This window comes from Psychrosphaera sp. F3M07 (genome assembly GCF_018860345.1).
GTDB classification, from domain to species: domain Bacteria; phylum Pseudomonadota; class Gammaproteobacteria; order Enterobacterales; family Alteromonadaceae; genus Psychrosphaera; species Psychrosphaera aquimarina.
Genome location: NZ_JAHKPJ010000028.1, coordinates 57,672 through 173,014, shown reverse-complemented (window position 1 = coordinate 173,014; position 115,343 = coordinate 57,672). Strand labels below are relative to the sequence as shown.

110 protein-coding genes, 1 tRNA gene, 1 pseudogene and 1 riboswitch (2 of these 113 cut by a window edge) are annotated in these 115,343 nt (G+C 38.5%); of the genes and pseudogenes, 71 read left to right on the top strand and 41 right to left on the bottom strand.

The window, feature by feature from the left end; genetic code table 11:
- A protein-coding gene (gene plsB / locus KO505_RS17045; RefSeq protein WP_216056664.1) for a glycerol-3-phosphate 1-O-acyltransferase PlsB crosses the window boundary here: on the bottom strand, window positions 1–728 show its beginning. It extends 1,702 nt beyond the left edge of the window; only the first 728 of its 2,430 coding nucleotides appear in the window; it begins with the start codon at window positions 726–728; the stop codon falls past the left edge of the window.
- 146 nt (window positions 729–874) lie between these two features.
- On the opposite strand from plsB, the gene lexA reads away from it, so the two are divergent.
- The 5 genes from lexA (at window position 875) to KO505_RS17020 (ending at window position 6,050) form a co-directional block, all read left to right on the top strand.
- Window positions 875–1,492 carry a transcriptional repressor LexA gene (gene lexA, locus KO505_RS17040; RefSeq protein ID WP_216056663.1) on the top strand — a complete coding sequence of 206 codons (618 nt, stop codon included), beginning with the start codon at window positions 875–877 and terminating at the stop codon, window positions 1,490–1,492.
- A gap of 365 nt (window positions 1,493–1,857) precedes the next feature.
- Entirely contained in the window at window positions 1,858–2,922 is a 1,065-nt protein-coding gene (gene coxB, locus KO505_RS17035) for a cytochrome c oxidase subunit II (RefSeq protein ID WP_216056693.1), read from the top strand.
- Between the two features lie 12 nt (window positions 2,923–2,934).
- Window positions 2,935–4,524 (top strand): cytochrome c oxidase subunit I, encoded by a 1,590-nt coding sequence (ctaD, locus tag KO505_RS17030; RefSeq protein ID WP_216056662.1) that lies wholly within the window; start codon window positions 2,935–2,937, stop codon window positions 4,522–4,524.
- A gap of 37 nt (window positions 4,525–4,561) precedes the next feature.
- Entirely contained in the window at window positions 4,562–5,143 is a 582-nt protein-coding gene (locus KO505_RS17025; protein WP_216056661.1) for a cytochrome c oxidase assembly protein, read from the top strand.
- Between the two features lie 22 nt (window positions 5,144–5,165).
- The gene (locus tag KO505_RS17020) at window positions 5,166–6,050 is read left to right on the top strand and encodes a cytochrome c oxidase subunit 3 (RefSeq protein ID WP_216056660.1); all 885 of its coding nucleotides are present in this window, start codon (window positions 5,166–5,168) and stop codon (window positions 6,048–6,050) included.
- A 57-nt stretch (window positions 6,051–6,107) separates the two neighbouring features.
- Here the strand turns inward: KO505_RS17020 and KO505_RS17015 are convergent, their stop codons facing one another.
- On the bottom strand, window positions 6,108–6,323 hold the full coding sequence (locus KO505_RS17015) for a DUF2909 domain-containing protein (RefSeq protein WP_216056659.1): 216 nt from the start codon (window positions 6,321–6,323) through the stop codon (window positions 6,108–6,110).
- A gap of 47 nt (window positions 6,324–6,370) precedes the next feature.
- Here KO505_RS17015 and KO505_RS17010 point away from each other — a divergent pair, with 47 nt between their 5' ends.
- The 5 genes from KO505_RS17010 to KO505_RS16990 are packed head-to-tail and all read left to right on the top strand — an operon-like array spanning window position 6,371 to window position 10,255.
- A complete protein-coding gene (locus tag KO505_RS17010) occupies window positions 6,371–7,102 on the top strand; it encodes an SURF1 family protein (protein ID WP_216056658.1) in 732 nt (243 codons plus the stop codon).
- Between the two features lie 13 nt (window positions 7,103–7,115).
- The gene (locus tag KO505_RS17005) at window positions 7,116–7,625 is read left to right on the top strand and encodes a hypothetical protein (RefSeq protein ID WP_216056657.1); all 510 of its coding nucleotides are present in this window, start codon (window positions 7,116–7,118) and stop codon (window positions 7,623–7,625) included.
- Window positions 7,626–7,671: 46 nt separating this feature from the next.
- Window positions 7,672–8,703, top strand: coding sequence for a heme A synthase (locus tag KO505_RS17000; protein WP_216056656.1), 1,032 nt, complete (start codon window positions 7,672–7,674; stop codon window positions 8,701–8,703).
- Window positions 8,688–9,617, top strand: a complete 930-nt coding sequence (gene cyoE / locus KO505_RS16995) for a heme o synthase (RefSeq protein ID WP_216056655.1) — start codon at window positions 8,688–8,690, stop codon at window positions 9,615–9,617. The genes KO505_RS17000 and cyoE overlap by 16 nt, the downstream gene beginning before the upstream one ends.
- An 8-nt stretch (window positions 9,618–9,625) precedes the next feature.
- Window positions 9,626–10,255 (top strand): SCO family protein, encoded by a 630-nt coding sequence (locus tag KO505_RS16990; RefSeq protein WP_216056654.1) that lies wholly within the window; start codon window positions 9,626–9,628, stop codon window positions 10,253–10,255.
- A 45-nt stretch (window positions 10,256–10,300) separates the two neighbouring features.
- Here KO505_RS16990 and KO505_RS16985 read toward each other — a convergent pair whose 3' ends face one another.
- Window positions 10,301–11,317, bottom strand: coding sequence for a polysaccharide deacetylase family protein (locus tag KO505_RS16985; RefSeq protein WP_216056653.1), 1,017 nt, complete (start codon window positions 11,315–11,317; stop codon window positions 10,301–10,303).
- Window positions 11,318–11,357: 40 nt separating this feature from the next.
- On the opposite strand from KO505_RS16985, the gene KO505_RS16980 reads away from it, so the two are divergent.
- Window positions 11,358–12,644, top strand: a complete 1,287-nt coding sequence (locus KO505_RS16980) for an MATE family efflux transporter (RefSeq protein WP_216056652.1) — start codon at window positions 11,358–11,360, stop codon at window positions 12,642–12,644.
- Here KO505_RS16980 and KO505_RS16975 read toward each other — a convergent pair.
- A complete protein-coding gene (locus tag KO505_RS16975) occupies window positions 12,637–12,918 on the bottom strand; it encodes a hypothetical protein (protein ID WP_216056651.1) in 282 nt (93 codons plus the stop codon). The two genes, KO505_RS16980 and KO505_RS16975, sit on opposite strands and share 8 nt — an antisense overlap.
- Before the next feature lie 67 nt (window positions 12,919–12,985).
- Window positions 12,986–13,564 (bottom strand): Fe-S biogenesis protein NfuA, encoded by a 579-nt coding sequence (gene nfuA / locus KO505_RS16970; protein WP_216056650.1) that lies wholly within the window; start codon window positions 13,562–13,564, stop codon window positions 12,986–12,988.
- A 151-nt stretch (window positions 13,565–13,715) separates the two neighbouring features.
- On the opposite strand from nfuA, the gene KO505_RS16965 reads away from it, so the two are divergent.
- Entirely contained in the window at window positions 13,716–16,274 is a 2,559-nt protein-coding gene (locus tag KO505_RS16965) for a M14 metallopeptidase family protein (protein ID WP_216056649.1), read from the top strand.
- Window positions 16,275–16,277: 3 nt separating this feature from the next.
- Here KO505_RS16965 and KO505_RS17615 read toward each other — a convergent pair whose 3' ends face one another.
- A complete protein-coding gene (locus tag KO505_RS17615) occupies window positions 16,278–17,018 on the bottom strand; it encodes a ComF family protein (protein ID WP_216056648.1) in 741 nt (246 codons plus the stop codon).
- On the opposite strand from KO505_RS17615, the gene bioH reads away from it, so the two are divergent.
- From bioH to KO505_RS16945, 3 genes are all read left to right on the top strand, one after another.
- Window positions 17,019–17,795 carry a pimeloyl-ACP methyl ester esterase BioH gene (gene bioH / locus KO505_RS16955; protein WP_216056647.1) on the top strand — a complete coding sequence of 259 codons (777 nt, stop codon included), beginning with the start codon at window positions 17,019–17,021 and terminating at the stop codon, window positions 17,793–17,795.
- A gap of 110 nt (window positions 17,796–17,905) precedes the next feature.
- On the top strand, window positions 17,906–18,205 hold the full coding sequence (locus KO505_RS16950) for a hypothetical protein (protein ID WP_216056646.1): 300 nt from the start codon (window positions 17,906–17,908) through the stop codon (window positions 18,203–18,205).
- A 12-nt stretch (window positions 18,206–18,217) separates the two neighbouring features.
- Window positions 18,218–19,291, top strand: a complete 1,074-nt coding sequence (locus KO505_RS16945; protein WP_216056645.1) for a putative metalloprotease CJM1_0395 family protein — start codon at window positions 18,218–18,220, stop codon at window positions 19,289–19,291.
- A 36-nt stretch (window positions 19,292–19,327) separates the two neighbouring features.
- Here the strand turns inward: KO505_RS16945 and KO505_RS16940 are convergent, their stop codons facing one another.
- The 5 genes from KO505_RS16940 to KO505_RS16920 all read right to left on the bottom strand — a co-directional run bounded on the left by KO505_RS16940 (window position 19,328) and on the right by KO505_RS16920 (window position 23,900).
- Window positions 19,328–20,113 carry a M48 family metallopeptidase gene (locus KO505_RS16940; protein WP_216056644.1) on the bottom strand — a complete coding sequence of 262 codons (786 nt, stop codon included), beginning with the start codon at window positions 20,111–20,113 and terminating at the stop codon, window positions 19,328–19,330.
- Window positions 20,114–20,116: 3 nt separating this feature from the next.
- Window positions 20,117–20,761: a thiol:disulfide interchange protein DsbA/DsbL gene (locus KO505_RS16935; protein WP_216056643.1), complete on the bottom strand. Its 645-nt coding sequence runs from the start codon at window positions 20,759–20,761 to the stop codon at window positions 20,117–20,119.
- A 121-nt stretch (window positions 20,762–20,882) separates the two neighbouring features.
- On the bottom strand, window positions 20,883–21,872 hold the full coding sequence (locus KO505_RS16930) for a serine/threonine protein kinase (RefSeq protein WP_216056642.1): 990 nt from the start codon (window positions 21,870–21,872) through the stop codon (window positions 20,883–20,885).
- Complete coding sequence (gene ccoG, locus KO505_RS16925; protein ID WP_216056641.1) at window positions 21,872–23,290, bottom strand: cytochrome c oxidase accessory protein CcoG; 1,419 nt, start codon at window positions 23,288–23,290, stop codon at window positions 21,872–21,874. Before ccoG ends, KO505_RS16930 begins: the two co-directional genes overlap by 1 nt.
- A gap of 121 nt (window positions 23,291–23,411) precedes the next feature.
- Window positions 23,412–23,900, bottom strand: coding sequence for a DUF3299 domain-containing protein (locus KO505_RS16920; protein ID WP_216056640.1), 489 nt, complete (start codon window positions 23,898–23,900; stop codon window positions 23,412–23,414).
- A 132-nt stretch (window positions 23,901–24,032) separates the two neighbouring features.
- On the opposite strand from KO505_RS16920, the gene KO505_RS16915 reads away from it, so the two are divergent.
- From KO505_RS16915 to KO505_RS16895, 5 genes are all read left to right on the top strand, one after another.
- On the top strand, window positions 24,033–24,503 hold the full coding sequence (locus KO505_RS16915) for a GNAT family N-acetyltransferase (RefSeq protein ID WP_216056639.1): 471 nt from the start codon (window positions 24,033–24,035) through the stop codon (window positions 24,501–24,503).
- Window positions 24,504–24,540: 37 nt separating this feature from the next.
- Window positions 24,541–24,653: riboswitch (TPP riboswitch) on the top strand.
- An 87-nt stretch (window positions 24,654–24,740) separates the two neighbouring features.
- The gene (locus KO505_RS16910; protein ID WP_216056638.1) at window positions 24,741–26,876 is read left to right on the top strand and encodes a TonB-dependent receptor; all 2,136 of its coding nucleotides are present in this window, start codon (window positions 24,741–24,743) and stop codon (window positions 26,874–26,876) included.
- A 93-nt stretch (window positions 26,877–26,969) separates the two neighbouring features.
- Complete coding sequence (locus KO505_RS16905; protein ID WP_216056637.1) at window positions 26,970–27,233, top strand: hypothetical protein; 264 nt, start codon at window positions 26,970–26,972, stop codon at window positions 27,231–27,233.
- A 12-nt stretch (window positions 27,234–27,245) separates the two neighbouring features.
- Entirely contained in the window at window positions 27,246–27,875 is a 630-nt protein-coding gene (pnuC, locus tag KO505_RS16900) for a nicotinamide riboside transporter PnuC (RefSeq protein ID WP_216056692.1), read from the top strand.
- Complete coding sequence (locus KO505_RS16895; protein WP_216056636.1) at window positions 27,865–28,734, top strand: phosphotransferase; 870 nt, start codon at window positions 27,865–27,867, stop codon at window positions 28,732–28,734. Before pnuC ends, KO505_RS16895 begins: the two co-directional genes overlap by 11 nt.
- On the opposite strand, the gene KO505_RS16890 is transcribed toward KO505_RS16895, so the two are convergent.
- A complete protein-coding gene (locus KO505_RS16890) occupies window positions 28,731–28,913 on the bottom strand; it encodes a helix-turn-helix domain-containing protein (protein ID WP_216056635.1) in 183 nt (60 codons plus the stop codon). The genes KO505_RS16895 and KO505_RS16890 overlap by 4 nt on opposite strands.
- Before the next feature lie 441 nt (window positions 28,914–29,354).
- Between KO505_RS16890 and KO505_RS16885 the strand changes: the two genes are divergently transcribed.
- A tRNA-Arg gene (locus tag KO505_RS16885) sits at window positions 29,355–29,429 on the top strand.
- Window positions 29,430–29,580: 151 nt separating this feature from the next.
- On the opposite strand, the gene KO505_RS16880 is transcribed toward KO505_RS16885, so the two are convergent.
- The 5 genes from KO505_RS16880 to KO505_RS16860 all read right to left on the bottom strand — a co-directional run bounded on the left by KO505_RS16880 (window position 29,581) and on the right by KO505_RS16860 (window position 36,635).
- Window positions 29,581–31,251 carry a hypothetical protein gene (locus KO505_RS16880; protein ID WP_216056634.1) on the bottom strand — a complete coding sequence of 557 codons (1,671 nt, stop codon included), beginning with the start codon at window positions 31,249–31,251 and terminating at the stop codon, window positions 29,581–29,583.
- A gap of 30 nt (window positions 31,252–31,281) precedes the next feature.
- Entirely contained in the window at window positions 31,282–33,144 is a 1,863-nt protein-coding gene (locus KO505_RS16875; RefSeq protein WP_216056633.1) for an McrB family protein, read from the bottom strand.
- A complete protein-coding gene (locus KO505_RS16870; RefSeq protein ID WP_216056632.1) occupies window positions 33,141–34,307 on the bottom strand; it encodes a DNA cytosine methyltransferase in 1,167 nt (388 codons plus the stop codon). Before KO505_RS16870 ends, KO505_RS16875 begins: the two co-directional genes overlap by 4 nt.
- A 3-nt stretch (window positions 34,308–34,310) precedes the next feature.
- Window positions 34,311–36,359 (bottom strand): Eco57I restriction-modification methylase domain-containing protein, encoded by a 2,049-nt coding sequence (locus KO505_RS16865; protein WP_216056631.1) that lies wholly within the window; start codon window positions 36,357–36,359, stop codon window positions 34,311–34,313.
- A 75-nt stretch (window positions 36,360–36,434) separates the two neighbouring features.
- The gene (locus tag KO505_RS16860) at window positions 36,435–36,635 is read right to left on the bottom strand and encodes a helix-turn-helix transcriptional regulator (RefSeq protein ID WP_216056691.1); all 201 of its coding nucleotides are present in this window, start codon (window positions 36,633–36,635) and stop codon (window positions 36,435–36,437) included.
- Window positions 36,636–36,789: 154 nt separating this feature from the next.
- On the opposite strand from KO505_RS16860, the pseudogene KO505_RS17460 reads away from it, so the two are divergent.
- From KO505_RS17460 to KO505_RS16805, 12 genes and pseudogenes are all read left to right on the top strand, one after another.
- Window positions 36,790–37,043, top strand: a pseudogene (locus tag KO505_RS17460) (hypothetical protein).
- On the top strand, window positions 37,036–38,229 hold the full coding sequence (locus tag KO505_RS16855) for a site-specific integrase (RefSeq protein ID WP_216056630.1): 1,194 nt from the start codon (window positions 37,036–37,038) through the stop codon (window positions 38,227–38,229). Before KO505_RS17460 ends, KO505_RS16855 begins: the two are co-directional and overlap by 8 nt.
- Complete coding sequence (locus tag KO505_RS16850; protein ID WP_216056629.1) at window positions 38,216–38,554, top strand: OB-fold nucleic acid binding domain-containing protein; 339 nt, start codon at window positions 38,216–38,218, stop codon at window positions 38,552–38,554. The genes KO505_RS16855 and KO505_RS16850 overlap by 14 nt, the downstream gene beginning before the upstream one ends.
- Window positions 38,555–38,838: 284 nt before the next feature.
- Window positions 38,839–39,399, top strand: coding sequence for an alpha/beta hydrolase (locus KO505_RS16845; protein WP_216056628.1), 561 nt, complete (start codon window positions 38,839–38,841; stop codon window positions 39,397–39,399).
- Window positions 39,400–39,985: 586 nt separating this feature from the next.
- Window positions 39,986–40,300 carry an REDY-like protein HapK gene (locus KO505_RS16840; protein WP_216056627.1) on the top strand — a complete coding sequence of 105 codons (315 nt, stop codon included), beginning with the start codon at window positions 39,986–39,988 and terminating at the stop codon, window positions 40,298–40,300.
- A gap of 3 nt (window positions 40,301–40,303) precedes the next feature.
- Window positions 40,304–41,161: an SDR family NAD(P)-dependent oxidoreductase gene (locus KO505_RS16835; RefSeq protein WP_216056626.1), complete on the top strand. Its 858-nt coding sequence runs from the start codon at window positions 40,304–40,306 to the stop codon at window positions 41,159–41,161.
- A gap of 85 nt (window positions 41,162–41,246) precedes the next feature.
- On the top strand, window positions 41,247–42,134 hold the full coding sequence (locus KO505_RS16830; protein ID WP_216056625.1) for a polysaccharide deacetylase family protein: 888 nt from the start codon (window positions 41,247–41,249) through the stop codon (window positions 42,132–42,134).
- Window positions 42,134–42,955, top strand: coding sequence for a CoA ester lyase (locus KO505_RS16825; RefSeq protein WP_216056624.1), 822 nt, complete (start codon window positions 42,134–42,136; stop codon window positions 42,953–42,955). Before KO505_RS16830 ends, KO505_RS16825 begins: the two co-directional genes overlap by 1 nt.
- 65 nt (window positions 42,956–43,020) lie before the next feature.
- Entirely contained in the window at window positions 43,021–43,536 is a 516-nt protein-coding gene (locus tag KO505_RS16820; protein WP_216056623.1) for a MaoC family dehydratase, read from the top strand.
- 2 nt (window positions 43,537–43,538) lie between these two features.
- The gene (locus tag KO505_RS16815; protein ID WP_216056622.1) at window positions 43,539–44,714 is read left to right on the top strand and encodes an acyl-CoA dehydrogenase family protein; all 1,176 of its coding nucleotides are present in this window, start codon (window positions 43,539–43,541) and stop codon (window positions 44,712–44,714) included.
- Window positions 44,715–44,799: 85 nt separating this feature from the next.
- Complete coding sequence (locus KO505_RS16810) at window positions 44,800–45,993, top strand: CaiB/BaiF CoA-transferase family protein (protein WP_216056621.1); 1,194 nt, start codon at window positions 44,800–44,802, stop codon at window positions 45,991–45,993.
- A 69-nt stretch (window positions 45,994–46,062) separates the two neighbouring features.
- Complete coding sequence (locus tag KO505_RS16805) at window positions 46,063–47,238, top strand: CaiB/BaiF CoA-transferase family protein (RefSeq protein WP_216056620.1); 1,176 nt, start codon at window positions 46,063–46,065, stop codon at window positions 47,236–47,238.
- A 30-nt stretch (window positions 47,239–47,268) separates the two neighbouring features.
- On the opposite strand, the gene KO505_RS16800 is transcribed toward KO505_RS16805, so the two are convergent.
- Window positions 47,269–48,093 carry an SDR family NAD(P)-dependent oxidoreductase gene (locus tag KO505_RS16800; RefSeq protein ID WP_216056619.1) on the bottom strand — a complete coding sequence of 275 codons (825 nt, stop codon included), beginning with the start codon at window positions 48,091–48,093 and terminating at the stop codon, window positions 47,269–47,271.
- A 234-nt stretch (window positions 48,094–48,327) separates the two neighbouring features.
- Between KO505_RS16800 and KO505_RS16795 the strand changes: the two genes are divergently transcribed.
- The 4 genes from KO505_RS16795 to KO505_RS16780 all read left to right on the top strand — a co-directional run bounded on the left by KO505_RS16795 (window position 48,328) and on the right by KO505_RS16780 (window position 53,052).
- Window positions 48,328–49,371 (top strand): chromophore lyase CpcT/CpeT, encoded by a 1,044-nt coding sequence (locus tag KO505_RS16795; protein WP_216056618.1) that lies wholly within the window; start codon window positions 48,328–48,330, stop codon window positions 49,369–49,371.
- A 191-nt stretch (window positions 49,372–49,562) separates the two neighbouring features.
- Window positions 49,563–51,131: an FAD-binding oxidoreductase gene (locus tag KO505_RS16790; protein ID WP_216056617.1), complete on the top strand. Its 1,569-nt coding sequence runs from the start codon at window positions 49,563–49,565 to the stop codon at window positions 51,129–51,131.
- Between the two features lie 2 nt (window positions 51,132–51,133).
- Complete coding sequence (locus tag KO505_RS16785; RefSeq protein WP_216056616.1) at window positions 51,134–52,036, top strand: alpha/beta hydrolase; 903 nt, start codon at window positions 51,134–51,136, stop codon at window positions 52,034–52,036.
- 2 nt (window positions 52,037–52,038) lie between these two features.
- Window positions 52,039–53,052, top strand: a complete 1,014-nt coding sequence (locus tag KO505_RS16780; protein ID WP_216056615.1) for an NADP-dependent oxidoreductase — start codon at window positions 52,039–52,041, stop codon at window positions 53,050–53,052.
- 84 nt (window positions 53,053–53,136) lie between these two features.
- Here the strand turns inward: KO505_RS16780 and KO505_RS16775 are convergent, their stop codons facing one another.
- Window positions 53,137–53,703, bottom strand: a complete 567-nt coding sequence (locus KO505_RS16775; RefSeq protein WP_216056614.1) for a VOC family protein — start codon at window positions 53,701–53,703, stop codon at window positions 53,137–53,139.
- A gap of 158 nt (window positions 53,704–53,861) precedes the next feature.
- On the opposite strand from KO505_RS16775, the gene KO505_RS16770 reads away from it, so the two are divergent.
- Window positions 53,862–55,523, top strand: coding sequence for an electron transfer flavoprotein-ubiquinone oxidoreductase (locus tag KO505_RS16770; protein WP_252731887.1), 1,662 nt, complete (start codon window positions 53,862–53,864; stop codon window positions 55,521–55,523).
- Window positions 55,524–55,616: 93 nt separating this feature from the next.
- Here the strand turns inward: KO505_RS16770 and KO505_RS16765 are convergent, their stop codons facing one another.
- From KO505_RS16765 to KO505_RS16755, 3 genes are read right to left on the bottom strand one after another with little or no spacing between them, the layout of a single operon-like run.
- Entirely contained in the window at window positions 55,617–56,318 is a 702-nt protein-coding gene (locus tag KO505_RS16765) for a Crp/Fnr family transcriptional regulator (RefSeq protein ID WP_216056613.1), read from the bottom strand.
- 11 nt (window positions 56,319–56,329) lie between these two features.
- Complete coding sequence (locus KO505_RS16760) at window positions 56,330–57,343, bottom strand: VOC family protein (RefSeq protein WP_216056612.1); 1,014 nt, start codon at window positions 57,341–57,343, stop codon at window positions 56,330–56,332.
- Between the two features lies 1 nt (window position 57,344).
- Entirely contained in the window at window positions 57,345–58,382 is a 1,038-nt protein-coding gene (locus KO505_RS16755) for a VOC family protein (RefSeq protein ID WP_252731885.1), read from the bottom strand.
- 107 nt (window positions 58,383–58,489) lie between these two features.
- On the opposite strand from KO505_RS16755, the gene KO505_RS16750 reads away from it, so the two are divergent.
- The 3 genes from KO505_RS16750 to KO505_RS16740 all read left to right on the top strand — a co-directional run bounded on the left by KO505_RS16750 (window position 58,490) and on the right by KO505_RS16740 (window position 63,165).
- Window positions 58,490–59,617: a hypothetical protein gene (locus KO505_RS16750; protein WP_216056610.1), complete on the top strand. Its 1,128-nt coding sequence runs from the start codon at window positions 58,490–58,492 to the stop codon at window positions 59,615–59,617.
- A 180-nt stretch (window positions 59,618–59,797) separates the two neighbouring features.
- On the top strand, window positions 59,798–62,086 hold the full coding sequence (locus KO505_RS16745; protein WP_216056609.1) for a TonB-dependent receptor: 2,289 nt from the start codon (window positions 59,798–59,800) through the stop codon (window positions 62,084–62,086).
- Window positions 62,087–62,163: 77 nt separating this feature from the next.
- A complete protein-coding gene (locus KO505_RS16740; RefSeq protein ID WP_216056608.1) occupies window positions 62,164–63,165 on the top strand; it encodes a chromophore lyase CpcT/CpeT in 1,002 nt (333 codons plus the stop codon).
- A 91-nt stretch (window positions 63,166–63,256) separates the two neighbouring features.
- On the opposite strand, the gene KO505_RS16735 is transcribed toward KO505_RS16740, so the two are convergent.
- From KO505_RS16735 to KO505_RS16725, 3 genes are all read right to left on the bottom strand, one after another.
- On the bottom strand, window positions 63,257–64,507 hold the full coding sequence (locus KO505_RS16735; protein ID WP_216056607.1) for an MFS transporter: 1,251 nt from the start codon (window positions 64,505–64,507) through the stop codon (window positions 63,257–63,259).
- Between the two features lie 18 nt (window positions 64,508–64,525).
- A complete protein-coding gene (locus KO505_RS16730) occupies window positions 64,526–64,846 on the bottom strand; it encodes a YciI family protein (RefSeq protein ID WP_216056606.1) in 321 nt (106 codons plus the stop codon).
- A gap of 83 nt (window positions 64,847–64,929) precedes the next feature.
- Entirely contained in the window at window positions 64,930–65,667 is a 738-nt protein-coding gene (locus KO505_RS16725) for a GntR family transcriptional regulator (protein ID WP_216056605.1), read from the bottom strand.
- Between the two features lie 99 nt (window positions 65,668–65,766).
- On the opposite strand from KO505_RS16725, the gene KO505_RS16720 reads away from it, so the two are divergent.
- From KO505_RS16720 to KO505_RS16690, 7 genes are all read left to right on the top strand, one after another.
- Window positions 65,767–67,131, top strand: coding sequence for an MmgE/PrpD family protein (locus KO505_RS16720; RefSeq protein WP_216056604.1), 1,365 nt, complete (start codon window positions 65,767–65,769; stop codon window positions 67,129–67,131).
- A complete protein-coding gene (locus KO505_RS17610; protein ID WP_371820015.1) occupies window positions 67,128–68,501 on the top strand; it encodes an MmgE/PrpD family protein in 1,374 nt (457 codons plus the stop codon). Before KO505_RS16720 ends, KO505_RS17610 begins: the two co-directional genes overlap by 4 nt.
- Before the next feature lie 13 nt (window positions 68,502–68,514).
- Window positions 68,515–69,927, top strand: coding sequence for a phenylacetate--CoA ligase family protein (locus KO505_RS16710; protein ID WP_252731883.1), 1,413 nt, complete (start codon window positions 68,515–68,517; stop codon window positions 69,925–69,927).
- Between the two features lie 16 nt (window positions 69,928–69,943).
- Window positions 69,944–71,329, top strand: a complete 1,386-nt coding sequence (locus tag KO505_RS16705; protein WP_252731881.1) for an amidase — start codon at window positions 69,944–69,946, stop codon at window positions 71,327–71,329.
- Between the two features lie 12 nt (window positions 71,330–71,341).
- Entirely contained in the window at window positions 71,342–72,514 is a 1,173-nt protein-coding gene (locus tag KO505_RS16700) for a CaiB/BaiF CoA-transferase family protein (RefSeq protein ID WP_216056603.1), read from the top strand.
- Between the two features lie 453 nt (window positions 72,515–72,967).
- The gene (locus KO505_RS16695) at window positions 72,968–73,657 is read left to right on the top strand and encodes a hypothetical protein (protein WP_216056602.1); all 690 of its coding nucleotides are present in this window, start codon (window positions 72,968–72,970) and stop codon (window positions 73,655–73,657) included.
- 120 nt (window positions 73,658–73,777) lie between these two features.
- Entirely contained in the window at window positions 73,778–74,623 is an 846-nt protein-coding gene (locus KO505_RS16690) for a cupin domain-containing protein (RefSeq protein ID WP_216056601.1), read from the top strand.
- A 36-nt stretch (window positions 74,624–74,659) separates the two neighbouring features.
- On the opposite strand, the gene KO505_RS16685 is transcribed toward KO505_RS16690, so the two are convergent.
- The 4 genes from KO505_RS16685 to KO505_RS16670 are packed head-to-tail and all read right to left on the bottom strand — an operon-like array spanning window position 74,660 to window position 78,264.
- On the bottom strand, window positions 74,660–75,562 hold the full coding sequence (locus KO505_RS16685; protein ID WP_216056600.1) for a hypothetical protein: 903 nt from the start codon (window positions 75,560–75,562) through the stop codon (window positions 74,660–74,662).
- 7 nt (window positions 75,563–75,569) lie between these two features.
- Window positions 75,570–76,436: an oxaloacetate decarboxylase gene (locus tag KO505_RS16680; protein WP_216056599.1), complete on the bottom strand. Its 867-nt coding sequence runs from the start codon at window positions 76,434–76,436 to the stop codon at window positions 75,570–75,572.
- Window positions 76,437–76,462: 26 nt separating this feature from the next.
- Window positions 76,463–76,960 carry a 3-isopropylmalate dehydratase small subunit gene (leuD, locus tag KO505_RS16675; RefSeq protein WP_216056598.1) on the bottom strand — a complete coding sequence of 166 codons (498 nt, stop codon included), beginning with the start codon at window positions 76,958–76,960 and terminating at the stop codon, window positions 76,463–76,465.
- A gap of 14 nt (window positions 76,961–76,974) precedes the next feature.
- Window positions 76,975–78,264 carry a 3-isopropylmalate dehydratase large subunit gene (locus tag KO505_RS16670; RefSeq protein WP_216056597.1) on the bottom strand — a complete coding sequence of 430 codons (1,290 nt, stop codon included), beginning with the start codon at window positions 78,262–78,264 and terminating at the stop codon, window positions 76,975–76,977.
- 216 nt (window positions 78,265–78,480) lie between these two features.
- Here KO505_RS16670 and KO505_RS16665 point away from each other — a divergent pair, with 216 nt between their 5' ends.
- The 3 genes from KO505_RS16665 (at window position 78,481) to KO505_RS16655 (ending at window position 80,679) form a co-directional block, all read left to right on the top strand.
- A complete protein-coding gene (locus KO505_RS16665; protein WP_216056596.1) occupies window positions 78,481–79,254 on the top strand; it encodes an enoyl-CoA hydratase/isomerase family protein in 774 nt (257 codons plus the stop codon).
- An 11-nt stretch (window positions 79,255–79,265) separates the two neighbouring features.
- Entirely contained in the window at window positions 79,266–79,691 is a 426-nt protein-coding gene (locus tag KO505_RS16660; RefSeq protein ID WP_216056595.1) for a PaaI family thioesterase, read from the top strand.
- Window positions 79,692–79,779: 88 nt separating this feature from the next.
- A complete protein-coding gene (locus KO505_RS16655) occupies window positions 79,780–80,679 on the top strand; it encodes a DUF1838 family protein (protein WP_216056594.1) in 900 nt (299 codons plus the stop codon).
- 92 nt (window positions 80,680–80,771) lie between these two features.
- Here KO505_RS16655 and KO505_RS16650 read toward each other — a convergent pair whose 3' ends face one another.
- From KO505_RS16650 to KO505_RS16640, 3 genes are read right to left on the bottom strand one after another with little or no spacing between them, the layout of a single operon-like run.
- Window positions 80,772–81,710, bottom strand: a complete 939-nt coding sequence (locus tag KO505_RS16650) for a polysaccharide deacetylase family protein (protein WP_216056593.1) — start codon at window positions 81,708–81,710, stop codon at window positions 80,772–80,774.
- 2 nt (window positions 81,711–81,712) lie between these two features.
- Window positions 81,713–82,651, bottom strand: a complete 939-nt coding sequence (locus KO505_RS16645) for a polysaccharide deacetylase family protein (RefSeq protein ID WP_216056592.1) — start codon at window positions 82,649–82,651, stop codon at window positions 81,713–81,715.
- Window positions 82,652–82,660: 9 nt separating this feature from the next.
- A complete protein-coding gene (locus tag KO505_RS16640) occupies window positions 82,661–83,326 on the bottom strand; it encodes an isochorismatase family protein (RefSeq protein WP_216056591.1) in 666 nt (221 codons plus the stop codon).
- Between the two features lie 168 nt (window positions 83,327–83,494).
- Here KO505_RS16640 and KO505_RS16635 point away from each other — a divergent pair, with 168 nt between their 5' ends.
- From KO505_RS16635 to KO505_RS16595, 9 genes are all read left to right on the top strand, one after another.
- Window positions 83,495–84,676 (top strand): acyl-CoA dehydrogenase, encoded by a 1,182-nt coding sequence (locus KO505_RS16635; protein ID WP_216056590.1) that lies wholly within the window; start codon window positions 83,495–83,497, stop codon window positions 84,674–84,676.
- Between the two features lie 199 nt (window positions 84,677–84,875).
- Window positions 84,876–85,604 carry a hypothetical protein gene (locus KO505_RS16630; RefSeq protein WP_216056589.1) on the top strand — a complete coding sequence of 243 codons (729 nt, stop codon included), beginning with the start codon at window positions 84,876–84,878 and terminating at the stop codon, window positions 85,602–85,604.
- 24 nt (window positions 85,605–85,628) lie between these two features.
- A complete protein-coding gene (locus KO505_RS16625) occupies window positions 85,629–86,825 on the top strand; it encodes a class I SAM-dependent methyltransferase (protein ID WP_216056588.1) in 1,197 nt (398 codons plus the stop codon).
- Window positions 86,826–86,830: 5 nt separating this feature from the next.
- Window positions 86,831–87,187 (top strand): hypothetical protein, encoded by a 357-nt coding sequence (locus tag KO505_RS16620; protein WP_252731878.1) that lies wholly within the window; start codon window positions 86,831–86,833, stop codon window positions 87,185–87,187.
- 231 nt (window positions 87,188–87,418) lie between these two features.
- Entirely contained in the window at window positions 87,419–87,706 is a 288-nt protein-coding gene (locus KO505_RS16615; RefSeq protein ID WP_216056586.1) for a DUF1330 domain-containing protein, read from the top strand.
- Between the two features lie 9 nt (window positions 87,707–87,715).
- The gene (locus KO505_RS16610; RefSeq protein WP_216056585.1) at window positions 87,716–88,756 is read left to right on the top strand and encodes a nitrilase-related carbon-nitrogen hydrolase; all 1,041 of its coding nucleotides are present in this window, start codon (window positions 87,716–87,718) and stop codon (window positions 88,754–88,756) included.
- 7 nt (window positions 88,757–88,763) lie between these two features.
- On the top strand, window positions 88,764–90,170 hold the full coding sequence (locus KO505_RS16605) for an aldehyde dehydrogenase family protein (protein WP_216056584.1): 1,407 nt from the start codon (window positions 88,764–88,766) through the stop codon (window positions 90,168–90,170).
- A 115-nt stretch (window positions 90,171–90,285) separates the two neighbouring features.
- A complete protein-coding gene (locus tag KO505_RS16600; protein ID WP_216056583.1) occupies window positions 90,286–91,491 on the top strand; it encodes an alpha/beta hydrolase-fold protein in 1,206 nt (401 codons plus the stop codon).
- Between the two features lie 11 nt (window positions 91,492–91,502).
- Window positions 91,503–92,483, top strand: a complete 981-nt coding sequence (locus KO505_RS16595; protein ID WP_216056582.1) for an NAD-dependent epimerase/dehydratase family protein — start codon at window positions 91,503–91,505, stop codon at window positions 92,481–92,483.
- 23 nt (window positions 92,484–92,506) lie between these two features.
- Here the strand turns inward: KO505_RS16595 and KO505_RS16590 are convergent, their stop codons facing one another.
- Entirely contained in the window at window positions 92,507–94,021 is a 1,515-nt protein-coding gene (locus KO505_RS16590; RefSeq protein ID WP_216056581.1) for a YifB family Mg chelatase-like AAA ATPase, read from the bottom strand.
- Between the two features lie 250 nt (window positions 94,022–94,271).
- On the opposite strand from KO505_RS16590, the gene KO505_RS16585 reads away from it, so the two are divergent.
- Window positions 94,272–96,509 carry an acyl-CoA dehydrogenase gene (locus tag KO505_RS16585; protein WP_216056580.1) on the top strand — a complete coding sequence of 746 codons (2,238 nt, stop codon included), beginning with the start codon at window positions 94,272–94,274 and terminating at the stop codon, window positions 96,507–96,509.
- A 159-nt stretch (window positions 96,510–96,668) separates the two neighbouring features.
- On the top strand, window positions 96,669–97,292 hold the full coding sequence (locus KO505_RS16580; RefSeq protein ID WP_216056579.1) for a LysE family translocator: 624 nt from the start codon (window positions 96,669–96,671) through the stop codon (window positions 97,290–97,292).
- 8 nt (window positions 97,293–97,300) lie between these two features.
- On the opposite strand, the gene KO505_RS16575 is transcribed toward KO505_RS16580, so the two are convergent.
- The 3 genes from KO505_RS16575 to proB all read right to left on the bottom strand — a co-directional run bounded on the left by KO505_RS16575 (window position 97,301) and on the right by proB (window position 100,711).
- A complete protein-coding gene (locus tag KO505_RS16575) occupies window positions 97,301–98,185 on the bottom strand; it encodes an alpha/beta fold hydrolase (protein ID WP_216056578.1) in 885 nt (294 codons plus the stop codon).
- Window positions 98,186–98,329: 144 nt separating this feature from the next.
- On the bottom strand, window positions 98,330–99,580 hold the full coding sequence (locus KO505_RS16570; RefSeq protein WP_216056577.1) for a glutamate-5-semialdehyde dehydrogenase: 1,251 nt from the start codon (window positions 99,578–99,580) through the stop codon (window positions 98,330–98,332).
- A gap of 15 nt (window positions 99,581–99,595) precedes the next feature.
- Entirely contained in the window at window positions 99,596–100,711 is a 1,116-nt protein-coding gene (gene proB, locus KO505_RS16565) for a glutamate 5-kinase (RefSeq protein WP_216056576.1), read from the bottom strand.
- 295 nt (window positions 100,712–101,006) lie between these two features.
- Here proB and rho point away from each other — a divergent pair, with 295 nt between their 5' ends.
- From rho to KO505_RS16535, 6 genes are all read left to right on the top strand, one after another.
- Window positions 101,007–102,272, top strand: coding sequence for a transcription termination factor Rho (gene rho, locus KO505_RS16560; RefSeq protein ID WP_216056575.1), 1,266 nt, complete (start codon window positions 101,007–101,009; stop codon window positions 102,270–102,272).
- Between the two features lie 81 nt (window positions 102,273–102,353).
- A complete protein-coding gene (ubiD, locus tag KO505_RS16555; RefSeq protein ID WP_216056574.1) occupies window positions 102,354–103,847 on the top strand; it encodes a 4-hydroxy-3-polyprenylbenzoate decarboxylase in 1,494 nt (497 codons plus the stop codon).
- The gene (locus tag KO505_RS16550; RefSeq protein ID WP_216056573.1) at window positions 103,844–104,125 is read left to right on the top strand and encodes a 2Fe-2S iron-sulfur cluster-binding protein; all 282 of its coding nucleotides are present in this window, start codon (window positions 103,844–103,846) and stop codon (window positions 104,123–104,125) included. The genes ubiD and KO505_RS16550 overlap by 4 nt, the downstream gene beginning before the upstream one ends.
- Window positions 104,126–104,164: 39 nt before the next feature.
- Window positions 104,165–104,863 carry an NAD(P)H-flavin reductase gene (fre, locus tag KO505_RS16545; RefSeq protein ID WP_216056572.1) on the top strand — a complete coding sequence of 233 codons (699 nt, stop codon included), beginning with the start codon at window positions 104,165–104,167 and terminating at the stop codon, window positions 104,861–104,863.
- Between the two features lie 83 nt (window positions 104,864–104,946).
- Window positions 104,947–105,561, top strand: coding sequence for a peroxiredoxin (locus KO505_RS16540; protein WP_216056571.1), 615 nt, complete (start codon window positions 104,947–104,949; stop codon window positions 105,559–105,561).
- 73 nt (window positions 105,562–105,634) lie between these two features.
- Window positions 105,635–106,117, top strand: a complete 483-nt coding sequence (locus tag KO505_RS16535; protein ID WP_216056570.1) for a GNAT family N-acetyltransferase — start codon at window positions 105,635–105,637, stop codon at window positions 106,115–106,117.
- 68 nt (window positions 106,118–106,185) lie between these two features.
- Here the strand turns inward: KO505_RS16535 and KO505_RS16530 are convergent, their stop codons facing one another.
- Together KO505_RS16530 and KO505_RS16525 are read right to left on the bottom strand one after the other, a co-directional pair.
- Entirely contained in the window at window positions 106,186–106,746 is a 561-nt protein-coding gene (locus KO505_RS16530; protein ID WP_216056569.1) for a phosphoribosyltransferase, read from the bottom strand.
- Window positions 106,747–106,890: 144 nt separating this feature from the next.
- Window positions 106,891–107,403: a hypothetical protein gene (locus tag KO505_RS16525; protein WP_216056568.1), complete on the bottom strand. Its 513-nt coding sequence runs from the start codon at window positions 107,401–107,403 to the stop codon at window positions 106,891–106,893.
- Window positions 107,404–107,598: 195 nt separating this feature from the next.
- Between KO505_RS16525 and KO505_RS16520 the strand changes: the two genes are divergently transcribed.
- Window positions 107,599–109,383: an ABC transporter ATP-binding protein/permease gene (locus tag KO505_RS16520; protein ID WP_252731877.1), complete on the top strand. Its 1,785-nt coding sequence runs from the start codon at window positions 107,599–107,601 to the stop codon at window positions 109,381–109,383.
- On the opposite strand, the gene KO505_RS16515 is transcribed toward KO505_RS16520, so the two are convergent.
- Window positions 109,380–110,105 carry a hypothetical protein gene (locus KO505_RS16515; protein ID WP_216056567.1) on the bottom strand — a complete coding sequence of 242 codons (726 nt, stop codon included), beginning with the start codon at window positions 110,103–110,105 and terminating at the stop codon, window positions 109,380–109,382. The genes KO505_RS16520 and KO505_RS16515 overlap by 4 nt on opposite strands.
- Before the next feature lie 171 nt (window positions 110,106–110,276).
- Here KO505_RS16515 and KO505_RS16510 point away from each other — a divergent pair, with 171 nt between their 5' ends.
- Complete coding sequence (locus tag KO505_RS16510) at window positions 110,277–111,158, top strand: MipA/OmpV family protein (protein ID WP_216056566.1); 882 nt, start codon at window positions 110,277–110,279, stop codon at window positions 111,156–111,158.
- A 78-nt stretch (window positions 111,159–111,236) separates the two neighbouring features.
- The gene (locus KO505_RS16505) at window positions 111,237–112,106 is read left to right on the top strand and encodes an MOSC domain-containing protein (protein WP_216056565.1); all 870 of its coding nucleotides are present in this window, start codon (window positions 111,237–111,239) and stop codon (window positions 112,104–112,106) included.
- Window positions 112,107–112,170: 64 nt separating this feature from the next.
- Here KO505_RS16505 and KO505_RS16500 read toward each other — a convergent pair whose 3' ends face one another.
- Together KO505_RS16500 and KO505_RS16495 are read right to left on the bottom strand one after the other, a co-directional pair.
- Window positions 112,171–114,072, bottom strand: a complete 1,902-nt coding sequence (locus tag KO505_RS16500; protein ID WP_216056564.1) for a hypothetical protein — start codon at window positions 114,070–114,072, stop codon at window positions 112,171–112,173.
- 320 nt (window positions 114,073–114,392) lie between these two features.
- On the bottom strand, window positions 114,393–115,343 hold the 3' portion of the coding sequence (locus KO505_RS16495; protein WP_216056563.1) for a response regulator. It continues 1,641 nt past the right edge of the window; the window shows 951 of its 2,592 coding nt (coding positions 1,642–2,592); the start codon falls outside the window, past its right edge — the gene reads right to left on this strand; it ends in the stop codon at window positions 114,393–114,395.

Genomic DNA, 115,343 nt, shown 5'->3' with positions numbered 1-115,343 from the left:
ATAGAGATGTCTTTGGCGTTCATCTCTTCTTGTAATGCTTTTTTTAGTGATGGGCTAGCCAACAAGCTATTAAACATGGCGGTACGTGCCATTATCTTAGGTCCTGTTGCAACAATACGTTGGCGTTCAAAATGAATTCGCGCAACACGGATTAACTTATGAGCTGCCGCTTCAGATGTACCGTGTTTGTTGACCATTTCAATCAATGAAACGGGTTTGGAAATGCGAATGAAATTACTGCGACCAGAAAATAAAACAATGATCAGTTTTCTAATCCAGCTAGCTTGTAGGTTTTCTGCGATTAAGTCTTTAATGCCAATTTTTGTATTTTCTTTGGTTTTTTCAACACCGGGAGCACGGCCCCAACAGATCATGACTGGTACAAATTGCACATCTTGTTGGCTACTTGCAACTTGAGTTAATAATACTTGGCTATGTTTTAACATCTTAGCGTCGTGTTTTTCAGCCGTATTAAAAAACGATTTTATATGTTTTACGCCTATGGTTCTGGCAAGCGAATATTCACCCACTTTTAGCGTTTTAAATGGACTCGGTAACCCTTGATTTCGGCATGCTTGTTCAAGCGCTAATTTGTCAGCAAACGAGTCTGTGACTAATACATATTTGATGGGTTTGGTGAGATCTACTGATAAATCACTGTCAGATACGATATTTACTTTAATAAACGGACGCGTGATCCAATAAAAAAGGTAAGAAATATAAGCCATTACGTTCAATCTCGAGAAAATATAAAATTCAGTCAGTAATTTTAACAAATTGTTTTGTAAACCCGAACTAACATTTAAGTTAAATTTGCAGTTTTAAATTTGCTGTATATACTAACAGTCATTATCACTGTATGGAAAACCAGATTATGCGTCCACTAACCGATCGTCAAGCTCAAATCCTTGAGTTAATTAAACAAGCGATAGTTTCAACTGGCATGCCTCCAACTCGAGCAGAAATTGCTAAACGTTTAGGTTTTCGCTCTGCTAATGCCGCGGAAGATCATCTGAAAGCATTAGCAAAGAAAGGATATATTGAGATCCTTGCAGGCACGTCACGTGGTATTCGGTTAACTGAAGATATTTCAAATATAGAAGCAGGAATTCCCGTTGTTGGTAAAGTTGCGGCCGGTTCTCCTATATTAGCGATGGAGCATGTTGAATCACACGTGAATCTAGATCCTATGATGTTCAGTCCATCGGCTGATTTTTTACTGATGGTTGAAGGTGAAAGTATGCGCGATATTGGCATCATGGATGGAGACTTATTAGCGGTTCATAAGACTCAAACCGCACGTGATGGTCAAGTGATAGTGGCAAGAGTTGAAGAAGATGTGACGGTAAAACGTTTAGAAAGAAATGGTAGCCAAGTTATCTTACACGCAGAAAATAAAGAGTTCGAACCAATCAAAGTAGATTTAAACTATCAGGACTTTGCAATTGAAGGTTTGGCCGTTGGTGTAATTAGAAACAGCTCATTAATGTAATCGCTTAATAAATATAGATAAAACCCGCTTGGTTAAAAAATAATCAAGTGGGTTTTTTTATGTCTTTTTGTCCGGTGATTATTTGCACAATTGAAATAAAGGGTATAGGTTAGACTGGTTGAACAAAAATAATACAAACAAAATATCAACATAAGTCAGCTACATAGACTGATATAAAAATAATAAAAACAAACATTTTTTGGGGATAGATATAAACCGATTAATAATTGGTTTATATGCTGGTGTGGGTTGTACAGACATCCTCTTCTTAATGTTTTAAATAGGGAGGGTGTTTAGTGACTGCTAAGCAATCAAGTTGGTTAATTCCAGCTGCAGTATTTGCGAATAATGCTGTTGCGGATGAGATGCGTCTTAATATGACCAAAGGCGTAACGGATATCAGTGCAAGTGTTTACGATTTGCACATGATCATTTTCTATATCTGCTGCGTTATTGGTATTGTCGTTTTCGGGATCATGTTCTGGTCCATAATCCATCATAGAAAGTCCAAAGGGGTGAAACCTGCAAATTTCCACGAAAGTACCAAAGTGGAGATACTCTGGACGGCCATTCCATTTGTCATTTTGATAGCGATGGCATTTCCCGCTACAAAAACCTTAATAGAAATGGAAGATACTTCAGATGCTGATCTGACCGTGCAAGTTACGGGCTCTCAGTGGAAGTGGCACTATCGATATTTTGAACATGAATTGGACTATTACAGTCTCCTCGCTACGCCTCAAGCTGAAATCAGAAACGAACGAGCAAAATCGGCTAACTACCTTTTAGAGGTAGATAGACCGTTAGTGATCCCAACAGGCCAAAAGGTTAGATTTTTAATTACCTCCGATGATGTTATTCATTCGTGGTGGGTACCTGAGTTTGCCATCAAAAAAGATGCAAACCCTGGTTTCATCAATGAAGCATGGACTCGTGTGAATGAGCCGGGTATCTACCGTGGTCAATGTGCCGAGTTATGCGGTAAAGATCATGGTTTTATGCCAATCGTTGTTATTGCAAAGGAACCTGCTGAGTTCAAAAAGTGGATGGCAGAACAAACGGCTATTGCGAAACAAGCGAAAGAAGAAGAGCAAAAACTATTGGCAATGAACATGTCGATGGAAGAGTTAATGACCTTAGGTGAAAAAGCTTATATGGCTAATTGTGCAGCGTGTCATCAAGCCAATGGGCAAGGTATTCCAGGCGTATTCCCAGCTTTAAAAGACAGTGCAATTGCACTGGGTGATGTCAAACAGCATATTGATATTGTTGTTAACGGCCGTGCTGGAACCGCAATGCAAGGGTATGGAAAACAGCTTGGTCTTAAAGATTTAGCGGCAATTGTGACTTACGAGCGTAATGCTTGGGGTAACAATACAGGTGATGCAGTGCAAGCTGCAGCGATTAATGAATTTCTGGCCGGTAAATAGGAGGAGCACGTTATGAGTACAACAAATTTAAACGCTGATAACCATGCCGAGGAACATCACGGTGCACCTTCAGGCATTATGCGTTGGTTATTAACAACGAATCATAAAGACATAGGTTCATTATATCTATTATTCTCACTACTGATGTTCTTCATTGGTGGTGGTATGGCTATGGTAATCAGGGCGGAATTGTTTCAACCTGGATTGCAAATAGTTGAACCTGACTTCTTTAACCAAATGACAACCGTACATGGTTTGATCATGGTATTCGGTGCGGTTATGCCAGCTTTTGTTGGTTTAGCCAACTGGATGGTTCCAATGATGATAGGTGCGCCAGATATGGCATTGCCTAGAATGAATAACTGGAGCTTTTGGATACTGCCGTTCGCATTTTTAATTCTGTTAATGTCTTTGTTTATGGAAGGAGGTGGACCTAACTTTGGTTGGACTTTCTATGCACCATTATCAACAACATACAGTAATGACAGTACCGCCTTGTTTGTATTCTCAGTTCATATTATGGGGATATCCTCCATCATGGGGGCGATTAATGTCATTGTAACTATCTTCAACCTTAGAGCGCCAGGCATGACATTCATGAAAATGCCGTTGTTTGTGTGGACTTGGTTAATCACTGCTTTTTTATTAATTGCCGTTATGCCTGTTCTTGCTGGTGCTGTCACTATGGTACTGACGGATAAATACTTCCTAACCTCATTTTTTAGTGCGGCAGGTGGTGGTGATCCGGTTATGTTCCAACACATATTTTGGTTCTTTGGTCATCCAGAAGTGTACATAATGATATTGCCGGCGTTTGGTATTATTTCGCAAATAGTGCCAACCTTTAGCCGTAAAAAGCTATTTGGCTATTCTTCCATGGTCTATGCAACAGCATCGATAGCACTATTGTCATTTGTTGTATGGGCGCATCATATGTTCACAACGGGGATGCCGTTAGCGGGTGAACTCTTCTTTATGTATTGCACTATGCTGATATCAGTGCCTACCGGTGTAAAAGTCTTTAACTGGGTGGCGACCATGTGGCGTGGTTCTTTAACCTTTGAAGTACCAATGATGTTCTCTATCGCATTCATTGTACTGTTTACCATAGGTGGGTTTTCCGGTTTGATGCTGGCAATTACACCAGCCGATTTCCAATACCACGATACCTATTTTGTGGTAGCACATTTCCATTACGTTTTAGTAACAGGCGCTATATTTTCAATTATGGCGGGTGCTTATTATTGGTTACCCAAATGGACTGGATACATGTTTGACGAAAAATTAGCTAAAGCGCATTTTTGGTTATCACTGGTATCAGTAAACGTATTGTTCTTCCCTATGCATTTTGTAGGCTTAGCAGGTATGCCAAGACGTATTCCTGATTACGCTACTCAATTTGCTGACTTTAATGCCGTGATAAGTATTGGTGGTTTTGCCTTTGGTTTATCACAATTGTTATTTGTAGCGGTTGTTTACAAATGCATTAAAGGTGGTGAAAAAGCAACGGACCAAGTGTGGGAAGGGGCAGAAGGTTTGGAGTGGGAAGTTCCATCTCCAGCGCCGTATCATACGTTCGAAACGCCGCCAGATATCAAATAAAGTTTAATAATTTAACATTTAATGGTTTGAGTTTTAGATGACAGACAAACAGACAGCACAACAAGATACAAAAAAACTCGTTAAGAAATTAGTGTTAACTGTGTTTTTTATGTTTGGTTTTGGTTTTGCTTTGGTTCCGTTATATGACGTGTTTTGTGATATCACCGGATTAAATGGCAAAACCAGCAATGTGGCTGCTGTACAGTCAGATTCTGTGGATAAAACAAGAACCATAAGTGTTGAATTTATTGCACGTACGCAGGGTAATTTACCTTGGATATTCAAACCAGAAGTAAAAAAAATGAATGTTCACCCTGGGGAAATGCATCAGCTTAATTTTTTAGTAAAAAATAACTCAGTTGACAATATGGTGGTTCAGGCAGTGCCATCTGTAAGCCCAGGTATTGCAGCTGCATATTTTAATAAGATTGAATGTTTTTGCTTTAATCAGCAGCCCTTAGAGCAAGGGCAAGCGGCTGATTTAGGGTTACAGTTTTATATCGACAAAGACATACCGCCTGAATACACAACGGTTACTTTGTCTTATACCTTGTTCGATATTAGTAAAAATATAGAACAAGACGAATTTACAAAACTGTTTGCTGATAACAAAAACTAATGCTCATTTTGAGAGGGCAGTTATGAATAACAATGAATATGAAAAGTATTATGTACCAGCACAAAGTCCATGGCCGATTGTGGGCGCTATTGGACTATTTTGCATAGCATTTGGTGCAGGTAATTATGTTAATGATGTAAAAAATGAAGTGACAGGTTTCGGCGGCTATTTATTACTCGCTGGTATCGCCATTATTATTTTTATGTTGGTGGGATGGTTCAGAAACGTTATTGATGAATCAATGGCGGGCATGTATAGCAAACAATTAGATAGATCGTTTCGACAAGGGATGAGTTGGTTTATCTTTTCTGAGGTCATGTTTTTCTGTGCCTTTTTTGGCGCACTATTATACGCTCGGGTGTTCTCCATACCTTGGTTAGGCGGGGCGAGTAATAATGCTATGACCCATGAGGTTTTGTGGCCTGCATTTGAAGCCATTTGGCCGTTAACGACTACGCCTAGTGGTCAAGTAACCGAAGCGATGGGCTGGAACGGCTTACCTTTAATTAACACTATTATTTTATTAGTCTCTTCGGTTACCTGCCATTTTGCTCATGTAGGTTTGGAGCAAGATAAGCGTAAACAACTTAAATGGGGTTTAGGGATCACCGTTCTGTTGGGTGTGATCTTTTTATTCTTACAAGTAGAAGAATATACTCACGCTTATCAAGAAATGGGACTGATGTTATCCAGTGGTATGTACGGCAATACCTTTTACTTGTTAACCGGTTTTCATGGGTTACATGTGACATTGGGTACTATCATGTTGTTTATCATGTTCTTGCGAATCGTGATTAAAGATCACTTCACGCCAGAAAATCACTTTGGTTTCCAAGCGGCGAGTTGGTATTGGCATTTTGTCGATGTAGTTTGGGTCTGCTTGTTTATCTTTGTTTATATTATGTAGTGTGGCAAACCCTGCTTACGAACGTTAGGCAGGGTTTCTTTGTGTATCAGATTTATATTAATAAGGTCTAGGATTTGGTTGTATTACGCCGGTCGCTAAACAAATCAACAAAATAACAATCAACAGTCCAGAGTACATTAACCTTCTGCCAATAAAATGTGACATAGGTTTTTGATCTGGTTCTTGTTTTAACATTGATTTCATTGCTTTAAATAAATTAAAGACAATAGAAATTAATATTAATCCGATAACAATTTTGATGATGAGATCCATTTATATAATTACCTATATGTCAGTTTTTGGGTTGTAGTATTTTGATAATGTTTCGTCGCTTTTCTGTATCATTTTTCCCTTTAGTGGTTACTTTGGCCGCTTTTGTTGTAATGTGCAAGTTAGGTTTCTGGCAACTAGAAAGGGCCGACCAAAAGAGACAACAAATCCAATTGTTTTCTCAGCAAGGGGAAATAACCAACAAGGCGTTCACTCAACTCTCATCGTCACAAATCACAGCCCTAAACGGTCGAACTGTTAATTTAACCGGTCGTATCTTGACTGATAAAGTGTGGTTGTTAGATAACCAAACTTATCAAGGCAAAGTAGGTTATAGCGTTATCACACCCGTAGTCTTAACCGGTAACCAGCAAAGGTTATTGGTCAATTGGGGTTGGATTCAAGCTGGTAAATACCGCTCTGAACTTCCTAATGTGCAATTACCAGAAAAGATAAATTTGACTGGGATAATAAGAACCACTGACTTTGAGCAATTCACGTTACAACAAGTCCCTAATGAAAGTGGCTGGCCAAAACGTGTGCAATCGGTGTCGAGTATTCTTGTGTCATTAGATAGCACTAGCGTTTTGCCTGTCGTGATATACGCAGATACGCTTGAAGGTATCAACTATCCGCAAACGTATAAACCTGTCGTGATGCCCCCTGAAAAACATCAGGCCTATGCCGTTCAATGGTTTTTATTGGCATTGGCGAGTGTGGTTGTTTTCATCTTTGCTAGTTACAAAAATGGCAAACGTGTTCAGCAAACATCAAAATTATAGTTAGAGGAAAATAATGAAATCTAAGTCGTTTTTTAGCATTTTCGCCGTCATGGCTGCAGTACCGTTAGTTTTAGCCTTTATGGTTTTAAAGTTTGGCTGGTTTACTCCTGGAGCAACCGCAAAAGGTCAGTTTGTTGAGTCTGAAATTACCCTTGATTTAAAAGATATGGCTGAGAAACCTATTTGGAATTTAGTATTTCAGCCAAGTGAGAAGAATTGTGACCAAACTTGTGAAGAGCAATTGTATGGATTAAATCAAACTTACATTGCGTTAGGAAAATTACAAAAAAGAGTGAATGCAGTGGTGTTAAATGAATCCATAGCGTTAACTGAATACCCTTTACTCAAACACCATCAAGCAAGAAATGCTGAGTTAGACGTTGGCCATATCTACTTAGTGGACCCGTTTGGTAAGGTGATCATCAAGTATGCCGGTAGTACAAAACGTGAACAAACCATTAAAACCAGTAAAGATATTTTGGCCGATGTGAAAAAACTATTAAATTATGCCCGAGTCGGTTAATAATAGATTGTCATGCTCAAAATAAGAATAACAAGGAGCAATTTCGATGGTACGAACATTATATAAACTTAATTTAATTGCAATATTGGTTGCAGCGATTGTGGTCATTTTGGGGGCCTATACTCGTTTAACGGATGCCGGTTTAGGTTGTCCTGATTGGCCTGGCTGTTATGGCTTTTTGTCAGTACCAACTCATGCTGCTGATATCGCACATGCAGAAGGTGCATTTCCTGATAGACCTGTCGAACATGCGAAAGCTTGGAACGAAATGATCCACCGCTATTTTGCTGGTTCATTAGGCTTTCTAATCCTCATCATGTTTTTACTGAGTTTAAAAACAAAACAGAGAATGGCATTACCCACCATATTATTACTGACCGTTTGTTTTCAAGCATTATTGGGCATGTGGACGGTGACAATGAATTTAATGCCGTTAGTGGTCATGGGGCATTTATTAGGTGGGTTTACTACCTTCTGTTTATTAGTCATTTCAGCTTTAACGCTCAGTCGACAAATTAACGCTGGTCATATTGCCTCATCACCTTCTTCTTTATGTCACCGATTATATCGGCTGTCTCAACTCGCGTTTATCTGTTTAGTTATTCAAATAGCATTAGGTGGCTGGACAGCATCCAATTATGCCGCCGTGGCATGTACTGAGTTACCTATCTGTGAGGGAAACTGGACAGAAAAATTTGATATTAAAGAAGCGTTAACCATTCCTACTGGGCATGATGATTATGAATATGGAGTGATGCATTACGAGGCCAGAATGTCTATTCATGTCTTGCACCGATTTGGCGCCATATTGGTATTGTTTGTGTTTATTGCGCTAGCGTTTAATTTAATGAAGTCTAAAAGCACTGAACTAAAACGATTTGGCATGATATTAACTTTGTTAGTATCTACTCAGTTTTTATTAGGGGTCAGTAACGTGGTATTCCAATTACCACTATTTATTGCTGTGAGTCACAATTTTGTCGCTTTATGTTTGCTCGCCAGCTTAATTACACTAATGTTTAACTTAAGTTCACAAGGGCGCCAACAGGCATCCTTTAATACTTGGATAAAAGGGTGAATATCATGAGTAGCTCAAAATCATTTCAAATTCCATTTATAGACGCTGTGTTGCAAGTGTTTGCCGATTTATACGAAATAACTAAACCAAAAGTGGTTGCCATGTTAGTGATCACGGCCATAGTAGGAATGGTGTTATCACAAGATACCTTGCCTAATTTATGGTTAATGGCCATGGCATCGTTAGGTATTGGATTATTATCTGCTGCTGCTGCGGCATTAAACCATATTGTTGATCAGAAAATAGATTCGCAAATGGCGCGCACATATAATCGGCCATTAGCGAAAGGTCGTATCAATAACTCCCAAGCCATTTTCTTTTCTCTTTTGCTCGCAGTAAGTGGTTTTGTACTTTTATATTTTGAAGTTAATCCGCTTACCGCTTGGCTGACGTTAGCCAGTTTGTTTGGTTATGCGGTGGTATACACGCTCGTGTTAAAACGTTTGACCCCACAAAATATTGTGATTGGTGGGTTAGCAGGAGCAATGCCGCCGTTATTGGGGTGGACATCTATTACCGGTGAGTTACACCCACACGCCTACTTTTTAGTCATGATAATATTCACTTGGACACCACCTCATTTTTGGGCGTTAGCGATACACCGTAAAGAAGATTACGCCCGGGTAAATATCCCTATGTTACCTGTGACCCACGGCTCCCAATTTACTAAGATGACGATAGTGTTATATACAGTACTGTTGTTATTAGTGTGTTTATTACCGTATTTGGTGGGTATGACTGGGTTAATCTACTTGGTATCATCTTTGGTATTAAACTTAATGTTTTTACGTTATGCCTGGTTACTTAAAACAAGCGAAGATAAAACATTAGCGATGGAAACATTTAGATTTTCAATTTGGCATTTACTTGTATTATTTGTTGCCTTGTTAGTAGACCACTTTTTTAAATTTTAAGGTTGTAAATGAAACTTCAAGAAAAACTCGGGTTATTATTCGTCGCCGCTATCGCATTGTTTGCGGGGCAATTTTACTATCAGACTAATCAACAAAAACAATACTCAGAAACGACATTAGTCTATCAACAACCTAGAGCGATAAACCCATTCAAGTTATACGACCAAAATAACAACTTGGTCAATAATGAAAGTATTGCAGGGAAATGGAATCTGGTTTTTTTAGGTTACCTTTCTTGTCCTGATATTTGCCCGATGACCATGGCAAAATTAAGCCGACTATTACCTGAATTAAACGAAATCTCTCCAGTACCTGTACAGGTATTATTTGTGTCAGTAGATCCAAAACGAGATAGCGCGGAAAAACGCAAACAATACGTTGATTACTTTAATCCAGATATTCTAGGGTTAGGGGCGGAACACGTAGACTTATTTCCGTTTGTAAGAAACTTAGGGTTAATGTACTCAGTTCCAGATAATGACGCACAAGATTACTTTGTCGATCATAGTGCATCAGTGGTATTAATTGACCCTAATGGCAACACGGCCGCTATTTTCAAACCTGAGATAAAATTAGGCCAAGTACCGACGATTGATACTGCAATTATTACTGCAGATTTTAAAACGCTTATCCAATAAATGAGGCTGGACAAGCGTAATATTAAAAGCCGTGCATTGATTTATTTATAGGTTAATAAACAGTTTAGACATCCAATAAAAACGTCCACTGTGCGTGATTGAAGGGGCTGTACAGTTATATTTAACTCGGCCTTTTGGAATATCATTGTCAGAGGCTATTTTAAACTCAAGATCAGACACCCACTCCGGTTTCTGTGGTTGACTTGACCCACTAATAAAACAGGCTAATTGAGATTGATAAAAGTCTCGGTTTACCAAGCTTACTTCTAATAAAGGTCTGTTACTCATAGGTTTAGTATCACTTGGTGAGATAGACTTAATATTAAACGGTATACTGTTTAACTTTGCCTTTAGGGTTTTAGGGTTGGCATATATGCCATTGGCAGGAAAACGAGATAAGGCAGTAAGCTCACTGGTTTCGTTTATTGCTCCGGAATGCTGGGCAAATCCAACATAACCTAATTTGTGTAAGTCTTTTTTGATTTTCTCATCATATTCACCATACGGGTATGCCAATAACTTATGTGATTGATTCAACTTTTCTAAGATCATTTGTTCAGCTTGTTGAATATTTTCAATCATTTGCTCGTCGGTTAAGCCATCTTGTACTAGGTTTTCGTGAGCCATCGTATGGTTAGCAATCAAGCCTTGGTGTTTACTTAGCTCAGCTAATTGGTCCCAATCTAAGTACAATTTACTTGGGCCAACCATTTTTGGATTTACAAATACAGTAAATGGGAAGTTATACTGTTGTAATAATGGCAGGGCATTGTCATATACACTGTGATAACCATCATCAAATGTTATGGCGACCCAGTTATTATCGACAGGGGTATTATTTTTAATGGCATTAGTAATGGTCGTTAACGGAACTACCGTTAGTTTGAGTTCTTTAATTAACTCTAAATGTTGTTGGAACTGTTCAGTCGTAACACTGGTAGATTTAGGTGTTTGATCACTGACATGATGGTAAATTAATACGGTAGCTGCATGTGTTTTAAATAACAAACAAGATGCAACAATAATAGCAATTAACGCTTTCTGAATGACACTTTGGTTCATAATGATAACTTCAACTTTTCAAATATTTAGTTTAAATACAATGAGCGCAAGAAAGATCTGGTTGCTTGCATGGCCTATGATCTTAGCAAATATTAGCGTACCACTGTTAGGATTTGTTGATGTCGCAGTAATAGGTCATTTACCTTCACCGTCTTTTTTGGCTGGCACGACCTTAGGTAGCTTAGTGATCATGGTGTTATTTTGGTTGTTAGGCTTTTTACGTATGTCCACTACAGGCTTAGTTGCACAAGCTTTTGGTGATAATAATCCACATCAAGAAGCCATTGTAGTGTTACAAGGTGTGTTCATCGCTCTTGTTTTGAGTGCGGTAATATTAATTAATCAAAACCATTTATTCAGTTATTTTGTTTCATTGTTATCTACCGATGTTGATTTGTCTGAGTCTATTCAGGCTGCACAAACCTATTTTTCAATTAGGGTTTGGTCTGCACCCGTCAGTTTAATCAACCTTGTTTTAACCGGTTTCTTAATTGGTAAAGGTCAAACTAAAACGGTGCTCTATGCCTTATTGGTTTGCAACCTAGTCAATTTAATTGCTGATATTATTATGGTACCTGTGTTGGGGTTAAATGTGTCTGGTGTGGCTTATGCCAGTGTCTTGGCAGAAGTGACTTTATTTGTCTTTTTGTTGAGCCATGTATACCCACAAATAATTCAATACATGACGTTTAACCTGTCCATCTTTCTGGGCAGTCAGCAGTTACTGTCATTAAACGGACTGCTTTTTATTCGCTCTATGTTGTTACAGCTATGCTTATCGTTTATTACTATTTATGCCACTCGTTATGGTGAAGTTGCCGTCGCGACAAACGCGATAGTCATGCAATTTTTTATGTTTATTTCGTTTACGATGGACGGAATAGCCTTTGCGTTAGAGTCTTTAGTTGGTCAAGCATACGGTAAAAAACAAAAGGTTAAAGTGACACTGTTTATTAGAACGGGGTTACGTTTAGCTACTTTTGGGGCGATCGTTTATTGTCTAGCGTATTGGCTGTTGGGTGAATATATTGTTTATATGTTAACGAATATAGATACCTTACAGACAGCACTAGAGAGTTACTATGGTTGGATAATCTTATTACCATTAGTAAGTTACATGAGTTTTATCTTAGATGGTGTATTCGTAGGATTAGCGTATAGCTACAAGATGTTTAAAAGTATGCTCATTGCTGCAATTACTTTTTTTGTGGTGTTCTACTTAACCAAAGAGTTAGGCAATCATGCGCTGTGGTTGGCATTTTGTAGTTTTATGTTAGCACGTGGGTTATCGCAGTTGTACATGGTAAGAAAAACCAGCTTTATTTAATGTTCTTATATTTGTCTCTATTAAGTTTGGCTTGGTGTCGAAAAAACGCTATGCGATTTGCAACAATGCCAATGTAACCTCTAACTGCAAATACAAATGAAATACATATAACCGTTAAACCTAAAATTTGCACAAATGTAGGTTGATCAATGCCAAGGTAAATTAAACCCACACCAATCAAAAATAACACTAAACCAATCAGAAAATGCTGAACACTTTGCTGTGGATTAGAGCCTTGTTTAACTAAAAATTTTTGTAATTTATCGGTTGGCATAACAAGATTTACACTTTCGAGTAATGGCAAATAAAAAAGGCAAAACAGAGTTTTGCCTTAAAGGGTATTAATAATAGGAATGTTCACCAGCTTGGTGTTCTGTTGTATCTTTAACACCGGTGATTTCGCCTTCAAATTCGGCTAACATTTGTTTTTCGATGCCTTCTTTAAGCGTCACATCAACCATTGAGCAACCATTACAGCCACCACCAAATTGCAATATCACTAAACCGTCTTCAGTGATCTCTACAATTTGTACATTACCGCCATGACTCGCTAGACCAGGATTTACTTCTGATTCAATAAAGTACTGAACACGTTCACGTAAAGGTGAATCGTCGGATACTTTTCGAGCTTTAGCATTTGGTGCTTTTAACGTTAATTGAGAACCCATTTGATCAGTAACAAAATCAATTTCAGCGTCTTCCAAAAATGGAGTGCTTTCATGGTCTAAAACAGCTTCAAAGCCGTTGAATGCCAAAATGGTATCGTCTTTTTCTACTGATTCTTCAGGGCAATAAGATACACCACATTCTGCGGTACGAGTGCCAGGATTCACAACAAAAACACGAATTCGTGTCTTAGGCGCTTGTTTATCCAAAAGTTTAACAAAGTGTTCTTGAGCTGATTCTGAAATAGTGATCATACAAATAACTGACTAAATTACTAGGGTATAACTATGATACGTTTATTCGTCGCTTGAGCCAAGTGGATCGACTAATTAATTAGTTATAAATTTGCGATTTAACCTAGATAGTTGGTAGGGTTACGCAACTATAAAAAGGGTGTTCATCTTCATGTTACGTTTTACTACCAAATGTTTTATCACTATCTCACTAATTTTGAGTGTTTTTGCGGCCACTGCGGTGGAGTTGAATTTTTATTTACCAAAAGAAAAGTTAAATGAAAACATTCCAACTCCTGAGTCGGTTCTGGGTTATCAAGTAGGAGATTGGCATGTAAGACATGACCAACTGGTCATGTACTTTAAGGTTTTAGCTCAACATTCAGATCGAGTGTCACTTAAAGTGATTGGTAAGTCACATGAACAGCGTGAATTGTTACAAGTTACGATAACCTCTAGTGCAAACCATAATAAGTTGGACTCAATTCAGCAACAGCATATCGCTCGACTGTCGAGTTCAAAAAAACCGAACTCGGATACTTTACCTTTAGTGGTTAACCTTAACTACAGTGTGCACGGGGATGAGTCATCGGGAAGTAATGCGTCTTTGTTAGTGGCCTATTATTTGGCGGCTTCAAATAACCCAGAAGTGCTAAAGTATTTGGATAAAATGGTCATCTTGTTAGATCCAAGTTTAAATCCTGATGGCTTGAGTCGTTTTGCTCAGTGGGCTAATCAACACAAAGGTCACAACTTAAATGCCGATCCAAATAATCGTGAACATGTGCAAGATTGGATCAGAGGTCGAGTTAATCACTATTGGTTTGATTTAAACCGTGACTGGTTACTATTACAACACCCTGAATCTCAAGCACGTATCGCACAATATCATCAATGGCGTCCAAATGTGTTAACTGACCATCATGAAATGGGCCCACACAGCACGTTTTTCTTTCAACCAGGTATTAGTTCTAGAAAAAATCCGTTAACACCAGATAAAAATGTGGAGTTAACTAAACGTCTTGCTACATTCCATGCTGATGCTTTTGATGAGCAAAATAAATTGTATTTTACCGAAGAGTCATTTGATGATTTTTATGCAGGAAAAGGCTCTACTTACCCGGATTTGCATGGAACGATTGGTATCTTGTTTGAGCAAGCGTCTAGTCGTGGTCATTTGCAAGAATCAATCAATGGTTTGTTAGATTTTCCTACAACCATCAAACATCAAGTGATGGCTTCTTTATCAACGTTAAAAGGCAGTCTTGTAAATAAAAATGACTTGTTGGATTTCCAATATGAATTTTCACAACAGTATAAAGAGCTAGCTAAAGAGATAGATTTCGACGGGTATATATTGTCAGAGCAAGATGATAAAACGCGTTTTTATTCTTTATTGAGTTTATTACAACAACACGATATTGAAGTGTATCCGTTAAGTAAAAATACCGAAATAAATGGACGGCAATATGACCAACAAAATTCCGTTTATATTCCACTGAAACAACCGCAAATTAGACTTATCCAATCTGTATTTTCGACTCGTAAAAGTTTCAATGACAATACGTTTTATGATGTATCTAGTTGGAATTTAGCGATGGCGTTTAACATCACTTTTGACAAGGTAGAATCGAAACGTAAAGTTAAGCTGGTGGATCAAGAGTGGCAAAGACCAGAGCGTAAACCTCATGCGAACATATTGGCCAATTATAGTTATGCGATTGATTGGGCTGACTACCATGCACCTGCGTTAACCTACGCGTTATTAAATGCTAATTTTAAAGTTAGAGCTGCGTTAAAACCATTTACAGCGAAAACACCAAATGGCGTTAAACAGTTTGCCGCAGGGACCATGTTAATCAACGCAGGTTTGCAACATGGCGATTGGGTGACCATGTTTAATCATATAGTAAAACAGTTTTCAGTACCGGTATCTGCAATAACAAGTGGCTTGACGCCAACGGGTATAGATTTAGGCAGTCGCAATATGATGCCGGTTTATAAACCTAATGTATTAGTTGTCGGTGGGTTTGGCACCAACTCATATGAAGTGGGTGAGACATGGTATTTGTTTGATAAACAATTAGGTTTTTCTCCAACGATTATTGAAAAACGTTGGTTATCTAAAACAGATTTAGACAAATATACTCATATTATTATGACAGACGGTAGTTACAGCAAAGATGATGACAGTCTGATAGATAAACTAAAAGTGTGGACCAAAGCGGGGGGCGTTTTATGGTCACAAAAACGCACCGCATTATGGTTAGCTAAAAATGGCGTGTTGAAGTCAGAGACGTTAACGCAAAAAGAAATGAATGAACGATTTGATAAAACTCAATTAAATTATTCAGACATGGAATCTATTGCAGGAAAACAAAGAATTGCCGGTGCTTTTTTCAATCTTAAGTTAGATTTATCCCATCCTTTGGCATTTGGGTATAACAAGCCAATGTTACCTGTATTCAAAAACCGCACAGACCTATTAGTTGAGGGGACCAACCCTTTTACTAACGTTGCCAAATATACTGATGCGCCTTTAATCGCTGGATATGCTGATGAAACAAATGTAAATGAAATTGCTAATGCTAGCGGGTTAGTCGCACATAAATATGGCAAAGGCGTGGTGATTGGCATGACAGACAACCCTAACTTCCGTTCAATTATGTATGGCACTAACAAGTTGATGTTTAATGCCCTGTTTTTAGGCAAAGCAATAGAAGCCAAATAAAAACTAAGTATATTTTCTGATGGCAACCGCTGCTAAATATACAGCGGTTGCGCCTGCATCTAACAAAGCTTGAGCTGCGGCGTTTGCAGTGTGTCCGGTTGTAATCACATCATCCACCAATAAAACCCTTTTTCCCTTAACCGATTCGTCACAACTGAAGGCTTGTTTCATATTCATTTTCCGCTGAGTTTTATTAAGTTCGGTTTGTGCTTGGGTGTATTTGGTTCTTGTTAAACCGGTACATATGGTTAACCCTGATGAATAATCAATAAACTGGCAGAGTAAATCGGCTTGGTTGTACCCACGTTCTTGCAACCGTTTATGGTGAATTGGCATAGGGCATAATAAATCAGGTGTTATCCACTGTGTGTGTTTGAGGTGTTGGTTTAACAATTCACCCATGACTTTTGCGCTATTAATTTGGTTGTGGAATTTTACTTGTGGTATCCATTGCTCAAATGGCCATTGGTAATTACTGACCACGGCAAGACCAGATAAAGCATCGTGTTTTATATGATCACAGATATTGGCATAAGACATTAATAAATCACAACCAAGAGGAAATAACTCTAAATCGGATAAACATATATTACAAATTAACTGGGACGGTTGTTGAGTGATTCCGTCACATAATAAGCAGTCATTAATAAAATTGTGGGTGATATATTGCAAAAAAACATCCTTATTTTTTGAAGCAAATGGGTTGTCATCGTAGAATGTATTTTTGCCCTTATGATGAATCACATGTCTACTCCAATTAGTTATAATTTAAGCACTGAAGAAACACCAATTATTTTATTGCATGGTTGGGGAATGAATAGGCAGATTTGGGGGGAGTTATACACCTTATTGCCCGATGAAATTCAGCAACGAATTAGGTGTCTAGATCTACCTGGGTATGGTGATAATAGAGTTGAATTAGCTGAATATGACCTATGCTCATTAACCGATTGGTTAGCTGCTCAAATAAATGAACCAAGTGTTGTTATTGGCTGGTCTTTAGGTGGGTTAATTGCGCAAAACTTAGCATTTCATTATCCGGATAAAGTTAGCAAAATTGGCTTGGTCTCGACTAGTCCTAGGTTTATGCAAGATGAAACTTGGCCAGGAATAAAACCCGATGTGTTAACTCTGTTTCTGAGCCAATTAAGTCAAGACCATGTTAAGACGGTAGAGCGTTTTTTAGCAATTCAAGCCATGGGCAGTGATTCTGCAAGACAAGATATTACGGCCTTAAAAAATGTTGTTTTAAGCGTTTTACCACCAGAACAAACTGCATTAAAAAAAGGGCTGAATATTTTGCAACAGGTAGATTTAAGAGAACAACTTAAACAACTCGCTTGTCCAGTTTTTGCTTTGTTTGGCAAATTAGATTCTTTGGTACCGATTTCAGTTGAGCACGAAGTCCTGATGTTAAACCCAAACATTCAAACATCACGTTTTGAAAAATGCTCACATGCGCCTTTTATCTCAGACAAAATTAAGTTTAAAACTTGGTTATTGGATGTTATTGCCGCATAACGACATTAATTGTTATGTTTTTAACGATTAACCAAATTAAAACTTTATATATTTACCGTATTGGTTAATAATTATACATAAGGTAGTAGTAGATATAAGTTGAGATTATTATGCAAATTGATCAAATGCCAACCGCGTTTAATTCTGGTTTAAATGGAATTAAAAAAGCGGAACAAGGTGTAGAAGAAGCTGCAGTACAAATTAATCGCTTAAACACCGAACAAGATCAAGTTCAAAGTGTCAAAGTTGATAATAAAGAAAAGCTTGCGATGGCAGACTCACAACCTCAACCGTCATTAACCGAAGAAGTTGTTAAATTAGCTGTTAATGAACATTTAGCAAAAGCGAATACTAAATCTATTAGAACGGCCGATGACATGATCGGTACATTAATCGATACAAAGGTTTAATTTGTTATGTCGATGAACATTCCTCCTCATATTCCACAGGTCGTTGTTAACTCAGCAGCGCCTGCTACGGAGTCATTGGCAAAAGCTAATGCGCTGAGAGAGGTTGTGCCTCCAGCAGTCAAACCAGCTGCCATCGTTCCGCAAAAGTCTAGAGAGCAAGATGTTCGTCCTCCAATAAACCAACCTTCGGTTTCAACCTACGAAAATATTCAATCAAACCGTTATGACTCTCAAGTTATTCCTGAGAGTGATGAACAGTCACAAGGTGAACAAGCCTCAGACCAAGAACAAGATTCACCAGAAAAAGGGTCTGAACAAGCTAATAAAGGCGCTACAGGTGCATCTAACGATGAATCTAACTCGTCACAATCTACGTCAATTAATAATGCTGGTTCAGACGACAACGCGTCGGATGAACAAGCACAAAAGCAACAGCAGCAAGAACAACAGCAAGAACAACAGCAAGAACAACAGCAGATCCAACAGTTACAGCAAAGAGATAATGAAGTAAAAGCGCATGAACAAGCTCATGCTGCAATTGGGGGGACGTATGCTGGAACACCAAGCTATGAGTACCAAACAGGTCCTAATGGCCAAAAATATGCTGTTGGTGGTGAAGTTTCTATCGATGTTTCAAAAGAAGCAACGCCTGAAGCGACAATACGAAAAATGCAAACGGTGCAAGCTGCTGCATTGGCACCTGCAGAGCCATCTTCTCAAGATCGTAAAGTAGCGGCCCAAGCAGCAAGAAACATAGCCGACGCTAGAGCAGAAATGGTTCAACAAAATGCGTCTGTCAGTACTGAAAAAGAGGGTTCAACAAGTCCAAGTTCTGTTCAATTAGGAAGTGTACCAGCGTCTGAAATTGGGGCCGTAGAAGGTGATTTTGACCAATCAGGTTTAGATTTTGTGTCGAGCACGTCGGTTGATGACAATGGTGAATACCCAAATAAAATGGCATTAGCTAAAGACGCTGAACAAATTCAACAAAGCCAGGTATTTGAAAGTAAAACGGCTCAAGTTATTTCAAATAGATATGCAACCGCTACCATCCCACATGAACAAGGTTTTAGCGCGGTCGCTTAATTAAAGTCGCCTAGCAGAAGATACCAACCTCAATAGTTAAAGTAACGTCAAAGCATGGCTATGTTCAAATAACCATTTTTTACTTAGATCACAATGTTCACAATATTGTTTATTTAATTGCCAAAAAGCGCTTGAATGATCCATATGAGTTAAATGACTCAACTCATGGATTAACACGCAATCTATCACCCAATGTGGTGCGCCCATAAGCATAGGATTAATTCGGATGAGTCCAGAGGCGTAACAACAACCCCAACGACGTTTATATACTTTAAACTCTAATGCCTTTGCTTGCAGGTTCATTTCCTGCTGGAGTTGCTGCAACTTTGGACTGACATATTGTTGTGCTTGTTGAATGTAAAACTGGACAAGTTTACTGCGAACATACTGTTGTGGTTTTTTGATATGACGAGGAATCGTCATTATCAAGAGTCGTTCGTCGTTAGTAAGTGACAGTTGGAATTTAGAACCATGATTAACCGTTAATGTTAACCAATGACCAAACAATAAAAGCTTGGAACCTGTTTGATAGGTGTTTAGATTGACTGGGAAAATACGTTGTTGCTGTTGCTTTTCTATTATCCAACTTTGCTTTTTAATTAAGAAGGACTCGATAACGTTGAGATCGCTCCAATATGGGGCTTTGACTTGGATTTGGTGTTGTTTGATTTCTATGCTTAACGAGGTTCGGCGTTTACTTAGTTTAAGTTGATAAGTAATCGTCTTGTTTTCAGTGGGTAAATAAAGTTGATGTTCTCCTTCAACTAACTCGGGTGAGATACTTGAAGGAGAAGTAAACGTTCGTTTAAGTAAATCTAACAATCGTTATTTTTTCTTTGTTAATTCTATTGCTGCAGCTTGGATTTGTGCAAAGTATTCATCATACGTTTTTGCATTTTTGAATCCGCTATTTAAAATCTTATATTTACCGTTAACAATAAATGTTGGAACACCGGTAAGAACACGACGACGAGATAAAGAGTCTTGTTCTTTTTTCATTTTATTCGCTGCTGCTTTAACGGCAAAGCTGTTAAAGGCTTTATCAAATTTTTCACCATCAACATTGTGAATTAAAAACAGATCACGAATGTCTTTTTCTTTAGTGAATACACCACGTTGATTATGTATATATTCAAAAATTGCTTTAGAAGCCGCTGGAACATTTAATACCTCAGAAGTAACCAAAGCTTTAGTTAACATCATTTGGATGTCCGGTCCTGCTGCTGGTAAAAAATCTACGTGGCTTTTTACAAATTTAAAGTTATCCGTTTTCGCGGCTTTTTTAAGGCTATCAGCTAGAGGTTCAAAGTTATGACAATGTGGGCAGTAATAGGAAAAAAATTCTTTTACTTCTGGAGTTGCAGTTGTAGTGGTGGCAATAACTTCATAATGCACACCCTCTTTTATTTCTTCAGCAGATGCAGTGGCAACCATAAATATTGCCATAACTATTGTGATTAACTTTTTCATCGAATGTATTTCCTATTTGAAAAAACTGTGTTGTATTTAAAATTGAATCGTTAACGAATTATTACTTTTGTAATAACACATTACAACCTTGGTTAAGTTATTTGATATGTCGTTCTTCTGACTATGGGAATAGCTTTAAAGTTGCTTCGTTTAACGCTGCAATTTGTTCTTTCATCGCTAAAATTTGTTGTTCCCAGTATTTATCAGTAGCAAACCAAGAAAAGTTACGAGGGAAAGCAGGATCTGACCATCGATTAGAAATCCATGCCATATAATTTACCATTCTTCGAGCACGTAATGGCTCTATTAATGAAAACTCAGCGTGGTTAAAATCATGGAACTCTTCATACGCATTGATAAGTACATCAAGTTGCATCAATTTTTCTTGCCGATCACCATTTAACATCATCCATATATCTTGGATAGCTGGGCCATTTAAACAGTCATCAAAATCAACCAAAATGGCATCACTTTTCGCATCATGAGATTGCCACAAAATATTCCCAGCATGGCAATCGCCATGTAACTTGATCGTTTTATAATTAGTATTGTTATGCTCTAAAGTACGTTCAGTTAATAAGGCTAAATCACTAAAAAAAGTATTTTGTAAATATGGAGGAATAAAGTTTACTTGTTTAATTACCTCAGTTGAGGCTTTCAGTTCTTGCTCAATATTGATGGTATCTCTGGATTGAAACAAGCTGTTAGAACTGGCCTTATGTAATTTACCCAATAAACGTCCCAACCATTCAAGTTGGTCTAAGTTGTCTAATTCAAACATGCGACCACCAACACTTTTGAATATGCAAAAGCGGAAGTCGTTAAATTCAAATAAAGTTTTCCCGTCGATTTTGATGGGAGCGGCTAGTGGCACATCATGAGCTAATAAATCATCACAGAACGTGTGTTCCTCTAAAATCGTGTCATCACTCCATCGTTCTGGACGGTAAAATTTAACAACATAACGCTGACTATCGTCGGCTTTAAATTGATAGACACGATTTTCATAACTGTTAAGGGGCAACAGCCCAGATTCAGGATAAATACCGACAGATTCAATGGCATCTAAAATAAGATCTGGGCCAAGATTTGAAAAATCAAAATTGCTCATTAACGTCCTTTGAAGAATCGAGACTCTTCATACACTTTCACTTCACCATCTTTAGAGGTCACCGTGATTACTATGTTAGTAACTGGTTTGTCTAAATCGTATGGGTCAACGGCCAAACTAATAGGCAGAGTATAAGCTTCCCCAGCTAAAACATTCACTTCTTTATCACCGAAATATTTAAAATTATCCAACCCTTCGATGTTTACCGTATAAGTATTGTCTTGTTGGCTCTTATTTAAAATTAATAACGTGAACGTATTTTCGATTAACCCTTCACTATTTTCTCGATACAGTGCGGTGCGATCTCTGTCTATATTTAACTCTAAAGGTTGTCGAGAGGTGATTTGCCAAACAAAAGCCACCGTCATAATAATAATAACGAGCAAGTAACCAAATAATTTAGGTCTAAGAATATGAGTTTTTTTACCTTCTAAACTATGTTCAGTGGTGTAGGAGATCAGTCCTCTTTCATAATTCATTTTATCCATGGTTTCGTCACAGGCATCGATACAAGCACCACAATTTATACATTCGTATTGCAAGCCATTACGGATATCAATACCGGTAGGACAAACTTGAACACACAAGTTACAGTCAATACAGTCACCTAACTCCAACTCTTTGTGATCTTTTTTACGCGATCTTGGCCCACGTTTTTCACCACGTTTTTCATCATAAGTAACCGTAAATGTGTCTTTATCAAACATAGACGATTGAAAACGCGCGTAAGGACAAATGTGTAAACACATTATTTCACGCATCCAACCAGCATTTGCGTAGGTACAGCCAGCAAAAAATAAAGTCCAGCCCACAATAAGACCTGAGCTTTGTAATGTGAAAAACTCTACAAATAATTGATCGATTGGCACAAAGTAACCAATGAAGGTGAGTGAAGTTAATAACGACACTATGACCCAAGATGTGTGTTTAAGGCCTTTTTTCCATACTTTTTCAAAGCTCAAAGGCAAAGAGTCTAAGCGTTTACGTTTATTTGCCGTCCCCTCAATTTTCTCTTCGAACCATATAAACATAAAGGTCCAAACGGTTTGTGGACACATATATCCACACCATACTCGCCCATAAAAAGTAGTAACAAAAAACAGTAAATATGCAGATATGATAATTAACGTGGCAAATAAAGTCAGGTCTTGAGGCCATAAAGTAAGACCAAAAATATTAAATTCTTGGTTGGCAATATCAAATAAGATTGCTTGACTGTCGCCGTACTGAATCCATGGTAATAATGCAAACAGTCCTAAAGATATGATGCCAATTCTGCGCCTAAGCATCTGATGTAAACCTTTCACTGCTCTTACATAGATTCGGCTTCGTAAATTGTACTGTTGTACTTTCTCAGCTTCAGGGCGGTAGACTTTTACGTCACTTGGGATATTTTTTATGTCTATTTTATCACTCATGGGATGATCCAGATTTATAAAAATAAAATACAACTCAAAAGATGATGAGTTAATAAGATTAAGTATATTACTTTATACTAATTTATTGCTGAAAGACTTGATCTAGCTCTAGTTTAGGTAACTAAAAGTCGTCATAAGGCGCAACTTTAGTACCCACCATAGTGTAACCAACTTGCGCTAATTCGCCTTTCCATTCTTCAGTGCTCAATGTACCGATTACCCATATTGGATCGTACATCGCTTCGGCAGGTGCGCCTTCAGGAAAAGTAACATAGATTAGTTGGTTTGATGGCGGCGGCGGGACATGAACACATGCGCCAAAATAAGGAACAAGTAGAAACTCAGTTACTTTGTTGTCATCACCTTCAAGCGGCACAACAAAACCTGGTATTTTAATAAGTTGACCATCTAATTCTTTTACTACAGGTGCATTAATTGTCTGCGGTCCTGCCATCGCTTGGCCTATATGTTCAATATCAGGAGTGCCAGCATCAAAACCTTTAGGCACTAAATCTGACCATTCTAATTCTTTGGGGATAGGATCTGCATTAACTAGAGGTGTAACAATTAGAAAAATAGCAATAACACAGTACAGAACTCGTAAAAACATAATACGTGACCAATTAGAAGGCTAAATATGGGGGGTAGAATACAGCGCGAAGTGATTAAAGCCAAGTTATACGTTGGCAATTTAATTAAACCGCGTTAAATTGTAGTCATCATTTATTGGCTAAAATTTAATATGAAAAAAAACTTAGATTGGCATGTTAAACGGTTTGATCAACTCACGACCGATGAACTATATGACATATTAAAATTACGCATTGACGTGTTTGTTGTTGAACAAGAATGTTATTACCCAGATTTAGATGAAATTGACAGAGATCCACAAACATTACATGTGTTTAATTATCAACAAGATAACCTTACAAGTTACTGCCGAATTTTAGCCCCCGATGTGGTTTATAAAAATGAATCAGCCATTGGTCGAGTGCTTGTATCTGACAAATTCAGAGGACAAAGTTTAGGGTATGAACTGATGCGCGAAGCGTTATCGCATGCGGACACCTTATGGCCGCAGCACGCTTGTCACATTTCTGCCCAACAGCACTTAACTAAATTTTATAATACGTTAGGTTTTGAGCAAATTTCAGACATGTACTTAGAAGATGGCATCCCTCATATAGCAATGAGACGTCTGACCAACAAATAACCCTAGTAATTTAACCTATAGATAATTACACTTCCCTACGAATACCAAGGAGTGTTCAAACTCAATGGAGAGTTTGGACTGAGATGCGCAAGCAAATCCTTAGAACCTGATCCGGCTTGTACCGGCGTAGGGATGGAGGCATAACACGTTCAATGTTATGCATTAAAAAACACATCAATTTATCCTCGCTTACGACCGGCTCTTTTGTCTTTCAAATAGAACAAACAAGAGAACCAAATGAAAACATATGCACCATCTTTAATTGTTGTCAGCTTAGCAATGGCTTTGCCTGTTATTGCAGATGAAAATTCAAAAAAAGAAATCGAAAAAATTGTAGTTAAAGGTGAGTTATTACCAACCTCAGCTAAAAATGCCGCTAATTCAATCGACGTAATAAACAAAGCTGCATTAGAAAAAAGCGGCGCAGACCATATTCAAGATGTTTTACAACAAGTGGGTAATATTAATTATTCGTCAGGCAGTTCAAGAGCGCGCTTTTTTCAAATTCGTGGTATCGGTGAACGTAGCCAATTTGTTGATCCGGTTAACCCTTCAGTCGGTGTGGCTATAGACCGTATCGATTATTCAGAAATTGCTAATGCCGCTACTTTATTCGATATTGACCAAGTAGAAGTTTTCAAAGGGCCTCAAGGCACCAGCGTTGGTGCAAATGCCATGGCTGGGTTTATAAACTTAGCGAGTACCGAAACGGGGTCTGGTCAAGAAGGCAAAGTTAGAGTTTCTATGGGAAATTACGGTTTTCAGCAATTGGCTGCAGCGTATGGTGGTGACATAAATAACAAAGCAGAATATCGAGTATCCGTTAATAAAGTAGACGGTGACGGTTATATAGAAAATACCTACTTAGGCCGTAAAGACACCAATGGTATTGATGAGTTGTCTGTTCGCGCTATGTTAGATGTGGAAATGAGCCAAGAATGGACAATGAAAGCGGTTTTACATAAGTTTGATATTAATAACGGATATGATTCATTTTCATTAGATTTAAATCGCACTACTTTGTCTGATGAGCCTGGTTTTGATAGACAAGATACCACTGCAATAGCACTGACAAATAAATACCAAGGCTTTTCATTTGCTGATGCAGAATTATTTATTAGCCACTCGAATTCGGATCTAGATTATGGTTTTGATGAAGACTGGGCTTACGGTCAATACAACGACGATTGGTCATTTACTGGAATCCATCCAGACGGGTATTCAAGTACCGATTATTACTTTAGAAAACGTACTGCAGATCAACTTGATTTACGTTTAACAAGTAAAGACAAAGATTGGGTGGTTGGCCTATATAACCAACAAAAAAATGCAGATTTAACCCGTCAATATACTTGGAACGAGTCTGACTTTTTAAGTGATTATGACGTCGCGAATATCGCGTTATATGGTGAAAAACGTTTTGCTTTGTCGGACAGTATTAACATTACGGCGGGCTTAAGAGTTGAAAATTATCAAGGTGATTATGCCGATAGTAACGGCACGGTAAGTTCGACTGATGACACTATGTGGGGCGGACATTTCACTGCGAGCAAACAATACGATGATGCATTTTTAGCTTATTTTAGGCTCAGTCAAGGTTTCAAAGCCGGTGGCGTAAATGGCGAAGCATTAAGCAAACTTAATGATGCGAACTTACAGCAGTTTTATTTTGAATTAAGAGAACATGCGAGCTTTAAACCTGAAACACTAACTAATGTTGAGTTAGGTTTAAAATATAACTCAAACGACAATAAGTTAAATGCCGTGGCGACCTTGTTTTACTCAACACGTGACGACATGCAAATTAAACAATGGTTAACGGATAACAGTGTTGTACCTGTGTTTGTTGGTTATTTGTCGAATGTCCCTACAGGTTCAAATTACGGTGTTGAAACCAGCGTTAATTATAAATTAACCAAGAGCATCAAGGTATTTGCTGGATTATCGTTACTAGAAACGGAAATAGACAATATTGACCGTCTTGAAGAAGATCCAGTCACTGGCGAAGATGTATCTGTAAATATAAGTGGTAGAGAGCAAGCCCACGCGCCAAAATATCAGTTTAACTTGGGTGCCGATTGGCAACTGACGGATAATATCATTGCTAATGTCTCTTTTACTGGCAAAGACGAGTTTTATTATTCATATAGTCACGATGAAACGGCCGATTCCGTAGTCTTAGCTAATGCCAGCTTAACTTACAAAGGTGACGTTATTGATGTCACATTATGGGGGCGTAACTTAACTGATGAAGAATATGGTGTACGAGGTTTCTATTTTGGCAATGATCCTAGAGATGGTTGGGTTGCGAAAAACTACGAGCAATTTGGTGAACCAAGAGTTGTAGGCATTAGACTCGATTACCTATTTTAACGCCTGTACATTTAACGTTAATAAGTTATCAACATAACCTTAAAACAGTACTCACATTAGGTTTCTCTAATGTGAGTGCAACAAGGACAAAAAATGCAATTAAGTGTAGAAATAAGTAAGTACCCTTTAGCTGAGGTAGATTACGTCGCCGCAATACAAAATTTCATCGATCGCATCAACACACATCCAAATATTACTATCGTCACGAATGTGATGAGTACTCAGCTTTTTGGTGATTACGATGTGGTTATGAAGGCATTAACTCAAGAGTTAAAAACCAGTTTTGAGTTATACGGTACCACCGTATTTGCTTGTAAATTTATCCCAGGTAACTTGTACCAAAAATACGCAAGTTAACTGTGTTTAGGAATAAATATGTTTGAGCAAATATTAGCTGGCTTTGAAGCTATGTCAGGTTGGGAATATGTTGGGGTGTTTCTAGGGCTTGCCTATCTGATTCTAGTAATGAAAGAAAGTTTATGGTGTTGGCCGGCAGCCTTTATCTCAACCTTAATTTATACCATTTTATTCTGGCAAGGCGCATTGTTAATGGAGAGTTTGTTAAGCTTCTATTATTTGTTAATGGCCATTTATGGCTGGTGGCAGTGGCGTAAAGCTGATAAAACGGCTAGCGCGACAGACAGTTCCAGTATAGTAAGTTGGGCGGCTACAACACATATAAAATGGATTGCTGCAGCTACGGTCATCTCTGTTGTATTAGGCTACGTTATGGATGAACACACCCACGCAAAAATGGCTTATCTAGACTCATTCACCACGGTGTTTGCGGTGATGACAACCTACATGGTGACGCAAAAAGTATTGGAAAACTGGTTGTATTGGATAGTCATCGATCTGGCATCGATATTTTTATACGTAGAAATGAACTACTACCCTACGGCAATATTATTTGTTTTATACACTGGGCTTGCATGGCAAGGGTATTTAATTTGGCGTAAACAACTGCCGGTTAATCAAGCAATACATTATGAATCATAACTTAATAACGGCTGAGTTTTGGTTAAATTATTTGCCAGAGCAGTATGCTGATTATTTATCATTCTCAATCATAGATTTAGGTCGACACCCGTCGGCCTTTCTGACGTATAAAGACAAAATTAGATTTATTAAACAAGTACCTGAGCATGTTCAACAAAAAGAATATGCAGTGCTTTCTTGGTTAGAGCAACTGCAATCTAAAACAGAAACGTTAACGTCAGAGCGATTGGAAAAAGCGCAACCCCCTTTAGAATTACAACTCCCGCAGCCAGAGTTTATTCACTCAAGAACCGATTTACTGGTGACATCAAAACTCGATGGTTTCCATCTCACTAAGCTGAGTTTATTGGAACAATTACCATTGGTTTGTAAAGTGTTGGTATATATTCATCGACTGATAGAAGTAACGCATTTACCTAATGTCATAGTGCAATCGTTAAATTATGAATTACCCTGTGATATTAACGATGTCGCTCCAGCCTATAAAAACGTATTTCAACAAGCCAAAGATAATATAAAAAACAACGTGGCTATATTAAGCTTTATTCATGGGGACCTGTCAGACGGAAATATCTTAGCCAGTGATTTAACTATTGGGTTAGTCGACTGGGAATATGCAACGGTACGAGATGGTCGTTGGGACTTAGCTACATTAGCGGTGGAATTTGAATTAAATGCCAAGGAATTTTCAGGGTTATGCGAGGTGTATTTAAAACAGAGAGATTTACAGGAAAAAAGTTTTACTTCAGTAGCACAAAGTTGGTCAGTGATATACGCATTAACCTGTTTGTCATGGGCTCAAAAAAATAACCAAGAAACAAACAGGTATATACGATTTCTACAGAATTTGGAGTATTAAAGACCGCCCAAACGTAAAGCGATTTCTTTATATTTTTCAACATCGGCTTTGTCGAATAACGGTTTGTCATCCGCATCTCTATCTGCCGCATTTAACAAATGCTCACGCTCTAAACGAATAACACGAACATCTTTCACACCTAGGAATTCAGCAACTTCATCAATTGTCATTAGTGACATATATCTTCTCCAAAGAAAAATAAGATAATTTGTAATTAAAGCTAAAAACACTGAAATTACTAGTTTAAATTACTTTTATACTAAGCCAAATCCATTACTTTTGAAAAGTAAAAATCACAATAAATATAAAACTTGAAGTATTAATCGCCAAATTACACCATATTTAGTAAATATAGGTACAGGTAGAGGGCAATTTGTGGTGTTATTAATTGCCGATCAGTATGAAGTTAATCCTTTATAAACTAGCCAATTCTTATTTAATTGATTAGAATGCTCGCGCTTTAGGTCAAGCCTAATGCAGTGCGCTCTCGTGGTGAAGTGGATCTCACGCGTCCCTCCGGAGGATGCGACGTTTTCAAAACGTAAAAATGAGGGATGCGGCTTTTTCAGCTGTTTCACGCCAAACACAAAGATACTCGACTGCACAAAAAGTAAGTAAACGCTCCCGTGGTGAAGTGGATATCACGTGGACCTCCGGAGTCTAAGTCACAAGTTCGATTCTTGTCGGGAGCGCCATTCTACAAAATTCCAACCTTTAAAAACCGACGCAAACCTTGTGACCAAAAATCGCTGAAAACTGGGTCTGTGACCACTGTGTGACCAAAAGTTTTTAAACGCGATGGGTTGGATACGGTGGAGCGCTCTGTATTGTAAACCACGTATTTGTTCAAACTAATTTGAATATTTCACCATCAAAAATATGATTGAGCTCAATATCGCTTGGTCTTGTAGATAAAATTAATTCGTATGGGTTAGAGTTAGTTCTATAAATTTTACCATTTAGTTTAAAAAAGTATTCTTGAACAAACTCTTCAAGTTGCTCTAACGAAATGAACTCTTTTTTGTAAAAGACAAAGTTATTATTCATGAATTTGACAAAGTCTGATCGTATAGATTGTTGGATAGATGTTTTAAGTAATACACTCGAAGAGCGGTTAGCGTATGAGCTTAATAAGTATAAGTAATTTACGTTATAGCTTAGAATAAAGTAAGTGTTTGCATCATGTAAATTATTATACTCTTGATAAAACGATTGAGTTTCATCTGAGTCAAAACTAAAACCTGGATCCGAGAAACTAGCATCACTATGAAGTCCAGCTCGAATAAAAAAATTAGGAATTACATTATAACCTTTGGTTATTTTGTCTTTATATTTGATATATTTATTACTTTCAATGTATCTGGTAACTTTGTTTTTATATTTTAAACTAGATAGATAAAAAGCTTGAATGTTTCGCGCATAAGTAAATTGCTTAAAAACCGACCCCTTATCAATTTCGTTAGCAACTTTGTAATATTTACTGTCTCCAATATAATGAATTTCTTCCGAGACATCGAATAACCCTTGCCCTAAATAAATATGATCTAGTTGCTTTCCATCCGGGTGATATTTGAGAGCTTTTAAATCATTGTTTATTAAAGAGTCCGAAATTAAATAATCAACCATGTCTTCAAAAATAATGTCATATGAGTTTAATACAAGGTATTCAGAAACGTTATTACTTTCATCTACAGATTGGCTGAGTTCACAATAACTCTTTACTAAACTGAACATTGACTTTTCAATATCTGAAAAATATCTGTATTGTATTTTGCGAAGTAAGTAAGGAGCGCTTTTTATAGCTTTTTGTAGTTTTTTGCCTGAAATCCTAACAATAGGACTTTCTATTTTTACAGATAATCCAAATCTTTTTATCATATCCGTTAGAATCGAGTAGAATAAAACAAGTAACTCCTCCTCATAATAAGGCTCTTTTTTCGAGTTTCTTATAGAGAAGTAGATTGGTGTTTTTTCATCTGTAAATGCAGGAAACTCTTTACTAACTGTGCGTGACCAATTTACGTTTTTATGAATCTTAGATTTATGTCTAAATAGATTGAAGAGAAGAAAGTTCTTGTTTTTTCTATAAAAGTTGACAAACTCAAGCACCAACTCAATTATATATTGATGTTTATTGTTTGCTCGGTTTGAAACTCTTAATTGCTTTTTTTCTTGCAGTATCGTAGTTTCGGGATTTCTCTGTTTAAAAGTTTTTATACTCATTATGTGTAAAAAAATTACTTTCTGAATATAACTTATTTTGCTTTCATTTAGATCTTTTAGCAAAAAAGGGACTCCTTTTATTCCATCAGAACAAGCGAGTTTGGAAACCGCAAGATCCAAAAGAAAAATTTTCGGAAGTATGAAAATAGGGTCTCCATTTAAACAAATATAACCAACTTTTCGACAAATTAGTGAGCCATCCTTTGTTCTGGAATCAAAAAGATTAAAGCTGTTTGTTTGGTAGTTTAAATCATCCTGATTGCAATATCGCAATCCTTCTATAAATAGCTTCATATTAGTAGAGATTTCCGCCTATACTTTGTCCTATGGAGTCGTCTCAATTTGTTTGACACTAAGTTTTGCAAACATTGACTTGATTAAAGTAATTGCATTGGATGCATCAAAAAAATCATCATAAAGAATAGTGTCACCGTTCTCATTAGTTAAAAACGAGTCAGTCTCTTCTTTTAAAATATCATTCCACAAATAAAAAAGAATTTTATTTATGAATTGTTTTTGCGAGATGATACCCTTTTGCTCTGATTTATTTGCGTTGATAAACCAGTTACCAATTTGTTTATCAGGAGACAGTGTGATTGAAACTATTTGCTTATTAACCTCACGAATAAATTCGAGCCATGAATAGCTGCTTCCGTCTTTTAGAACAATTTTAAAGTTTGAATCCGTGCAGTCGTAGTTTATAGGAACGTAGACCCAGTCCCACCGTCTTTTGAATGCGCTATCCATTGGAAATAGAGATTGATCTGAAGTGTTCATTGTTGCCCAAATAAATAAATTATTAGGTAACATTAACTTTCCGCTATCTAGCGACTTTAGCAAAGTAGGGTTATCTTTAAACTCAACGGCTAAGTACGCCAAAAGTTCTGTGCTAGCTGATATTTTATAATTTGGATCTCTATCTAATAGCTGAAAAATATCTCCAAATATCTCCGCACAATTGCCTCTGTTTATTTCTTCAATTTGTAGTACAAAATTCTCGTTTGGATTAAGCCAAGCTCTCGCGTAAATCTTTATAAATGATTGAGGAACGAACCTGTATTGAATTGAGTTAGATGTGTTTCCATCAAAAACAGAAACAGGTTTATAAGTGCCAATAAAAGATTGATAATCAAACTCAGGATGAAAAGTAACAACTTCTATATTTTGAGGAGGTAAATTTAACTTTTGAATATTTTTTAGGACTAATTGTGATTTTCCGGTTCCAGGAGGGCCGTAAAATATTCTGTTGTCACCAACTGCTAGTTCTTTGTTAAAATAATTAGCGTGAATTTCCTCAACTTTAATACTAGAAGTTATTGTTTCTTGGTCTATTTTAACAAACAGGTCGTCTAAATTGATATTCTCTAAATCAGTTGCATTAACTAAAAGACTTTCATATTTAATTAACTTCGTCTTAATCTTTTGGATATAGTCTGTACTTAGTTTGATGTTACTCTGAGTCACTACAAGAAAAGGTAAATTTTTAAACAGAACGTTGAACCGATTTCCTTCAGTAACTGTTTTTGGTAAATGGCTAGATTCTTCAAACTTATCATATAAGTCATTTAACTCTTCGAGTTCAAATACACTGTTATCTTTCCTGCTTTCGATTATTAAAGCTATAGTCGTAAACCAGTCTTGATATCTTTCAGCTGTTCCTACAAATAATCTAAATTCATTTAGAGTAATTTCTGGTGCTAAACCAAGATCATAAAGAGAAGCCAATATTTTATAAAGAAATAAAGTGGGGTGAAGTCTTATATTTTTTCGTAAGTCGTCATTTTGTTCATCATGTTCTGCAGATATGAATATTTTCTCAATAAGCTTGATCATAATCTCTTCATATAAATCGACATTTTCAAACTTGCCCTCACATAGTTTCTCAATCTCTTTGTACTCTGAAGTGATATAATAATCTTCGAATTTACTTCCACTTGTTTGACACAATCCGACATAAAGACAATTTCTTGTCATTCGATGAACTGTAGAAATATTGTATTCCGCTGCTTTTTCTTTAAAGAAGCTTTCGAAATTAATATTCTGATCACTTCTATCTTTAAATGTGTTTACTATTTTTGCTGCGTAGCATAAATCTTTGAAATCTAAAGATTGGCGTGTGATGTACCAACACTGATCTTTCTCGAGGCTCTTAATGTTATTAATTCTTTTATCGAGCTCTTTAATCATTTAATATTCCTTATTATAAGACCTAAAAATTCTGCTAATAGTGGAGGGACTGCGTTGCCTATCTGTTTGCAAATTGATGACTTTGAACCTAAGAAAACAAAATCATCAGGGAAAGACTGTATTCTAGCGGCTTCCCTCGGAGTTAGAGTTCTGTCTTTTTCTGGGTGAATAAATCGACCGCCGGAGGGTGTATCGAATCTAGTTGTAATGGTTTTAGTAGGTTTATCCCAAGATAATCGGCCATATGCACCGCTGTGAACTGATTTTATGCTTTCATGTTCAATTAAGTTTTTCCAATTCTGGTTTTCTTTAATTTGTTTTATGCGAGTCAAAGCGAGGTCTGTATGTTTCGGAGCTACATGATTAAATAGTTTCTTTGAATTACCTCTCATAGCTTTTTGATAATTTGAGGTTACAGTAGTGGTATATTCTTGAATCATATCGCCTTGGCCAGACTCCAAGTAGTTTAGGTCATAGATGGCATCGGACAAACTTACTTTATTCGTAAAACGTTTCTTCAATTCAGGATCTAAATTTGAAAGTGTTCGCTTGATTAATTCGTCAAATTCTACTGGTTTTTTTGAACCTAGAATTATTACTCTCTTACGCTGCTGTGGAACCCCATACTCGCTGGCATCAAAAACTTTTATAGTTAGAAAGTACCGGCCTCTTTTAAAATTACTTTTTTCAGAGAAAAGCAATTCAATTTGTTTCAAAATATCTCCACTTTTCATACTGAGTAAACCTACTACATTTTCAAAAAGGAAGTACTCGGGTTCAAATTTTTGAATGACTTTAAAGTAAGAATTAAACAGAAAATTACGTGGATCATCCAAAAATGATTTACTTTTTCGTATTCGCTCGCCTGCCATACTAAAACCTTGACACGGAGGGCCGCCTACAACCAGATCTATATTTGCCAATTTTCGCTTTACTGTACTTGCATCAAGGCCGCTTTCGTTTAGATACAGATCTATATTATCGTCTATTTGATTTACAAATTTATTAATGTCTAGATTTATCATCAATGTTTTAGGATGATTTTTTTTATAAGTATGGGATATGGACGGATCTAATTCATTAGCAAGAACTATCTCAAAACCGCACTGCTCGAGACCTGTGGAAAACCCACCAGCCCCTGAAAAAAGGTCTATTACATTCACTTATTATTTGCCTATCATATAGTTTTCAAATTCGTCGTTGAGTCTATACTTTAACTGATAATTCCTAATATAATTCTTTTCTTGATTATTGAAGTTAAAGTAGTTAGATAAAATATCATCAATTTTGTCGATGGTATGTTTGATTTTTTTATGTTGATATTCATAGTCAGTTTGAACTGACCCAATGTATTTCTTCGTTTTTTCTAGAGATAAGTTAATCTCGTTGCACAATTCCACTGCTTGGCTTAATTGAGCGGAGCTAAACTCTTTAAAATCCACTTTGAAGTTGCTCAAATCTTTGTTTGTTATATGCCATGCGTCAGAAATACTCTCCCAAAAAAAGAAATAAAGGTTTGAATTCACAATAAGTGTGAACAAAGCTGCTTCTTCCGCATTGGCGAAATTAAATTCTTTATATTCACGAGATTTTTGAGGAACATTGAATGCTTTGCCCCAGAAGGCCATTCGCATATTCAAATACACCTTATGAGAACTTTCAGTTACGCAGTTGTCAATCAAGCAAATTCTAGAGCGATTAATAATTTTATCTATTATTTCATGTTCTAAGGTGTTTCCGATCTTATAAATAAAATCGTTACTTTCAATAGTATTTTTAATGAAATAAATTTGATTAAAAAGATCTACACTTTCTTTTTTTAGCCAATGCTTATAGTTACTTGTATAAATATCTGTTGAAACTGAAGACGTTTTCTTTTGTAAAAATATAATATTCAGTTTCTGGTGCACTCCATTGAATAAACATGAAGGCCTATCTGCGAAACTAGCACAGAAATGTATCTTACTATTTTTTATTAGTAAGTCCCTTATAGGAAACATTCTTTTTGTTGAAATATATGAGATTGGAATTATCATGCCCATATACCCACCTTCTTTAAGTAATCTCAACGATTTTTCGAGTACAAACGCATATAAGTTGTTGCATTTTTTAACCTGATAGTTTGCTAAAGAGTATTGATGTTTTACTTTCCTGTATTCTAAATAAGGGGGATTTCCAATTATGCAATCGAATTTATGATTATCGAAAATTGATGAAGTCAATGTATTGTCACAGTAGAAATTGTTTGCGAGACCTGAACAGTCAACATTTAGTTTTAGTCCCTCAATACAAAGTCTGATAGTTAGAATTTCAATAGCTTCTTTATCGAGGTCAATTCCAAAGATATTATTATTCATTATAAACTGGAAAGGCTGCTTACTCTGAATTCTCAAAAGGTTGTGAACTTTTTTGATTACTTTATATGCGGAGAAAACAAAGGCGCCAGACCCACATGTTGGATCTAGTACTTTAATGGACTTAACAATCTCCCTTATCAAATCCAAATTATTTGAATTAGTTACTAAATCCTGGAGTAATATAAATAATGAGTTGTTTTTTGCAATGTAAGTTTCTAGGCTGTGGCTCTCAGGCGCAGAAATATACGTTTCAATTGCTTTATCTTTTGATGCCCATGAAACAATAATGTTAGAGAGAATAGAGGTTTCTGTAATATATTGAGTGGTATTTATATCTGTGTAATATGCACCGGTTTCTTTTTTATTTATATGTTTTTCAAATACCTGTCCTAAAACATTATTAATCACAAAGTTGTCCGGTTCACAAAATCTCTCTAAACCCATTTTTGCTATAAGTGGAGCAATGCCTTCCATCATGCTCATTGAGTAGTATTGTGCCAATTCAAAAGTCGAACTTGCAATAGTTAAAAGAGGGATTGAAATTAGCTCTTTACATTGTCTTTTTTCTGGCTTTTTTAGCAACTCTCTTAAAAGTAACTCAACGTTACCTTCTTCAAACATTTTCGTTGTTATAAAATTACGAGAAATAGGGTAGGTTTTCGAAACTACTTCTAACAATATCAATATAGTAGTTAATTGGTTGGACTGATAGATGAGAACATTCTCGCTATTTTCTTGGCTAAGGTGGGCTAGAATATGGCGTTGAATTTTATTAAAGTAATTGTAAACCTTGTTTATCTCTTTAGTAGAAACTTCAGAGTTATCGGTATCATGTATGCTTTTCGAACTATTATTCACTTTTTCGCTCTATGTATTGCTTAAGTTTTCAGAAATAATTAATGTCAATCTCGGTATGTGCTCAAAGCTAAGGACTTACTCGACTTTCTCCAACAACTCCCCAACTTCACAATCAAACAAATCACACAATTTATCGACTGCATCTAAGTCGATTCTTTGTGCTGTTTCTTTATAAAGTAACGTTACCGTATTGCGATTAAGACCAGTTTCGCGTGCTACGTCCATTATTTTCATTTTTCTTTCGCCCATAAGGCGAGCCAAGTGACACCTAATCATGCCGATTAACCCCGTGAATAGCATAATGTTATCCAGAATAACAAAAAGTTACTGACAATTGCATTTTGGGATGCATAATGTCATTTAGGATGACAAATTGAATTTGTGAATGAATATTTGTTGCCTAACTTAACATTTGTTTTAGGAGATAGCTATGCAATTGAGTTCAAATTTTGTTACGACATTAGAACTTTCAAAGTTGATCAAATACGACACTCGCACCATTCGTGAACGTCTAAAGGATTCTGTTTTGCTTGAGGAATTCATTATTTTCGACCATTTGGTGGCCGTAAAATTTTGTATAACTGGGAAGTGATTCAACGCGACATGTGTAAATTTTCACAGCAAGCAATGGCCATTCCTATGACAAATGGAAGTTCAGTTATGGGAGGTCAACATAATGGCTAGTATCAATGTCCGAAAGGAAACTAGAAAGTTGTATATCGACTTTCGATATCGAAATATTCGCTGCCGTGAGCAAACCGAGCTTAACGATACGGCGCAGAACCGAAAACGTCTACGTGCATTGTTAGACAAGATAGAAGCGGAAATCTTACTGGGTACGTTTAATTATAAAGAGACATTTCCTAATGGCTCAGCGATTAAAAAGCTCGATGCGGTAGCGCAAAAAGTGCAGGGAAACTCAGCGATACCGACGGTCACTCAGTTTGCAAAAACTTGGTTTCAAGAGAGCAAGGTGCAGTGGCGTAAGAGCTACCTTACAACAGTCACCAATATCATCGAAAATCGCGTGATCCCATATTTTGGAGATATTCCGGTAAATGAAGTGACTAAATCCCAAGTTCTTCAATTTAGAGGGCATCTTTGTAACCTAAAAAAGAGAGATGGAGCAGCATTTTCACCTGGGCATGTTAATCGCCACTTGAAGATCTTTCGAGCCATTATTAATGAAGCTGCTGAACGGTTTGATTTTATATCACCTTACAAAAGCATTAAGCCTTTAAAGGTCCCGAAGACGGATATCAAGCCTTTTACGCCGGAAGAAATTAAGGTGATTCTTGATAACTGTCGCCCAGACTTTAAAGAGTATTTCTTAATTCGGTTTTTTACCGGTATGCGAACCAGTGAGATTGATGGCTTGCGTTGGAAGTATGTCGACTTTGAGAAGCGCCTGATCATGATCCGCGAAACTATTTCGGCAGGTGAGGCCGCTTATACCAAAAACGACTTTAGTCAGCGCGAGATCTACATGAGTGATCAAGTCTACAACGCCTTTAAAGTTATGAAGTCACGTACCGGCAGTGGTGATTATGTTTTTGTCACTAAAGCGGGCCAACCTCTTGAGTACAACTCTGTCACAAAGCATGTCTGGTATCCCTTACTTCGTTTAGTTGGAGTAGAAAAACGAAACCCTTACCAAATGCGTCATACCGCCGCGACATTATGGCTCGCCTCTGGTGAGTCACCAGAATGGATAGCACGTCAAATGGGCCATGCAAATACCGAAATGCTGTTTCGTGTTTACTCGCGATATGTCCCTAATTTAACTCGGAATGACGGCAGTGCGATGAACACTTTAGTAGAAAAACTTTTTGTAGATGACAAAAAAGGTGACCAAGATGAAGATCAATAATTCTATACAGCCATGTTTAAACGATGCGACGAATTTCATGCGTTTTAAAGGTATTTACTTTTTAGTAGGGTTTGTTGCCCGAGTCGATAAGCACGGCCAGCCATATTGGGAATTGACTTTGACTGATCACAAAGCCAGCGTCATTGCCTACTGCTTTGATGAGCAAAACTTCTTTTCTAAATTGCAGCCACAGCAATTAGTTCAGCTGGAGGTGGCCAAAACATCAATCGGTGCTAAACAGTTTTTCCGTGTGGTTTTAGCAGAGTCTGCAGCTAAAGACAGCTTAATTGCTAACTATGGGCATTTAAAGTGGGTGGCAATGTAATTCGTAAGTTTCATTTAAAGTGGGTGGCAATGTAATTCGGTAATAATTTAAAGTGGGTGGCAATGTAATTCGCAGATATAGGTTTTGTCGATGGGTGGGGAACTTGTATTGATCAACTCGCTAAACTGTCGACTGAACTGTTGTATTTTACGCATAACAAACGCGTGAATTAAGACGCTCACAAGTTCGCGCCTATTACGCGGGCGTTCTGTGTATTAGTGACCATGCCAAATCGGCTTAAATTTTTAGTGTGGGCATATATTTCCCAGTAAAGGAGTTCTCAGGTGTCAAAGCAGATTTTTATTGCTCACAGTGGGGGAGCGCAAGGCAGTCCAGGTCAAGGGAGTCATGACTTTGTCGAGTGGCTAAGTAAGTCACTTGGGAGTGGCTATGAAATACAGTGTCCAATAATTGAAGATCCAGAAGCGCCTGAATTTTCTATGTGGAAATCAATGTTTAACCATAAACTTGCCAACCTAACAGGAGAAGTTATTTTAATAGGCCACTCGTTAGGGGGAAGCATGTTGTTAAAATATCTTTCCGAAGAGGAAACCGAAACCAACTTACGTATAAAAGGCCTTTTGTTAATATCAGTACCATATTGGGGAAGAGACGGTTGGAATGTGAATGATTTTACTTTGAAAGGGAATTTTCAAGACCATCTTCCTGAACTTCGCAAAGTCCATCTCTATCATTGCCTTAATGATCCTATTGTTCCTTGCGACCACATGAAGCACTATCAGACACATTTCACAGACGCAATTGCTCATCAACTTAGCGGTAACGATCATGCATTTAAAAACGGATTGCAAAAGGTTGTTGAAACCATAAAGAGCTTAGAATGATCTGCCACATAACAATAAATTGCAGCCGACCGCCTTCGGCGCCGGCTGAATTGAACGTTCAAACTCACTTTTGTCCAAAGATAAGTTAGCTGGACACCCACTTCTATTCAGAAACGAGTTACATTTATTCTCAGCCGTTTTTAAAGTAAAAACTTTGCGTCTATACATCACTAATCCAATCAGTGTAATACAAGCTAATGCTGTTACTGCAGGGAAAAAGACAGTGGTAACAGAATAATGCTCTAATGCCAAAATTGACATTAAGTTGCGCGGTGCCAATATAATAAAGAAGCTCAAGTTTTCTGATAAAGGTTGGTGATAAGACTTAAAATTAAGTATATGGATATGTATTAGATAACTTTTGCACTAGCAGAAGCCATTTAACCTCGTAACGTGATAAACCAATAATCTTCATTTCAATCGGTTTAATTCAGATCTGACCCCGCAATATCGACTTTTAACGCACCCCTATTTGCCATATATCAAATCGTCTAGTTACAGCTAGTTCTTGCGATTGACTTCTTGCACCTCAGTTACTAAATTTGTCCGGACAAATAAAAAGAATTTATGTTCCTAGGGGAAAAGCATGACGACTATCATTGTATTGTTTAATTTAAAAGACACGGCTCAAGTTTCAGAATATGAAAGCTGGGCAAAAACAACTGATATTCCAACGGCCAGTGGTTTGCCATCGGTAGATAAGTTTGCCGTATTAAAAGCGGAAGGGCTTTTAATGTCAGAAGATAATTCGCCATATCAATATATCGAAATATTAGAAATTAACGACATGGAACAGTTTGGTAAAGATGCGTCCTCTGCTGTTATGCAAAAAGTAGCTGGCGAATTTCAGTCGTTTGCCGACAACCCTTTATTCATCATGACTTCAAAAATAGAGGCATAAACTATGTCTCAAACATCTCATATTCAATATCCAGAATTACAAGGCAAGGTTGCTGTGATCACAGGCGCAGGTCGTCATGCTGGTTTAGGCGAGGCCATGGCTAAACGTTTAGCTGCAGAAGGTTGTAAAGTCATCATCACAGATATCGGCAAAGCTGCCGGTGCGCATATGCCAGAGTCTGCCATAGGCACTACCGATGAAATGCAAAAGATTGTCGATGACATTAAAGCTTCTGGTGGCGAAGCCTCTTCATTTATCTGTAACGTATTAAATCCTGATGAAGTAAAAGCGGCAGCACAATTTGCTGTCGACACATACGGAAGTTTAGATATATGGGTTAATAACGCAGGCATTGGTTACTTAATGAAACCTATCCTAGAAATGGACGTAGATGAGTGGGATGCCGTTCTCAACGTAAATTTACGAGGCACTTTCTTAGGTATTAAGTTTGCGGCAGAGAAAATGGTTGAGTTAGGCAATGGAGGCAAGATCATCAATATTGGTTCTCAAGCTTCAAAATCTGCCTTTGCCCATGCATCAGCTTATACCACATCAAAACATGGCATGAATGGCTTAACCCGAGTATCCGCACAAGAGTTAGGTCAATACAAAATCAATGTAAATGAAATTTGCCCAAACCACGTAACCACAGGGTTGGGGGCATGGCAAAACTCACACTTCTCAGAAGTAACAGGTAAAGGCCACGACAAATATATGCAAGACATGCGAGATCGTATTCCGCTAGGTCGTCCTGGACTGCAAGAAGACACAGCCAAAGCTTGTGCGTTTTTATGTTCAGACCAAGCCAGTTATATCACAGGTGAATGTATGAATGTTTCAGGTGGTGAAGAGTACCACTAGCTGCATTTTTGCCAATTGTTGTCCGTAAATAATCGTTAATTAAGTATTAGTAAACCGAGTTTTGCTCGGTAAAAGAGAGAATGAAATGCCAAATAATTATCAATGGCCTGAAGGTGCAAGACTGGCAATGTCAGTGGTTGTGAATGTTGAAGAAGGTTCTGAATACACTGTTAAAGATGGTGATAAAGGCATGGAGCCCGTTGATGAACTCATGGTGCACCTTAAAAAACCAATGCGTAATTACGGTAACGAATCTAACTATCAGTACGGTATTAATGAAGGTGGCCCGCGCATCATCAAGTTATTGGATGAATACGATATACGTGCAACGTGGACAGCTGCTGCCGTCAGTTTAGAGCGAGCGCCTTATTTGGCTGAGGCAATTGCCCGTCGTGATGATGAAACCTGTTCGCATGGGTATCGCTGGATCCATCAATTCCGTATGGATGAAACCGAAGAGCGTCAATTTATAAAAAATGCCGTGACGAGTATTGAAAAAACGACGGGTAAACGCCCATTAGGTTGGTTGTCACGTTATTTATTAACTGAAAATACCCGCCGTTTATTACAAGAAGAAGGTTTCTTGTACCACATGGATGATTACAGTTCAGATGCGCCTTTTTGGGATACCGTAAATGGGTCAGATGAACCTATGGTGATAGTGCCTTACGCATTAGATTCTAACGACATGAAAATGTGGGTTGCTCCGTCGTACACACCAGAAGCTTGGTTGAAGTATGCCAAAGATACCTTTGATGTTTTATACGAAGAAGGTGCAGAGCAGCCGCGCATGATGAGCATAGGTTTACACTTACGAATTATTGGTCGACCTGGCCGTATTTGGGCACTAAAAGAATTTTTTGAATACATTAAGAGCAAGCCGGGTGTGTGGTTTGCCACTCGTCAGGATATAGCGGAACACTTTCAAGCTAACGTGGCCAAAACGGACGACTCAACAAAGGCAGTAAAATAATGTCTGACATTATTCGTTCATTATTGTTTGTGCCGGGCTCAAAACCAGACCGTTTTGCTAAGGCGCAAAACGCAGGTGCAGATTTAACCTGTATTGACTTGGAAGATGCGGTACTACCAACAGATAAAGACTCCGCTCGCCAAGCGGTAATCGAATATATACAAGCGGGCAACCGCGATGTGTGTGTTCGTATTAACCCTTTGGTGACTGAGCTTGGTTTAACAGATTTGCAAGCATTAGCCGCAGTAAACCCGGCTTACATTATGTTAGCCAAATGTGAAAGTGCCGACGAAATTGCCAAGGCCAGTCAAATTCTTGCAGATAACAATTCTCAATTAATTGCATTAGTTGAAACCCCAACGGGTTTAGATAATGCCTATTCAATTGCCTGTGCATCAAAAAAAGTAGCAGCGTTAATGTTTGGTGGAGCCGACATGTCTGCCGAATTACGTTGTGACTTTAGCTACGAACCGCTGTTGTTTGTTCGTAGTCAGCTGGTGTTAGCGGCAGCTAAGGCCAAAGTTGACCTTATCGACGTGCCTTACGTCAATATTAAAGATGAGGCGGGTTTAATCAACGAAACGCAAAAAGTGAAGGCGTTGGGTTATACCGCAAAAGCGGCGATACACCCATGTCAGATAGCGGCTATCCATCAAGCATTTTCACCTACAGCAGAGCAAATCGAATATGCCAATGCCGTGATGTCTGCGGTTGACGGTAAAGAAGATGCCGGTGTGGTTGTGGTCAATGGACGCATGGTCGACAGGCCAATCATATTGGCTTCAAAACGAATTTTACAATTAGCAGCCGCGGCTAATTAAACCCATTTAAAACTGATTTAGAGACTAAGTCAGTAAACAAAATATTAGGTAAAGAGGTAATTATTATGGTTCAAAAATCAAAGAAAGTAGGTGAAAACCGTTATCGCGAAACGTTTGGTCGTTATTTTGAAGAGTTTCACGTTGGCGATATTTACGAACACCGTCCGGGCAAAACCATTACTGAATACGATAATCACCTGTTCACATTAATGACAATGAATACCCATCCAATGCATTTTGATGAAGAGTTTGCTAAGAAAAGTGAATTTGGTAAATGCATAGTTTGTTCACCATTAACGGTCGCCTTAATGGTTGGCATGAGCGTGACGGATTGTAGCCAAAAAGCCATTGCGAACTTAGGTTGGGATGATATCCGTATGACTCACCCTATGTTTGTTGGTGACACCTTATACGCAGAATCAGAAGTATTAGAAAAACGTGAATCTAAGTCACGCCCTACACAAGGTATAGTGACTATTAGAACTCGTGGTATTAACCAAGACGGCGTTCAGGTATGTCAGTTTGTTCGTAAAATGTTAATCGCAAAAGTGGGTCATGCGGTTGAAGATTTGGAGGACTAATCATGTCTGAAGCTTATTCAAAAGAAGATGAAATAGCCATTATCGATATGATCGATAAATGGGTTGAAAACGAAGTTCGTCCCATTGCACAAGAATATGATCAAGCGGACAAATACCCGCATGACTTAGTTGAGCAAATGAAAGACTTAGGTCTGTTTGGTGCAACTATCGGTCAAGACTTTGGGGGCATGGGTTTACCTGCCTCAATTTACGCCAAAATAGTAATTAAAGTGGCTTCTGCTTGGATGGCTCCGGGGGGAATTTTTAACTCGCACCTTATACAAGCATCTTTAGTTGAACGTTGTGGAACTGACGCACAAAAAGAACGTATTTTGCCTCGTATGGTAACAGGTGAATTACGTGGCGGCATTGCATTAACAGAACCCAATGCAGGTAGTGATCTACAAGCAATCCGCACTGTCGCAGTGCGTGACGGCGATGATTACATTATCAATGGCGCTAAAACTTGGATCACTAACTCATTAAACGGTAACTCTTTAGCGGTATTAGTGAAAACCGATACTGAAATACAGCCACGCCATAAAGGCACCAGCATGTTTTTTGTTGAGACCAAAGATGCCGAAGGAAACTTCCTTCCGGGTATCGAAGTGATCAAAATGAAAAAACTGGGTTATCGCGCTATTGATACCTGTGAAGTGGTATTCACTAACTTCCGTGTACCAGCTGAAAACTTAGTGGGTGGTGAGGAAGGCAAAGGATTCCTCCAAGCCATTGGCGGTCTAGAATTAGGTCGTATAAATGTTGCTGCTCGTGGTGCTGGTATCGCTCGTGGTGCGATGGAATTAGCGGTGCAATATGCACAAGAACGTGAAGCCTTTGGTACGCCTATTTGTAACCATCAAGCAATCCAATTAAAACTGGGTGAAATGGCCACTAAAGTTGAAGCATCAAGATTGTTAATAGAACAAGCAGCTGAGAAATACGACGCCGGTGAGCGTTGTGACATGGAAGCGGGCATGGCGAAATACTTTGCCTCTGAAGCCGGTGTATTTTGTGCCAATGAAGCTATGCGTATTTTTGGTGGTTATAGCTACTCAGTCGAATATGACATTGAGCGTTATTACCGTGACGCTATGCTGATGTGTATTGGTGAAGGTACCAATGAGATGCAGCGTATTATCATTGCTAAGCAACTTGTAGAAAAACATAAAATCTAATGGCACATCCTAATGGGCCTAACGTTAAGTTAGGCCATTAGTGTCACAATGAATTCAAGGTTCAAACGAACCCAAGGACAACGAAATGAGTACACATTTACCGTTAGAAGGTATTCGCATTATTGCTGTAGAGCAATATGGTGCAGGTCCTTACGGATCTATGTTTTTATCGGACATGGGTGCCGAAGTTATTAAAGTGGAAAACCCTAAAATTGGCGGTGATGTATCTCGTCAAACTGGGCCTTTCTTTTTGGGCGAAAATGACAGTTACTTTTTTCAAACCTTTAACCTAAATAAAAAGAGTATTACGCTAAATTTAAAATCAGAAGAAGGGCGTAAGGTTTTTGAACAGTTAGTCAAAACTGCCGATGCCGTGACCAATAATTTACGTGGTGATCAGCCGGAAAAACTAGGCATTACCTACGACGCGTTAAAACATATCAACCCTAAGATAGTTTGTGGTCATTTATCTGCATACGGTCGAGATAATGACAGAGCAAATTGGCCGGGTTATGACTATTTAATGCAAGCAGAAGCTGGATTAATGTCTTTAACGGGTGAGCCAGGCCAAGCACCTGCACGTTTTGGCGTGTCTATGGTTGATTTTATGACGGGTGCTGTTGCCTCATTAGGGTTAACCGCTGGTTTGTTAGGCGCTTACCGAACAGGTCAAGGTCGTGATGTGGATGTTTCTTTATTCGACGTTGCTTTGCATCAGTTATCTTACCCTGCAACTTGGTACTTAAATGAAAACCACGTAACAGAACGAGTTGCTCGCTCTGCACATCCAGCAACTGTGCCTTGTCAGCTATATAAAACAAGAGACAGTTATATCTTTTTAATGGCCATGACAGATAAGTTTTGGGACATCTTAATGGACTTGTTAAATGACGATGTATTAAAACAAGAACGCTTTAAAACCGTGGCTCAGCGTCGAGATAATCGAGATGTGTTAACGGTAGAAATAGACAGGGTGATGGCCGCTAACAATACCGCAGATTGGTTAGAAATTCTTAAAGGTAAAATCCCTTGTGCACCGGTCTATGACTTACCGCAAGCTTTGGAAAATCCATATATTCGTGACATTGGTATGGTGCGTAAAGTGCCACATCCATCAAGTCCAGACATGGAGATATTGGGTAACCCAATCAAAGTGGATGGTAAACGCCTTGAAGGTAAAGCGTGTGGAAAAATGGGTAATACCACCAACGAACTAATGGCAGAGCTAGGTTATAGCGAAAGCCAAATAGCGGCTTTAAAAGAGCAAGGTGCAATTTAGTCATTCTTTAAATAGGCCGTAACATGGCCTTTTTAACGCTAATTAAATAAGTATTTAGAGATCTATGTTATGAAACTCGAAGGCATAAAAGTTTTGGATTTATCCCTGTTTTTACCGGGACCTCACTTTACTATGATGATGGCCGATCACGGTGCAGAAGTTATTAGTCTTGAGCCTCCGGGAGGCGAGCCGGTTCGTCAGGTTGGCTTAACACAAAACGGTGAGTCGGTTTGGTTTCGTAATGTATTTCGTGGCAAAAAATCGATTAACCTAAACCTCAAATCAGAAGAGGGCAAACAAGCCTTCCTGAAATTATGTGAGTCAGTAGACGTGATTGTTGAAGCGTTCCGTCCTGGTGTTGTAGACCGTTTAGGGATTGGTTACGAGCAAGTTAAAGCAATAAACCCCGGTATTATCTATTGTTCAATTTCTGCCTATGGTCAAACTGGACCAAAACGCTTAGCGCCGGCTCATGATTTAAGCATTCAAGCAGATTCAGGTGCCGTATTCATTAACGAAGGTTTAGATGGTCAGCCAGCACAACCAGCAATGCCAGTTGCGGATATGGCTGGCAGTTTGATGGCTTTTTCTGGGGTATTAATGGCGATTATTCGCAAACAACAAACTGGTCTTGGAGATTATATGGATATCTCAATGCAAGACTCGTTAGTTGCTTGGTATGCCAATGTTATGGGACCTCCATTTGCCGAGTCGCGTTCGCCTGTACCAAAACAGGAGCGCAGTTGGGGCGGCTCAGCTATGTATAACATTTATAAAACTGCGGATAATAAATACTTAACTTTAGGTGGTTCAGAGCTGAAGTTTACCCATAATTTATTAACGGCGCTGTGTGACAATGAAACACAACGTGATGATTTATATGCCTTATGTAAGTTGCCACCGGGCATTGGACAAGACCCGGTAAAAGCATATTTTATAGAAACATTCAGCACTAAAACGTTAACAGAATGGGAAGTGTTTTTAGCGGATGTTGATGTATGTTGGGCGCCGGTTAGAGACTTAAACAGCGCTATGCGGGAGCAGCACCTGTTTGAAAGAGAAATGTTAATAACAGACAAAAACGGAAATAACCATTTAGGTGTGCCAATAAAATATCAACAAGAACCAGCACAACCTAATTTTGATTTACCGAGTTTTAGCCAAGATACAGAACAGGTTTTAACTGACTTAGGTTATAGCCCAGACGCTATTAAAAAGATGAAACAGAACAAAGCTTTTATCTAAACGTCATCAAATTCTGCGGGATTGATATTATTAACCAGTTAATTCCGTAATGATGTTTTTCATTGCGAATATAAGGTTATCGACTTTACTTTTATCGGTTGCATCCGGATGTGGGTCTGCAAACTGTTGAGCGTCGTTATCAAAATATCGGCCAGAAGCATTTGAAAATACATCTTCAAGTGCCAAAGCACTAACAATATTAGCACCAATACTTAGGTCATTACCTGCAATGCCAAAACCTTCGGTTACCATTTTACTGGCTAATAAAGAACCCGGATTAACAGCTATAAATGCAGGGCTATTAATTGAGTTTTGCCCATATTTTTCAGCTAAGAATTGTGTCCAAAATACAATGGCAAGTTTACTTTGTGCATAGGCAGAAAAATCATCAGTAATAGCCACTTGACCTAATAATGCAGGAATATCAACAGGGGCTTGTGCCGCAGATGACAAGTTAATGACTCGTCCGGTTTTAGACATTAAAGGCAGTAATAATTTGGTTAATAAATACGGTGCTATGGTATTAACCACAAATCGAACATCCAAACCCTTTTTTGTGATTGGTTCAGGTGTTTTAAATACGCCAGCATTATTGATCAATACATCAAGCGAGGAATGTTTTAGTTTTACCGCGTTGGCGAGTTTAATTACGTCATGCAAATCAGATAAATCCGCAACATAACATGCTATTTGTTCTGGCTGTTTGGTTATGTTTAACAAAGATGTTTTAACCGCTTCAAGTTTTTCACTGTTTCTGCCGTGAAGTAAAACGGTATGCCCAAGTCCTACTAATACTTTTGCTGTCGCTAGGCCAATGCCATCCGTCGCGCCAGTTAGGAGAATTGTTTTTTGCATTTAGTGTGACCTTATTAGTAGGTGGTATTACACAAGTTTGATTTGTCAAAGTTAGTGTAAAGCTTGAGTTATATAGTTCAAGGTTTATAGGTTACTTCTGTGAGTCTTTTGATGACAGAGCATATTGTGACAAAAGCCTATAACAGAACAGATCTATCTCCTAATTGACATCCGTCATTGGGCAAGAACACCTTATCTAGGTAGATTGCTACAAAGTCAAAAAGGATAATAATAATGAAAAAGATAATATCAGCAGCATCTATAACGTTAGCGATTACGTTAGCCCTTGGCGGTTGTGCAGCAGTAGAGCAAACTTCCACACAAAAACCAGTAGACGATCCGATTAAAGAGCAACTTTTCCATAACTGGTTTGCTGCTGAGTTTGATAATCATGAACAAAACTGGCAAGACAAAATAGACAAAGTAAAAAATGAAGAACTACAAGTGCATGAACATATTCATCATATATTTGCACCAGTGCCAACACCGGCTTTAGAAGGAAAAACCTATTTTGTAAAACAGTACATGGACGGCGATGTTAATAAAGTCTATCGCCAACGTCTGTATCAGTTTATCCGTAACGAAGAAAAAGGTGCGGTACAACTTAATATCTATCGTTTTAAAGATGAAGCTAAATACGCAGATGCACATTTAAATCCAGCCATTTACCAAACCTTAACAACCGATGAGATTACGACCTATCCAGGTTGTGAAGTATATTGGCAGTGGAATACTAAAGGTGAATACTTTGACGGTATTATGGGTGAAAACACCTGTGCTATTAAATCTAAACGTTCTGGCAAGATGATGTACTTTAATGACACGTTACGCTTAACCGACAATGAAATTTGGATTTCCGATACAGCACATGACGAAGATGGCAAAAAAATCTTTGGTAATAAACAAGGCATTGCTCATATCAACCGTAAAGTAACGTATTTTGAAGGTTGGGGTGGTAACCGTTTAGGCGGAAAAGACGCACCAGACGATGCAAAATGGGGCTTTAATCGCGGTATTACAATACACAATGAAGGACAAATCTGGCCTTTAGTTGATAGTAAAACAGGTGAAGAAACAGGCTATTCAATTCAGCTAGCGCAATTAACGTATCAAAATACAACAGATCCAATTTTAAAGTTTGGTTTAATCGATAACAAAACGGGTAAAACCATTACCTATATCTGGGGTGATAGAACCACGGTAAAAATTGGTATGAACTTACGTTGGATGCAAGCAGGGTTAAAAGTTAAAGAAGTTAATCCACACTTTGGTTTTTAACTAAAACTTAATGTAATAAAGCCATCTATTGTGAATTAGTAATAGGTGGCTTTATTTTGTCTGATTGCTAAATGGCAATTGTACCTTCTGGGTATACCCGTATTATCTGTATTTAATCATTGCGACAATCTAGTTAAAACTAAATAACTGGTCATAGAATAATTCACAGTAAACGTAATTAAGTGAAGTATATGAATATAGAAGTATTAACATCTCAGCTGATAGCGCTTTTGGGGTCTGAACAAGTATTAACGGACGAAGCTAATAAAGTCTTATATGCACAAGATGTATATTGTAAAGAGTTGCCAGCAGGTTTGGTGATCCGCCCAGACTCAATTGAAAAATTAGCCGAAGCGATAAAATTAACCACATCTGCGGGAATAGCTGTTATTCCAAGAGGTGGTGGTATGTCGTACACCAAAGGTTTTGTTCCAAGTGAAGAGAACAGTGTGATTGTGGATACTTCTGCCTTTGACAAAGTATTAGAAATTAACACCGAAGATATGTATGTCACTATGCAAGCGGGATGTACATGGCAAGAACTGCATAAAGCCTTGGAGCCTACCGGTTTTCGTACGCCATATTGGGGCACGTTATCCGGCAGTAAAGCCACAATAGGTGGCGGATTATCGCAAAACTCAATATTTTGGGGCAGTGGCCAATATGGTTTTGCTGCTGATTCCGTTTTATCTGTTGAAGTTATTTTGGCCGACGGGACCATTATTAATACTGGCAGTGCCGCACAAGTTAATGGTTCTGCGTTTATGCGTCATTACGGTCCAGACTTAACGGGGTTATTTTGTTGTGATAATGCGGCGTTAGGTTTAAAAACCTCAGCGACATTGCGTTTAATACCACAACTAAAATACAAAGATGGTGTGTCATTTTGTTTTGATACCTTTGAGCAACAATCAAAAGTCATGTCAGAAGTAGCAAGACAAAATTTAAGTACGGAATGTTGTGGGTTTGACCCATTTTTGCAAGCGCAACGATTAAAAAGAGAGTCATTAACCGCAGATGTGAAATCATTAGTTGGTGTGATGAAGTCAGCTGGTGGCATAGGTAAAGCATTAACAAAAGGCGCTAAAATAGCTTTGGCAGGCCGTAACTTTGCAGAAGCTGAATCATGGTCAGTTCACTTTTGGGTAGAAGACAGATCAGAGGCGGCAGTAAAAGAAAAACTATTGGCGATTCGTCAAATCGCCAAAACCCAAGGCGCAAATGAAGTCGCCAATACAATACCGACTGTATTAAGGGCTAACCCATTTGGTCCTGTGAATAACATGATAGGCCCTAACGGTGAACGTTGGGCTCCTGTGCACACACTCGTCCCTCATTCAAAAGCCATCACGGCTTACCAAGCTAGTTGTGATGTGTTTGCTAAACATCAAGCCAACATAGATAAGTTTAATATTGGAGTTGGTTATTTGCTGGCATTGGTATCTACCAATGTATTTGTATTGGAACCGGTATTTTTCTGGCCAGATGAATTAAACGAAATACATCATTTTGCGATTGATGCCGCTCACATTAAAAAAGTAAAAGGTTTTGCTAAAAATCCAGCAGCAACCGCTGCGGTACAAGCTATTCGTATAGATTTAGTAAAAGCTTATAAAAAAGTAGGTGGTGTACATATGCAAATTGGCAAAACCTATCAATTTAAAGAGGGCATAGCAGAAGTTAATTTTAATTTACTGAAAAAACTGAAAGCAGAATTAGACCCTACAAACCGCTTTAACCCAACTGCATTAGGTTTGTAATTATGTCTAACCGTGTATCAAAAACTAATCTCGAATCAAAAGCTAAAAAGCAATCAGCGAATACGGTAAATCGTCACTTTTGCTCAATTAGATTAAATGAGCAGGAGCTAAATATTCATTACCGTACTGTGGGTAACAACACAGACCCAATGGTTTTTTTATTGCATCCATCACCATTGTCATCGGCGTTTATGTTGCCCATTATGCAAGTGTTTGCACAAGCGGGTTATTATGCCATCGCATGGGATGCGCCGGGTTATGGTGATTCTGACAAACTATCAACCGGTGGCGAAACGTTAAAAGAATACTGCGATAGTTTAGCTGAGTTTATCCAGTGTTTTATCACTGACGATAGCAATACCGCCAAAATATATGGTAATGCCACGGGCGCTCAAATCGCCATTGAATTTAGTAAACAATATCCAGAACTTTGCCATCAATTAATTTTGGAAAATGCCGCTATTTTTACGGATGATGAACGTGATGAATTTATGCAACACTATTTTCCTGATTTATCACCTAAACAAGACGGTTCACATTTAACCACTACATGGCAAATAGTTAACCAGTTGTTCCAGTATTTCCCATGGTATGACACTAGTGAAAAGGCAAAGTTATTAACGGCTAAACCGCCATTGTCAGTATTACAAGCAACTTTTGCAGACTACCTTAAAGCGGGTGAGGGTTATGGTAATGCCTATAAAGCGGCGTTATATAATGAAATCCCAGCTCAAATTCAAAGTGTTACCTGTAATTCCGATATCGTCCTGTGGAATGACAGTATGTTGAAAAAATACAGTGCTCGGTTATTGGATGTGGCTTTACCAAAGAATATTAAATTGCATTTAGTTGAAAGCGGAATAGAACAACGATTTGCTACTTTAACTGACCTTATTAAGAAGTAATTATGACCATAGACTCGAATATCTCATACCAACAAACTACTCAAGTCACATTGGCTTCTTATCCTGATACCTATCCAAGTGAAGAGAATTTTGCCGTTAATACAGTGACATTACCTGCTTTACAAGATGGCGAAGTAAAAATTAAACACACCTTTTTATCTTTAGACCCATATATGCGTAGCCAGATTGCAGGTCGTCATGTATCTGGTTCTATAGAGCTAAATGGTCTAATGTTTGGTGAAGTGGTTGGTGAAGTTGTGGAAACTAAATCAGCCAAATTTAACTTAGGCGATCAGGTACGTTGTATGGGCGGTTGGCAAACAGCCAGCATTCAAAAAGACAGCGCAGTATTTGCGATTGGTAATATAGAACAGCCATCACATGCATTATCTGTGTTAGGTATGCCGGGCTTAACCGCTTACGCTGGGTTGATCTGGCAGGCACAACCACAAGCAGGAGATGTTGTTGTTATTCCAGCGGCAACGGGCGCTGTGGGTGCAACGGTTGGGCAATTAGCTAAAGCAAATGGCTGTACTGTGATTGGCATTGTTGGATCGGATGAAAAAGTAGATTACGCCATAAACCAATTGGGTTATGACGCTTGTATAAATCGTAAGACACAAGATGTTGAACAAGCGTTAGATAAACTTTGTCCTGAAGGCATCAACATTTATTTTGATTTAGTCGGTGGCGATTTATTACATTCAGTTTCTGCACGTTTGGCCATAGGTGCAAGAGTGATCTTATGCGGTATGATTGCAGAAACAAATTCTAAAGAACGCATGGCAGGCCCTTCGCCTGGTATGTGGATCAAAGCGCGCGCTATAGTTTATGGTTTGGTTGTTTATGATTTTGAGCCTCGTCGTCAAGAGTTTATTGATGCTTGTGCCGAGTTAGTGAACGCTAACAAATTAATAATGAAAGAAGATGTAAGTGTAGGAATAGCGTCCGCACCAGCTGCGTTTAGTCGCTTAATGCGCGGTGAAAACATGGGCAAAGTTATTGTAAAAATCTAAGCCGACTTATTACATACTTAGATCCAAAAAAGGGATCGTTTGATCCCTTTTTACATATAAAGCTAATTATTCAATTAACTAAGTTTAGTCTTTATCGCTTGCTGGTTTGTCCATGATCTTATTTATTTCTAACCAATAACCATCTGCATCTCTAACCATAGTTTGCATCACTGAAATTTTACCGCCATTAGCTCTTGGGTAAGTGATCACTTCAGGTTCTTCAATTACAGTAACACCAGGTGTTGCTGCCACTTTTTCCCAGCGGGTTTCTAAATCTGTTGCATTAATGACAACAATTGGGTCGCCTGGTACCGGTTCGTCAAATGACTCTTTACGTTGCGGTTTAAGAGGGTGAATATATTCTAGAATGCCAATTGCACCGATAAAGTCATCGTTGGCACGCATTAATACTAAACGGCGTTTTCTGGTTTCACCATTTGCCATTGGTGATTCAATCATTTGATCATAAATAACGGTTAACCCCAACGCATCGCGGTATAACTTTAATGATTTTTCGGCGTCATTAACGATGAAAGTAGTACGGCGAACATCGACAGGAATTTGTTGGTCAGGGGCAACAGCTTTAGCGGAAATCTGTGAGCTTATTAATATGCTCACATAAGTTATCGTAATTATTAGTTTTTTAATCATGTTCATTTCCAATGTTTATTGAACTTACCAATATAGAAGTCATGGCGTACCTTACATTGATAAAGGTCAAAATGCGTTAGGTATAAAGTCCATCCAACGTTTTCATGTGCCAATAGATTGCTTAATATGAAGATAATTAAAATTATTGAGAATCCTATATGTCAGAAATTGAAAGAGAGTTCATGGACTTTGACGTGGTTATTGTCGGAGCTGGACCTGCAGGGTTATCCGCCGCTATTCGTTTGATGCAAAAAGCACAACAAAACGAACAAGAGTTGATGGTTTGTGTAGTAGAAAAAGGCTCAGAAGTGGGTGCTCATACATTATCAGGTGCCGTGTTAGAGACAACCGCATTGGATGAACTTATTCCAGATTGGCTGGAAAAAGGCGCGCCAATAAGCACCAAAGTTACCCATGATGAAGTGTACTTCTTAAGAGGTGAAGACAAAGCCTCAAAAGTGCCCGGTTTTGCCTTTCCAAAGACTATGCACAATGACGGAAATTACGTTGTGTCTATGGGCAATGTTTGTCGTTGGTTGGCTGAACAAGCAGAACAAATGGGCGTAGAGATATTCCCAGGATTTTCTGCCTCTCATATTTTGTATGATGAAAGCGACAATGTGACGGGGATTCAAACTGGAGACATGGGGTTAGACGAAGCTGGCAATGCAAAAGATTCATACATGCCGGGAATGGAGCTAAGAGCCAAATACACAATTTTTGCTGAGGGTTGCCGAGGTCATTTGGGTAAAGAATTAATTCAAAAATATGACTTAGACCAAGGTAAATCACCACAACACTATGGCTTAGGATTTAAAGAAATTTGGGATGTGCCAGCGGAACAGCATCAAGAAGGTTTGGTGATTCACAGTGCAGGTTGGCCGTTAACCGATGGTGCTTCTGGTGGTGGGTATTTGTACCATGCTGAAGGCAATCAAATTGTTTGCGGTTTGATTGTCGATCTTAACTATGACAACCCATACTTGAATCCATATGAAGAGTTTCAACGTTTAAAACATCATCCTGTTTATGCCAAACATTTAACTGGTGGTAAACGTATTGCTTATGGCGCAAGAGCCATTGCCAAAGGTGGACTGAATTCGTTACCAAAAATGTCATTCCCTGGAGGTTTTTTAGTTGGTTGTAACGCAGGAACGTTAAACTTTGCAAAAATCAAAGGCAATCATGCGGCAATGAAATCAGCCATGTTAACCGCTGAAGTGATCGCCGATGCGTTGAAACAGTCGAATGTTGGCCAGCAGGACTTAACCCAGTTACAAACGGTATTTGAACAATCTTGGTTGTATGACGAACTTAATTCAAGCCGCAATTTTGGCCCTGCATTACATAAGCTTGGTACCGTTATAGGGGGTGCGTATAACGTTTTAGATCAAAACTGGTTTGGCGGAAAATTACCGTTTAATTTTACCGACGATACACCGGATCATGAAATGTTAAAACCCGCTGCAAAATGCAATAAAATTGAATATAACAAACCTGATGGTCAATTGAGTTTTGATAGACTTTCATCTGTGTTTTTATCTAATACCAACCATGAAGAAGGCCAGCCTGTTCATTTAAAGTTGATCGATGCAAGCATACCAGTGACGACAAATTTGAATGTATACGACGAACCTGCGCAGCGCTATTGTCCAGCAGGCGTTTATGAGTTTGTAGAAAATGCCGATGCAGACAAGCAGTTTCAAATAAACTCGCAAAACTGTTTGCACTGTAAAACCTGCGATATTAAAGACCCAGCTCAAAACATTACTTGGGTAACGCCAGAAGGCACGGGGGGGCCAAACTATCCTAATATGTAATTGGGTTTTGTAATAAAGCTAAGAACACAAAACAAACTTCGGTTTTGTGTTCTTAGCTATTTATATAGCGGGTAATGAATAATGCAGAAACGATTAACTTTCTGAGTAAGCAAATAATGCGTCTCGGTCTAAGATAGTGATTTGATAGTTACTCTCAATATGGATCAACATGTCCTTTTTGAGTTTACTAAATCCACGACTGCTGGTTTCTAATGACATACCTAAATAATCTGCAATATCTTGGCGGCTCATAGGTAAATGAAATTTACTCGAACCGTGTCCTAGTCTATGTTCCATATCTAGTAGAAAATGTGCAATACGTTGATGTGCGGTTTTTTGCCCCATCACAAAAAGCTGATCTAAAATTAAAGACAAGATGTGATTGGTCACATTCTGATAACGTTTTGCTACCGTAGGGTGTTTATCAAATACATTACGGATTATTTTTTGATGTATCTTAATAACCGTTGATTCCGTTAACGTCTTGGCACTAAAGCTATAACTTGCGGTTTCAGAAATACCTAATAAGTTGCCAGTAAACAGAAAGGCAAACACTTGTCTAGAACCTGTCGATGTTGATCGTTCCAACATAATTGAACCAGAAACTGGAATGTATACATAATCACTAGAGTCTTTTTCTCTAAAAAGATATTCAGCGGACCCAACGGTAATTTCTTCAGCCTTGTTGGCTAATTCATCTAAAAACTCTGCAGAGGCTTCTTCGTCTTTCATTGTTGAGCCAAAACAACTCGCTAAAGAGGTTTTAATGGCGACTTTATTTATATCTAAGGACATTGTTTTTCCATTTAAGGTGTGGAGTTTTGATAAAACTCCAACCATGTATTATCTGGGGTTCTAATAGCCAGAATATCCACCAAACCGTATGGAGGCAAACGTAATTTTTGTTTAGATACAATGTTTATGTCATTTGACCGTAAATGGGTCTCCAACTTGTCTAAATTATCGACAGGAAACCTGAGCATAGCGATGCCAAGATTAGGCGGCTTAGCTAGGTCGGAAACATTACGACCGGTCGCACCATGAAATTGTAAAATTTCAACAGAGCCTTCATTAATGCCGTCAGGATGAAGGATATAGACAGAACGAACCACCTCAGTGGCAATATTGTGTGGTAAACCTAAAACATTTGGCTCTGCCGTTTTACTGGCGCCTTTGTGTTCTAGGTAAGTTTTAAAGCCTAAAACGTCACGATAAAAATTTAATGATGTTTCTATGTCTGCAACCACTTGAGTGGAGTTAAATACTCGGCTGAACTCTTTAACATTAGGCCAACCTTCTAGTTCAGGTTTGATCCGTTCAATAATGGCAAAAGCAATGCCATCAGCGTTTTTAACTATCCATTCTTTTACTACAAATGGACCAAATGAAAACTGGACGGGATCGGTTGAGGCAGTCCATCCTAGTTTTTGCATTTGTTTGGACTTTGCATCCATATCTTTTACACGGACGTTGACATCAAATATGCCACCTACATCCCAAGATTGGGTATTCGATCTAATTAGTTGCTGTTCTACGCCTGCTATTTCAATCAAACGTACATAACCACGGTTTTCACCTTTATTGGCCATGACGATTTGTTTGATACTTGCAGACGTTGGTAATTGCCATAATAGTTTGAGGTTATCATCGACTTTGTCAGTAGAGCGAACTTCCCAGCCTGCTACGTCTTTATAAAACTGAGCAGCCGCTTTAGCATCTGAAACAATAAATAAAGTTTCAGTAAATCCACCGAGTTTAAAATCTACAGCAGTGGCAGACAGCGAAAATACACAAACAATACAAGCTATTAATTTATTCATGTTATAGCGCCTCGAACACTTCGATTAAGAACCCGTTTGGTGCTCTTAATGTTGCAACTTTAGCTTTACCAAACATAGGGCTGTCCATTTCTACTACGCCACTGACTATTTCACTGCCGTATTGTTTGGCGTTGCTCAATACTTCATTAATATCGGTCACTGGATAAGTCCACATACCTAAACCAATGTTAGGAATAGTGGGTTTGTTGGTTGGACGTACAGGCTCTACGTTTCTAAAATCAACAAACAGCATATGTCCTGTGGTTGCACCTTTACTGTATACAATGGCAAAACGGAATACGGTGCCGTTTGGTAAATTCATAGCGCCTTTGTCACCTGCACTTTTAAATTCACGATCCGAACGAATTTCTAATCCCAATACGTCGGTGTAAAATTTTAAATGCTGAGGAGAATTTTCAATTATTTGAGCCGAATACGCTGGCCCACCAAGACCATCTTTAGCAATAGGTCCTAATGGCGCCATGCCACCACCACGGGTGATCGCAACACCGTGTAAGAAGTCAGGTGCATTAAAAATAGTTTCATCGATTTGATAAGTTGTACCGTCGGTTCTAGGAATTGGATAACTCTCCAATACATTTAATGCGCCAAATCCTTTATCACGAATTTTCTTGTCGAGTTTAATCGTGTTGTCATTTGGAAAGCCTAAAGAAAAAGGCCCTAACTCCATGGAGTTCCAGCTGTCATGAATGGTTGGCGTTGGTTTGTTTAATACTAACAGTTGAATTTGAATAGCTTGGCTGATGCCTTTGCGATAAAGCTTATAGGTTTCCCATTTTATATCCGTTGGGATCTGCCACAACTTTCGTTGAGTATCTATTTGAGATTGTGTGAGTTTGATAGGACCTTCAACGGTCATACCCATGCCATCACGGTAAAATAATAAACTTTCTTGTAATGACACGGTTGCAATCGTTGCTGTGTGTAGAGGGAGTGCCAAAGCATCCTTGACAGAACTTTGTGGTGCCAATGCATCTTTTGTTTCGGCGTATGAAAAGCCACTTGTGATAATTATCAATAAGAGCGCGATATAGTGTAGAGAAGACCATGTTTTCATCTTGTTATTTGTCCGTACAAATTCTAGTGTGGCAATGTAAGCACATTAATTACGTAAAGGTAAATCAAATGAAAAAACTTGTTATTGGCTTTTTGACTATTGTCATGAGTTGCATGATTTTTGTACAAGCAGAAACGATTTCCCCTCCTAATACGGGTGTCAGTGGTGTATATGAGGTGATGATAGGTACGGATGACGCCAAATCATTACTGGAGTTGCTCAGCCACTTTGGTTTTGAACTAAAACAAAAAGGTCAATTAAGCGCAAGTAAAGCACAGCAACTTTATGGCGTGGATAGTGAGTTAGTATCTTACCGATTGCAAAATGGTGAGGTAGACAGTCATGGTTTAATTCGTGTACTTGAGTGGTCCAATATTCAAGGTGAAGGTGTTGGTTATGCTCAACCTGAAACGGTTGGCCAGCGTATGTTAGTGATGAGAACGAATGATATTTTCCGCTTACATGATATTTTTTCTGACGCCAGAAAGTCAGGCGAGAAGTGGTTGCCTACAGAACCGGTATACGATGACTTATATAAAATGACCGACGGTAAACTTAATATATTAAACCGTCGTATCGGCGTACGTGAAATGGCCGCATATGGTGATTTAGTTAATATTGTATTTTTTCAGCGGTACGGTTACACCATACCGGGTTACGGAACTATAAATGGTTCAACACCATTAAGAACTAGTGAAGTAACTCATAATGACTTTATTATTTCAGGGTCAACCAAACAAGATATGTTAGATCAAACTAACTATTATCGTGATGTTTTAGGGTTTAAACCAGAAGGTGATGTGGTATTAGATGGTGATTGGCAGCAGGGGCCAAAACGGGTATTTAATATGGCAGATGGAAGCAGTCATTGGTATCGAGGTTTTGTTAGCCCCAATAATATATCAGGTAAAATGAAGTTTTTTGTTAATCCAGATTCAAGACCTGATCGTAGTTCTGAACAAAAGCCAGGTCATAAAGGCATCACATTACACTCGGTTTATAGTGCTGATATGGCAAAAATTCACGATTTGGCTTTACAAAACAAGATTGAAACCACAACAATTCTTCACAATGAATTTGGCGAAAAAGCGTTCGTGATCTCGGGCCCTGATGGTTCTACATGGCAGGTATTGCCTAAGCCTCTGGTTAATAATTCGCCAAAATTAGAGTTAAATTTTACCCAAACAGGACAATAAATAATCGCCCCCCATTATTGATAAATATCAATAATGGGAATGCCAATTAATTTTGTCCGGACAAATTATGTGTCATGTTGATCTTAGGGAGAGAGCTAATTTTTGATAGTTAGTTTAATCGAATAATAACAACAATATAAAAACAACTAAGAATATTAACCACATAAAAGGTCTTGGAATATGAAAAAACAATTCGCCCACCGATTTGTTACACATGCAGTAAAAGCTGCATTGCTTTCATCAATAATTACGGTTACACCACAAGTATTTGCTGAAGATAAAGATGATGCTGTAGAAAAGAAATCAACTAAAATTGAGCATATTGAAGTAACGTCACGTCGTCGTACTGAATCATTAAATAAAATACCGGTATCGGTTGTATCATTTAATATGGACGAGATGGAAAAGTCAGGCATTAAAAACATTAATGACTTGGCATCAAATGCAGTTGGTTTTTCTATGGAAAAAACCTTTGGTCGCCAAGCTGATATACCGGTTATTCGTGGTGTATCTTGGATCCCAGGATTTGGTTCGCAAAAAGCTTCATATTTCATTGATGGAATTTATTACGCAGGTTCAATTCAAAGTCTTCCAATGGATTTGATTGAACGTGTTGAGATCATTAAAGGTCCACAAAGTGCCTTATTTGGTCGTCGTACTTTCTCAGGTGCTATCAACTTAATAACTCGTCGTCCTAATGATGTAATGTCAGGTTATGTGAATGGCACAATTGGTCAAAACGGTAATCAACAATTTGGTGCTGGTGGTTCATTACAAGTGAATGATGAGCTTGCTATTCGTGCGTCTATCTCGACTGAAAGTTACGATGGTGATTGGACAAATGAGCGAGTCGATGGACCAAATATTGGTGGTGAATCATCAGATTCTATAATGATAGGTGCATACTATACACCTTCAGATAAGACTGAAATTAGCATTAACTATGTGAACAACAAATTTGATGATGAACATCAAGTGTTCATCTTCCAAGGTGCTGACGAAAACAACTGTTACTTAGATACTCGTGCTTATTTCTGTGGTGAAGCTAACTTAGATAACCCAATTGCAATTGGTGGCATTTTAGATAATGACGAATATGGTCTACGCGGAACACGTGAACATTTAAGTTTTAAAGTTGAGCATATATTTGATGCGGGTACATTAACTTGGATGTCTGGGTCTAATACTTATGACGCAGAAACTGGGATTGACCAAACGTATGCAGGTTTAGATCAAGCGTTTAGCTTTGGTTATTTTTATGGCGGACCTTATTTAGAAGATGCGTCGTCATGGCATTCATTTGATGAAGCAAAATCTGACGAATACAGCCATGAAATTCGTTTTGCCTCTTCAGCTTTTGACGAAAAACTATTGTGGTCATTGGGCGCTTATTTATGGCATTCAGAAAATGATCCAGATGATCCAGACGCTTTTGTTTCTACTGAAGAAAACTCGGCGTTAATGGGGATGGTTTCATACCAATTTACGGATCAATTTAGCTTATCAGCTGAACTTCGTAACTCAACAGATAAAATTACAACAGAAGCGTATGACAATCTAATTCAAGACCCAACGTATGCAAATACGAGTAATGAGTTTTCAAGCACAACGACACGTGTTATTGCTGAGTATAATTTAGATAAAGATACCATGATGTATGCCACTCGTTCAGAAGGTAATAGCCCAGGTGGTTTTAATGCGGACTCTACTTTACCAACGAACTTAATCATCGTTGAAGAAGAAGAAATGGTAATGTTAGAAGCGGGGGTTAAAACCACAATTCTTGATGACAGCCTTTATCTTTCTGCCGCAATCTACAACATGGATTGGGACAAACAGCAGTTAACGGATAGTTATTTATCGGAAGAAGGTGCGCCTCCTGCGTCGTATACATCTAATGCGGGCAAAACCGAAGTTAATGGTCTTGAAGTTCAAGGTAAGTACATCATTACTCCAGATATGAGCTTGGATTTCGGCTTCTCTCAAACTGATGCGACGTTTGTTGAGTTATTTGATGGTAATCATTGTCGTATCATTTCTGGTTTAAGCACCGCTGAGTGTAATCAACCAAGTAATTTAACGACACATGGTGACTTAAAAGGTAATACACCTCCACAAGTGCCTAAAAATGAAGTATCACTTGGCCTTAATTACAGCACGGCATTAACGTCTGACTTTGATATCTTTACACGTCTAGATGTGAACTACGATTCAACACGTTACGCACATGTTCATAATTTAATTGAAACGGGTGCTCGTACATTAGTAAATCTAAATGTTGGCGTTGAAAACGAAGATTGGCGTGTAACAGCTTGGGTTAAAAACCTAACTGATGACGATACTCCAACGTATGTATTCCGTTACGTAGATGTACAAAGCTTTGCTTATGGTAGTCGAGCATTCCCAATCGCACCAAGTCGTGGTCGTGAAATGGGCATCACCTTCTCATATATGTTTGAAGGTATCTAAACCGTAATTTAACTATACCAAAGCGAGCTTAATGCTCGCTTTTTTTATACAAAAAATTTAACTAGATGAGTCCCAATATGAAATTAACACCTATTGCATTACTCCTATCGTTAATGGCGTCTCCAGTGATGGCCAATGAAAGACCAACAGATAAATTATTGTTAAAGTTTGACCGTTTAATTCAAGGTGAGTTTGATAATTACAATCAGGTAAATTTTGAGTCTAATCAGTTTTTAGCCGTGAATGATGTACCAAAGCAACACCACGCTCGTTTGTATCAACGCATTGTGAAATTAGATGTACCGCAGTTAGGGCAATATGTTTATTACCAACAAGTACATGATGGCGGCAAAGATAAAGCGATTTATCGACAAGCGCTTTTGATTGCACAAGCTAATCATACCAATCAAACCATAGTGGTAAAAAACTTTAAGTTTAATAATCCAAAGGCTTATATAAACCTATGGTCAGAAGCTGAAAAGACGATAACTTTGGCCGACTTAAATGAATTGGGTAGTGGTTGTGACTCAATCTTTCATTCTATTGGCAATGGCTTTAAAGGCGGTATTAACCAAGACGATTGCGTAATCAAAACAACGAAAGGCAGTGAGATACATATAGCAACAGAACAACTAATAAATGAAGATGAGTTTTGGCATTTAGAGGAAGGTTACTTAGCTAATAACAAAGAGTTATTTGGGCGTGAGGATAATGTCCCGCATAAACTTAAACGCGCCAGAAACTTTAAATGTTGGGCCGCGTTTAAAACAGATAAGCTAAAAGCCAATGGTGAGCATGAGTGGGACTTTTTTGCCAACAGGATAGTGCATAACCAAGGCGATATAGCTCAATTTACCACAACGGATGAAATTCCAAAATCGTATTTTATTCGCTTAAAGCAAACCGAGTTTCCTGCGGGGAATAGGCCAGATGTATTTGAAATGTTTATTCATGAAGATTCTGAACAAGCTAAAAAAAACTATAAAAAAGCACTGTCTTATACATGGACTAATAGGGAGGCCGAACGTTTGGGTATTAACTTGCGGTGGATGCAATCAAGCTGCTCGTTGATCAAGTAATTTGATTTATTCGATTGAGTATAGGGTTCAACAAAAAAAGCCGCTTAGAACCATATTCTAAGCGGCTTTCCAATGTATATTTTAAAGAAGATTAAACATGTTTCTTAATCTGACTAATTAATACTACCGCTAAGGCTGTAAGTGCAGTGAACACAATAAATGCAGGTTGGTATGAGCCGTAAACGTCAAACATCTTACCGGTTACAAATATACCTAGACCACCACCAAAAGCATCTAATACCGTAATTGTTCCAAGTAGTTTACCTGAAGCTTTTAAGCCAAAACTGTCGATGGCATTAAGTTGGAATAAGGTATAGAAACCACCCCAAGCAAAACCAATAATAGCAACGGCGAGTAGTACCGTGTCTTTACCTGAAAAAATTAATGCAATTAAGCCAACTAACATTAATGATAAATTACTATAAAGTACTTTTTTACCTTTGATCTTATCGGCAATAAGACCGAAGGCAAACTTACCAATCAGGGCTGGTGTGAATAACATTGCAAGGCCAGCAGCAGCCGATTGGATATCAAACCCTAAGTCTTGTAGATGTAAAATTAAGTTAGCTTGCAGACCTAATAAACAATAAAAAGTAAACATAGCGATCAAGGCAATAGACCAAAATGACTTGGTTTTGATCGCGTCTTTATATTCCATTCCATGTTGAGAAATGTCTTGTTGTTCGGCGTTACTGTTTTCCATACCGTAAGCAACTAGACCAACGTCAGCAGGGCGGTTTTTAACAAGTAGCGCGGCTAATACGAATAACACAGTAGGGATAAGTGCCGCAAGTTGAAACGCTTCACGCCAGCTCATGCCATCTGCCATCCAGCTACCAAACAAAGGTGCTAACAAAGCACCACCTAGAGAAGTGCCCATTACTGCAATACCAATAGCGGTACCACGTAATTTAACAAACCAGTTTGAAACCAAAATAACAGCTACGTTTAAACCACAAGCAAGTAGTACAACACCAAATGCCATATGGATGTAATACATATGCTTAATTTCAGTTATGGTGCCATAAGCAAAGGTTGCAGCACCTAGAATGACAGAACCTGCCATGATCAAAGACTTAACACCAACGCGGTCAATTAATATTCCAATTACAGGGGCTAACAAACCAGTAACCACCAAGGTGATGAGACCGCGAAGTTTCAAATCGCCACGTGACCAGTCGGTAAACTCTGCCAATAATGCACTATCAAACGCGGTGATTGCGGTCAATGTCATACCGTTTGATACTAATAAACACAGCATAGCAACGAGTACCATTGCCCAGTGCATTCGTTTATTTTGTACACTTTTTTGTTCGTTTAACGCTGATGTTTGTGATGTCATAACTTCTCCTTAAGTAGACTAGTTGTTGTTTGCGCCCGGCCAGTTTTGACCGCCAACCCAAGTGCCCGCGTAGTCTTTAAATTCTGTAATGTCTATGCTGTGCCAAATGGCAGCAGCATAATATGGATCTGAATGTAATAGTTTTGTCGCCTGCTCAATGGAGTCAGCTTCAAAAATATATAAAGAACCAATATGTGTGTTCTCTGAGTTACCCACTAATGGGCCCGCAACTTTTATATTATTCATATTGTGCGTCACCCATTGGAGGTGCTGATTGAGTAACTCTAACCTCTTATTCTGGTTGTCGCCGTTGTCTAAACATCGAAAAGATACCAACATCAACGATTCCTTTAGTAGTAGATAGTCGCCAGACGTTATCCCACACCAAACCAAAATGTGGTTTGATAATTATCAATTGCAGACTATTCGGGAAACAGCACAGTGCTGTAACTGAAACGTTTAGCTGGATAAATACTTTCAGACACTAAAATGATATTAGTTTGACCTTTATCGTAATAATGACGAATGATTTGCAGGGCTGGAGAATTCGACTCGCTACCGATTTTGTTGGCAACTAATTCAGGCATTAAAATCGAGGTAATAGTTTGTTCAACTTTGCCTATTTTATTACTGTCCAGCGTTTCTTTTATTGTTTTGATTGCGCTGGTTATATCTTTTAACCCAACATCGACATGATCCTGCTGAGGTTTACGATAAATATAGGTATAACAGATTGGTTTTTTATCGTGTGGTTCGTGACGTATCCCCCCTAATTGAATATAGGTATCACCTTGATTGGCATTAATAAGCTCAGCTTGTTGTTGAGTTAGCAAAACAACATCAGATTTATCTAACTTAAAAATAGTGGCATTACCATGCTGCAATAAATCTTGTACTGAACCAATAAATGGATTGATTGCTTCAGGCATAGAAGTACGTAAAACATTTGTTCCAGAACCTTGTCGTCGCTCTACCAAACCAGTATTGGTTATATATCGGAGTGCTTCACGGGCCGTATGTCGGCTGATTTTAAAATGTTCACACAGTTCTTTTTCTGTCGGCAAAGAATCTCCCACACTAAATTCACCATTTAAAATGCGATTAATAAATTGCTCACCTATGATTTGATACTTAGGCATGGATGTTTTGATATTTGTCATAACTCAATTCTATTATTTTGCTATTTGATTGTTATTATCAATGTGGAATATGTCCGGACAAATTTAGAGTAATCTAATTTTATATAAAAGCCAAATATCATGAATTTACAACCATCATTAACACGTCAATTATTAACACAGTTACACCGTCGTCCTATTACGGCGCAAGATCGAAAACGTGCGGCGTTACATGTTTTAGACTGGATTAGCTGTGTCAGCTTAGGGAAAAATTCAGAAGTAGGAAAAGTATTCCAACAATTTGTCGATGATGAAGTGATTGACTCAAACCGAATGGCGACTAACTTGTTTTCCGGTTACGTCCATTGGCGACAAGCCTTAACGGTTAATGCAGCTCTTGGCAATGTTTTGGAAATGGATGATATTCATCGTAGTTCTATATTACACCCTGGACCTGTTGTGATCCCAACGGCTTTAGCCTTGGCCGAACGTTGTGATAGTTCGATGGAAGTGTTTCTTGATGCGGTTATTTGGGGTTATGAAATTACTATCAGATTAGGTGAGTCTATTGGCCGTAGTCATTATAAATTTTTTCATAATACGGCTACTTGCGCGACATTTGGTGCGGCATTAGCGGCCAGTAAAATATTAGATTTATCAGTACAAAAAAGTGTTTGGGCATTAGGTAATACCGGCAGTCAAACTGGTGGTTTATGGCAAATGCGCAATGAAAAAGTACAAACAAAACAATGGCACAATTCGCAAGCCGCATTAGCGGGGGCAAACGCAGCACTATTGGCCAACAAAGGACTTTCTGGCCCTGAATATATATTGGAAGGGCCTCAAGGTGTGTTAACGGCAATGTCTCAAGATGCAGAGCCTGAGAAGTTTTTAGCAATCTCAGAGAATTGGCGTATGTACGATTGTAGCTTTAAACCTTGGCCCGCTTGTCGTCATGCACATCCGGCAATAGACGTGATATCTCAAACATTAATAACACATCCAAACATCAAAGCTAACAACATAATTAGCGTTGAAATACATACGTATAACGATGCAGTGGTGTTCTGTGACCGGCCAATTCCTGAAACAGAATTGCAAGCTAAGTTCAGCATTCAACATGCGGTATCTGCGTTGTTATTGTGGGGTGAGCCAGAATTACAACATTACCGCGAAAGTCATATTAATAATGAACAAATAGCGCTCATGAGAGAGAAAGTTACAGTTCTTGTCGATGATGATATTGAGGCAGATTATCCTTTTCATTATGGTGCTAAATGCGTGATGTCACTTATTAGTGGTGAACGTATTGAGTTGTATCATCGAGATACTTTGGGCGATCCAGAGCGTCCCATGTCAAAACAACAAATAGACGATAAAGCTCATAAATTGATGGGTGAATCCGGTATTCCTGCAGACACAATTAAAACCTTATGTTCGTTAGAGTGGGCAGATAGTTCTGCATTACACGACTTAACAAAATTATTGGGTAAGGGTTCTAAGTGACAGATATAAATAACACCGCTATACAAAAACTTATCTCGCATATAGAAAATACGGATTATGACGATTTACCAGAAAGTGCGGTATTGGCTGCAAAAACATTTATTTTAGACTCAATTGGCGTTGGTATCAGCGGATCTCGTGTTGATAAAGTGGATTTGGTCAAACAAGGTTTGTCCCACTATGGAGCGTCAAAACAAGCACAGATATGGGTTACTGGTGAGTGGGTACCAACCAATGTTGCAGCAGCAGTTAATGGTTATCAAATACATAATCAAGAATGGGATTGTGTGCACGAACCTGCGGTAGTACATCCAATGGCTGTGATCTTATCGGCATTAATGTCCTACGGTCAGCGTGAAAATATCAGTGGTAAACAGCTGTTGTTAGGTTGTGTGATTGCGGTAGATGTCGCTACGTTAATTGGTGCGAGTGCTACGTCAGGATTGAAGTTTTTTAGACCATCAGTGTGTGGCTGTTTAGGCGCAACTGCGGGTATTTGTGCCATGTTAAGTATTAAAGGCGAAACATTAAAAAATGCATTAGGCATAGCTTACAGTCAAATCAGTGGAACGATGCAAGCTCATGTTGAAGGTTCGCCGATGTTAGCGCTACAGATCAGTGTAAATTCAAACAATGCAATCAATGCCGTCGATATGGCAAGAGCTGGTTTTGAAGGCCCCAAAGATATTTTGGAGGGACCTTTTGGTTATTTTAATTTGTTCGAAGATAGCCACGATTTAACCTACTTCAATCAAAATATAGGTAAAAATTTTCAAATAGAACAAGTTAGTCACAAGCCATTTCCAACCGGAAGAGCCGGTCACGGAACGGTGGATGGGCTACAAGAGTTACAAACCAAACATGGCTTTAGGGCAGAACAAATAAAACAAATTCGTGTGAGCGCGACACCGTTAATCAATCGTCTGGTAGGACGCCCTATTAAGCCTGATATGGACGTCAGTTATGCCAAATTATGTAACGGGTATATTGCCGCCACTGCCTTGTTAACCGGCACCGTTACTGTGCAAGATTTTGATGCGGATAAACTCATTGATGCAAAAAGATTGGCTTTGGGCGCTAAGGTCATTACTGAGTTAAATCAGGTTAGTGATCCTAATGCTTTAGCGCCGGTTTCGGTCAGCGTAGAGTTGAATTCTGGCCAACAGTTTACCATTAGCTTGCCTGCAATTTTAGGTAATCCACAAAGGCCGCTTTCGCGAAAAGCTCAAGAAGATAAATTTAGGGCTGCCTGTTTAAGTGCTAAAACGCCATTTAACGCCACTCAAATAGATAATTTGATAAATAGCATAGACGAATTAGACCAGATCCAAAATATTAGTACCTTAACCGCGTTAACCATAAATAATTAATTAGGCAGATAAAATGAGCAGTTACCCTACCTATTTTGAATCTTTCGATCACAAACAAATGTTACAAGATTACCCATTAGGGGATGAGTTTGTTGAACGTTTTAAAGGCATGAGCCAAAACGAATTAAGAAAGTTACAAAATGAAAGATTCATGCATGTTGTTAATCGTGCATGGGATATTCCTTTTTATCAGCGAGTCTGGGGCAATGCAGGGGTAAAAGTTGAAGATATTAAGTCACTAGACGATATTGAAAAACTGCCTTTGATTTCTAAATCAGACATTATGGATAGCGTTGAAAAATTTCCACCAATTGGTGATTTTCATGGCTTAGATGCTATCCCAAAAGAACAAAGACCACCGATAGTATTTCATACAACCTCAGGGACAACAGGTACACCACAACCATTAATCTTTGGCCCTAAAAGCCGTGAGATTCAGTCGTTATTGGTTGCCCGAGGTTATCGTTTTATGGGGCTAAAACCGGCAGCAACGGTTCAATCTTGTTATGGTCACGGTATGATAAATGGTGGCCATTATATTCGCGAAGCCGTTACTCATTACACTAATGCTATGTTTTTATCTGCGGGAACAGGGGTAGAAACGCGTTCAGTACAACAAGTTAATCTAATGAAAAGTTTTGGTACTAATGTCCTGGTGGGTTTTGTTGATTACATTAAACGCTTATCTGATGTTGCTCGCGAAGAAGGCATTGAGCCCGGTAAAGATATCAAAATCGACATGATCATAGGTCATCTTGGTATGGAAAGCCGCGAAGCCATTGCGCAAGCATGGGGTAATGCAGAATATAAACCTGAACTATTTGATTGGTATGGTGTGGGTGATACAGGATGTATTGCTGCTGAAGGTCCGGATCATGACGGTATGCATGTATGGGAAGATGCGCAGTATTTAGAAGTCTTAGACACAGAAACTAACCAAGCTGTAGCCGATGGAACCAAAGGTAACATGGTGGTGACGTGTTTATACAAAGACGATGTTTACCCAATCATTCGATTTAATACCCATGATATAACGGAAGTTGTGCCAACTAAAAATAGCACAGGGTTACCATTTAAACGAATTCGTGGTTTTATGGGGCGTTCAGATAATATGGTTAAGTTACGTGGAATCAATATTTATCCACAAGGCATTGGCCCTATGATGGATGAACAAAACGAATTCTTAGGTGAGTTCATTTGTAAAGCCGTGCGAGATGTTAATGGACGTGATGAAATGATCGTGATGATAGAAGTCAGCACACCTGAAAATGAACGTGCCAATGTACTCCCTACATACAAAGAATTATTAAAACGTAAAATTGGTATTGAAGTGTTAGTTGAACTGGTGGGTGAAGGTGAACTTACCCCACTTACCCAAGTCGACGTAAGACAGAAGCCAATTCGTTTAATTGACGATAGATTTTAATTTAGTTGGTACTCGGATGATTGATATAAAACGATTAAGTTCTGATTTAAGCGCGCAAATCGCCGGGATTAAATCCGGCCAGATCAGTGCCACTGATTTAGCTAAACAACAAATGGCTCTTATCCAGTTAGTGAATGACAAACTGAATGCGTTTATATCGATTGCACCTGATTTTGATGTCACAGCCAGTAAAATATATTCAACTTCACCGCTCGCAGGTATAAGCGTGGCGGTGAAAGATAATATTGATGTGTTTGGTTTTAACACCACTGCAGGGTTAGAGATTTTACGCCATAACCAACCGCAGCAAGATGCGTTTGTAATTGAGAAGTTGCGTAATGCTGGTGCTGTTTTTAGTGGCAAATTAAATATGCACGAAGGCGCGTTAGGGGCAAGTAACCACAATGCGCATTTTGGCAATTGTTATAACCCAAATGATTTAACCGCAACGCCGGGTGGTTCTTCTGGTGGTTCTAGTGCAGCGGTTGCCGCATGTTTAACGCCGTTAGCTTTAGGCACGGACACTATGGGGTCGGTACGTATTCCTGCTAGTTATTGTGGTGTATTTGGTTTTAAAGCAACCCGCGGAGCAATCAGTAATAGTGGCAGTGTGGCGTGTAGCCGTATGATGGATAATATTGGTTCTATTGCACGTTCTGCCCGAGATTTATCTTTGGCATTTGAATTGATGCAAGGTTTTGATATTGATAATGCAGAATCTAAATCGTTAGACTATCAAGATCAATTACCGGCCAATCCAGTGTTATTAGTCCCTGATAATTTGTTGGAATTGGGTGTTGAAGCTGATGTTATTACTGACTTTGAACACAACATCAAAATATTCGAACAAATGGGCTGCAGCATAAAACGCTTTAGTTTTGGCGGTTCTGTAAACGGCCAATACGACTTTGGTGCAGCACGTCGAGCAGGGTTAATTATCTGTGAAGCAGAAATGCGAGTTGAACACGGTTATGCTTGGCAAAATCAAATTGAAAACTTTTCTCCTTATCTAAAAAGCTTATTAAGTTACATTGACCAAAAGTCACCAATGGATGTGATTAAGTCTCAACGTGACCTTGAAAAGGCCGTGGTATTAGCGCGTCATTTATTCACCCAAGGTGACTTTTTGTTGATGCCAACCGCACCACAACGTGCATTTAAAATGAATGAACCAGTCCCAGCCAATCAGGCCGATTTAACCAGTTTTGCTAACCATGCAGGTTTATGTGCTGTGTCTATTCCTATGATAACGGAACATACGATGCCAGCCGGTATGCAGATAATGGGCGCGCCAAATACCGACAGACAAGTATTATCATTAGCTGAACAATGGCAGCAACTTAGTGGCTTCGAGTATCAAGTACCCGCCATAGTCCAGCAACTTATCCAAGAATCAAATTAAGAGAGTAGAGTGATGGCAGGTCCATTAAGTGGGATTAAAGTATTAGATTTAAGTCGTATTTTAGCGGGACCTTGGTCTACTCAAGTTTTGGCTGATTACGGTGCGGAAGTATGGAAAGTAGAACGTCCAGAAAAAGGCGATGATACTCGTCATTGGGGGCCTCCTTATGCCAAAGATCAAGAAGGTAACGCCACGGCAGAATCAGCATATTACTTAGCGGCGAACCGCGGTAAAAAATCAATAGAATTGGATATCACTAGCACAGAAGGCCAAGCTACAATTTATAAGCTAGTAAAAGAGGCTGATATATTAGTCGAAAACTATAAAGTAGGCGGTCTTAAAAAATACGGCCTTGATTACGATTCTATAAAAGCGATTAAACCAAACATTATTTACTGCTCTATTACAGGTTTTGGTCAAACCGGCCCTTATGCTAATAGAGCGGGCTATGATGCTATGATCCAAGCTATGGGTGGCTTGATGAGTATTACAGGTGAAAAAGATCAATTACCTGGAGGCGGCCCGCAAAAAGTGGGGGTGGCGGTTGCTGATTTAATGACGGGCATGTATGCGGTTTCCGCTATTTTGGCTGCGCTTTATCATAAAACGCAAACCGGCCAAGGCCAGCATATCGACCTCGCATTACTGGATACTCAAGTCGCATGGTTAGCAAACCAAGGCAGTAATTATTTAGTGTCAGGTGACGTGCCAGAAAGACTGGGCACCGCCCATCCAAACATAGTGCCTTATCAAAATATGAAAGTGCAAGACGGTTATATTTTGTTAGCCGTCGGTAATGATGGCCAATTCAAAAAGTGCTGTGAAATAGTCGGGGCGCCAGAATTAGGCACTGATCCTCGCTATGCCAGTAATGGATTACGAATTGAGAATCGAGATGAGCTTATTACGAAACTTGAAGCTCTGTTTGTGCAACAACCATTGGAATATTGGTTAGAGCACTTATCTGCTGCTCATGTGCCATGCGGTCCAATTAATTCAATAGATCGTGTGTTTGAAAATGAACAAGTGATCCACAGAAATATGCAGTTTGATTTAGCCCATCCAACGGCTGGTAAAGTACCGCAAGTGGCTAATCCCGTTAAATTTTCAGAAACCCCCATTGAATACAAATCCGCTCCACCTACTTTAGGGCAGCACACCAAGGAAATTCTAGGCAAACATTAAGTTTGCCTTTTTATTTTACAAATTTGTTTTTGATAGATTGTGATTGATATATGTCACTGAGTATCAATCGCTAATTGATATTCGTCATACTGCCATGTCCATTATTTTCCTACGATCCACTCTGCTAAACCGATATCCATACTAATGTGGAAATGAACAAAAAAGTATCGCTAACATATGAATTGAGTTGTTGAAGATGGTGCCATTAACATCATCAAAGACAATCACTTAATCCTTGATATAGCCAATATTTTTGGAGGTCATTAATCCCTTTATGGAATTGCAGTAAAACAATTTTAGCGTTGTAAATTGCAATACATGCCTTGTTGGCGCAATTAATTATGGCTCTTTAATTAGAGTTTATACAAAGCCTGTTTGAAATTGACAATTCGCAATGTTGAACCGGACAGGCTTGTATAAGTTATCAAACAGAATAAATAAAAGGGTTGGACTATGTCATTTTTTGAAATGTATGAATTACCAATTTTACGCTGGGTGCACATAGTTGCAATGGTGTACTGGCTTGGTGGAGAGTGGGGAGTGTTTCAAACCTCTTTCCATGTGGTGAATCGTAAATTAGCAATGGAAGAGCGTAAACGCCATATGGAGACGGCGTATAGAATCGATATTCTGGCTCGAACAGGCATTATCATTTTACTGCCGTTAGGCATGCATATGGGTAATATTTGGGGTATTCAGCCGTTCGGTGGAAGCTTCTTAGTCTCTATGTGGGTATTTTATTTTGCTTGGTTAGGTTTATGTTGGGCGGCTTATTACCACAGAGAAACAGATTTAGGTCTTAGATTGACCAAAGCAGATGAATTGATACGTTATTTTGTCATTCCTGCCGTCTTTGTTGCTGCCGTTGCTTCTTTGTTAGGTTATGGACCTTTCAGTGCAGAAATGGGGCAAAAATGGTTCTCGATTAAATTAATGATCTTCTCAATGTTGTTGGTGATTGGTTTGTTATTACGTTACATAATGCGTGAATGGACAACGATGTTCCGTATCTTAGCGCAAGGTAAAAACGAAGAGGTAGAAAACAAGTTAGATACATCGATTCGTTTTGGACGTCGTCTAGCGTATATATATTGGATTGGTATTTTAACGGTCGCATTTTTTGGTGCAGTGAAACCAATGTAAACATGAACTTTCGTGTGTTGTAGTTTTAGCCTCCTTCATAGGAGGCTTTTTTTATGTCGTCCAGTTATCCCTGTAAAACACAATAGCAACCCGTGAAACCAACTGAACTAGGTGAAATCAATGGCAAGAGAACATGTAGAATTCATTCAATCGCAAGTATTAGATTGGCAGAGTTGGCCACACTTAAAGGGCATTGAATATAAAGAATTGAGTACTGATAAAGAAACCGGAGCCACCACAGGTTTGTTTAAATTTCCTGAAGGCTGGAAAGAAAAACAAGCTTATTGGATGGAATCTGAAGAAGAGTTTTTTGTGGTTGAGGGTGATATAGAAATTAATGATGTGCATTATTCTGAAGGGTGTTTTGGTTATCTGCCTGCAAGGTATTTACGTCGTACGGTTAGAGCCAATAAAGACACAACTATCATTCGTTTTCTAGATCAAAATCCAGCACCAACATATTACAACTATGGCGATCCTTTACCTGAAGTGGGCAAGGCGCCAGTCGAATCGTTAAATACTTATGAGATGGTCTGGGATAAAGGGGTTTTGGATCCAAAACTTCTGCATTTGGATTTTGGGCGTAAGATATTAAGAATCGACCCTGAGACTAAGTCGAAAACATTTTTATATATGGTATCGCCTCAAGTACGTCCAGAGTCATGGAGTGGGCCAAGAGAGCATCATCCCACCGTAGAAGAGTCGTTTACATTATATGGCACTTTAGCGGGGGATCGTGGGGTTATGCGTACAGGTTCTTACTTTTGGCGTCCACCGGGTATTCCTCATGGCCCTTATGGTTCAAGAACGGGTTGTGTATTGTTAATCCGTTTTGTTGGTGGAGCACATGTTAATCATTGGTCAGAAAAGATGTATCCATTTAGTTTTGATGCACCTTATCGACCAATATTGCCAAAACATTTACGTGGAAAAGGCTTAAAAGAATGGAAACCCACCCCATTTTAAACAGGGTGGTGTTTTGACCAAATGTTAATTTAAACGTTAGCCAATCAACTCGATTAATTCACCAGCTGCACCTGTTAATATAAGTACTTTATTAGCCGGATAATAATCATCTTCAATGTGTGTGATGGATTTATTAAACGCCTTAGCAATTGTGTCTATATTTTTCGCCCGACAGCTGATCATGGCAATACCTGAAGGTAAAGAGTTGTCGTTGGTAATGACGGGTTGGGCTTGGGTGACCTGATCAATTTCAAATAAACATAAACCGTCTAGTTGCAAAGTAGCCACTGGAAATTGATGTTCTATATCTAAATGCCACGCATTGTTTAAAACCGTGACTTTCGTATCAAATTTAAGAGCTGAATCCGCAGCATTAAGCTTTTCATAAAACGCGACGGACTCATCTCTATTAGGTGTGTTTAACACCGGAATAAATAAACTCCCAGTTTCGGCATCGGACATAGGTAATTCAAATGGCGGTACCGGTCGTTGCACTTCCGTTAAATAGGCAACTTCTCCAGCTGGACCTATAACCTGCATTGCTTTAATGGCATCACTGACTTGCAGGTATGCAGGTTCTCCAATTACTTTAAACGCACTATCATCGGTAAAATTTTGTCTGATTTGATCAACATCACCCACATTATTTTCTAATGACATCCAACCGTGTGTTTTTAAAGGTTGTGCAGACTTACAGTCTTTGTCTTCAATTATGCGTAACCAGTTGTCGCCATTAGCGGATTTTAGTGTACAAGTTTTACAACCCAATAACTTAGGTGCAGACCAAAGGTTAGCTAATTGTTCAGTTACTAATCCTTGAGAAGTGATCTTAAAGTTAAGTGCGGTTTGATAGGCACTAACAACCTGTTGTAGGTTAGAAGTTAGTAAAGTTGCCCCAACAATTGGACCGAGTTGACGCACCTTAGTTTGGTTATTCATATCACGATCAAGCCTCGTATTTTTTGCCGTAAGCTAGTATTTCAGGCGTACCTAATAGCGCATTTAAACTGGTTAAATCTAACATGCGATTACGGTACTGATCTGTATTGCCATTTTCTTTTAATGAAGCTAAAAACTCTTGTGCCATAAAGGTATAAGCACGCACCATTGCTCCTGGGAAAATAGCGATGCTGTAACCCATGTCTTGCAAGTCAGAGGCTTTTTCAATTGGCGTAGAACCACCCTCAACCATATTTGCGAGCAGTGGGATTTTGTCTTTGAATATTTCGTTGATCTTATGCATTTGCTCAAGGTTTTCTGGCGCTTCAATAAATAACATATCGGCACCTGCTTTGTAGTAGGCTTGGGCACGCTCAACGGCAGCATCAAATCCTTCAACCGCAATAGCGTCAGTACGGGCAATGATCATAGTGTCTGGGTTTGTTCTCGCATCTACAGCTGCTCGCACTTTACCAACCATCTCCTCTTTACTGACCAGAGACTTACCTTTTAAATGACCACAGCGTTTAGGCATTTGTTGGTCTTCTAATTGAATACCCGATGCACCACAACGTTCAAATAATTTAACCGTACGTTGTACATTGATGGCATTGCCAAAACCGGTGTCAGCATCCACTATCATAGGTAACTTTGTACGCTCACGGATAACTGAAATGGTGTCGGCCACTTCACTCATAGAAACCAGGCCAATATCAGGTCGACCAAAACGTGTGTAAGCGATACTGGCACCGGATAAATACATGGCTTTAAAGCCACCTTTTTCTATTAATGAAGCAGACAAAGCATCGTAACCACCAGGGGCGACTAATATTTCTTTAGCGTTAATATAATCTCTTAATTTTTTAGCGTGCATATTGATTCTCTTAGTAAATACAGCGGTTACTGCTTATTAAATTTGTTTTTCAAAAATGGCATTAAGCCCCCAGCGTTAACAATGGCCATTAGTTCCGCTGGAATTGGTTCGCAAGTAAATACTTGGCCTTTGGTTTTGTTTTCAACCACCCCTTTAATTGGGTCGACGGCGATGACATCGCCTTTTTCTATGCCCTCTAAATCAGGACAAAATAGAACAGGTAAGCCAAGGTTTAATGCATTACGGTAAAAAATTCGGGCAAAGGATTTAGCAATAACGGCAGCAACACCGAGCTCAACTAAGGCTTGTGCAGCTTGTTCTCTGGAAGAACCAATACCAAATGCATCGCCTGCCACGATGACATCACCTTTGTTAACTTGAGAGGCAAAATCAGTATCAATGGCTTCCAAACAATGCGCAGCTAACTCTGACAACGTTGATTTCATATACGCACCGGGGGCTAATAAGTCGGTATCAATGTTATCGCCGTATACCCAAGCGTTACCTAAAATAGAATCTGACATAATGTTTCCTTAACTTAATCTTTTGAAAGGTAGTCGCGTGGATCGGCTAATGTACCGGCAACGGCACAGGCCGCTACGGTGTAAGGTGAACCTAGATAGACATTTGAATCTGGTGAGCCCATTCGGCCTTTAAAATTACGAGAAGTTGACGATATGCAATTTTCACCATTGGCGATTGCACCGGCTCCCATACCTGCACAAGCACCACAACCAGTAGGAAGGATAATGGCACCCGCGTCGGTCAGTATTTCTAATGTACCGTCTTTAGTAGCCGCATTGGTGGTCTTAATTGAAGCTGGAGCTATCAATAAACGTGTGCCTTTAGCAACCTGCCTGCCTTTTAGTACTTCTGCCGCCATACGTAAGTCAGATAATTTTGCACCAGTACAGGCACCTATATAGGCCTGATGGATTTTAATTGGTTCAAATGAATCGATTGGATGTGTATTTTCAGGGCTATGAGGTGCGGCAACTTGAGGTACAAGTTCAGATGCATCAAAGTTATATACCGTTTCGTATTTTGCATCATCATCACTAACCCAAGTTAATGCATTTTCCGGGGCGGTTTCGCCAGTATTATTAATCCAATCAACGGTCGTTTGATCTGCTTCAATGATGCCTGTTTTGCCACCTAACTCAGCGGACATATTACATAACACCATACGTTCATACATGGACATATTACGGATAGTGTCACCACCAAATTCCATCACTTTATAATTGTTGTTCATGCCTAATTGGGCACATAAAAACAACATGATATCTTTTGCGCTGCAGCCTCTAGGAAGTGAACCTGTCCAGTTAATGCGAATAGTCTCAGGAACTTTTATCCAAATTTCACCGGTGGCTAATGCACCTGTCATTTCAGTTGCACCTATGCCAACCATGAAAGTACCAAACGCGCCGCCAGTCGGAGAGTGAGAGTCTCCACCTACTAAAAACATACCTGGTTTTAAATGCCCTTGCTGAGGCAACATAACGTGACAGATGCCTTGCATGTCATAAAAGTGGGCAATTTGATTGTCGCTTGCCCATTTACGGGTTAACGCTAATATTTCTGCACTCTCAGGGTCAGTAGCAGGAACAAAGTGATCACTCACTAATACCACTTTTGAAGGGTCAAAAACACTAGCACCTAGCTCTTCTAAACGTGCTTTGACACGACGAGGACCACTTGAGTCGTGCATCAATACCATGTCTAACGCACAAGTCACTATCTCGCCGGGCAATACACTGGATTTTCCACTGGCTTTAGCAATGATTTTTTGCGCTAAAGTCTGTGCTTGGCTGTTGGCAGAATTCATAGTTGTTTTTCCTATTTAATTAGCACTAACCTGATTAAGCATAATTTGCTTTATGACAAATTAGCGATTGTAAAAGCTTGAGTATTTGCTTAACTGGGTGTTATTACTCGTGTAGCAATTACAATTTATTCAGTCGGTGCGAGTTGTGACCAATGTTGATTCATGGGGGTTGGGATTACAACAAACACCCGAGCTGACCTAGGAATTTTTTGATAAATGTCAACAGTTCAACTTAGTATAGAAGGGCAAATTGCCCGAATTTTCATTAATAGAGCCGATAAGCACAATGCACTGACACAAAGTATGTGGCAGCAAATTTCTGATTATTGTGATCAATTATCCAATACCACTAACATCAAGGTCTTGATTATTAGTGCCGCGGGTGAAAAAGCTTTTTGTGCGGGCGCTGATATTTCAGAGTTAACTGAAATTATCCAAGATGAGTCTCGACTAATTGCCAACAATAAAGTAGTGCAACAAGCCCAATTAACACTACAAAAATTACCTTTTCCCACCATTGCTGCCATAAACGGAGCTTGTATTGGCGGAGGCATGGGTATTGCGCTTTGTTGTGATTTTCGTATTGCGGTGGAACACGCTAAGTTTGGCATAACACCTTCTAAATTAGGTTTGTTATACAGCATAGAAGACACCAAACGTGTGACTGATCTGTTGGGTGTTGCTAGAGTCAAAGAGCTGCTGTATTTAGGCAAAATCATAACAGCATCACAAGCCAATGATTGGGGGTTACTCACTTCATTAGCAGCGGCATCAGAGCTAGATAATGAAGTTAATGAGTTAGTGCAACAAGTGTTGTCAGTGAGTAGTTTCTCAACTTCAGGTGTTAAAAAAACCATTGAATATGTAACCGGTACAGTTGCTCACGATGAGACAGATGTTCGGAGCATGTTTAATCAAGCTTTTGCTAACCAAGACTTTATTGAAGGGGCGAATGCCTTTTTAGCTAAACGTCCCGCTAAGTTTAAATAATAGGGTTTAATATGACTGATTCTTTGTTAAACCAAGGTTTTAAAATATGTGCCAATATGACGGGGTTCTCCGAATTGATGGGGCCGTTTTATGAACAGACTCCAGCACAAAAAAATACTGAAATAGTCAGAGCCTTACCTTTAGAAAAACATCATCTAAATCCGGAAGGGGTGGTGCATGGTGGTGTGGTTTTATCTTTTATGGATTATGTTATTTACCGTGGTATTGGTGATGTAGTAAGCCATGACATTCAGTTTGCCACTATAAACCTGAATACTAACTTTTTAGCTGCTGCTAAAGCAGGTGAAGTGCTTTATGGTACTGGCCGAATTACTCGTCGTACTCGCAGTGTGATCTTTGCCGAAGGCATTATTTATAATAACGAAAGACAAATTATGACGGGCAGTGGAATTTGGAAAGTGATTGGTCAAAAGTAAATATTTAGCTGCTTGATTGACATATCTCAAAGCGAATAAAGCCTGTTCGACCAACACTAGAGCCAGTATTAAGAAGGAAAATAGAATAATGAAAATAAAAACAATATTAACGGCGTTGTTACTGTCTGGTATTTCTGCCACGGCTGCAGCGAGTGCAAAAATAGATTTAAATACGGAAGATGGCAATACTGCTGCAATGCGTAAAATTTTATGCTCAATGGAAGATGGCAAAGTAAGTTATTACAAATGGCAAGGTAAAGCTTATTCACGTCGCATGGGTGAAGCGGACAAACATATATTTGACGTTGAAGGCATGAGTGCGCGTCGTTGTGGCACTGTGGACGGTGGTATACAGGGTAAAACGTATAGATTAGTGACACGTGAAATTTTGTTATACACAGACCCTAAAACAGGCAAGCCAATGAAAACATGGGATAACCCATTCACTGGCGAAACCGTTGATGTTATTCATGTAACTAATGACCCTGTTAACCAAGGTCCAAGTTTCCCACGTAATAAAGAGGGTAAAACATACCCTTGGAAAGCTAAATTTGGCGGAAACGTAACAGGACCAATTTGGTCCATGATGTTTGATGTGCCTTTGTTTTATCACAATGTATTAGCTGGCGACTACCAAAGGCAAATGGGTGGTGTATACCATGCAACAGAAATGTTTGATTTCTCTGGTGATAGCAACAGCTTAATCAATGATGAGTTTGCTTATACACATGTTGATTGGGTGCGTATTTCTGATTGGCTACCGTGGATGATGATGACTGGCCGTGAAGGACAGATTTATATTCATGCATCAGGCACGAAAGAAGCTAATTTTGAAGACTTACAACCTGTAATGAAAGACTTTATTGAAGCTGAAGCGCCCATTTATAAAACAGCGCCTCCAGTGGATGATACTCGTCCAAATGAAACAAGTTGGTCGACATATAAAGATGATGTTAAAGGTGGACCGTTTAAACGTTCTCGTCATTAATATGATTTAAGATATAAAAAAGCCGCTATTGATATCATTTCAATAGCGGCTTTTTTGATTGCTTAGTTCAGTTCAGCCCAGCTCTAAAATAGTTATTGTTGAGCTTTAAAACTCGACAAAATATCAGACGCCGATGCCGTCCATACATTTTGCGACATGACGTATTCTAATATTTGTTCTAACTTAGCGATGCGATGCGGTTGACCTAACATCCAAGGGTGAATGTTTAACGCTAAAATACGGCCACCTTTACCTCGATTGTTTTGTAAGCCTTTTGCTTCTTTAATTAAAAAATCACAGGCATCTTTTATTTGTTCTACATATGAATCTTCAGAGTGTAAGTTATTCATGAGAACAAACTTATCTTCAAGCTCATTGGAAAGCGGCATAGCCCATAAGTTGCCTTTCTGGGTTTTAAACTGATAAGGCATATCGTCATTAACCCAGTCACAAAAGTACTCAATACCATTTTGCGCTAATAACTCAGGGGTATTTTCGCTTTCGTTACGGGCAGGACTTATCCAGCCTTTAATGTCTTGGTCGGTTAGTATTCTTAATTGTTCTATTGACGATTTAACTAAGTTACTTTCCTCAACTATATCCTGACCGCCGTAATGTAACGCATCCATATGTAAACCATGGCACATGATCTCGTCACCACGTTCTTTAATGGTGTCGAGTAAATAAGGTGTCCGTTTTGCAAGTTCAGTATTGATCGCAAATGTAGGTTTTATACCGTATTTATCAAAGGCTTTTAAGAAACGATAAATACCAACTCGGTTGCCATAATCGCGCAAGCTATAATGACGTAAATCCGGATAAGGCATGGTCATGCCTCCGGGGACTTTAAAAGGCACGCCTTTTTGATCCAGAGGAAAAAACTGTAAAGGCACATTGACCCACAAGGCGACTTTTTTGTTATTTGGCCATGACACAGGTTTTTGTTCAGCAAGTAATTGCCAATCGTATCGGTCGTGATCCATGCCATGACTACGGTGTGGATAATCAAAATATTCTTTATCTAATGCCATGATTATTTGCCTCCCTTAGATTTGATATCGGCTAAGGCGTCGTCGTAATGATTGTCAATAAAGTGGTTGGCAATTTCACGACCTGTAGTGATCCAAATATCATCATGACTGGTGATGTATTCTAACGCTTCTTCATAAGCTTTCATTCTATGTGGGCAAGACACTTGATAATTATGAGTTGGAATACACATGATAGTGCCGGACTCGTCAGCCTCTTGGTACAAGCGGTCAAAATTATCTTTGAGCATTTGACCATAGCGGCGAGGCTCAACTTTATTCACCACAAAGGCGATGGTGTCGTTCATTTCTAGTGAATAAGGAATAGAAACAAACTTTTTACCACTACGAGTATGGATTGGCGTAGGTTGATCATCATGGAATAAATCGCAGGTATAAATCCCACCTTCATTGCCAAATAATTCAGTGCCTACCTCAGCAAATAAATCTAATGTTTGTTCTGAATGTGACAACGCAGGTGCTAAATATCCAGCACACTTTTGACCTGTGTGTTTATAAATGGACTCCATTGAGTCTTTGATCATGTCACGTTCTTGTTGCTCAGACATGCCATAGGTATAACGCGTGTTATAAATACCATGACTGAAAAATTCCCAATCACGTTCTTTACACATTTCTATAATTTCAGGATGGTGATCACACAATGCGGTTGATAAGGATATTGATCCCCTAATACCGTATTTTTCTAATAATTCCATCTGACGAATATGACCCACACGATTGCCATAATCACGAATGCTATAACCTGGCGTAGCAGGGTATGGTTGTGGCCATGCTGCACGATGCGGATTAGTTGGTGGATTTAATTCGTAAAACTCAATATTAGGTGCTACCCAAAAGGCCATTTTTTTGCCTTCTGGCCAGCGGATCTTTGGCCTGTTTTGATATGGCCAGTAATCGTAAAAACCTGGATCACTTTTCATTATGCGTCCTTACTTTTGTTGTTCTAACCAAGTTGACACTTCGGCAACATCTAAGACATCTGCATATTTAAGAGATAAGTCAGTTAAGTTAGCAAAGTGATAACTTTCATGTTTATCCGCCACACACTCTTCCGGCACGATAGTGCGGTAACCTCTTGATAATGAATCTACCGCCGTTGCTCTAATGCAGCCAGACGTTGAACCGCCAGTTAAAATTACTGTATCTACTTGATGCCAAACTAATAATGATTGCAGCTGAGTTTCAAAAAATGCAGAAGGCATTTTCTTTAAATATACGACGTCAGTCTCGCGATTGATCTCTAACCTGTCATCAAACTCACTGCGGTGTGAACCAAATTTAATGTTTTGTAGTGAATCTTCAGTGTCGGTACGTGTTCCCCAAATACCGGCATCACAAGCATCTGGCATATAAGCAACATGAGTCCAAACAACAGGCCAACCTAACTCTCTAAATTGTTGTGATAATTTATTCACATACTCAAGTTGTTTTGGGTCGGTTTCGTAGGCGGTTTTATAAGTGCCAACTTCGGTATACGCTTTTTGTGGATCTATGTTGACCAATACGGCTTTTTTACCAAAACCAAATTTCTTACGAGCTGGATTATTCTTTACGTCGTAGTATATTTCACGAGCAGTTTTATTACTTAATTCCATGTTTGATACCTGAACTTATTTTGATAATTAGTTAAATCTAGATTAACTGGAATAATCTAAGAGGTCAGCCACTGAAGGTAAGTGAACTTAGTTTGTTTTGATTTTTATCAAGGGTTTTCGGCGAATATTAAACAACAATGGCGACATTACAGACAAAGAGACAAATTTATGAGCAATGAATTAAGCAATTGGGATGACATATTATTATTGAATGATCAGTTATCTGAAGACCAACGAATGATCCGCGACATGTCTCATGACTTTTGTCAGCAAGAGTTGATGCCTGGCATTTTAATGGCTAATCGTGAAGAAAACTTTGATCCAAATATTATGCGTAAATTTGGTGAAGTAGGCTTATTAGGCGCAACCATTAATGGTTATAACTGTTCAGGCGTTGACTATGTGAGCTACGGTTTAGTGGCTCGTGAAGTTGAACGTGTTGACTCGGGTTACCGTAGTGCTATGAGTGTGCAATCTTCTTTAGTTATGCACCCTATATACAAGTTTGGTAATGAAGAAACCAAAGAAAAATATCTGCCAAAACTAGCAACGGGTGAATACATAGGTTGTTTTGGGTTAACAGAACCAGATTCAGGTTCAGATCCAGCAAGCATGAAAACCCGAGCTAAAAAAGTAGACGGTGGATATCGTTTAACGGGTTCTAAAATGTGGATTACAAACTCTCCAATCGCGGATGTATTTGTTGTTTGGGCTAAAAATGAAGCGGAAGATAATAAGATCTGTGGTTTTGTTTTAGAAAAAGGCATGGCGGGACTATCTGCACCAAAGATTGAAGGTAAACTCTCTTTACGTTCTTCAATCACAGGTGAAATCGTGATGGATAACGTATTTGTACCAGAACAGAATATGTTCCCAGAAGTACGCGGTTTAAAAGGTCCATTTAGTTGTCTAAATATGGCGCGATACGGTATTTCATTTGGCGCGCTAGGTGCTGCTGAATTCTGTTGGCATGCAGCTCGTCAATACGGTTTAGACCGTAAACAGTTTGATAAGCCATTAGCACAAACTCAGTTATTCCAAACTAAGTTAGCTAATATGCAGACTGAAATTACTTTAGGTTTACAAGGTTCGTTACGTGTAGGTCAAATCATCGACTCAGGTGATTGGGATCCAACTATGATTTCATTAGTGAAACGTAATAACTGTGGCAAGTCGCTAGATATAGCTCGCATGGCGCGTGACATGCACGGCGGTAATGGTATTGCTGATGAATTCCATGTAATACGTCACATGATTAACTTAGAAACGGTTAATACCTATGAGGGTACCTATGACGTTCATGGTTTAATATTAGGCCGTGCTCAAACTGGTCTACAAGCATTTTATTAATCCAATCTAATTAAACCAAACTAACTTAGGTTTAATAAAAGGTTATCGAAGAAGCTCCTAAACAGGAGCTTTTTTTATGCCAAATTTTCGCCTCTTCATGCACAAGATGACTCTACAAGAGTTAATTTGACAAAGGTCAACGACTGAAAAATACATAAAGTCCAAGATGATGGAAGTTAAGTAGATTTTAAGGCAGACCATGAAACACAGAACAATACGCGGCACAGTGCAATACACCAGTAAAAAGCCTGAACGTTTGGATCAAGAGCGGGGTCGTGAGTTTTTTACAATTACCAAACAATCCGACGGCGTGAAAGTATTACAAGCACATTGTGAAATAGATGACGAACCTAATGTTATTCGTGATGTTGTATTAGCCATGAATCCAGATGCAAGCCCGATAGATTGCAGTGTCCGTTTATCGGTAGGGGATAAATACGAAGGTTCTGGTTGGGTGCGTTTTGTCAAAGATTATGTTGAATGTGAATCTCATAACCAAAGAGACGGCCGCATTACCCAAAAGATAGATATAGATAAACCGGTTAAATGGTTACAAGCCCATCCAATTGTTGGCGATGCATTATTGATGCGTATTTATGACTTGTCTCAAGGGCCGGGGAAAACATTCTTCCCAGATTTATTGTTAACCTCACCGGATCACCGCGGCGCTACCGGCCCATTGTTATTCAAAACCGGATTTGGTATTCGTTATGTTGGAGAAGAAGAGATAACGGTTAAAGCGGGTACTTTTCAAGCTCGCCATTTCCAAGTTGTAGATACTGCAGGCAACCTTCCAGAAGAACATCCTCCTTATAACCTATGGTGTACAGCGGATGATGATTATTTGTTTTTAAGAGCCGGCGTCGAAGGTTATATGCAAACACATTATGAGTTAGTGGATGTTCAAATAATTGAAGCCACAGCTTAATCACTATTTAGAGAGGGCGATTATATGACTGCAGCAAAAACGTTACCTTCTTGGGACGTGTTAACTAAACACGGTGTATTCCCTGAAGCCAATCATGACGAAGTAGCACGTCTTAACTTTTTAACGCACTTAAATGTGCATTTAAGTGCGAGTATTTTACCAGGCGTAAAAACGGCGTTTGATACACAAGTGAAACCTGAATTTGAAAAAGAACATGGCAGAGAACCAGAGTCTCGTCACGAAGTTCGCAATGCCATGTTAAAACATCCATATTTTCAAACATGGTCAGCGTTACGCCGAAATACGATGGAGATGCGTCAACAGGCTGGTCGTGCACAGGTTTTACGTCAAATCGAAAATTTGGTAGAGAAAGTAGACGGTTATAACCAAGGTGCAGAGTCATTAATCTTAGATGATTCAGTACAAATACCTAATAACGTAGGTTCAGTAGATATTCATTGTCAGCCGGGTTGTTATTACACTGAGTATTTTGAAAATGATGTCACGGTAGCGGCGAGTTATGATTTAGGTTTGTTTGTAACAACAGCGGGTTTATTAGGTACGTTAAGTGATGGTGGCGGTAAAGCGGTAGGGAATTGGTTGCAAGATAATCATCCTGAGTTTATGCCTAAACGTATTTTGGATATTGGCTGCACTATAGGTCACAACGCCGTACCGTTAGCACAAGCTTTCCCAGATGCTGAAGTGATTGCGGTTGATGTTGCCCGTCCAAGTTTACGTTATGCCCACGCTCGAGCTAAATCTATGGGGGTAAATAACATTACCTTCATACAGGCAAATGCAGAAACATTATCGCAGTTTGAAGATCAATCATTTGATTTAATTACCACAGCTATGTTTTGGCATGAAACGTCTCATAGTGTGATGCCCAATATTCTTAAAACAATCAACAGATTGTTAAAAACCGATGGTTTAACTTTGCATTTAGAACAACCCCAATATCATGGTATGGGCGTTTATGAGCAATTCATTCGTGATTGGGATACCTACTTTAATAACGAACCCTATTGGGGGCCAATGCACGAACTTGACCTTAAACAGTCATTAAACGATGCAGGTTTTAACGGTGATGACATGTTTGAGACAGGTGTTGTTTCATCAGTAGATGAAAAAATATTTGGTAAGCGAGAAGCGGGCGATGCTGGAGAAGATTACGGTAGAGCGCCAGTCTGGAATGCATTTGGGCTTTGGAAAAGGTAATGAAAATGGCAGATATTAATAAATTAGACTTAGCTGGCACAAAAGCAAAAGGCCAACGTCCTTATTTTATGAACGACAAACAAACGGAGCAGGTCATGTCCATCACGATGGCATTGGCTATGGAGTTGTCGGTTACTCGTGAACGAGTGTCAACGTTAGAATGTTTGTTAGAAGAAAAGGGCATTTTAACGCGTGAGGAAGTTGAAAATTACTCTCCGGATAAAGAAGAAGTCGCCCGCAGAAGTGCATCAACACAAGAGTATTTAGCTCGAATTTTGCGAATTCTTCAACAAGATAAAGAACAAATTGACGGGAGTGACCCTAGTGTTGAGGACATCCAGGACATATTAACTAAGTCTTAGTTGTATTAGCTTGGGCATATTCGGTTGGGCATATTAAGTGCTCGTGCAATAAAAAAACCTCATAATGTTCATTATGAGGTTTTTTAATTTTAGCTATTAGGAAAGTTGGCAGAAATAATTCAGATATGTTTCCAATTCAAATTGCCAATGATCAAATTCAACAGTCATTTCTTTTTTATAATTAAAGGTTATCAGTTAACTTGAGTCTAACGTGTTAACTGGGTGTAAAACATGAGCGCATATTTAATTATTCAGGCCACAGTAACAGACTGGCCTAACTTCAAACGTTATACCGATGTGGTACCGGCATTAATCAAAGAATTTGGCGGCGAATACGTGGTAATGGATGGAAAACCTGAACTGCTAGAAGGCGATGAAGCCCCCGGCAGTGTTGTGGTATCTAAGTGGCCATCAAAAGAACACGCAAATAATTTTTGGAATTCTGAACAATATAATCAAGCTATTAAACTTAGAGCCGGGACGGGAACGTTTCATGTCATGTTAGTTGATAGTTTGTGAGGAAATATAATGTCTAACGCTTATACCGCAGTCGCTTTACAAACCCGTTGTTTTGCAATCAACAAGTTAAATGAACTTGATGCTAGAGCCAAAATCATGGCCAATATTGAGCGTGTTGGTGGACAAATCCAAGGCACTAAGGGCTTTGTTGGCCCGTCGGTTAAATTAGTCGTCTTACCTGAATACTTTATGACAAGTTTTCCATTGGGTGAGTCTTTTCCTAGTTGGCAAGCTAAAGCTTGTATTGAGAAAGATGGAAAGGAATACGAAGCATTAGGAAAAATAGCCCAACAAAATGGCATTCATTTGTCGGGTAATGCTTATGAGTTAGATGATAATTTTCCGGATTTGTATTTTCAAACGTCATTTATTTTAAACGACAGTGGCGATTGTATTCACCGATACCGACGCTTGATCTCTATGTTTGCCCCTACGCCCCATGATGTATTAAATAAGTATTTAGATATTTATGGTTATGAAGGTTTGTTCCCTGTCACTAAAACTGAATTAGGTAATTTAGCGACCATAGCTTCAGAAGAGATTTTATACCCTGAAGTTGCCCGCTCATTAGTGATGCAAGGTGCTGAAGTGTTTTTGCATAGTTCTTCAGAAGTTGGTGCGTATGACTTAACACCAAAGGATATTGCCAAACGAGCACGAGCCGTTGAAAACTTGGCGTACGTTGTATCATCAAATTCAGCAGGTATTGCAGATATAGATTTTCCTGCAGAATCTACTGATGGATTATCTAAGCTGGTGGACTTTAAAGGCCGAGTCATGGCAGAAGCTGGCATGGGTGAGTCTATGGTTGCGAATGCCGAGATAGATTTGGACGCTCTGCGCCGTTATCGCAATAAACCGGGCATGGGTAATATTTTATCAAGACAGCGCAATGAACTGTTTGCACCTATGTATCAACAATCGGTTTACCCAGCTAATAATATGTTGGATGAAAATAATAATGTTAAGCCATTGGAAAGAAGCCATTTTATGCAAACGCAAATGGCGACAATTGCGAATTTACAGTCAAAAGGTTTGATTCAGGAATAATGATTAGATGAATACATTATCAATACGTAACCCAAGAACGGGTGTACAAGACTTTAGTTTAGAAGTGTTTGATGCTGACAAAGTTGAGTTTATTGTCGCTGAACTTCGTCAAAATCAATCAGCTTGGTTTTTGATGGGTGTTGAAAAACGAGTGGCACATTTAGCGTTATTTGCTCAGGCGTTAACCGATAATAAACAAGCTTTAGTGGATGCGTTAGTTGCTGATACTGGTCGATATACAGAGTCAGTATTGGAAGTGGATGTCACTATTTCTGGTATTCAAAGATGGTGTAAACAAGCACCTGAATTGTTTACACAACAGAGTGAACGACAAGCTGAAATCCCGTTTTTAAATATTAAACAGAGTCAGTTACCTTATCAGTGTGTAGGCGTGATCAGCCCTTGGAATTTCCCATTGTTATTGTCTTTAGTTGACGCTATTCCTGCCCTTTTAGCAGGTTGCTCAATTATATTAAAACCAAGCGAAGTCACCTCTCGATTTGTAAAACCTTTTATTGCTGCTTTAAACAAAGTGCCTGCATTAAGGCAAGTTTTTTCAGTGGTGACTGGTGCGGGTGAAACCGGCCAGACGTTGATCAATAATGTGGACTCTATATGTTTCACTGGCAGTGTGGCTACCGGAAGAAAGGTTGGAGAAAGCTGCGCGAAAAGATTTATCCCTGCATTTTTAGAACTAGGCGGGAAAGATCCAGCAATCGTTTGCGGAGATGCAAATGTTGATATGGCTGCTAAAGCGTTATGTTGGGGAAGTATGGTTAATGCTGGCCAATCTTGTATGAGTATCGAACGTGTTTATGTACACCAAGATATTGCCGATGAATTTAAGCAAAAACTAACGGCCAATGTTGCTCAACTTAAGCATAACTATCCAGATTTACAACAAGGTCAAGTAGGGCCTATTATTTCTGATAAACAAGTTGCCATTGTTAAAGCGCAATTAGCAGATGCAAAAGCGAAAGGTGCAACCTTCTTGTGTGGTGGTGAAGTGCTTGAGTTAGGCGGCGGACATTACTGTCAGCCCACATTAATCACGGATGTTACACCAGATATGTTGGTTGTGAAGGAGGAAACCTTTGCGGCTGTGTTACCAATATTTGTGGTCGCGTCAGATGAAGAGGGTGTACAAAGGGCTAATGACTCTATTTATGGTTTATCTGCGGCTGTGTTTAGTGAAAATATTCAAAATGCTGAAATGATTGCAAGTCAACTTGAAGCTGGAGCGATAAGTATAAACGACGCGTCGTTAACTGCGTTAGTACATGAAATTGAAAAACAGTCATTTAAGTACTCAGGTTTAGGTGGTTCGCGTATGGGTAAAGATTCTATTAACCGTTTTGTACGTAAAAAAGCGTTTATTCGTAACTCAGGAGTTGATTCGCCTTGGTGGTTTTAGTCTGTTCGTTGTTAAGAGAGTAATACAAGATTACTCTCTTAACATCTCAGATTATTGGCTTTTTCATTTATAACCAGTTAGCTTATCTAAAATATTTATTATTAAGATCGGCTGAATGAAGAAGTTTGAAGTACTTACCTTTATGTTATTAACAGTTAGTTTTGTAACACTGTTAACAGGTTGCGGCCAATCCCAATCCCCATTTCAGTCTCAAAGCCAAAAGCAAACCTCTCATAACATTACCTTTGAGTTACATTCCCCAACGTTAAAACCCAATGCTGAAATATATATTACTGGCTCAAGCCTAGTGTTAGGTAACTGGCAACCTGATTCAGTACCGCTTAGTTATATAAGTGAAGACAAATGGCAGATCACTTTGCCATTTAACATTAATGAGTCGTTTGAATATAAGTTCACTCAAGGTGATTGGTTAGTTGAAATAGCAGACAAAACCGGAAGTGTGTTACCAAACTTTGCGGGATTAGCGGATAAAGATAAAACCATTGTGATTAAAGCGGAACAGTGGGCAAGTAAATCTCAAAATACGTTTTCAGGACAAATCACAGGCACAGTTGAATATCATCAACACTTCAGTAGTGAAGGCATTTTAGAGAGGGACATCATAGTCTGGTTGCCACCTGGTTATAACAAAGACATTCAACAGTCGTATCCCGTTTTATATATGCATGATGGCCAGAATATTATTGATCCAGCTACCTCTTCATTTGGTGTGGATTGGCAGATGGATGAAACATCCACGGATATGATGAACAATAATGAGATGGAAAAAATCATCATAGTTGGGATTAATAACAGTAAAGATAGAAGCACTGAATTAGATCCCACGCTAAAACAAGGTCAGCAGTATATGGACTTTGTGATCAACATTATTAAACCATTTATTGATAGCAATTACCGCACTAAACCAAAGGCCGAATATACAGCGGTTGGTGGGTCTTCAATGGGCGGCATAATGTCGTTTGCTATGGTGTGGCAATATCCTCAAATTTTCAATAAAGCTATTGTTATGTCTCCGGCACTAAAAATTGACCATATCGATTATGTTTCTGTGGTGCAAAACTCAAACAAACCATCAACCCCTGTGTATTTTTATATTGATAACGGCGGTATAGGATTAGAGCAAAAATTACAGTCTGGTATAGATGAGATGTTACAGGTACTAACAAAGCAGCATAAGTTTGAACAGTTTACTTGGGTTCAAGATGTTGATGGCCGTCATTCAGAAGCCGATTGGGCTAAACGTTTACCACAGGCGTTTAAGATTTTATTTCCCAAAGTAACAGATAATAAAAATAATTAAGAGAGCGTTTTATGAAAGCATTTGTGACAGGTGGAACGGGGTTTTTAGGACTAAATGTAATTCAACAGTTACTTGAGAAAGGTTGGCAAGTTATTGCTATGCACAGACCGAATTCAAATATTAGTGATTTAGCTAATTTGGGCGTGACTTTAGTTGAAGGGAGTTTGACCGATATCACCTCATTACAGAAAATAGTGCCAAAGGATTTGGATGCAATATTTCATATAGCGGGTGATACCAATATGTGGAGTCGCAATAACGAAAGGCAGTTTCAAGCAAATGTTGTTGGTACTCAAAACTTAGTAGAAGTGGCGTTAGAAAATAAAGTAGGCCGATTTATTCACACCTCATCAATATCAGCCTATGGTTTTCATGACTCAATAATCACAGAACAAGATACAAGTACTGCAATGCAAAGTGGCGTTAATTATTTAAAGACTAAATTCTTGGGTGAAAAAGTAGTTAAAGATGCGGTCAAACTAAGAGGGTTAAATGCGGTTGTGTTAAATCCTTGTGCGATTATTGGTCCTTATGACAGACATAACTGGTCACAATTATTCACTATGATCCAAAACGGCAGTTTACCCGGCGTACCTCCAGGAGAAGGATCATATTGTCATGTAAAAGAAGTGGCCGCGGCACATATAATTGCGTTTGAAAAAGGCAAAAATGGTGAGAACTATATATTGGCAGGCACAGATTGCGCCTTTTTAGAAGTGGTGACAAAAATTGGTAAATTAGTAAATCAGCCAACGGCAGATAAAACCGTGCCTAAGTTGGCGTTAAAAATTGTTGGATATGTATCTTATTGGTGGTCATTAATTACCAACAAAGAACCAACAATGACACCTGAAAAAGCCACTATGGTATCCAAACGTGTTGTCGCATCAAGTAATAAGGCGGTTACAGAATTAGGTTATGTCGATAATATTTCCATCGATGTGATGTTAGAAGATTGTTACAAATGGATGAAATCGGAACGGCTACTCTAAGTATGTAATTTAGCTTAAGTCATTTATTGGCTTAAATGGGCTAACAAACGATCCATCGCGCGGTAATTTAATGCTTCAGTGAGATGGCCTCTATTAATGTCTTTAGTTTGTTGTAAGTCAGCTATGGTGCGGGCCACCTTTAAAATTTTATGATAGGCGCGTATCGACATATTTAAGTGATGGATCGTGTTTTCAAGAAACAGTTGATCATCTTTGAGTAAGATACAATATTTGGCTACTTCTTTACTGGATAATAACGCATTGGGTTTTCCGGCTCTGGCTAACATAATTTCTCGAGCTTGATTCACTCGTTGTTTAACTACGGCAGATGTTTCCCCAGTATGATTATTTCCCGTTAACGCACCTTTTGGTAATGCAGGCACATCTATTTGTATATCTATGCGGTCTAATAAAGGCCCTGATATTTTGTTTAAATACCGTAATACCTGATCGGACGTACTACGACCATCGTTATAATGTCCTGTTGGGCTAGGATTTAAAGCACCTACAAATTGGAATCTGGCTGGGAAGTCTGCTTGTTGGGTGGCTCGCGATATTGTGATCACACCGGTTTCCATGGGTTCTCTTAATACATCTAATACTTTACGATCAAATTCAGGGAGTTCATCTAAAAACAACACGCCATTGTGGGAAAGTGAAATTTCACCAGGTTTAGGCACACTACCGCCTCCAACTAAGGCAACGCCAGAAGCTGTGTGGTGCGGATTTCTAAATGGTCTGGTTCGCCATTTGGTAAAATCAAATGGTTTGCCACTAACTGAATGAATAGCTGCAGTTTGTAACGCTTGTTCAATAGACATTTCCGGTAATATGCTGGCAAGGCGTGACGCTAACATTGATTTGCCAGTGCCTGGTGGACCTAAAAACAGCAGGTTATGCTGACCCGCCGCGGCAATTTCTAAGGCGCGTTTAGCCATTGTTTGCCCAATCACATCATTTAAGTCATGACCACTAACCATGTGGGTGTTATCTGAATTTTTATTGGGAGGATGAAAGGCTAAGTTTTGCTGTCCGGTTAAATGGTGGAAAACTTCCATTAATGTTGATGCTTCTAGGATTTCAGTGTTTTCTACTAAACCAGCTTGGCTGATATTTTCTTTAGGCAATATACAAATACGTTGGGCTTTGCCACAAGCCATAGTTGTGGGTATTTCACCAATAATGCCACGTACATCGCCATTTAATCCTAACTCGCCATAAAATTCATATTGTATGAGTTTATCCACTGGCACCTGAGCTGATGCGGCAAGAATACCAACCGCAATGGCAAGGTCAAATCGTGCACCTTCTTTTGGAATATCAGCAGGGGATAAGTTTACGGTTAATCTTGTTTGTGGAAATTGAAAGTCACTATTTACTAACGCACTACGAACTCTATCTCTTGACTCTCTTACGCTAGCATCGGGTAACCCAACGATTTGAAAAGAGGGGAGGCCGTTGGATATATGGACTTCAATCGTCACTAATGGGGCATTAATACCTACTCTGGCTCGGCTATAAACAGTTGCAAATGACATTACAAATTCCAATTTCCCTATTATAAGAACAAAATATAGTTTGAAACTAGGAATGTTCAATATTGTTTCTTATTTGCACAAGGATATTTAAAAATAATTGAATTGATCTCTTTCATTTTGGATAAAAAGTTAATACACTCACTGGTAAGACATCAGACCAGTTAGATGTATAGTTGTACTATATTTAGTAGGTCTGGCACCAAGTATTAACACTTGGACAACCATAAAACAGAATAAAGAGGGGCAAATTATGAGCCTAAGAACGTCATTTAGAAAAATCTTACCTGAAATTTCTCGCACTGAACAAGAAGCATTAGACGCTGGAGATACGTGGATTGAAGCTTCTATTTATCAAGGTAAACCAGACTTTAATACTTTGTTACAGACTGCCCCTTCAAAATTAACGGAGCGTGAGCAAGCCTTTATTGATGGCCCGTTAGCAGAATTATTAGAAATGTTAGATGATGTTGAAGTGCATAACAGCACACATATCCCACCACGAGTGTTACAGCATTTAAAAGATAATAAATTTTTCTCTTTCATTATCCCTCAAGAATTTGGCGGATTAGAGTTTAGCGCATATGCAAGTTCTACTATTGTGGCGTCAATCTCAACAAAGAGTAACCCAATTGCGACAACGGTTATGGTTCCTAACTCATTAGGTCCTGGCGAGTTACTAGCGCATTATGGTACAGATGAGCAAAAACAATATTATTTACCGCGTTTATCAGACGGTTTAGAAATCCCATGTTTTGCATTAACTAGCCCTGAAGCTGGTTCTGATGCTGGTGGTATTCCAGACAGAGCAATTGTGACTAAAGGAATGTATAACGGTGAAGAAGTTGTAGGTTTACGTTGTACGTGGGACAAACGTTATATAACGTTAGCGCCTATTTCAACAGTACTTGGCCTTGCAGTAAAAGTATTCGATCCAGAAAACTTAATTGGTAATGAAGAAGACTTAGGTATTACTTGTCTATTATTACCGACAGATTATGAAGGTGTTGAAATTGGCAATCGTCATAATCCATTAGGCGTTAAATTCTACAATGGTACGACTCGTGGTACTGATGTATTTGTTCCTATGGAATTTGTTATCGGTGGAGCGAAGAACATAGGTAAAGGTTGGCAAATGCTTGTATCTTGTTTAGGTGCAGGTCGTGGTGTTTCGTTACCAGCAAATGGTTGTGCAACAGGACATGCTTCACTTAAATCAACTTCTGAATATGCTGCAATTCGCGAACAGTTCGGTATGCCAATCGGAAAGTTTGAAGGCATCCAAGAGCAATTAGCATTAATAGGTGGTTTGACTTACAACTTAGAAGCAATGCGTCACTTAGTATTAAATTCATTAGATGCAGGTTTAAAACCGTCTGTTATAACTGCGATGGCTAAATACCACATGACTGAAATGGGTCGTACTTGTCTACAAGCGGCTATGGATGTGCAAGCAGGTAAAGCAATTCAAATGGGTCCTAACAATGTATTAGCTAGCGCATATTTTGCTACGCCAATTGGTATTACGGTTGAAGGTGCAAATATCTTAACTCGTAACTTAATGATATTTGGTCAGGGTGCCACTCGTTGTCATCCACATGTACAAGACTTAATTTCTGTTATTCACTCTGAAGAAAAAGGCGCGGATAAAGAATTTAACAAGTTAATGAGAAAAACGATTGGTTATAGCACGAAGAACTTTTTACGTGGTGTCGCAACGGCTTATTTACCTGGATTTGGCAGCGGTAAAAATGCCGACCCTATGGTAAAGAAATTTGAAAAACAAATTAATCGTTTGTCTTCAGCATTAGCAGTTCAATCTGATTTTGCATTGTTAGTATTAGGCGGCGACTTAAAACGTAAAGAGATGTTATCTGCACGTTTAGGTGACGTTATGAGTTACTTATTTATGGCAATGGCTAACATTAAATTTTATTTACAAAGTGACTGTCGTGAACAAATCACGCCTTACTTTAACTACGGTACTACTTGGGCATTAAAACAAGCTGAAGATGCATTGTTTGCTTACTCAGATAACTTCCCAAATAGATTAGTTTCTGGTTTATTAAGTGCGAAATTAGGTATGCCGTTCATCAAACGTTCAAAAGTGTCTGATAAAATGATCACTGATTTGGCAGAAGCAACATTAAAAGATGATGATGCTAAAAAATCATTAACATCTCTAGTTCGTATGGTTGGTCGTGATGGCTTTACTGTATTGGAAGATGCGTACAAAGCGAAACTGGATGTATTACCTTTGTTAGACAAAATGAAATCAGCCGTACGTGCCGGTACTATCAAGAAACAATTAACGTTTGCTGAATTAGTGGATGTAGCAACCGCTGCTGATGTACTAACAGCAGAAGAGAAAGATAGATTAAGCGCTTATGACGTTAAACGTAAATTAGCTATCGCAGTTGATGAATACACGTTTGACTTGGAACTCATCACAAATATTGATGTGAAAGAACCATTATTAAAATCAGCTTAATTAATTAGTTTTATAAACACTTAGAAAGCCTCATTTATTGAGGCTTTTTTATTGCCTGTGATTTGTTTGTTCATCGTTTGATGTAGGTAATGACAAAATATATATTTGCAGTACAATCCATTCACTACAGCTGCTTATTGAATTTTTAGGTCACTCACCTTGGTCGACTTCACCCTTTTAGCGATATTTATTCCTACTTTTTTTATTGTCAGTATTACGCCTGGCATGTGCATGACGTTGGCAATGACATTAGGTATGTCAATTGGTGTACGTAAAACCATGTGGATGATGTGGGGGGAGTTATTAGGCGTTGCTACCGTTGCGATAACCGCGGTGGTTGGTGTTTCTGCGGTAATGCTGCAATATCCTTTGATTTTTAGCTTCTTGAAAATAGCAGGGGCGTTATATTTATTATGGATAGGCGTCAATATGTGGCGCTCAAAAGGGAAATTAGCGTTATCTGATACCCCATCTGAATCAACTCGTATTAGTAAGCTAACTTTGTTTAATCAAGGTTTTTTAACGGCCATTGCCAATCCTAAAGGTTGGGCATTTATGATCTCTTTATTACCGCCCTTTATAAATCCAAATTTATCACTGTTGGGACAGTTAACCGTGTTAGTCGTAGTGATCTCTTGTTCTGAGTTTATTTGCATGATGTTATATGCAACAGGCGGTAAAACCATTGGCAAAGCTCTAACTCAGCAAAATAACGTTAAAAAACTAAACAAGATATCTGGGTCATTAATGATGGCCGTGGGGCTTTGGTTAGCGCTCAGTTAGCATATATATTAATGTTGTTTTAACCAATCGACTATTTCTGGAAAATGGTCTTTTGGTGCATCAGGATGGGTTAAGATATTAATATGGTCATAATCGACTTTGTAACCAGCCTTTTTAGATAAATTACTGAAACGCGCCGCATGTTTACAACTTTCATTAATAAACAGTTTTACATCTTGAGCATGACCTAACGCGAAGTCTTTTACGCCAGTTATATGCCAGCTTTGTGGCCATTCTATTTCTTTTGCTGCTTGTCCATAATCGAAGTTATCTATAGGGTCAATCCACTTAGATGATTTAATCCAGTCAAGTGATTCAAGTATCGACTGGTGTGTTTCATTGTCTGAACCGATACCAAACTTAACTGCATTTAAATAACCAGTTCTTTTAGTGACCAAAGGAGTAAACAAGCTCCACACTAAACTCACTTTAAGAAATCGCTCCATGTTCCATACGGTTACCCGTCGTTTTGTACCAAAGCAGACTTGTGCTCGAATATGAGGCAATAAAGCAGGAAACCTGGCTAATGCGCTGCCAAATAAAACACCTCCCCAAGAATGACAAACTACATGCATTGGTTGTTTAGTTAATCCATAAACATATTCAATCAAAGCTGGAATATCTTGCACTATGGTTTCATGTTGACCAAAATTTGAATCTCCGCTTATTGCAGGTGTACTTGCCCCTCGACCACGAAAGTCGACGACATATACATCAAAGCCTTGTTCAGCGAGATAACAAGCAAAACCTTTACCAGACTCGGTGTAGAAAATCTTTCCGTTTTCAATGGAGCCATGAAACATTAATACGGGTATACCATTGGTTGAGGTATTTATGTTGCGGATGTGTAAAGTATGGTTGTTTTGAGATAAATAAAGCGATTGTTGAAACATAATCATAACTGGTCGGATGTTTTCTAATGTACCCAGTTTAAGTATTTACATGTTCAATACAAGCTTTGATTTATAAACATAAAAAAAGACTGCACTAATGCAGTCTTTTAAATTTATGAATTGTAAATCGTATTTAAATCAAGGTTAAACTCGGGTATGCCCGTCACCTAACACAACAAATTTTTCTGTTGTTAACGACTCTAATCCCATAGGACCATATGCGTGTAGTTTACTAGTAGATATACCAATTTCAGCACCTAAACCCAGCTCGCCACCATCACTGAAACGAGATGATGCGTTAACCATAACCACAGCAGAGTTAATCTGTCTGATAAATTGGTTGGCTAAGCTAATGTCTTGAGTAATGATTACTTCTGTATGGCCTGAACTAAAGCGTTGGATATGCGAAACGGCTTCGTCGTATGAATCTACAACTTTGATCGCGATCTCTAATGCTAAATATTCTGCATCGTAATCTAAATCCGTTGCTAAATCGGCATTATCAAAGTATTCAATCGCCTGTTCACATGCATGTACACGAACCTTCTTCTCTGCGAATGTTGCTGCCACTACAGGTAAAAACTGCTTAACAACGTCTTTGTGCACTAATAAGGTTTCTAAGGCATTACACACACCTGGGCGTTGGGTTTTACCGTTTACTAAAATGTTTAACGCTTTCGTTAAGTCACCAAATTGATCAACGTATAAATGGCACACGCCTTTGTAATGTTGGATTACTGGAATTCGACTGTTTTGACTTACATGTCTAATTAAGTTTTCACCGCCACGAGGTATTAATAGATCAATCTCTTCGTTTAAGGTTAATAGCTCATTCATGATCTCACGATCTGGATCTGGAACTAGTGAAATTGCGTGCAATGGGATATCAAACTGCTCAAGTGCTTGATGAATAGAGTCAGCTAACGCTAAGTTACTGTGAAGGGCTTCTTTACCACCACGAAGTACTACGGCATTACCTGCTTTAAAACATAAAGAGGCAGCATCAACTGTAACGTTAGGGCGTGATTCATAAATCATGGCTATAACACCAAGAGGTATACGTTGTTTCGATACATTTAGACCGTTTGGTAAACGTGAGGTTTTAGTCACTAGACCAACAGGGTCAGGTAAACTAGCAATGTGTTCTACCGCTTTGGCGATATCAATAATACGTTCTTCAGTTAATAACAATCTATCTACCATAGATTCGGATAAGCCATTTTCTTTTGCAGCTTTCATGTCTAATTGATTTGCAGCTAAAATTTTTGTGGTGTGAGCTTGTAAGTTGGCAGAGATAGTCATTAAAACCCGATTTTTAGTTTCGGTGCTCAGTGTTGCCACTACATTTGCTGCCTGTTTAGCTTGTGAAGCCATGTTCTGAATAGAAAAAGTCATTCTGTGTTTCCTCATCTAGCTGTTAAATAAAACCAAATCATCCCTGTGGATGATCTCTTCTTTGTGCCTAAAACCTAATATGGACTCAAATTTCGCACTGTCTTTGCCTGCAATTAAATCCAATTCAGATTTTGAATATTGGCTTAATCCTCGGGCAATTATTTCATTGTTGTACTCAATATCTATCGCTTCTCCACGGATAAAATTACCTTGTGTAGATACGACTCCTTTTGCTAACAGCGAGGCACCGTTGCCTAATAAAGCTGTTTTTGCTCCCTCATCAATGACTATTTTTCCACTGGCGTGCAGGGTATATTTTAGCCATTGTTTTTTGGCGGTATCTTTATTGTGTACCGCTTTAAACCAAGTGCCGACATGTTGTTTATCCGACAACTTAGAGAATGTATTTTCTGTTTTACCGTTGACAATAAAAGTGTGAATACCATTGTTTGTGGTTTTTTCGGCGGCTTGTAACTTGGTTATCATACCACCTGTAGCAATTTTATTCTGGGTGTCACCGGCTAATGCGTATATTGCAGCGTTAATTTCGTCAACAATTGGCAACAGTTCAGCACTAGGAGTCGTTTTCGGATCGGCGTTATATAAGCCATTAATATCACTACAAATAAATAAAATATCTGCATCACATATTAAGGCAACTAATGCCGCCAAGTTATCGTTGTCACCGACTTTAAGTTCTTCTGTGGCAACGGTATCGTTTTCATTAATGATTGGAATAATATTGTTGGCGAGTAGTTCTCTGACCGTATTTTTGATATTAACGTAACGTCTTCGGTCTCTTAAATCACCATGAGTAATGAGCAGTTGGGCACAACTGACATCAAAAAAACGTTGCCAGTTAGCCATCATTTTAGTTTGACCAATGGCGGCCATTGCTTGTTTCTCAGCAATAGTCACACCTTGGTTGTGGCATTTTATTTCATTTCTACCTGCTGCGACTGAACCTGAAGAAACTAATATAACTTCTTTACCTTGTGCTCTAGCATCATTGATAAATTTAGCGATTGGCAAAATAAATTGACCACTCACTTCACTGCCATTTGGCGCGATTAATGCGCTGCCAATTTTTATAACGGCTCGTTGCCAGCCGGTCCAATCTTGAGTGTTCATACCTTGAATGTTCTATAGTGAGAAATTTGAATAAATACTTTAATTTTACTCTAACTGATAACGCTAACGAGATCGATACGCAATTGATATGAGTTAGATAATTATCTTTGAAGGTGTCTATTTATCATCATAATTTGATTCAATTTTGAAAAAATTTAATTTAATTTAGCATTTGTTTGCATATCACCTTTACCCTGGTTAAAAATGCTGCTAACTTATGTGACAAGTTTGGAGCGTTCCTGTCCAAATTCTAATCACTAACTCCTGAATTCCACATCAAAACAAAGACACATCTATGTATTTAAGAGAACTAAAAAGTAAGCCTATTAGCGAATTGGTCAAATTAGCTGAGACTATGGGTCTAGAAAACATGGCCCGTCTGCGTAAGCAAGACATAATTTTTTCCATTTTAAAGAAACACGCCAAAAGCGGTGAATCTATCTATGGCGATGGTGTATTAGAAATACTGCAAGATGGATTTGGCTTTTTACGTTCAGCTGACTCTTCGTATTTAGCTGGCCCAGACGACATTTATGTATCCCCAAGCCAAATACGACGTTTTAATTTACGTACAGGTGATTCTATATCGGGAGTGATTCGCCCCCCGAAAGATTCAGAACGTTATTTCGCATTATTAAAAATAGAACAAGTAAACCACGACAAACCAGAAATCTCCCGCAACAAAATCTTATTTGAAAACTTAACTCCATTACATGCAACATCTCGTTTTACTATGGAACGTGGTAATGGTTCTACGGAAGATATTACGGCTCGTGTTTTAGATTTAGCATCACCAATTGGACGCGGTCAACGTGGTCTGATTGTCGCTCCACCTAAAGCGGGTAAAACAATGTTGATGCAAAACATTGCAACTTCAATTGCGGCTAATCACCCTGAAGCTGAATTAATGGTACTTCTAATTGACGAACGTCCAGAAGAAGTTACAGAGATGCAACGCTTAGTAAAAGGTGAAGTTATTGCTTCAACATTTGACGAACCAGCTAGCCGTCACGTACAAGTTGCGGAAATGGTTATCGAGAAAGCCAAACGTTTAGTAGAACACAAAAAAGACGTCGTGATCTTGCTAGACTCCATCACGCGTTTAGCTCGTGCTTATAATACGGTTATCCCGTCATCTGGTAAGGTTCTTACTGGTGGTGTTGATGCCAATGCACTACATAAACCAAAACGTTTCTTTGGTGCGGCTCGTAACGTTGAAGAAGGTGGTAGTTTAACTATCATAGCAACTGCTTTGGTAGATACAGGTTCTAAGATGGACGAAGTAATCTACGAAGAATTTAAAGGTACAGGTAACATGGAATTGCACTTAAATCGTAAGATTGCAGAGCGCCGTGTATTCCCAGCCATAGACTTCAATCGTTCTGGTACTCGTCGTGAAGAGTTAATGACTTCTAAAGATGAATTACAAAAAATGTGGATACTTCGTAAGATTGTTAATCCAATGCAAGAAGTAGAAGCTATGGAGTTCTTAATTGATAAATTAGGAATGACCAAAACTAACGATGAATTCTTTGAGGCGATGAAACGCCAAAAAAGTTAAACGCTTTGTTAGGTTAAATGATTAAACCCCAACTTAGCTTTGGGGTTTTTTACTATTTGGGTAGTTAAAAGAAGTGTGTAAATGAAATATAAAGACTTAAGAGATTTCATCGATCAGCTTGAAAAACAAGGCGAACTAGTTCGGGTTACAAAAGAGGTGGATACCCACCTTGAAATGACGGAAATTGCCGACCGAACATTACGCGGTAAAGGTCCTGCCTTGTTATTCGAAAACCCAAAAGGGTTTGATATCCCAGTATTAGCTAATTTATTTGGTACACCTAAACGTGTTGCTATGGGGATGGGACAAGAAGATGTGTCTGCCTTACGTGGCGTAGGTGAAACGTTAGCATTTTTAAAAGAACCAGAACCTCCAGCGGGCTTTAAAGACGCGTTTTCAAAACTACCTATATTCAAACAAGTATTAAACTTGTCACCAAAAGAAGTAAAAAAAGCACCTTGCCAAAAAGTCGTGTTAGAAGGCGATGATGTCGATTTAACTAAGTTACCAATTATGCATTGTTGGCCAGGTGATGTAGCTCCATTAGTGACTTGGGGATTAACCGTCACCAAAGGTCCTAATAAACCACGCCAAAACTTAGGTATTTATCGTCAGCAGTTATTGTCTCGTAATAAATTGATCATGCGTTGGTTATCCCATCGCGGCGGAGCATTAGACTTTGCTGAATTTAAAAAGTCGAACCCAGGTGAAAAGTATCCAGTTGCCGTCGCATTAGGTGCCGATCCTGCCACTATATTAGGCGCGGTTACTCCTGTTCCGGACACATTGTCAGAGTATGGCTTTGCTGGCTTATTACGTGGTGATAAAACCGAAGTCGTAAAATGTATTTCGAATGATCTACAAGTTCCTGCCTCTGCGGAGTTTGTATTAGAAGGGTATTTAGACCCAAATGAAACGGCACCTGAAGGCCCTTATGGCGACCACACGGGTTATTACAATGAAGTTGAAGAGTTTCCTGTATTTACCGTAACTCATTTAACGCACAGAAAAGATCCTATTTATCACAGCACATATACCGGGCGTCCACCAGATGAACCTGCTATTTTGGGTGTGGCGTTAAACGAAGTATTTGTGCCATTAATTCAAAAACAATATCCAGAAATTGTCGACTTTTACTTACCGCCTGAAGGGTGTTCGTACCGCATGGCCGTCGTAACCATGAAAAAACAATATCCAGGTCATGCTAAACGGGTGATGATGGGAGTTTGGTCGTTCTTAAGACAGTTTATGTACACTAAATTTGTTATTGTTTGTGATGACGATGTTGATGCTCGTAATTGGGAAGATGTGATGTGGGCAATCACTACTCGCATGGATCCTGCTCGCGACACTGTGTTAATCGAAAACACACCTATTGATTACTTAGACTTTGCTTCTCCTGTTTCTGGTTTAGGATCAAAAATGGGGATGGATGCCACTAACAAATGGCCAGGCGAGACTGATCGTGAATGGGGTGAACCTATCGTCATGACAGAAGAAGTGAAAAGCCGAGTTGATGAAATTTGGGATGAACTAGGTATACCGTTAACTGAAGAACCAAAGGCAAAACTGTGACAACAATTACCATCAATCCAAGTGGTATTCAGTTTTCCGTTAAGGAAGGCGAGACGATACTTGAAGCAGCAGAACGTAATGATATTAGTTTTCCATTTCGCTGTCGCCAAGGGGTTTGCACCGCGTGTGTATGTAAAACAGTAAATGGCGAAGTTAGTTATGGGGGCCGAGATGAGTCCACATTGTTAACTCAAGCCGATAATGAACAAAAGTTCACTTATGCTTGTATTGGTTACCCAATCACAGATATGACATTACATCATCCGTTTATTAAATAAATACTTTAATTGTTGAGTAAAACAAAAAGAGAAATTCAAATGCCACAAACTATTTTAGCCGAAGTTTTATCAATCGAAGCGGCTACCAACTTTGTTAATATTGTAAAACTAAAACCACTAATACCGGCAGAGTTTCAAGCTGGCCAATATTTGCAAATTGTATTATCGGAAGAAGACAAACGTATTTTTTCGATAGCCTCGGCGCCAGGCGCTGAAGTCATAGAGTTGCATATCGGTGCTGGACCTGATGACTCTTATCCTCGCGGTGCGCTCGATCACATGTCAGTTAATCGCGAAGTTATTTTAGAAGTAGGATTGGGTAATGCTCATATACAAACTAGCTCTGATCGTCCAATTATCTTGATGGCTGGCGGAACTGGTTTTTCGTATACTAAATCCATCGCAGATCACTTAACTAGTATCAAGGCAACCACTCCCGTTATTTTGTATTGGGGTGTAAAAGAAGAGTCTGCTTTATACGCCAGAGCTGAAATGGAAACGTGGGCAGCTTCACACAGTCACTTTGAATTTATACCAGTTGTCGAAAACCCATCAACGGAATGGCAAGGCAAAACAGGCTATGTACATCAAGCGGTAATGAACGATATTAAAGATTTAGCCCCATATGACATCTACTTAGCGGGACCTTTCAAAATGGCGGGTATCGCGCGTGAAGACTTTATTAATAAAGGTGCGATTAAAGAACGTATTTTTGCGGACGCTTTTGCATATATTTAATGGTTAATGAAATAAAATAAAGTAACTCAAGGTCTTAGTTTATTACATAAATTAAGACCTTTTTTATTACTGAAGGAAGAATAATGAACCACAACGTTTTAACAAAACCATTAGTCGCCGTGATGACTGCATTGTCACTATTTGCTTGTGGGCTTATCGGAATTACCGCAGCGGATGATAGTCATTTAGAGCAATCCTATTCGGACCTAGCCGTATCTTCTATAATGACAGGCAATGCGCCAAAAGACTTTACCTTGAGTGATAGTTCAGGGCAGCAAGTGAATCTTGAGAATGCATTACAAACACAAAATATATTATTAATATTTTATCGTGGTGACTGGTGCCCGTATTGTATTGATCAATTTAGTACGATCCAATCCGTGTTGCCAGAGCTAAAAGAGTACAATGTCAAATTGCTAGCTGTGAGTCCTGATGAAGTGAGTGCAGCAAAAAATACTAAACGTCAGTTTGGACAAGGTTATACATTTTTAAGTGATAGTAAATTAGAAGTAACTAAAGCGTACGGAATTGCATCTGAAAAAAGCTTACCTCACCCAGCGGTTTACTTGTTAAAACAGGCTGACTCAATAGCTGAGTCAGAGGTTGTTTGGATGTATGCGTCGACCGACCATACAACGAGGCCAAATGGTGAACAGCTATTAGCGAAAATCAAAACGGTATTTGCAAAAGTACAATAATATTAAATTGATGCTGAACTAAACAGCTGGATCCAATAGACTAGGCTCTAACATTAATTTAGAGCCTTTTTTTATGTCAGTTGAAATTTTACAAGCCGATTACACTAATCCACAACATGCCGAAGATCTTGTTACTCTGCTTAATGGTTATGCATTAGACCCAATGGGCGGCGGACAAGCATTATCTGAATATACGCAACAGAACTTAGTGGCAGCACTAATCAATACCCCTAACGCGGTTTCTGTCTTATGTTATGTTGATGGAAAACCCGCAGGTTTGATCAACTGCTTTCAGGGATTTTCGACTTTTAAATGTAAACCTATCCTGAATATTCATGATGTTACGGTAAACAGTGAATTTAGAGGGTTAGGCTTAAGCATGAAGATGATGGAAAAAGTTGAATCCATCGCTAAAGAACGTGGTGTATGCAAGCTAACTTTAGAAGTCCTAGAAGGTAATGTGGTTGCAAAAAATGCATATATTAAGTTTGGCTTTGCAGGTTATGAACTAGATCCTGAAATGGGTAAAGCCATGTTCTGGGAAAAAGTACTTTAACTTATGCCCACTTAAGCCAAAACAAAAAATGCCAGTTTATTAACTGGCATTTTTTGTCACTGGCAATATTAAACTAACAAATGTTTGATATTAGCTAATTCCGTTTTACCCTCAATCAACTCTTCTGTTGTTAAGCCAGACAACTCATGTGGGAAAACTAACCATTCTGCACTTTCATGTACGAAATAATCTGGTTTAATATCCACTTGGTTGTTGGTTGGTTTATACCAAGGACAAGCGATACGAATATCTTGAGGTGTATTAAGACGAGATAAAGCCTTTATTTGTTTAATTAAGGCATCAATACTACGTCCAGAGTCAAAAACATCGTCAACAATTAATAATGAATCTGAGGCGTTGGCATTTTCGATGAGGTAATGAAGTCCATGTACTTTAATTTCTTTTGATTGCAAACCAATACCATAATAAGACGAAGTACGTACCGCGATGTGATCCGTTTCTACTTTTTTAAAATCAAAGAACTCTTGAACTGCAATCCCTATTGGTGCGCCGCCACGCCAGATACCAATGATAAAGTCGGGACGGAAACCGTCTTCAAATACTTGATGAGCCAGTCTAAATGAATCTTCTAGTAGCTCTTGTGAAGTAATAAATTTTTTTGTGCTCATCTATTTTTCCAATTACGAAATATGACCAAATTATAGATTATTTATCAGGTGGCTAAAACGTAATTCTTTAATGAACTCAAGAATATCACCTAATGTGGGAATATTTATTCAGTGAAAAGCAAAAACGGGGAAAAGTAACTTAAATTAAAGTATGTTCTGTTGCTTTTGTTCGTAGTCATAGGAGGTATCTACAAAGGGCTCAAAAGTAGGCATAGTGAGTTCTTGCACTACATTATGATCAAGCTCTTCATTCATATCATCTTCTTGTTCTATGACTTCAGATAAAGCGTCTAATGAATGAGTAAATTTTTCTAACACACTGGGTAAAGTAATATTATAAAAGTGCGCATTAAAATCACGTGCGCTCGTAGGGATAGAATTCACGAACTGTTCAAACAAGGGCGGAAATTGTTCAGGGTATTGAGCATTAGCTAAACGGCATTGAGAAAATGCAGAGCGACATGACTCAACGGTTAGCAGCAAACGTTCTATATTAGGTTCGCTAATGGGTTGAAAAACAAAAAAGTTAGTAGCAATCGTTGTTAGTCTTTGTTTTGTCATGACATTAACTATATTGTCGGTATACAGTGGTAAAACAAGCTCTCTAAAGTCAGATTGAATCTCTCTAAACTGCTGATTTAATGATTTGTTTTTCATTTCAGTGAGCCATGCAGTTCGCATTTGTAGTAAAGTGAGGCCAATTATAAATACAAAGATCACGCTTAAAATACATGTAACGATAAATACCACGAATAGAGCCTCCTAATGTGAAAAATTAATGGTTTATTTTAATTAATTCCATGTTGAAAGAACATCTTTATATTGATAAGTGAAATTATTAAGGGCAACAAATTGAGAAAAAGCAGACATCACCAAGACAATACCCCTGTTGAATTTAGTTGGCGTTCGGTTAAGTCTTTAATTCCGTATTTAATGGAACATAAGTCTAGGGTTGTTTTAGCATTAATTTGTTTAGTTTTAGCTAAAGTCGCCATTGTTGGTTTACCTTTTATTTTAAAAGAAATCGTTGATTCCTTAGAGCAAGTAAACGATGGATTAACCAGTATAATAGCGGTGCCAGTTACCTTAGTTTTATTGTACGGTTTACTCAGGTTTTTCAATGTTATTTTAGGTGAGATAAGAGATACCTTATTTGGCCGTGTTACAGAACGCGCTATGCGCCGAGTGGGATTAAAGTTATTTGATCACTTACATAATTTGGATTTGGATTTTCATTTAAATCGTCAAACGGGTGGTTTATCCAGAGATATGGAGCGAGGGACGTCTGGCATTAGTTTTTTAATGCGGTTTATGGTGTTTAATATTGTCCCAACCTTGTTAGAAATTTTGTTTGTCGTAGCTATTTTCTTTCATCAATACGGCTTAAATTTTGCGTTAATCACGTTAGGTTCCATTGTGTTATATATCGGGTTTACCGCTTATGCCACAGAATGGCGTACTAAATATATTCGCGAAGCCAATCAAGCCGATTCGTCCAGCAACTCCCGAGCTATCGACAGCTTATTAAATTACGAAACCGTTAAATATTTCAACAATGAACAATACGAATCACAACGTTACGATGAAGAATTGGCTTTGTGGGAAACCGCTCGCAGGAAAAACCGATTAACCCTATTTGGTCTAAATAGTGGACAAGCCCTGATCATAGCGTCGGCGATGACTTCAATGTTGTTATTGGCCGCCAATGGTGTTGTAGCAAAAGAGATGACTTTAGGTGACTTTGTATTGATTAACGCATTTATGATGCAACTGTTTATGCCGTTAAACTTTTTAGGATTTGTTTATCGCGAAATTAAAGGATCGTTAGCGAATATTGAAAAAATGTTTGAGTTATTAGAACGTGTACCAAAAGTAACCGATAAAAAACAAGCCAAAGAACTTAACATAGGTGATGGCACAATCAGTTTTAAAGATGTCAGGTTTGAATACGACCCAAGTCGGCCTATTTTGAAAGGCATTAACTTTACGATAAACAGCGGTGAAAAATTGGCTGTGGTTGGTGAAAGTGGCTCAGGCAAATCAACCCTAGTTAAGTTGTTATTCCGTTTTTATGACGTAACTTCAGGTTCAATCGAAATAGACTCGGTGAACATAAAAACGGTAACCCAACAATCGTTAAGAAAACATATGGGGATCGTGCCTCAAGATACCGTGTTATTTAATGATTCTATTTTTGAAAACATTCGGTATGGCAACCCGAATGCTGATGATGATCAAGTTTGGCAAGCCATTAAACACGCACACTTGTATGATTTTGTTCAAGACCTGCCTAAAAAAGAACAAACGGTAGTTGGAGAACGTGGATTAAAATTATCAGGTGGTGAGAAACAACGTGTTGCTATAGCTAGAACTATTTTAAAACGTCCACCAATACTAATTTTTGATGAAGCGACGTCTTCCTTAGATTCTGGATCTGAGCAAGCTATTTTGGCTGCATTACAAGAAATAGCCAAAGGCCATACTTCATTGGTGATTGCTCATAGATTATCCACCATAGTGGATGCAGATAAGATCATTGTCATGCACCAAGGCGAAATTGTTGAAACCGGTAACCATCAACAGTTATTGTTAGCGAATGGCCGCTACGCAAAAATGTGGGCTATGCAACAAGATTAATTGAGTTCAGCTTGTGTTGATAACTGGAGTCGGTAATGGTGTTCGTTATGCTTAGCACCGTACAGTTGAGGTAAAAATGAGTTCAGACTACCTACTTCTTCAACTTGATGCCTAAGCCATTGTTTGATCATAGGCTCAGGGAACATTTTATAACGAATGACTAAGTTAATAATAGGGCCTAAAACGGGCAGATCTGAACCAATTAGAATTTTTACTGTGTATTGGCTGCCTTTATTCGTTTGAATAAACGAGTGTTCAATCTGACCAAAGTGCAATCCAGCTAACTCAGGTTTAATAGTCATGCCTTGTTCTGAAAAGTTAATTATGCGCCCAGCTCCTTGGCTGTTGAAATCACCAAACCACTCTTTTCTTTGAATTAGAGCACCAACACCCATGCCAGGTAGGTTACTAGTAGCGGGTTCTACAACATTTATAACACCATGTTCTGTAGGGTGAAAGATGTGGTACCAAGGCAAGGTTGTTTGATCAATTTGTACTGTTGAAATAGGTAAGTTTTGATAAAACCAGGCTAGCATTTTAGGTGTTATATTGATAAGTGGGACATGCGTTATTTCTATCAATATTTGACCATTATCTAAATACTGATAATTTGTATATGCTTGGTTAATATCTGGTAATGCCCAAGGTAACTCCCTCGGTGATGAGTGTTCAAAGCTGGGCATAGGTTTGAGTAAAAAACCTATGATTAATAAAATAATCATATACGAGAAAACTTTAAACGTTGATTTAATCAATTTTTCTACCTAAGTAATATATATGTCATTATATTAACGTTTAATTTTCATATTTAAAATCAACAAATAACTGTACGTTTTTTCGTTAAATTTCGATAAAACAAACGATATAACTTAATTAATCTGATTGGCTGCCGTTTGAATATTCAATTTATCTTTCGTTCTATCATTATTCTTTTAGTCATTAATGTCTCTTCATATGCGATAGCTGAAGTTGGAGCAGGCAGTTGTGAAATACTAGAAGTAATAGATTGCGACAAAAACCTAGCAAATTTAACCTCCGAAAAGGGTAAGTGGATTTTTGGGGTGGGGATAGCTTCAGTAAATGGTGTACCAGAGTATATTGGCTCCGATGAAAGCAGAGAGTTATTACTGCCAGTACCATATATTTATTATAACGGCCCAAAAATGAAAATTAGCCAAAGCGGAATTAATGGCAAATTATTTAACAGTGAGAATCTGTATGTATCATTAAGCCTTTCAGGTGCAATTCCAGTAAACAGTGATAAAAATAAAGCCAGAAAGGGAATGGATGATATTGATGGCGTAATAGAATACGGCCCCAGTTTTAAATATTTTCTGAAAGGAGGTGATACCAAAAATAATGCATTATTTATTGATATTAACTTCAGAGAAGCTAGGACGTTCAAAAATGAATCGTTAAACTTCAGTTCTAGTCCAAGCATAGTATTTAGAAAACGCTTAGATAAAGATTATTTTTTAGGGCATGTCAGTATATCTGGTTCGTTTAAATTTGAGTTTGTTTCAGACAAATATGCACAAACGTTTTATGGAGTAGATCCAATTTTTGCGACGGCAACTCGTGAACAATATACGGCTTTAGGTGGTTACGCTGGTTTTAGATTTAATACTGGTTTACGTTGGCAAAAGGACAATCAAATTGTAAGTTTATTTTTTGCGCACAGTGATATAAGCGCGGCCAAATATTCGTCTTCACCATTGGTGAAAGTCACCACCCATAACTTATTTGGTGGATCATATTTTTGGTTATTTAATTAAGTCATTAGAATAAATAAGTACACTCGCTTTTCGGCATTACATTTTCTTCAATATCAATAAAAAGTGGAAGTTTATACTATGGTATCTGGTGTTATTTCAGAGTTGGTGATTTACCCGGTAAAATCGTTACAAGGGATCAATTTGACACAAAGCTTACTAACAGAGAAAGGGCTTCAGTGGGATCGACATTGGATGGTTGTTAATGAAGATGGATTGTTTTTAACACAACGTAGTTGTGCAAAAATGGCGACAATACATACGGCGATAACCGAGACTCATTTAGTATTAACCCACCCAGATCATACACCTTTAGAAATTGCATTAAATTCTGACTTAACTGAACAGAAAACCGCAACGGTTTGGAAAAGCGAATGTCAGGTTTTAGATGAAGGAAAAAAGGCATCAGACTGGTTAGTTAATGTACTTGGTTTATGGCGTGGACAAACACTCAGTTTGGTAAGAATGAATCCCAGTTTTGAGCGTCAAGTTAGTGTAAAACACAGTCAAGGTAATAAAAACACCACACACTTTGCAGATGGTTATCCGTTTTTACTCACAAATACAGCGTCACTCGATGTGCTAAATAGTCAATTGCTATCGCAGCAACTTCCAGCGATCCCAATGAATCGTTTTCGAGGAAATATTATTTTAGATAACGTTCCTGCATTTATAGAACATCAAAGTGAGAGTTTAAAAATTACAAGGCATGATGATAATCAAACTTGTACCATTGATTTTTGTAATCCATGTGAGCGCTGCAATGTACCAGGGATAGATCAATTAACAGGCCTTGTACCAACTGCACAGCAACCACTAAAAACTTTATTTAATATGGAACATGTTGATAAGAAAGGTGCTTTTTTTGGGCAAAATGCAGTGTTAGCAACAAGCAGTAAAAATATGGTTGGGCATATGATTTATGTTGGCGATAAAGTTAGCATCATCTAGTTAAACAAGCCCCGTTAATTGAAGTTAACGGGGCATTGTAATTAACCTAGCTAAGGCAATCAGCTTATACCTGCTTGCTCGTATTGTCTGTTACATTTTCCTCGTTATCAGTATTATCTTCATTTCTTAAATAGCCAGCTTGCTCCGTTAAAGATTCCTGATTTTTACTTAGGAATTCTCTAGATTTATTATTCACTTCTAAGATCTGCATTGTGTTATCTAAATCTTGAGTGTTCCTAAGCGCGGCAATGACTTCTCTACTGACCAAGAATGTTTTCATCTCTTCAACGATTTGTTCCATTTCTAAATCATTTTTGTTCATACTCATTATATAGCGAGGAGTTTCTAAATTATTAGAGCCAGATGTCGCAAATACACAGCTGTCGATTCGAGACGTAATTAACCAAGGAGTTATGGAAGAACGAACAACAAAATTTTCGCTCCTTGTTGAGTCGTTAATACCCATACCTGTTGCCATCTTACTTTCTGTGTATGTACCTTCTACTTTTAGGTTCATCAATAAAGAGCTAAAGTGTATTTCTCCCCAAAAAGTGTGAGAACAAGATTCTAGAATGCGAGAGATTGCTTTGGTGCCACGCCAAGCAAAGTAGATGAAGAGCAACTTACTAACAAAACCAACAATGGGAATTAAAAATACTGAATTCATAAGTTGATTAGATGCGGTTTTATTTGCCAGTATGACTGGCTGTAAGTAAATGTACAGCTCAATAGCTTGAAATATAAAGGCACAAAGTAATACTACAGTTGCGACCAAGCCGACTTGAGAAAATAAGGTGAGAAGTATTTTATTTGTCTTGTTTTTCACTTCGGTGCTAGTCAGTTCAGGCTGCGTTTCTATCAATAATTCGCCATTAAAAGTCCCTTTCTTGTCACTTTCAGGCACGAGCTCTGGATTGAATTCTTTGTATATTCGATTAGGGACTTCTTTAACTCTTCGGTTTGCCAGAATAATATTTTCAACGTTTATAAATATTTCTTTTGGATGAACATTTTCTTGTAAATTATCTCTATATTCTGAAACTGATGTTTGAGGATTAGCATCGTTCATACGACTTAATAATAATGGAACTATTAATCCTAATAACACAAAAAGAGATACAAAAAATATTCCTAGGTTGCCCCAAGCACTAAACATATATTGCTCTAATTTTAACTCTGCGAGCACTTCCATACTTACAGGAATTAATTCATCTAGATAGAAGCCAGCTAACATAGGAATTACAAATGATAGAGCTATTAATCCAATAACAGACTTCCCAGCGATTTGATTCAATTTATAGTTGTTAGCACTTTCTAGTGAATGGGCTGATGATTTCCAAGTGGTAATTAAATATACCAGTAATAAGGCTGAAAAAATTGGCAACATGAAAATTTGCGCTTTTTCACCTGCTAAGCCTGATAAGACTACAAAACTTGCAATAGCGTATGCAGCAATAGCTGTAATTGTGTTAATTACAACCGAAGCCAATTCCTCAGCTGTATTTCTTAATGGGTAAGGCAAAAATGTTAACTTAGGAAGGATGGTATGTATAAAACGTGACAACCAACCAGTCGGCTCAATAAAGGTTGAGTTTTTTCTACCGAGTAGCATTGAATTTAGTTCTTGGTGGTTGTACAGAACTGCATCTTTTTCCGCTTTAGCATTATCGCTCTCGGTTTTACTAAAGTTATATGATAGAGAAATTGGAACAGAACGTCCGACAAAATATTTGAATAACTGATAAAGGCCGGCACTACATCGTTTTAGACCTGAAATAATTAAGATAAACCCTAATCCTGCATATACCCAACCTAATACTTTATCCACTTTTAAGTTTTCAGGTACCTGAAGTAAAATATAAACCCCAATAATGGTGATAATTAATCCAGCAATGGTTTTTATTTTTCCTTCGGCTTTAAATGGATTTTTTATTCCTAATGATTGGGCTCCGAAATCGTATGCCATGTTTCTATCCTTAAATAAATTTTACTAGTTTGATGATATAAAACCAGATCACATTCTAATGATAATAATTTTTTTAAGGAAGTTATTTGTTGTTTACTTATTGATTTATTTAGGAAAGCTTACCTAGAATAGATTTGTTAATGTATTAAAACCAATGTTGATTTTAATACTAGCTTCTGCCATATGAGAGATGAATTCCTAGGGAGTTTTAACGCGCTAATAAAGTTAATAACAGCTTAATTTACTATTTGTTTCGTTGCGGTGGCAGCCTGATTTTATAGAACTTATTGGGTTAAAATACATATTGTAAAATGCGCTCGTCACGGTTGTTGAATAGTATGTTGCAAAATTAGCTTAGCTAACTTATCTGCTTCAATAGGTTTAGAAGCGTAATCGTTCATCCCCGCCGCGTTACAAATGTCGATGTCTTCTTTACTTACATTTGCCGTTAACGCAATAATCGGTAGGTCTTTAAACATTGCTTTGGTGCGTAATATCTTAGTTGCTTCTACCCCGTCAAGTACGGGCATTTGCATATCCATTAACACCACGTTAAATGCGTTATGTTGGGATTCTAATACTTGAATAGCAATGGCTCCGTTATCGGCTACTTCGAAGGTGGCGCCCAGTTTTGACAGAATTTTGCCACAAACGGTTTGATTAATACGATTATCATCCACAATCAATACATGAATCCCATCTAAAATTAACTCATCTAGTTTTATAGTGCTCTGAGTTTTAGGAAGGTGTTGATTGTTGGCTATTGAAAGTTGCTCATTAACAGCATCAAATACATCTGACGGCGTGATAGGTTTAATTAACAGTTTATTAATGCTGCCTGAAAAACCTTCTTCGCGCATAATTTCACGCCCGTATGCCGTTTCCATAATAATGACAGGTTTTTTTTCAGAGCAAAGCGCTGACATTTCTTTCGCAATGGTTAAACCATCTTCTCCTGGCAATCGCCAATCCATAAATATCAGATGGATTGCAAAGTTGGACGCTAAAGATTGTTTATAAAAGACTAAGCTATCTTCACCGGTTTCGAAGGTGGTTACATTACAGCCAAAACCTTTTACTATGTTGGCAAGGTAATCTCTAGCGACGGGATCATCGTCAACAATAATGGCATTGAGTTGGCTGAAATCAACTTGATCATAGGGACGATAACTGAGATGAGTTTGACTGCGTTCAAAGGGGATTTCGATAGCAAAAGTTGACCCTTCATTAACTACGCTCGTTATTGAGATGTTACCACCCATTAACTTAGT

Bases quoted from the DNA above. Each gene is read 5' to 3' on its own strand.
- KO505_RS16670 (WP_216056597.1), bottom strand. From the start codon at position 78,264: ATGAATTCTGCCAACAGCCAAGCACAGACTTTAGCGCAAAAAATCATT.
- KO505_RS16585 (WP_216056580.1), top strand. From the start codon at position 94,272: ATGAGCCTAAGAACGTCATTTAGAAAAATCTTACCTGAAATTTCTCGC.
- KO505_RS16780 (WP_216056615.1), top strand. From the start codon at position 52,039: ATGACCATAGACTCGAATATCTCATACCAACAAACTACTCAAGTCACA.
- ubiD (WP_216056574.1), top strand. From the start codon at position 102,354: ATGAAATATAAAGACTTAAGAGATTTCATCGATCAGCTTGAAAAACAA.
- KO505_RS16735 (WP_216056607.1), bottom strand. From the start codon at position 64,507: ATGACATCACAAACATCAGCGTTAAACGAACAAAAAAGTGTACAAAAT.
- KO505_RS16515 (WP_216056567.1), bottom strand. From the start codon at position 110,105: ATGATTATTTTATTAATCATAGGTTTTTTACTCAAACCTATGCCCAGC.
- KO505_RS16660 (WP_216056595.1), top strand. From the start codon at position 79,266: ATGACTGATTCTTTGTTAAACCAAGGTTTTAAAATATGTGCCAATATG.
- KO505_RS16980 (WP_216056652.1), top strand. From the start codon at position 11,358: ATGAGCGCAAGAAAGATCTGGTTGCTTGCATGGCCTATGATCTTAGCA.
- ctaD (WP_216056662.1), top strand. From the start codon at position 2,935: ATGAGTACAACAAATTTAAACGCTGATAACCATGCCGAGGAACATCAC.
- KO505_RS16810 (WP_216056621.1), top strand. From the start codon at position 44,800: ATGAGTACACATTTACCGTTAGAAGGTATTCGCATTATTGCTGTAGAG.
- KO505_RS16805 (WP_216056620.1), top strand. From the start codon at position 46,063: ATGAAACTCGAAGGCATAAAAGTTTTGGATTTATCCCTGTTTTTACCG.
- KO505_RS16665 (WP_216056596.1), top strand. From the start codon at position 78,481: ATGTCAACAGTTCAACTTAGTATAGAAGGGCAAATTGCCCGAATTTTC.
- KO505_RS16600 (WP_216056583.1), top strand. From the start codon at position 90,286: ATGAAGAAGTTTGAAGTACTTACCTTTATGTTATTAACAGTTAGTTTT.
- KO505_RS16540 (WP_216056571.1), top strand. From the start codon at position 104,947: ATGAACCACAACGTTTTAACAAAACCATTAGTCGCCGTGATGACTGCA.
- KO505_RS16860 (WP_216056691.1), bottom strand. From the start codon at position 36,635: ATGATTAGGTGTCACTTGGCTCGCCTTATGGGCGAAAGAAAAATGAAA.
- KO505_RS16730 (WP_216056606.1), bottom strand. From the start codon at position 64,846: ATGTTGGTATCTTTTCGATGTTTAGACAACGGCGACAACCAGAATAAG.
- proB (WP_216056576.1), bottom strand. From the start codon at position 100,711: ATGAACACTCAAGATTGGACCGGCTGGCAACGAGCCGTTATAAAAATT.
- KO505_RS16770 (WP_252731887.1), top strand. From the start codon at position 53,862: ATGTCAGAAATTGAAAGAGAGTTCATGGACTTTGACGTGGTTATTGTC.
- KO505_RS17025 (WP_216056661.1), top strand. From the start codon at position 4,562: ATGACAGACAAACAGACAGCACAACAAGATACAAAAAAACTCGTTAAG.
- KO505_RS16525 (WP_216056568.1), bottom strand. From the start codon at position 107,403: ATGAAAAACAAATCATTAAATCAGCAGTTTAGAGAGATTCAATCTGAC.
- KO505_RS16685 (WP_216056600.1), bottom strand. From the start codon at position 75,562: ATGAATAACCAAACTAAGGTGCGTCAACTCGGTCCAATTGTTGGGGCA.
- KO505_RS16680 (WP_216056599.1), bottom strand. From the start codon at position 76,436: ATGCACGCTAAAAAATTAAGAGATTATATTAACGCTAAAGAAATATTA.
- KO505_RS16745 (WP_216056609.1), top strand. From the start codon at position 59,798: ATGAAAAAACAATTCGCCCACCGATTTGTTACACATGCAGTAAAAGCT.
- KO505_RS16640 (WP_216056591.1), bottom strand. From the start codon at position 83,326: ATGGAATTAAGTAATAAAACTGCTCGTGAAATATACTACGACGTAAAG.
- KO505_RS16830 (WP_216056625.1), top strand. From the start codon at position 41,247: ATGCCAAATAATTATCAATGGCCTGAAGGTGCAAGACTGGCAATGTCA.
- KO505_RS17010 (WP_216056658.1), top strand. From the start codon at position 6,371: ATGTTTCGTCGCTTTTCTGTATCATTTTTCCCTTTAGTGGTTACTTTG.
- KO505_RS16595 (WP_216056582.1), top strand. From the start codon at position 91,503: ATGAAAGCATTTGTGACAGGTGGAACGGGGTTTTTAGGACTAAATGTA.
- KO505_RS16630 (WP_216056589.1), top strand. From the start codon at position 84,876: ATGAAACACAGAACAATACGCGGCACAGTGCAATACACCAGTAAAAAG.
- KO505_RS16915 (WP_216056639.1), top strand. From the start codon at position 24,033: ATGAAAAAAAACTTAGATTGGCATGTTAAACGGTTTGATCAACTCACG.
- KO505_RS16570 (WP_216056577.1), bottom strand. From the start codon at position 99,580: ATGACTTTTTCTATTCAGAACATGGCTTCACAAGCTAAACAGGCAGCA.
- KO505_RS16950 (WP_216056646.1), top strand. From the start codon at position 17,906: ATGCAAATTGATCAAATGCCAACCGCGTTTAATTCTGGTTTAAATGGA.
- KO505_RS16880 (WP_216056634.1), bottom strand. From the start codon at position 31,251: ATGAAGCTATTTATAGAAGGATTGCGATATTGCAATCAGGATGATTTA.
- KO505_RS16725 (WP_216056605.1), bottom strand. From the start codon at position 65,667: ATGACAAATATCAAAACATCCATGCCTAAGTATCAAATCATAGGTGAG.
- KO505_RS16645 (WP_216056592.1), bottom strand. From the start codon at position 82,651: ATGAAAAGTGATCCAGGTTTTTACGATTACTGGCCATATCAAAACAGG.
- KO505_RS16800 (WP_216056619.1), bottom strand. From the start codon at position 48,093: ATGCAAAAAACAATTCTCCTAACTGGCGCGACGGATGGCATTGGCCTA.
- KO505_RS16825 (WP_216056624.1), top strand. From the start codon at position 42,134: ATGTCTGACATTATTCGTTCATTATTGTTTGTGCCGGGCTCAAAACCA.
- KO505_RS16765 (WP_216056613.1), bottom strand. From the start codon at position 56,318: ATGTCCTTAGATATAAATAAAGTCGCCATTAAAACCTCTTTAGCGAGT.
- KO505_RS16905 (WP_216056637.1), top strand. From the start codon at position 26,970: ATGCAATTAAGTGTAGAAATAAGTAAGTACCCTTTAGCTGAGGTAGAT.
- KO505_RS16720 (WP_216056604.1), top strand. From the start codon at position 65,767: ATGAATTTACAACCATCATTAACACGTCAATTATTAACACAGTTACAC.
- KO505_RS16795 (WP_216056618.1), top strand. From the start codon at position 48,328: ATGAAAAAGATAATATCAGCAGCATCTATAACGTTAGCGATTACGTTA.
- KO505_RS16650 (WP_216056593.1), bottom strand. From the start codon at position 81,710: ATGGCATTAGATAAAGAATATTTTGATTATCCACACCGTAGTCATGGC.
- KO505_RS16930 (WP_216056642.1), bottom strand. From the start codon at position 21,872: ATGAGCAATTTTGATTTTTCAAATCTTGGCCCAGATCTTATTTTAGAT.
- KO505_RS16820 (WP_216056623.1), top strand. From the start codon at position 43,021: ATGGTTCAAAAATCAAAGAAAGTAGGTGAAAACCGTTATCGCGAAACG.
- KO505_RS16590 (WP_216056581.1), bottom strand. From the start codon at position 94,021: ATGTCATTTGCAACTGTTTATAGCCGAGCCAGAGTAGGTATTAATGCC.
- lexA (WP_216056663.1), top strand. From the start codon at position 875: ATGCGTCCACTAACCGATCGTCAAGCTCAAATCCTTGAGTTAATTAAA.
- KO505_RS16815 (WP_216056622.1), top strand. From the start codon at position 43,539: ATGTCTGAAGCTTATTCAAAAGAAGATGAAATAGCCATTATCGATATG.
- coxB (WP_216056693.1), top strand. From the start codon at position 1,858: ATGCGTCTTAATATGACCAAAGGCGTAACGGATATCAGTGCAAGTGTT.
- KO505_RS16740 (WP_216056608.1), top strand. From the start codon at position 62,164: ATGAAATTAACACCTATTGCATTACTCCTATCGTTAATGGCGTCTCCA.
- nfuA (WP_216056650.1), bottom strand. From the start codon at position 13,564: ATGATCACTATTTCAGAATCAGCTCAAGAACACTTTGTTAAACTTTTG.
- KO505_RS16840 (WP_216056627.1), top strand. From the start codon at position 39,986: ATGACGACTATCATTGTATTGTTTAATTTAAAAGACACGGCTCAAGTT.
- leuD (WP_216056598.1), bottom strand. From the start codon at position 76,960: ATGTCAGATTCTATTTTAGGTAACGCTTGGGTATACGGCGATAACATT.
- KO505_RS17000 (WP_216056656.1), top strand. From the start codon at position 7,672: ATGGTACGAACATTATATAAACTTAATTTAATTGCAATATTGGTTGCA.
- KO505_RS16785 (WP_216056616.1), top strand. From the start codon at position 51,134: ATGTCTAACCGTGTATCAAAAACTAATCTCGAATCAAAAGCTAAAAAG.
- KO505_RS16750 (WP_216056610.1), top strand. From the start codon at position 58,490: ATGAAAAAACTTGTTATTGGCTTTTTGACTATTGTCATGAGTTGCATG.
- KO505_RS16945 (WP_216056645.1), top strand. From the start codon at position 18,218: ATGAACATTCCTCCTCATATTCCACAGGTCGTTGTTAACTCAGCAGCG.
- fre (WP_216056572.1), top strand. From the start codon at position 104,165: ATGCCACAAACTATTTTAGCCGAAGTTTTATCAATCGAAGCGGCTACC.
- KO505_RS16705 (WP_252731881.1), top strand. From the start codon at position 69,944: ATGATTGATATAAAACGATTAAGTTCTGATTTAAGCGCGCAAATCGCC.
- KO505_RS16975 (WP_216056651.1), bottom strand. From the start codon at position 12,918: ATGCCAACCGATAAATTACAAAAATTTTTAGTTAAACAAGGCTCTAAT.
- KO505_RS16775 (WP_216056614.1), bottom strand. From the start codon at position 53,703: ATGATTAAAAAACTAATAATTACGATAACTTATGTGAGCATATTAATA.
- KO505_RS16910 (WP_216056638.1), top strand. From the start codon at position 24,741: ATGAAAACATATGCACCATCTTTAATTGTTGTCAGCTTAGCAATGGCT.
- KO505_RS16610 (WP_216056585.1), top strand. From the start codon at position 87,716: ATGTCTAACGCTTATACCGCAGTCGCTTTACAAACCCGTTGTTTTGCA.
- KO505_RS16835 (WP_216056626.1), top strand. From the start codon at position 40,304: ATGTCTCAAACATCTCATATTCAATATCCAGAATTACAAGGCAAGGTT.
- KO505_RS16695 (WP_216056602.1), top strand. From the start codon at position 72,968: ATGTCATTTTTTGAAATGTATGAATTACCAATTTTACGCTGGGTGCAC.
- KO505_RS16855 (WP_216056630.1), top strand. From the start codon at position 37,036: ATGGCTAGTATCAATGTCCGAAAGGAAACTAGAAAGTTGTATATCGAC.
- KO505_RS16935 (WP_216056643.1), bottom strand. From the start codon at position 20,761: ATGAAAAAGTTAATCACAATAGTTATGGCAATATTTATGGTTGCCACT.
- KO505_RS17015 (WP_216056659.1), bottom strand. From the start codon at position 6,323: ATGGATCTCATCATCAAAATTGTTATCGGATTAATATTAATTTCTATT.
- KO505_RS16635 (WP_216056590.1), top strand. From the start codon at position 83,495: ATGAGCAATGAATTAAGCAATTGGGATGACATATTATTATTGAATGAT.
- KO505_RS16760 (WP_216056612.1), bottom strand. From the start codon at position 57,343: ATGAATAAATTAATAGCTTGTATTGTTTGTGTATTTTCGCTGTCTGCC.
- KO505_RS16710 (WP_252731883.1), top strand. From the start codon at position 68,515: ATGAGCAGTTACCCTACCTATTTTGAATCTTTCGATCACAAACAAATG.
- KO505_RS16895 (WP_216056636.1), top strand. From the start codon at position 27,865: ATGAATCATAACTTAATAACGGCTGAGTTTTGGTTAAATTATTTGCCA.
- KO505_RS16690 (WP_216056601.1), top strand. From the start codon at position 73,778: ATGGCAAGAGAACATGTAGAATTCATTCAATCGCAAGTATTAGATTGG.
- bioH (WP_216056647.1), top strand. From the start codon at position 17,019: ATGTCTACTCCAATTAGTTATAATTTAAGCACTGAAGAAACACCAATT.
- KO505_RS17020 (WP_216056660.1), top strand. From the start codon at position 5,166: ATGAATAACAATGAATATGAAAAGTATTATGTACCAGCACAAAGTCCA.
- ccoG (WP_216056641.1), bottom strand. From the start codon at position 23,290: ATGAGTGATAAAATAGACATAAAAAATATCCCAAGTGACGTAAAAGTC.
- KO505_RS16620 (WP_252731878.1), top strand. From the start codon at position 86,831: ATGGCAGATATTAATAAATTAGACTTAGCTGGCACAAAAGCAAAAGGC.
- KO505_RS16700 (WP_216056603.1), top strand. From the start codon at position 71,342: ATGGCAGGTCCATTAAGTGGGATTAAAGTATTAGATTTAAGTCGTATT.
- KO505_RS16850 (WP_216056629.1), top strand. From the start codon at position 38,216: ATGAAGATCAATAATTCTATACAGCCATGTTTAAACGATGCGACGAAT.
- KO505_RS16890 (WP_216056635.1), bottom strand. From the start codon at position 28,913: ATGTCACTAATGACAATTGATGAAGTTGCTGAATTCCTAGGTGTGAAA.
- KO505_RS16615 (WP_216056586.1), top strand. From the start codon at position 87,419: ATGAGCGCATATTTAATTATTCAGGCCACAGTAACAGACTGGCCTAAC.
- KO505_RS16875 (WP_216056633.1), bottom strand. From the start codon at position 33,144: ATGATTAAAGAGCTCGATAAAAGAATTAATAACATTAAGAGCCTCGAG.
- KO505_RS16625 (WP_216056588.1), top strand. From the start codon at position 85,629: ATGACTGCAGCAAAAACGTTACCTTCTTGGGACGTGTTAACTAAACAC.
- KO505_RS16985 (WP_216056653.1), bottom strand. From the start codon at position 11,317: ATGAACCAAAGTGTCATTCAGAAAGCGTTAATTGCTATTATTGTTGCA.
- KO505_RS16505 (WP_216056565.1), top strand. From the start codon at position 111,237: ATGGTATCTGGTGTTATTTCAGAGTTGGTGATTTACCCGGTAAAATCG.
- KO505_RS16605 (WP_216056584.1), top strand. From the start codon at position 88,764: ATGAATACATTATCAATACGTAACCCAAGAACGGGTGTACAAGACTTT.
- KO505_RS17005 (WP_216056657.1), top strand. From the start codon at position 7,116: ATGAAATCTAAGTCGTTTTTTAGCATTTTCGCCGTCATGGCTGCAGTA.
- rho (WP_216056575.1), top strand. From the start codon at position 101,007: ATGTATTTAAGAGAACTAAAAAGTAAGCCTATTAGCGAATTGGTCAAA.
- KO505_RS16575 (WP_216056578.1), bottom strand. From the start codon at position 98,185: ATGTTTCAACAATCGCTTTATTTATCTCAAAACAACCATACTTTACAC.
- KO505_RS16790 (WP_216056617.1), top strand. From the start codon at position 49,563: ATGAATATAGAAGTATTAACATCTCAGCTGATAGCGCTTTTGGGGTCT.
- KO505_RS16920 (WP_216056640.1), bottom strand. From the start codon at position 23,900: ATGTTTTTACGAGTTCTGTACTGTGTTATTGCTATTTTTCTAATTGTT.
- KO505_RS16500 (WP_216056564.1), bottom strand. From the start codon at position 114,072: ATGGCATACGATTTCGGAGCCCAATCATTAGGAATAAAAAATCCATTT.
- KO505_RS16530 (WP_216056569.1), bottom strand. From the start codon at position 106,746: ATGAGCACAAAAAAATTTATTACTTCACAAGAGCTACTAGAAGATTCA.
- KO505_RS16535 (WP_216056570.1), top strand. From the start codon at position 105,635: ATGTCAGTTGAAATTTTACAAGCCGATTACACTAATCCACAACATGCC.
- KO505_RS16655 (WP_216056594.1), top strand. From the start codon at position 79,780: ATGAAAATAAAAACAATATTAACGGCGTTGTTACTGTCTGGTATTTCT.
- KO505_RS16965 (WP_216056649.1), top strand. From the start codon at position 13,716: ATGTTACGTTTTACTACCAAATGTTTTATCACTATCTCACTAATTTTG.
- KO505_RS16990 (WP_216056654.1), top strand. From the start codon at position 9,626: ATGAAACTTCAAGAAAAACTCGGGTTATTATTCGTCGCCGCTATCGCA.